The organism is Zhihengliuella halotolerans (assembly GCF_004217565.1).
Lineage (GTDB): Bacteria > Actinomycetota > Actinomycetes > Actinomycetales > Micrococcaceae > Zhihengliuella > Zhihengliuella halotolerans.
Genome location: NZ_SHLA01000001.1, coordinates 2794466 through 2906791, shown reverse-complemented (window position 1 = coordinate 2906791; position 112326 = coordinate 2794466). Strand labels below are relative to the sequence as shown.

Annotated in this window: 109 protein-coding genes and 2 pseudogenes (2 of these 111 only partly in view); 63 read left to right on the top strand and 48 right to left on the bottom strand. The window is 68.5% G+C overall.

Annotation, left to right across the window (positions count from 1 at the left end):
- Together EV380_RS13315 and EV380_RS13310 are read left to right on the top strand one after the other, a co-directional pair.
- On the top strand, positions 1–2342 hold the 3' portion of the coding sequence (locus tag EV380_RS13315; RefSeq protein ID WP_130451553.1) for an SdrD B-like domain-containing protein. It extends 4927 nt beyond the left edge of the window; the window shows 2342 of its 7269 coding nt (coding positions 4928–7269); its start codon lies off the left edge, out of view; its stop codon occupies positions 2340–2342.
- Between the two features lie 167 nt (positions 2343–2509).
- Complete coding sequence (locus EV380_RS13310; protein ID WP_341272772.1) at positions 2510–3892, top strand: copper amine oxidase; 1383 nt, start codon at positions 2510–2512, stop codon at positions 3890–3892.
- A 10-nt stretch (positions 3893–3902) separates the two neighbouring features.
- On the opposite strand, the gene EV380_RS13305 is transcribed toward EV380_RS13310, so the two are convergent.
- The 3 genes from EV380_RS13305 to EV380_RS13295 all read right to left on the bottom strand — a co-directional run bounded on the left by EV380_RS13305 (position 3903) and on the right by EV380_RS13295 (position 8011).
- Positions 3903–4658 (bottom strand): carbonic anhydrase, encoded by a 756-nt coding sequence (locus EV380_RS13305; protein ID WP_130451551.1) that lies wholly within the window; start codon positions 4656–4658, stop codon positions 3903–3905.
- 126 nt (positions 4659–4784) lie between these two features.
- Positions 4785–6485 carry a flavin monoamine oxidase family protein gene (locus tag EV380_RS13300; protein ID WP_242607626.1) on the bottom strand — a complete coding sequence of 567 codons (1701 nt, stop codon included), beginning with the start codon at positions 6483–6485 and terminating at the stop codon, positions 4785–4787.
- Positions 6486–6514: 29 nt separating this feature from the next.
- Positions 6515–8011, bottom strand: a complete 1497-nt coding sequence (locus EV380_RS13295) for an amino acid permease (protein ID WP_242607625.1) — start codon at positions 8009–8011, stop codon at positions 6515–6517.
- Positions 8012–8115: 104 nt separating this feature from the next.
- Between EV380_RS13295 and EV380_RS13290 the strand changes: the two genes are divergently transcribed.
- Positions 8116–9786 (top strand): PucR family transcriptional regulator, encoded by a 1671-nt coding sequence (locus tag EV380_RS13290; RefSeq protein ID WP_130451550.1) that lies wholly within the window; start codon positions 8116–8118, stop codon positions 9784–9786.
- A gap of 24 nt (positions 9787–9810) precedes the next feature.
- On the opposite strand, the gene EV380_RS13285 is transcribed toward EV380_RS13290, so the two are convergent.
- The 3 genes from EV380_RS13285 to EV380_RS13275 all read right to left on the bottom strand — a co-directional run bounded on the left by EV380_RS13285 (position 9811) and on the right by EV380_RS13275 (position 13013).
- Positions 9811–10221: a hypothetical protein gene (locus tag EV380_RS13285; protein WP_130451549.1), complete on the bottom strand. Its 411-nt coding sequence runs from the start codon at positions 10219–10221 to the stop codon at positions 9811–9813.
- Between the two features lie 265 nt (positions 10222–10486).
- Positions 10487–11767, bottom strand: a complete 1281-nt coding sequence (locus EV380_RS13280; protein ID WP_130451548.1) for a glycoside hydrolase family 16 protein — start codon at positions 11765–11767, stop codon at positions 10487–10489.
- Between the two features lie 139 nt (positions 11768–11906).
- Positions 11907–13013 carry an ROK family transcriptional regulator gene (locus tag EV380_RS13275; protein ID WP_130451547.1) on the bottom strand — a complete coding sequence of 369 codons (1107 nt, stop codon included), beginning with the start codon at positions 13011–13013 and terminating at the stop codon, positions 11907–11909.
- Between the two features lie 135 nt (positions 13014–13148).
- Here EV380_RS13275 and EV380_RS13270 point away from each other — a divergent pair, with 135 nt between their 5' ends.
- The 5 genes and pseudogenes from EV380_RS13270 (at position 13149) to EV380_RS13255 (ending at position 17519) form a co-directional block, all read left to right on the top strand.
- Positions 13149–14468, top strand: coding sequence for an ABC transporter substrate-binding protein (locus tag EV380_RS13270; protein WP_130451546.1), 1320 nt, complete (start codon positions 13149–13151; stop codon positions 14466–14468).
- 41 nt (positions 14469–14509) lie between these two features.
- Positions 14510–15415 carry a carbohydrate ABC transporter permease gene (locus tag EV380_RS13265; RefSeq protein WP_242607624.1) on the top strand — a complete coding sequence of 302 codons (906 nt, stop codon included), beginning with the start codon at positions 14510–14512 and terminating at the stop codon, positions 15413–15415.
- The gene (locus tag EV380_RS13260) at positions 15412–16230 is read left to right on the top strand and encodes a carbohydrate ABC transporter permease (protein WP_207219425.1); all 819 of its coding nucleotides are present in this window, start codon (positions 15412–15414) and stop codon (positions 16228–16230) included. Before EV380_RS13265 ends, EV380_RS13260 begins: the two co-directional genes overlap by 4 nt.
- Positions 16227–16550: pseudogene (locus EV380_RS17060) on the top strand (Gfo/Idh/MocA family protein); the annotation flags it as partial. The gene EV380_RS13260 and the pseudogene EV380_RS17060, both read left to right, overlap by 4 nt.
- A gap of 45 nt (positions 16551–16595) precedes the next feature.
- Complete coding sequence (locus EV380_RS13255) at positions 16596–17519, top strand: Gfo/Idh/MocA family protein (protein WP_242607739.1); 924 nt, start codon at positions 16596–16598, stop codon at positions 17517–17519.
- 105 nt (positions 17520–17624) lie between these two features.
- Here EV380_RS13255 and EV380_RS13250 read toward each other — a convergent pair whose 3' ends face one another.
- Complete coding sequence (locus tag EV380_RS13250; protein ID WP_242607622.1) at positions 17625–17984, bottom strand: DUF1990 family protein; 360 nt, start codon at positions 17982–17984, stop codon at positions 17625–17627.
- A complete protein-coding gene (locus EV380_RS13245; RefSeq protein WP_130451542.1) occupies positions 17966–18601 on the bottom strand; it encodes a TetR/AcrR family transcriptional regulator C-terminal domain-containing protein in 636 nt (211 codons plus the stop codon). The genes EV380_RS13250 and EV380_RS13245 overlap by 19 nt, the downstream gene beginning before the upstream one ends.
- A 140-nt stretch (positions 18602–18741) precedes the next feature.
- On the opposite strand from EV380_RS13245, the gene EV380_RS13240 reads away from it, so the two are divergent.
- The gene (locus EV380_RS13240; RefSeq protein WP_130451541.1) at positions 18742–20367 is read left to right on the top strand and encodes an amidohydrolase; all 1626 of its coding nucleotides are present in this window, start codon (positions 18742–18744) and stop codon (positions 20365–20367) included.
- 75 nt (positions 20368–20442) lie between these two features.
- Positions 20443–21807, top strand: a complete 1365-nt coding sequence (locus EV380_RS13235) for an APC family permease (protein ID WP_130451540.1) — start codon at positions 20443–20445, stop codon at positions 21805–21807.
- Between the two features lie 97 nt (positions 21808–21904).
- Here the strand turns inward: EV380_RS13235 and EV380_RS13230 are convergent, their stop codons facing one another.
- The gene (locus tag EV380_RS13230) at positions 21905–22339 is read right to left on the bottom strand and encodes a winged helix-turn-helix transcriptional regulator (RefSeq protein WP_130451539.1); all 435 of its coding nucleotides are present in this window, start codon (positions 22337–22339) and stop codon (positions 21905–21907) included.
- Between the two features lie 176 nt (positions 22340–22515).
- Here EV380_RS13230 and EV380_RS13225 point away from each other — a divergent pair, with 176 nt between their 5' ends.
- Positions 22516–23211: an SDR family oxidoreductase gene (locus EV380_RS13225; protein ID WP_130451538.1), complete on the top strand. Its 696-nt coding sequence runs from the start codon at positions 22516–22518 to the stop codon at positions 23209–23211.
- Positions 23212–23248: 37 nt separating this feature from the next.
- Here EV380_RS13225 and EV380_RS13220 read toward each other — a convergent pair whose 3' ends face one another.
- The gene (locus EV380_RS13220; protein WP_130451537.1) at positions 23249–24100 is read right to left on the bottom strand and encodes a nitrilase-related carbon-nitrogen hydrolase; all 852 of its coding nucleotides are present in this window, start codon (positions 24098–24100) and stop codon (positions 23249–23251) included.
- Positions 24101–24400: 300 nt separating this feature from the next.
- On the opposite strand from EV380_RS13220, the gene EV380_RS13215 reads away from it, so the two are divergent.
- The 7 genes from EV380_RS13215 to EV380_RS13185 all read left to right on the top strand — a co-directional run bounded on the left by EV380_RS13215 (position 24401) and on the right by EV380_RS13185 (position 31996).
- Positions 24401–25006 (top strand): helix-turn-helix domain-containing protein, encoded by a 606-nt coding sequence (locus tag EV380_RS13215; protein WP_130451536.1) that lies wholly within the window; start codon positions 24401–24403, stop codon positions 25004–25006.
- Positions 24999–25739 (top strand): B3/B4 domain-containing protein, encoded by a 741-nt coding sequence (locus EV380_RS13210; RefSeq protein WP_130451535.1) that lies wholly within the window; start codon positions 24999–25001, stop codon positions 25737–25739. Before EV380_RS13215 ends, EV380_RS13210 begins: the two co-directional genes overlap by 8 nt.
- Positions 25739–26656: an EamA family transporter gene (locus tag EV380_RS13205; RefSeq protein WP_242607621.1), complete on the top strand. Its 918-nt coding sequence runs from the start codon at positions 25739–25741 to the stop codon at positions 26654–26656. The genes EV380_RS13210 and EV380_RS13205 overlap by 1 nt, the downstream gene beginning before the upstream one ends.
- The gene (locus tag EV380_RS13200) at positions 26653–27579 is read left to right on the top strand and encodes a dihydrodipicolinate synthase family protein (RefSeq protein ID WP_165391965.1); all 927 of its coding nucleotides are present in this window, start codon (positions 26653–26655) and stop codon (positions 27577–27579) included. Before EV380_RS13205 ends, EV380_RS13200 begins: the two co-directional genes overlap by 4 nt.
- A gap of 146 nt (positions 27580–27725) precedes the next feature.
- Complete coding sequence (locus tag EV380_RS13195; RefSeq protein ID WP_130451533.1) at positions 27726–28946, top strand: NRAMP family divalent metal transporter; 1221 nt, start codon at positions 27726–27728, stop codon at positions 28944–28946.
- 44 nt (positions 28947–28990) lie between these two features.
- Positions 28991–29800, top strand: coding sequence for a putative hydro-lyase (locus EV380_RS13190; RefSeq protein WP_130451532.1), 810 nt, complete (start codon positions 28991–28993; stop codon positions 29798–29800).
- 117 nt (positions 29801–29917) lie between these two features.
- A complete protein-coding gene (locus EV380_RS13185; RefSeq protein ID WP_130451531.1) occupies positions 29918–31996 on the top strand; it encodes an HNH endonuclease signature motif containing protein in 2079 nt (692 codons plus the stop codon).
- Between the two features lie 4 nt (positions 31997–32000).
- Here the strand turns inward: EV380_RS13185 and EV380_RS13180 are convergent, their stop codons facing one another.
- The 4 genes and pseudogenes from EV380_RS13180 to EV380_RS13160 form a co-directional block, all read right to left on the bottom strand.
- Positions 32001–32684 (bottom strand): GntR family transcriptional regulator, encoded by a 684-nt coding sequence (locus EV380_RS13180; RefSeq protein WP_102157634.1) that lies wholly within the window; start codon positions 32682–32684, stop codon positions 32001–32003.
- Positions 32685–32693: 9 nt separating this feature from the next.
- Positions 32694–34442 (bottom strand): acetyl/propionyl/methylcrotonyl-CoA carboxylase subunit alpha, encoded by a 1749-nt coding sequence (locus EV380_RS16915; protein WP_130452237.1) that lies wholly within the window; start codon positions 34440–34442, stop codon positions 32694–32696.
- A gap of 117 nt (positions 34443–34559) precedes the next feature.
- Positions 34560–36149: pseudogene (locus tag EV380_RS16910) on the bottom strand (5-oxoprolinase subunit B/C family protein); the annotation flags it as partial.
- Positions 36146–36904, bottom strand: a complete 759-nt coding sequence (locus tag EV380_RS13160; protein WP_130451530.1) for a LamB/YcsF family protein — start codon at positions 36902–36904, stop codon at positions 36146–36148. The gene EV380_RS13160 and the pseudogene EV380_RS16910, both read right to left, overlap by 4 nt.
- A gap of 103 nt (positions 36905–37007) precedes the next feature.
- On the opposite strand from EV380_RS13160, the gene EV380_RS13155 reads away from it, so the two are divergent.
- The 5 genes from EV380_RS13155 (at position 37008) to EV380_RS13135 (ending at position 42407) form a co-directional block, all read left to right on the top strand.
- Positions 37008–38243, top strand: a complete 1236-nt coding sequence (locus tag EV380_RS13155; RefSeq protein ID WP_130451529.1) for an MFS transporter — start codon at positions 37008–37010, stop codon at positions 38241–38243.
- Positions 38244–38431: 188 nt separating this feature from the next.
- Positions 38432–39166 (top strand): ABC transporter ATP-binding protein, encoded by a 735-nt coding sequence (locus EV380_RS13150; RefSeq protein ID WP_130451528.1) that lies wholly within the window; start codon positions 38432–38434, stop codon positions 39164–39166.
- Positions 39163–40482 carry a hypothetical protein gene (locus EV380_RS13145; protein ID WP_130451527.1) on the top strand — a complete coding sequence of 440 codons (1320 nt, stop codon included), beginning with the start codon at positions 39163–39165 and terminating at the stop codon, positions 40480–40482. The genes EV380_RS13150 and EV380_RS13145 overlap by 4 nt, the downstream gene beginning before the upstream one ends.
- Complete coding sequence (locus EV380_RS13140; RefSeq protein WP_130451526.1) at positions 40479–41060, top strand: hypothetical protein; 582 nt, start codon at positions 40479–40481, stop codon at positions 41058–41060. Before EV380_RS13145 ends, EV380_RS13140 begins: the two co-directional genes overlap by 4 nt.
- A gap of 9 nt (positions 41061–41069) precedes the next feature.
- On the top strand, positions 41070–42407 hold the full coding sequence (locus tag EV380_RS13135) for an MATE family efflux transporter (protein ID WP_130451525.1): 1338 nt from the start codon (positions 41070–41072) through the stop codon (positions 42405–42407).
- A gap of 3 nt (positions 42408–42410) precedes the next feature.
- Here EV380_RS13135 and EV380_RS13130 read toward each other — a convergent pair whose 3' ends face one another.
- The 4 genes from EV380_RS13130 to EV380_RS13115 form a co-directional block, all read right to left on the bottom strand.
- Positions 42411–42902, bottom strand: coding sequence for a pyridoxamine 5'-phosphate oxidase family protein (locus tag EV380_RS13130; protein WP_341272771.1), 492 nt, complete (start codon positions 42900–42902; stop codon positions 42411–42413).
- Complete coding sequence (locus EV380_RS13125) at positions 42868–43470, bottom strand: VanZ family protein (RefSeq protein ID WP_130451523.1); 603 nt, start codon at positions 43468–43470, stop codon at positions 42868–42870. Before EV380_RS13125 ends, EV380_RS13130 begins: the two co-directional genes overlap by 35 nt.
- A gap of 70 nt (positions 43471–43540) precedes the next feature.
- Complete coding sequence (gene mmuM, locus EV380_RS13120) at positions 43541–44488, bottom strand: homocysteine S-methyltransferase (protein WP_130451522.1); 948 nt, start codon at positions 44486–44488, stop codon at positions 43541–43543.
- Between the two features lie 31 nt (positions 44489–44519).
- On the bottom strand, positions 44520–45959 hold the full coding sequence (locus EV380_RS13115) for an amino acid permease (RefSeq protein WP_130451521.1): 1440 nt from the start codon (positions 45957–45959) through the stop codon (positions 44520–44522).
- Between the two features lie 160 nt (positions 45960–46119).
- Here EV380_RS13115 and EV380_RS13110 point away from each other — a divergent pair, with 160 nt between their 5' ends.
- Together EV380_RS13110 and EV380_RS13105 are read left to right on the top strand one after the other, a co-directional pair.
- A complete protein-coding gene (locus EV380_RS13110; protein ID WP_130451520.1) occupies positions 46120–46686 on the top strand; it encodes a hypothetical protein in 567 nt (188 codons plus the stop codon).
- Positions 46687–46725: 39 nt separating this feature from the next.
- On the top strand, positions 46726–47022 hold the full coding sequence (locus tag EV380_RS13105; RefSeq protein WP_242607620.1) for a hypothetical protein: 297 nt from the start codon (positions 46726–46728) through the stop codon (positions 47020–47022).
- Between the two features lie 67 nt (positions 47023–47089).
- Here the strand turns inward: EV380_RS13105 and EV380_RS13100 are convergent, their stop codons facing one another.
- Positions 47090–47641, bottom strand: coding sequence for a CGNR zinc finger domain-containing protein (locus tag EV380_RS13100; RefSeq protein WP_130451519.1), 552 nt, complete (start codon positions 47639–47641; stop codon positions 47090–47092).
- 166 nt (positions 47642–47807) lie between these two features.
- On the opposite strand from EV380_RS13100, the gene EV380_RS13095 reads away from it, so the two are divergent.
- The 3 genes from EV380_RS13095 to EV380_RS13085 all read left to right on the top strand — a co-directional run bounded on the left by EV380_RS13095 (position 47808) and on the right by EV380_RS13085 (position 49797).
- A complete protein-coding gene (locus EV380_RS13095) occupies positions 47808–48845 on the top strand; it encodes an EamA family transporter (RefSeq protein ID WP_242607619.1) in 1038 nt (345 codons plus the stop codon).
- Positions 48846–48922: 77 nt separating this feature from the next.
- Entirely contained in the window at positions 48923–49345 is a 423-nt protein-coding gene (locus EV380_RS13090; RefSeq protein ID WP_130451518.1) for a hypothetical protein, read from the top strand.
- A gap of 86 nt (positions 49346–49431) precedes the next feature.
- Positions 49432–49797, top strand: coding sequence for a hypothetical protein (locus tag EV380_RS13085; RefSeq protein ID WP_130451517.1), 366 nt, complete (start codon positions 49432–49434; stop codon positions 49795–49797).
- Between the two features lie 200 nt (positions 49798–49997).
- Here EV380_RS13085 and EV380_RS13080 read toward each other — a convergent pair whose 3' ends face one another.
- The 8 genes from EV380_RS13080 to EV380_RS13045 all read right to left on the bottom strand — a co-directional run bounded on the left by EV380_RS13080 (position 49998) and on the right by EV380_RS13045 (position 57396).
- The gene (locus EV380_RS13080; protein WP_130451516.1) at positions 49998–50504 is read right to left on the bottom strand and encodes a hypothetical protein; all 507 of its coding nucleotides are present in this window, start codon (positions 50502–50504) and stop codon (positions 49998–50000) included.
- Positions 50505–50603: 99 nt separating this feature from the next.
- The gene (locus EV380_RS13075; protein ID WP_130451515.1) at positions 50604–51014 is read right to left on the bottom strand and encodes a peptidoglycan-binding domain-containing protein; all 411 of its coding nucleotides are present in this window, start codon (positions 51012–51014) and stop codon (positions 50604–50606) included.
- Positions 51015–51109: 95 nt separating this feature from the next.
- Complete coding sequence (locus tag EV380_RS13070) at positions 51110–53377, bottom strand: heavy metal translocating P-type ATPase (RefSeq protein ID WP_130451514.1); 2268 nt, start codon at positions 53375–53377, stop codon at positions 51110–51112.
- Positions 53378–53505: 128 nt separating this feature from the next.
- The gene (locus EV380_RS13065; RefSeq protein ID WP_102157619.1) at positions 53506–53733 is read right to left on the bottom strand and encodes a heavy-metal-associated domain-containing protein; all 228 of its coding nucleotides are present in this window, start codon (positions 53731–53733) and stop codon (positions 53506–53508) included.
- A gap of 26 nt (positions 53734–53759) precedes the next feature.
- Positions 53760–54080: a metal-sensitive transcriptional regulator gene (locus tag EV380_RS13060; RefSeq protein WP_102157618.1), complete on the bottom strand. Its 321-nt coding sequence runs from the start codon at positions 54078–54080 to the stop codon at positions 53760–53762.
- 141 nt (positions 54081–54221) lie between these two features.
- A complete protein-coding gene (locus tag EV380_RS13055; protein WP_130451513.1) occupies positions 54222–55274 on the bottom strand; it encodes a threonine aldolase family protein in 1053 nt (350 codons plus the stop codon).
- Positions 55271–55996: an SDR family NAD(P)-dependent oxidoreductase gene (locus EV380_RS13050; protein WP_130451512.1), complete on the bottom strand. Its 726-nt coding sequence runs from the start codon at positions 55994–55996 to the stop codon at positions 55271–55273. The genes EV380_RS13055 and EV380_RS13050 overlap by 4 nt, the downstream gene beginning before the upstream one ends.
- On the bottom strand, positions 55993–57396 hold the full coding sequence (locus EV380_RS13045) for a DUF6421 family protein (RefSeq protein WP_242607618.1): 1404 nt from the start codon (positions 57394–57396) through the stop codon (positions 55993–55995). Before EV380_RS13045 ends, EV380_RS13050 begins: the two co-directional genes overlap by 4 nt.
- A 240-nt stretch (positions 57397–57636) precedes the next feature.
- On the opposite strand from EV380_RS13045, the gene EV380_RS13040 reads away from it, so the two are divergent.
- The 3 genes from EV380_RS13040 to EV380_RS13035 are packed head-to-tail and all read left to right on the top strand — an operon-like array spanning position 57637 to position 60392.
- Positions 57637–59019, top strand: coding sequence for an OFA family MFS transporter (locus EV380_RS13040; protein WP_207219494.1), 1383 nt, complete (start codon positions 57637–57639; stop codon positions 59017–59019).
- A 16-nt stretch (positions 59020–59035) separates the two neighbouring features.
- Positions 59036–59182, top strand: coding sequence for an MFS transporter small subunit (locus EV380_RS16640; protein WP_165391963.1), 147 nt, complete (start codon positions 59036–59038; stop codon positions 59180–59182).
- Positions 59183–59225: 43 nt separating this feature from the next.
- Positions 59226–60392, top strand: coding sequence for a lipid II:glycine glycyltransferase FemX (locus EV380_RS13035; protein ID WP_242607617.1), 1167 nt, complete (start codon positions 59226–59228; stop codon positions 60390–60392).
- Between the two features lie 66 nt (positions 60393–60458).
- On the opposite strand, the gene EV380_RS13030 is transcribed toward EV380_RS13035, so the two are convergent.
- Positions 60459–61403 (bottom strand): LysR family transcriptional regulator, encoded by a 945-nt coding sequence (locus EV380_RS13030; protein WP_102157614.1) that lies wholly within the window; start codon positions 61401–61403, stop codon positions 60459–60461.
- A 120-nt stretch (positions 61404–61523) separates the two neighbouring features.
- Here EV380_RS13030 and EV380_RS13025 point away from each other — a divergent pair, with 120 nt between their 5' ends.
- The 5 genes from EV380_RS13025 to EV380_RS13005 all read left to right on the top strand — a co-directional run bounded on the left by EV380_RS13025 (position 61524) and on the right by EV380_RS13005 (position 67435).
- Positions 61524–62669 (top strand): 2-methylaconitate cis-trans isomerase PrpF family protein, encoded by a 1146-nt coding sequence (locus tag EV380_RS13025; protein WP_102157613.1) that lies wholly within the window; start codon positions 61524–61526, stop codon positions 62667–62669.
- A gap of 90 nt (positions 62670–62759) precedes the next feature.
- Positions 62760–63878 (top strand): Bug family tripartite tricarboxylate transporter substrate binding protein, encoded by a 1119-nt coding sequence (locus EV380_RS13020; RefSeq protein ID WP_102157612.1) that lies wholly within the window; start codon positions 62760–62762, stop codon positions 63876–63878.
- A gap of 152 nt (positions 63879–64030) precedes the next feature.
- A complete protein-coding gene (locus tag EV380_RS13015; protein ID WP_130451510.1) occupies positions 64031–64621 on the top strand; it encodes an AbrB family transcriptional regulator in 591 nt (196 codons plus the stop codon).
- Positions 64622–64623: 2 nt separating this feature from the next.
- Complete coding sequence (locus tag EV380_RS13010; protein WP_165391962.1) at positions 64624–65136, top strand: AbrB family transcriptional regulator; 513 nt, start codon at positions 64624–64626, stop codon at positions 65134–65136.
- Between the two features lie 361 nt (positions 65137–65497).
- Positions 65498–67435 carry a tripartite tricarboxylate transporter permease gene (locus EV380_RS13005; protein ID WP_242607616.1) on the top strand — a complete coding sequence of 646 codons (1938 nt, stop codon included), beginning with the start codon at positions 65498–65500 and terminating at the stop codon, positions 67433–67435.
- Between the two features lie 45 nt (positions 67436–67480).
- Here EV380_RS13005 and EV380_RS13000 read toward each other — a convergent pair whose 3' ends face one another.
- Positions 67481–68596 (bottom strand): isocitrate/isopropylmalate dehydrogenase family protein, encoded by a 1116-nt coding sequence (locus tag EV380_RS13000; protein ID WP_130451508.1) that lies wholly within the window; start codon positions 68594–68596, stop codon positions 67481–67483.
- Between the two features lie 125 nt (positions 68597–68721).
- On the opposite strand from EV380_RS13000, the gene acnA reads away from it, so the two are divergent.
- The 3 genes from acnA to EV380_RS12985 all read left to right on the top strand — a co-directional run bounded on the left by acnA (position 68722) and on the right by EV380_RS12985 (position 73878).
- Complete coding sequence (gene acnA, locus EV380_RS12995) at positions 68722–71427, top strand: aconitate hydratase AcnA (protein WP_130451507.1); 2706 nt, start codon at positions 68722–68724, stop codon at positions 71425–71427.
- Between the two features lie 229 nt (positions 71428–71656).
- A complete protein-coding gene (tcuA, locus tag EV380_RS12990; RefSeq protein ID WP_130451506.1) occupies positions 71657–73147 on the top strand; it encodes an FAD-dependent tricarballylate dehydrogenase TcuA in 1491 nt (496 codons plus the stop codon).
- A 65-nt stretch (positions 73148–73212) separates the two neighbouring features.
- A complete protein-coding gene (locus tag EV380_RS12985; protein WP_242607615.1) occupies positions 73213–73878 on the top strand; it encodes a GntR family transcriptional regulator in 666 nt (221 codons plus the stop codon).
- 80 nt (positions 73879–73958) lie between these two features.
- On the opposite strand, the gene EV380_RS12980 is transcribed toward EV380_RS12985, so the two are convergent.
- On the bottom strand, positions 73959–74570 hold the full coding sequence (locus EV380_RS12980) for a TetR/AcrR family transcriptional regulator (RefSeq protein WP_165391961.1): 612 nt from the start codon (positions 74568–74570) through the stop codon (positions 73959–73961).
- A 109-nt stretch (positions 74571–74679) separates the two neighbouring features.
- Here EV380_RS12980 and EV380_RS12975 point away from each other — a divergent pair, with 109 nt between their 5' ends.
- Genes EV380_RS12975 through EV380_RS12965 form a run of 3 tightly spaced genes read left to right on the top strand, consistent with a single transcriptional unit; the run spans position 74680 to position 77909 of the window.
- Positions 74680–76197 (top strand): APC family permease, encoded by a 1518-nt coding sequence (locus tag EV380_RS12975; protein ID WP_130451504.1) that lies wholly within the window; start codon positions 74680–74682, stop codon positions 76195–76197.
- A gap of 11 nt (positions 76198–76208) precedes the next feature.
- A complete protein-coding gene (locus EV380_RS12970; RefSeq protein ID WP_102159813.1) occupies positions 76209–77078 on the top strand; it encodes a carbon-nitrogen hydrolase family protein in 870 nt (289 codons plus the stop codon).
- Between the two features lie 54 nt (positions 77079–77132).
- The gene (locus EV380_RS12965; protein ID WP_130451503.1) at positions 77133–77909 is read left to right on the top strand and encodes a class I SAM-dependent methyltransferase; all 777 of its coding nucleotides are present in this window, start codon (positions 77133–77135) and stop codon (positions 77907–77909) included.
- Here the strand turns inward: EV380_RS12965 and EV380_RS12960 are convergent.
- The gene (locus EV380_RS12960; RefSeq protein WP_102159809.1) at positions 77906–78325 is read right to left on the bottom strand and encodes a VOC family protein; all 420 of its coding nucleotides are present in this window, start codon (positions 78323–78325) and stop codon (positions 77906–77908) included. The two genes, EV380_RS12965 and EV380_RS12960, sit on opposite strands and share 4 nt — an antisense overlap.
- 194 nt (positions 78326–78519) lie before the next feature.
- Between EV380_RS12960 and EV380_RS12955 the strand changes: the two genes are divergently transcribed.
- From EV380_RS12955 to EV380_RS12940, 4 genes are all read left to right on the top strand, one after another.
- A complete protein-coding gene (locus tag EV380_RS12955) occupies positions 78520–79839 on the top strand; it encodes a helix-turn-helix domain-containing protein (RefSeq protein WP_130451502.1) in 1320 nt (439 codons plus the stop codon).
- A 119-nt stretch (positions 79840–79958) separates the two neighbouring features.
- Positions 79959–81482: an aldehyde dehydrogenase gene (gene adh, locus EV380_RS12950; protein ID WP_130451501.1), complete on the top strand. Its 1524-nt coding sequence runs from the start codon at positions 79959–79961 to the stop codon at positions 81480–81482.
- 53 nt (positions 81483–81535) lie between these two features.
- Positions 81536–82555, top strand: a complete 1020-nt coding sequence (gene adhP / locus EV380_RS12945) for an alcohol dehydrogenase AdhP (RefSeq protein WP_130452231.1) — start codon at positions 81536–81538, stop codon at positions 82553–82555.
- Positions 82556–82564: 9 nt separating this feature from the next.
- Positions 82565–82966 carry a DUF779 domain-containing protein gene (locus EV380_RS12940; RefSeq protein ID WP_130451500.1) on the top strand — a complete coding sequence of 134 codons (402 nt, stop codon included), beginning with the start codon at positions 82565–82567 and terminating at the stop codon, positions 82964–82966.
- Positions 82967–82975: 9 nt separating this feature from the next.
- Here the strand turns inward: EV380_RS12940 and EV380_RS12935 are convergent, their stop codons facing one another.
- The 3 genes from EV380_RS12935 to EV380_RS12925 are packed head-to-tail and all read right to left on the bottom strand — an operon-like array spanning position 82976 to position 86274.
- Positions 82976–83737, bottom strand: coding sequence for a VOC family protein (locus tag EV380_RS12935; RefSeq protein WP_130451499.1), 762 nt, complete (start codon positions 83735–83737; stop codon positions 82976–82978).
- A 53-nt stretch (positions 83738–83790) separates the two neighbouring features.
- The gene (locus EV380_RS12930; protein WP_102159801.1) at positions 83791–84984 is read right to left on the bottom strand and encodes an MFS transporter; all 1194 of its coding nucleotides are present in this window, start codon (positions 84982–84984) and stop codon (positions 83791–83793) included.
- Between the two features lie 12 nt (positions 84985–84996).
- Positions 84997–86274, bottom strand: coding sequence for an FAD-dependent oxidoreductase (locus EV380_RS12925; protein ID WP_130451498.1), 1278 nt, complete (start codon positions 86272–86274; stop codon positions 84997–84999).
- 209 nt (positions 86275–86483) lie between these two features.
- Here EV380_RS12925 and EV380_RS12920 point away from each other — a divergent pair, with 209 nt between their 5' ends.
- On the top strand, positions 86484–87389 hold the full coding sequence (locus EV380_RS12920; protein ID WP_102159797.1) for a carbohydrate kinase family protein: 906 nt from the start codon (positions 86484–86486) through the stop codon (positions 87387–87389).
- A gap of 10 nt (positions 87390–87399) precedes the next feature.
- Here EV380_RS12920 and EV380_RS12915 read toward each other — a convergent pair whose 3' ends face one another.
- The 7 genes from EV380_RS12915 to EV380_RS12885 are packed head-to-tail and all read right to left on the bottom strand — an operon-like array spanning position 87400 to position 93065.
- Positions 87400–87957 carry a MarR family winged helix-turn-helix transcriptional regulator gene (locus EV380_RS12915; protein WP_130451497.1) on the bottom strand — a complete coding sequence of 186 codons (558 nt, stop codon included), beginning with the start codon at positions 87955–87957 and terminating at the stop codon, positions 87400–87402.
- 47 nt (positions 87958–88004) lie between these two features.
- Positions 88005–88865, bottom strand: a complete 861-nt coding sequence (locus EV380_RS12910) for a prenyltransferase (protein WP_130451496.1) — start codon at positions 88863–88865, stop codon at positions 88005–88007.
- Positions 88862–89179, bottom strand: a complete 318-nt coding sequence (locus tag EV380_RS12905) for a lycopene cyclase domain-containing protein (RefSeq protein ID WP_242607614.1) — start codon at positions 89177–89179, stop codon at positions 88862–88864. Before EV380_RS12905 ends, EV380_RS12910 begins: the two co-directional genes overlap by 4 nt.
- Entirely contained in the window at positions 89176–89496 is a 321-nt protein-coding gene (locus EV380_RS12900) for a lycopene cyclase domain-containing protein (protein WP_130451495.1), read from the bottom strand. Before EV380_RS12900 ends, EV380_RS12905 begins: the two co-directional genes overlap by 4 nt.
- Positions 89493–91082 (bottom strand): phytoene desaturase family protein, encoded by a 1590-nt coding sequence (gene crtI / locus EV380_RS12895; protein ID WP_130451494.1) that lies wholly within the window; start codon positions 91080–91082, stop codon positions 89493–89495. Before crtI ends, EV380_RS12900 begins: the two co-directional genes overlap by 4 nt.
- On the bottom strand, positions 91079–91954 hold the full coding sequence (locus tag EV380_RS12890; protein WP_130451493.1) for a phytoene/squalene synthase family protein: 876 nt from the start codon (positions 91952–91954) through the stop codon (positions 91079–91081). Before EV380_RS12890 ends, crtI begins: the two co-directional genes overlap by 4 nt.
- Position 91955: 1 nt before the next feature.
- Entirely contained in the window at positions 91956–93065 is a 1110-nt protein-coding gene (locus EV380_RS12885) for a polyprenyl synthetase family protein (protein ID WP_130451492.1), read from the bottom strand.
- A gap of 138 nt (positions 93066–93203) precedes the next feature.
- On the opposite strand from EV380_RS12885, the gene EV380_RS12880 reads away from it, so the two are divergent.
- The 7 genes from EV380_RS12880 to EV380_RS12850 all read left to right on the top strand — a co-directional run bounded on the left by EV380_RS12880 (position 93204) and on the right by EV380_RS12850 (position 99138).
- Positions 93204–94013 (top strand): tryptophan-rich sensory protein, encoded by an 810-nt coding sequence (locus tag EV380_RS12880; RefSeq protein WP_130451491.1) that lies wholly within the window; start codon positions 93204–93206, stop codon positions 94011–94013.
- Positions 94010–95470 (top strand): SDR family oxidoreductase, encoded by a 1461-nt coding sequence (locus EV380_RS12875; protein ID WP_130451490.1) that lies wholly within the window; start codon positions 94010–94012, stop codon positions 95468–95470. The genes EV380_RS12880 and EV380_RS12875 overlap by 4 nt, the downstream gene beginning before the upstream one ends.
- The gene (idi, locus tag EV380_RS12870; protein WP_242607613.1) at positions 95467–95982 is read left to right on the top strand and encodes an isopentenyl-diphosphate Delta-isomerase; all 516 of its coding nucleotides are present in this window, start codon (positions 95467–95469) and stop codon (positions 95980–95982) included. Before EV380_RS12875 ends, idi begins: the two co-directional genes overlap by 4 nt.
- 172 nt (positions 95983–96154) lie before the next feature.
- On the top strand, positions 96155–96538 hold the full coding sequence (locus EV380_RS12865; protein WP_130451489.1) for a hypothetical protein: 384 nt from the start codon (positions 96155–96157) through the stop codon (positions 96536–96538).
- Between the two features lie 60 nt (positions 96539–96598).
- Entirely contained in the window at positions 96599–97462 is an 864-nt protein-coding gene (locus tag EV380_RS12860; RefSeq protein WP_130451488.1) for a sulfurtransferase, read from the top strand.
- 47 nt (positions 97463–97509) lie between these two features.
- Positions 97510–98706 (top strand): hypothetical protein, encoded by a 1197-nt coding sequence (locus EV380_RS12855; protein ID WP_130451487.1) that lies wholly within the window; start codon positions 97510–97512, stop codon positions 98704–98706.
- 30 nt (positions 98707–98736) lie between these two features.
- Positions 98737–99138 carry a hypothetical protein gene (locus EV380_RS12850; protein ID WP_165391959.1) on the top strand — a complete coding sequence of 134 codons (402 nt, stop codon included), beginning with the start codon at positions 98737–98739 and terminating at the stop codon, positions 99136–99138.
- 33 nt (positions 99139–99171) lie between these two features.
- Here the strand turns inward: EV380_RS12850 and EV380_RS12845 are convergent, their stop codons facing one another.
- Positions 99172–99816 (bottom strand): dihydrofolate reductase family protein, encoded by a 645-nt coding sequence (locus tag EV380_RS12845; protein ID WP_130451485.1) that lies wholly within the window; start codon positions 99814–99816, stop codon positions 99172–99174.
- A 186-nt stretch (positions 99817–100002) separates the two neighbouring features.
- Here EV380_RS12845 and rlmN point away from each other — a divergent pair, with 186 nt between their 5' ends.
- On the top strand, positions 100003–101226 hold the full coding sequence (rlmN, locus tag EV380_RS12840) for a dual-specificity RNA methyltransferase RlmN (RefSeq protein WP_130451484.1): 1224 nt from the start codon (positions 100003–100005) through the stop codon (positions 101224–101226).
- A gap of 18 nt (positions 101227–101244) precedes the next feature.
- On the opposite strand, the gene EV380_RS12835 is transcribed toward rlmN, so the two are convergent.
- A complete protein-coding gene (locus EV380_RS12835; RefSeq protein ID WP_130451483.1) occupies positions 101245–101628 on the bottom strand; it encodes a hypothetical protein in 384 nt (127 codons plus the stop codon).
- Between the two features lie 86 nt (positions 101629–101714).
- On the opposite strand from EV380_RS12835, the gene EV380_RS12830 reads away from it, so the two are divergent.
- On the top strand, positions 101715–102188 hold the full coding sequence (locus tag EV380_RS12830; RefSeq protein ID WP_130451482.1) for an SRPBCC family protein: 474 nt from the start codon (positions 101715–101717) through the stop codon (positions 102186–102188).
- Here EV380_RS12830 and EV380_RS12825 read toward each other — a convergent pair whose 3' ends face one another.
- From EV380_RS12825 to EV380_RS12815, 3 genes are all read right to left on the bottom strand, one after another.
- Entirely contained in the window at positions 102189–102692 is a 504-nt protein-coding gene (locus EV380_RS12825) for a septum formation family protein (RefSeq protein WP_165391958.1), read from the bottom strand.
- A gap of 103 nt (positions 102693–102795) precedes the next feature.
- Positions 102796–103041, bottom strand: a complete 246-nt coding sequence (locus EV380_RS12820) for a PLD nuclease N-terminal domain-containing protein (protein WP_130451480.1) — start codon at positions 103039–103041, stop codon at positions 102796–102798.
- Positions 103042–103050: 9 nt separating this feature from the next.
- The gene (locus tag EV380_RS12815) at positions 103051–104430 is read right to left on the bottom strand and encodes a TIGR01777 family oxidoreductase (RefSeq protein ID WP_130451479.1); all 1380 of its coding nucleotides are present in this window, start codon (positions 104428–104430) and stop codon (positions 103051–103053) included.
- Between the two features lie 94 nt (positions 104431–104524).
- On the opposite strand from EV380_RS12815, the gene EV380_RS12810 reads away from it, so the two are divergent.
- From EV380_RS12810 to EV380_RS12800, 3 genes are all read left to right on the top strand, one after another.
- The gene (locus EV380_RS12810; RefSeq protein WP_130451478.1) at positions 104525–105895 is read left to right on the top strand and encodes a cryptochrome/photolyase family protein; all 1371 of its coding nucleotides are present in this window, start codon (positions 104525–104527) and stop codon (positions 105893–105895) included.
- A gap of 35 nt (positions 105896–105930) precedes the next feature.
- Positions 105931–106755: an SDR family NAD(P)-dependent oxidoreductase gene (locus tag EV380_RS12805; protein ID WP_130451477.1), complete on the top strand. Its 825-nt coding sequence runs from the start codon at positions 105931–105933 to the stop codon at positions 106753–106755.
- 78 nt (positions 106756–106833) lie between these two features.
- Positions 106834–107808, top strand: a complete 975-nt coding sequence (locus EV380_RS12800) for an NAD-dependent epimerase/dehydratase family protein (protein WP_130451476.1) — start codon at positions 106834–106836, stop codon at positions 107806–107808.
- A gap of 15 nt (positions 107809–107823) precedes the next feature.
- Here EV380_RS12800 and EV380_RS12795 read toward each other — a convergent pair whose 3' ends face one another.
- Positions 107824–108231 carry a RidA family protein gene (locus tag EV380_RS12795; RefSeq protein WP_130451475.1) on the bottom strand — a complete coding sequence of 136 codons (408 nt, stop codon included), beginning with the start codon at positions 108229–108231 and terminating at the stop codon, positions 107824–107826.
- A gap of 92 nt (positions 108232–108323) precedes the next feature.
- Here EV380_RS12795 and EV380_RS12790 point away from each other — a divergent pair, with 92 nt between their 5' ends.
- The 4 genes from EV380_RS12790 (at position 108324) to EV380_RS12775 (ending at position 111367) form a co-directional block, all read left to right on the top strand.
- Positions 108324–108683: a four-helix bundle copper-binding protein gene (locus EV380_RS12790; RefSeq protein ID WP_130451474.1), complete on the top strand. Its 360-nt coding sequence runs from the start codon at positions 108324–108326 to the stop codon at positions 108681–108683.
- Between the two features lie 72 nt (positions 108684–108755).
- A complete protein-coding gene (locus tag EV380_RS12785) occupies positions 108756–109451 on the top strand; it encodes a class I SAM-dependent methyltransferase (protein ID WP_130451473.1) in 696 nt (231 codons plus the stop codon).
- A gap of 166 nt (positions 109452–109617) precedes the next feature.
- Positions 109618–110775 carry an aminotransferase class I/II-fold pyridoxal phosphate-dependent enzyme gene (locus tag EV380_RS12780; RefSeq protein ID WP_130452229.1) on the top strand — a complete coding sequence of 386 codons (1158 nt, stop codon included), beginning with the start codon at positions 109618–109620 and terminating at the stop codon, positions 110773–110775.
- Between the two features lie 58 nt (positions 110776–110833).
- Positions 110834–111367 carry a hypothetical protein gene (locus EV380_RS12775; protein WP_130451472.1) on the top strand — a complete coding sequence of 178 codons (534 nt, stop codon included), beginning with the start codon at positions 110834–110836 and terminating at the stop codon, positions 111365–111367.
- A 38-nt stretch (positions 111368–111405) separates the two neighbouring features.
- Here EV380_RS12775 and EV380_RS12770 read toward each other — a convergent pair whose 3' ends face one another.
- Positions 111406–112326, bottom strand: partial view of a metallophosphoesterase family protein gene (locus EV380_RS12770; RefSeq protein ID WP_130451471.1) — the 3' portion only. It continues 285 nt past the right edge of the window; only the last 921 of its 1206 coding nucleotides appear in the window; its start codon lies beyond the right edge, outside the window — the gene reads right to left on this strand; it ends in the stop codon at positions 111406–111408.

Below are 112326 nucleotides of genomic sequence, written 5' to 3'. Positions count from 1 at the left end.
GTGAGTCCGGTGTTCAGGGCGTGGTCGTGAACCTGCTCGATGCTGATGGCAACGTGGTTGAGGACGCCGCGGGTGACCCGGTTTCCGATACTACGGATGAGAACGGCCTCTACGGTCTGAACGGTCTGGAGCTGGGCGATTACGTCGTCGAGTTCGTGGCGCCGGAGGGCAAGACCTTCTCGCCGCAGGCTGCTTCGGGTAACGACGCTACTGATTCGGATGCGAACCCGGAGGACGGGCGCACCGATGTGGTGACGTTGACCGAGGAGATGTCGGTTCTCGACACGGTTGATGCTGGTCTGATCGACGATGACGCCGCCGGTGAGCCGATGGTGACTGTTGATCCGACGGCTGTTGAGCCGGGCGAGTCGACTGAGGTCTCGGGTGAGAACTTCGCTCCGAACGACGAGGTCGAGATCCAGCTGGTTGACCCTGAGGGCAACCCGGTGGGTGAGCCGGTGACGGTTCCGACGGATGAGAACGGTGACTTCGTTGGTGAGCTGCCGGTTCCGGAAGGTACGGAGCCGGGCGACTACACGGTCGAGGCTGTGGACTCCGAGGGCAACGAGGGCTCCGCGCCGCTCGAGGTCCTGGTTCCGGGCTCGGGCGATGGTTCGATTGGTGACTTCGTCTGGGACGACACCAACGCTGATGGCGTTCAGGATGCCGGTGAGTCCGGTGTTCAGGGCGTGGTCGTGAACCTGCTCGATGCTGATGGCAACGTGGTTGAGGACGCCGCGGGTGACCCGGTTTCCGATACTACGGATGAGAACGGCCTCTACGGTCTGAACGGTCTGGAGCTGGGCGATTACGTCGTCGAGTTCGTGGCGCCGGAGGGCAAGACCTTCTCGCCGCAGGCTGCTTCGGGTAACGACGCTACTGATTCGGATGCGAACCCGGAGGACGGGCGCACCGATGTGGTGACGTTGACCGAGGAGATGTCGGTTCTCGACACGGTTGATGCTGGTCTGATCGACGATGACGCCGCCGGTGAGCCGATGGTGACTGTTGATCCGACGGCTGTTGAGCCGGGCGAGTCGACTGAGGTCTCGGGTGAGAACTTCGCTCCGAACGACGAGGTCGAGATCCAGCTGGTTGACCCTGAGGGCAACCCGGTGGGTGAGCCGGTGACGGTTCCGACGGATGAGAACGGCGACTTCGTTGGTGAGCTGCCGGTTCCGGAAGGTACGGAGCCGGGCGACTACACGGTCGAGGCTGTCGATTCCGAGGGCAACGAGGGCTCCGCAGACCTCGAGGTCCTGGATCCGGCGGCAGGCGTCATGACGATCGCTGCCGACCCGGCTGCTGCTCTGCCGGGTGAATCGACAAGCGTTTCCGGCGAGGGTTACACCTCGGACGGCGACGTGACGGTCGAGCTGGTCAACGCCGAGGGCGACACGATCGCCACGGTCGAGACCGTCGCTGACGAGAACGGCGAGATCCTCACGGATCTGGTCGTTCCCGCCGACGCAGTCGAGGGTGCGGATTACACGATCCGCGGCACCGATGTCGACACCGAGGGCACGGCGGAGACGCCGTTCGAGGTTCTGGCCCTGGCGGCCGGCGAGCTCGCCCTGACGGTCGACCCGACCGAGGGTCTTCCGGGCGACACCGCCACGGCGACGGGCGCGGGCTACACCCCGGACGGCGACGTGACGGTCGAGCTGGTCGACGCTGACGGCAACACGGTTGCGACCGTGGACGCCGTGGCGGACGAGGACGGTGGCCTGACGGCCGACGTCGTCGTTCCCGAGGACGCGGAGGCAGGCGACTACACGGTCGTCGGTACCGACGTCGCGACGGGCGAGTCGGCTTCGGCCGAGTACACCGTCCTCGACGACGGCGCCATCGACACCTGCGCGGCCGATCCCGAGGTTACGGTCGATCCTTCGACCGTCGGGGTTGGTGGCACGGTGACCGTCTCGGGCGTCGGCTTCGCGCCGGGCACCGTCACGGTCGAGGTCGCCACCGCCGATGGCGCTCAGGTGCACACCGTGTCGGCAGAGGTCGGAGAGGACTGCACCTTCACGGTGACGTTCGATCTCCCGGCCGGCGCCGGTCCCGGCGACTACGTCGTGACCGCGTCTGACGACGACGGCAACTCCGATGACACCCCGCTCACCATCACCGGCGACGATGATGGCGGCAACGGTGGAAACGGCGGCGACGGCGGTAACGGCGGTAACGGCGCTAACGGCGGCGACGGCGGCAACGGTGGGGGCAAGCTCCCCAGCACCGGTGCTACCACGGCCATGTTCGCACTGCTGGCCCTGCTGTTGATCGCGGGCGGTGCCGTTCTGGTCCGCTTCGCATCCTCCAAGTCGGGTCGTCGCGAGGTGTAATACCTTCGGGTAATGCCACTCGCCGCTGACCGCGGCATCACGAAGGGCCGCTCCTCCCATCACGGGAGGGGCGGCCCTTTCGTGCCCTCGGCCAGGGCCAGAAATCTCGTTCTCACTAGGTAAATCGCCACAGCTTGGTGTGCGCAACGAAGCATGACGCCGATAGCATGAAGCCTATGAACAAGACGCGCTGGGGATCTCTCGCTGTGGCAGGTCTCCTGCTGCTTTCCGCTTGCGGGGCCGAACCAGAAGGTCAGACTCCGGACGATCGCCCGAAGCCCGTGTCACCAGCGCCGGAGTGCGCAGATGGCGAGCCGTTGGCCCACGAATTCGAGTCCGGGGCGCGGTGGAGCCTCTGTTGGAGCGTGGAGCCCGATCACGGGATGGTGCTCTCGGACATCTACTTCGAGGCCCCGGAGGGCCGATCGCAGCGCGTCATCGACACGATCGCGATCGCCCAGCTGGAGGTCCCCTACGACAGTGGAGAACGGCTCACGAGCGATATCACGGACGCCGGCTTCGGTGGCACCTGGATGAAGACGCTCACGGAACAGGAGTGCACGGGAGATCTGCACTCCACCGAGATCCCCAACATCGGCGACGGAACCCACGGCCTCACGCCCGATCGCGAAGTGCTCTGCTCGACGACTGTCGATGCGGGCCTCGGCTACCGGTCGCAGGAGAACGGGACGCTGACCACGACCCAGGCCAGCGAGTGGAACGTCTACACCGTCTCCAAGGTCGGCTGGTACGAGTACATCAGCCAGTACGTCTTCACCGCGGACGGAACCATCCGGCCGCAGCTCGGCGCCACCGGCGACCTCTCGCCCGTCGACTTCGCCGACGAAGACCATGGGTGGCCCATCGGCGAGGGCGAGGCGGACTACGCGGCCAGCCACTCGCACAACGCCATCTGGCGCGTCGACTGGGGCCTCGGCGACGGTCAGGCCCAGGCCGTCGAACAGTACGACGCCGTCGAGACCGGGGACGAGGGGCGCAAGTCGAGAATCGTCGAAGGCTCACTGAGCCGCATCGAGAGCCCTGCGGTCGCGCACAAGGCCGATCGGCGCTGGTGGCGCGTTCTCGCCCCGGAGACCCTCAACGCCGACGGCCACCCGGTCTCCTACGAGATCGGGCTCGAGAAGACGGACTCGTTCACCACGCTGCGCGACGAGCACCACCACGGGGACGACGCCGGCTACGACGTCGCCTTCACCAACGCGGACGACTGCCAGCGCTTCGCCACGTACAACCCCACAAGCGACGGATGCGGCCGCGGCGTTCTGGACTTCGTGGAGGACGGCGAGGATGAGGAACTGCACGACGTCGTCTCGTGGGTCGCCGTCGGTTTCCACCACGTCCCCCGCGACGAGGACCAATCACCCATGGAGATGCACTGGCAGGGGTTCACCCTGCAGCCGCGGGATCTCAACGCTCAGCGACCCGGCCTCCCCGAGGGCCGCGAGCACCTCAATGGGCAGCCCGACGAGTGGCAGGGCGAGGACGTCGACGACCTGACCGAGCGGGACTCGGGAGGACTGATCGAATAGCAGACCGGTCTCAGGAACCGGCCGGCGACCAGTCCACGAGCCCGGTCTCGAGGTCGTAGACCGCGGGGACGACGCGCGTGCGGCCCGCGTCGACGGCGGCACGGATGATCGCCGACCGCTCGACGAGCGCCTCCGCGACGGCGACCGTGTTCGCGCGGACGACGGAATCAACGAACTCCGACTGGTCCGCAAGCGAGGCGGCGTTGCGGACGACGGGTGCGATCTCGTCGACGATGTCGGCGACTTCGCCGGGTGCCTGAGGGTTCTCGGGGTCGGCGGCCACCGCGTCGACCGTTGCCGTGACGGCCCCGCATCCCGTGTGACCCAGAATGATGAGCGCTGGGACCTCGTAGGGGCTGCCGACGGCGAACTCCATGCTTCCGACGAGGGTGTCGTCGAGCACGGCGCCCGCGGTTCGCGTGGTGAAGATGTCACCGATGCCTTGGTCGAAGACAAGCTCGGGGGCGACGCGCGAATCGACACAACCGTGGACGAGCGCCCAGGGGGTTTGGTGCCCGGCCACGTCGGTGCGAGCGTCGACGCCCTGGTTCGGATGGTGCGCCTCGCCGGCGGCGAAGCGCTCGTTGCCGGCCCTGAGCAGGCTCAGGGCCTCCTCCGGTGTGGTCGGCGCCGGAGCGTCCTCGTGCTCCGCCGCGGGCGCGGGTGCGCAGGCGGACAGGGCGGAGAGCGCCGCCAGGGCGCCGGCTCCCGCCAGCAGGCTCCGCCGGCTCGGACCGACGGTCGTGACGTCGAATGACGCGGTCATCAGGATTCCTCCCGGGCGTGGGCGCCGACGCTGGCGCCCGGACAGTGGGTCTAAATGTCGAAGCTAGTAGACGCAGCTGTCCGGGTCCACTTCGCGTCGCAGATGACGCTCCGTGGGGTGTACCGCCTAGTCAAGTGCCAGAGGACCGATCTCGTCGATCATCTCGCCGGGTCCCGGGTTCTCCGGGTCGCTCGCCCCTCCGAGGTGGTTCACGACGCCCCACACCGCGTTGAGCCCGGTGGTCACGGCGCCCTCGGCCCAACCGGCCGTGAAGGAGACGTCGTCGCCGGCGAGGAAGATCCCCCGCTGGTGGGCCGGCAGCTCGTCCTGCTTGAAGTGCGTGAAGAGCCGCTGCTGGTAGCGGTAGTGCCCCGGGAGGTTCGCCTTGAAGGCGCCCATGAAGTTCGGGTCGGCTTCCCACGAGACGGTGATCGGTTCGCCCACAATGTGCGAGGCGATGTCGACGTCCGGGTAGATCTGGGCCAGGGAGTGCAGCATGAGGCGCACGCGCTCGTCGGCGTCGAGCGAGAGCCACTTGAGGGCGTCGTCGTTCCACGTGTAGGACAGCAGGATGACGGCCGGCGCGTCCGGCCCGTTGTCGAGCAGGTAGGTGGCGCGTGGCAGCCGGTCCGTGAGCGTCATGGAGAGCGTGTCGCGGCCGGTCTGGGGGTCGCGTTCCTTCCAGAACGGGCGGTCCACCATGACGAAGGTCTTCGACGACTGCATGTAGTGGTTGCGCTCGATCGCGGTCCACAGCCCGGGGGCGAACAGCGTCTCCTCCGTGTGGATGCGCGTGGAGAGCAGCCAGGTCTGGCACGTGACGACGGCGGTCGGGTAGGCGGCCGTGTGACCCCACTTGTCCGTGATCAGCAGGTCGCCCTCGGGCCGGTCGTCGGTCGCCGGGCCGCGGGAGATGCTGGCGACGGCGCCGCGGGTGCTGCCGTGGTGCAGGCTGGCTAGAGAGGTGCCGGCGGGCCAGAACTCCAGATCGTCCGGGGCGTGGTTCCACAGGGCTTCGGGCAGCCGCTGGGCGCCGCCGACGATGCCGCGGTGCTCGTCGTCCGCGTTGGTGTAGACGACGCGCAGGATCTCGAGGATCGAGTTCGGGAAGTCGGTGTCCCAGCCGCCCGAGCCGAAGCCGACCTGGCCGAACGCCTCGCGGTGCTCGAATCCGGCCTCCTTGAAAGAGCGGCTCGCCGCGATGAAGCCGTAGAACGTCTGCTCGTCGAACGCCGGGATCACGGCGTTCCAGATCTCCTTGATGCGCGGCACGTCGCGCGAGCGCAGCGCCTCCTGCATCTCGGAGAACATGGCGTGCTCCTTCAGTGCCGCGCTCCACGCGTCGGAGACCTCGTGGAAGAAGGCCGGAAGGTCAGCCTCGGTTTCGGCGTAGTGCTTGACGCCCGCGAGCTCGATCACGGTGCTGGGAGCCGCCGGCGAGAGCGGGTTCGGGAACTCCTCGGTCTCAAGACCCAGCATCTCGACGTAGTGGTAGAACGACTTGCCCGAGACCGGGAAACGCATGCCGCCCAGGTCGACCGTGACTCCTGGCGCGCCGTCGAACGCCGCGGTCTTGAGGCGGCCGCCGATGTGGCCGGCCTCGTAGATGACGGGCTTGAGGCCGAGCTTCATGAGCTCGTGGGCGGCCACCAGGCCGGAGAGACCCGCGCCGACGACGGCGACCTCGGTGCCGTGCTGTTCGGCGGGGACCGATCCGAGCCCGGCCGGGTTCTGCAGGTAGTGGTCGTAGCTGAACGGGAAGTCCGGATTCAGCATGGTCACGGGCGGCAGATCCGTGGCGGTGGCGGTCGAGATGTTCTCAGTCATGATGCTCGGTTCCTTCGGGGCGGGAGTGATCAGTTTGCGGGGCGGGCGTCGTCGCTGTCGACCGTTTCGCGGCGGGCGGCGAGACTGGCCACGGAGTGGCGGCGGCCGTAGCCCAGGTACACGAGGGCGCCGACGGCCATCCAGGCGAGGAAGACCCACCACGTGGACAGGCCCAGGTTGACCATGAGGTAGACGCACATGCCGGCGCCGAGCAGCGGGACGTACGGGAACAGCGGCACCCGGAAGGTCCGTTCCATGTCGGGCCGGGCCCGGCGCAGGTAGATCACCGAGAGGTTGACCAGCATGAAGGCGAACAGGGTGCCGATGCTCGTGGCGTCGGCGAGCTGGCCCAGCGGGATGAGGCCGGCGATGACGGCGATGACGCTGCCGCAGATGAGCGTGCCGGCGGCCGGGGTGCCCGTCCGCTGGGAGACGCGGCCGAGAACGCGCGGGACCATGCCGTCGCGAGCCATGGTCATCAGGATGCGAGTCTGGCCGTAGAGCACGGTGAGGACCACGGAGGCGATCGCGACGACGGCGCCGATCGCGAAGATCAGCGAGATCCACTTGGCGCCGGTCAGTTCCTGCAGGATGATCAGCAGGGCGGCCTCGGTTCCGTCGAACCAGTCCCACTGCCGGGCGCCGACCGCCGCGATCGCGACGAGGATGTAGATGCCCGTGACGATCGCCATCGAGGCGATGATCGCCCGCGGCAGGTCGCGCTGCGGGTTCTTCGCCTCTTCGCCGGCCGTGGAGGCGGCATCGAAGCCGATATAGGAGAAGAACAGGCGGGAGGCGGCTGCTGACATGCCGGCGGCGCCCATCGGCAGCAGGGTCTCGTAGTGCGAGGCCTGGAAGGCCGAGAAAGCGATGCCGATGAAGAGCAGCAGCACGCCGATCTTGATCACGACCATGATCGTGTTGACCCACGCGGCCTCGGAGACGCCGCGGATCAGCAGGACCATCGCGAGCAGGACGAGGACGACCGCCGGCAGGTTGATCATCGATCCGTCCGCGCCTCCCGGCGGGGCTGAGAGCGCGGCCGGCAGGCTGAGGCCGAAGATGTTGAGGGTCTCGTTGACGTACTCGGCGGAGCCGACGGCCACCGCGGCGACGGAGACACCGTACTCGAGGACGAGGCACCAGCCGCAGACCCAGGCGAGGCCTTCGCCCATCGTCGCGTAGGTGTAGGAGTAGCTCGACCCGGAGACCGGGACGGCGCCGGCCATCTCCGCGTAGGACACGGCGGAGAGCAGGGCGGCGACGCCGGCGATCAAGAAGGAGATCCAGACCGCGGGGCCGGCCATCGGGACGGAGGAGCCGAGGACGACGAAGATGCCGGTGCCGAGCGTGGCGCCGACGCTGATCATGGTCAGCTGCCAGACGCCGAGTGAGCGCTTGAGCTTCCCGCTGTTCGCGGTGCCGTCGGTTCCAGCGCCGGCGACCATCTGCTCGATGGGCTTGCGCCGGGCCAGCTGTCGAGCCAACGGCTCGCGCGGCGGCGCTGTCGCGTGAGTGTCGATCATGGGTGAATCCTTTTCCAGCGGAGTGGGGGCCTCGCCTGTTCCCACCCAGCGTCGCATGTGAGCTGCCTTACAGAATGGGCAATTTTATCCTAGAATCGACTCTCATGAGTCGATCTGCACCACTTGAAGGTGTCGCTGAGGCGGGTGCCGGCCTCGCGAGCGTCCCGCTCGAACAGTTCCTCTCGGGCCTGCCCGCCGGAGTCCGCCGGGTGTACGACGCCGGCGCCGACGCGGCTGCCCCTCTCCCCGTGCGCTGGGTCGAACCGAGCGAGCTGGAGGATCCGACCCCGTACCTGCTCGAGCACGAGGTCGTGCTGACGGCGGGCCTGCCGTTCGTCGGCGACGGGGGCGCGCCCGACGCCGTCGACCGGTACGTGCAGCGGTTGACGCGGGTCAACGTCTCAGCGCTCGTTTTCGGGCTGCACCCCTATTTCGACGAAGTGCCGGAGGCGCTCGTCGAGGCGTGCCGCCGCCACCGGCTGACGCTCGTCGAGGCGCCGGCGGACGTGCCGTTCGCGGCACTCGGGCTCGAGTTCGCCCGGCTGCTCGAGGCCGAGAACGTGCGGGTCATGCGCCGGATGGCCGAGGGCAATCGCCACCTGATGCGGGCGGTGCTGGCCCCACGGCCGGAGGCCGACCTGCTCGAGGCCCTCATGCGCACCGTGCCCGGATGGGCTCTGGTCGTCGGTGCGAACCGGCGCACGCGCGCCCGGGCCGTCGCTGCCAAGTCGCGGGTCGGCGTGCCGGAGCAGGCCGTGCTGGACGACGTCCTGCAGGGGCTCTTCGCCGGCCGGGGCCCGCGCGTGGAGACGCGCCCCCCGGAGCCCGCGGGCTCCGGGTGGATCGCCGCGCACCCGTTGCGCGGTGCCCGCGACGAAACCCTGGGCGCCCTCGTCCTGGGCGCGGAACGGCCCCTCGATGCGGCGGAGCAGTCCGTCGTCGGGACCGCGATCTCGCTGTTGGAGGCGCTCTTGCGCCAGCGCACGGAGGGTGCGCTCGCGCCGAGCCAGCTGGCGACCGGGCTGCTGCTGCGGTCCGCCGAGGAGCGGGCGATCGAGCGGCGCGAGGTCGTGGAGCTGGCCGCGCAGAGCGCGTCGGCGCCGAGCGGGTCCCGATTGCGGGTGGTGCAGGGCTTCCGGGCCGATGGCCGGGCCGAACCCGCCCCGGTCGATCGCGGCCGCAGCTCGCGCCCGACTGCCCGGCACGACCGGGCCGGCGCGATCCTGCAGTGGCGGCGGATCTTCGATACGAAGCTCGTCGAGCTCACCGACTTCGGCTTCACCGCGATCACGCGCCTGGGCGTCGAGACGCCCGTCGTGAACGAGGTCGAGGCGCTCGGCTGGCGGCTCGCGGTCTCGGACCCCGTCGAGGTCGGAGAGCTGCCCGAGACGCACCGGCGGCTGGCCGTGCTGCGCGCCCGGGCGATGGAGGCCGGCCGCACGCTGCGGGCCTCCGGGGACCCGGTCTCCGTGCCAGCGCTGCTCGGGAGGCAGGCCGGCGGGCTGCTGTTCGAGCACGCGTTCGGCCCGCTGCGCGAGCTCGAGCCCGATCGCGCCGCCGCGCTGCTCGACGTGCTCGAGGCATGGCTCGAGGCGCACGGGGGATGGGACGCGACGGCGAAGGCGACCGGGCTGCACCGCAACAGCGTGCGCCGCCAGATCGCCCAGGTCGCCGACCTGACTGGCCGGGACCTGAACGACGCCGGCGCCCGGGCGGAACTGCTGATCGCCCTGCGGTACCGGCCGTCGTCGTTGGTGATCGAGACGAGAGGCTGAGCGCTTCGGGGTGGTGGGCCGTTGTCAGGGGCCCAGCGTCGCAGCTGCTCTCAGCGGCCCCTTTTCGATGTTGTCGATGACCCATTCTTCACCGGCGCGTACCAGCGTGATCTCACGTGGTTGTGCGTAGCGTTCGTCGAGCTCGAGCTCACGTTCATCCAGGTAGGTCTCGTCGCCCGCGGTGAACTCGAAGATCGACTCGAAGCCGACAACGGCCCGGTTGCGATCCGCCGAGAGGCTCGACGTCGTCCAGGCGACGCCGAGCTGCCGCGTCTGGAGCTCGTGATCCTGATACAGGGCCTCGGTCGACGCGCGGTGATTCTGGTCCTCGAGCATTCGGTTGAATCCGTCGGAGTAGTGCTGGTATTCAGCCTCCAGCGTGTCCTCCACATTGTCCGCGCTCCGGTTGTCCACTGCGGCCGAATGGAGAGCCACGGCCCTTTGCAGGGCGATGACATCAGGGTCGTCTTCAGGCAACGTCGTCGCCGACCCTTCCACGTGCCACAACGAGGAGTCCCCGTCGCGTTGCGGCTGGTGTGCGGAGGCGGTAGCCGGTGCGGGATCGGTGCCGCTATCCGGAGCGTTGGCGCAACCGGAGAGAAGCGCCAAAGCGATTGCGCACCCGGTCAAAGTGTACTTTCGGGGCATTGTGGCCTCCTGTCGGGCCGTGGGCCGGGCGAACCCGACCCACGGCGGCGAATTACGCTGCTGGGGCCGGTTTCAGAGTCCAGTGTGAGGACCACCAGTTGGATGGAACCAAGCCGAATTCCGGGTAGCCGGTGTTGTTCTCGACATGGATGGCTCCGTCGGCAGCGCGGTTGTTCAAGCGGAACCACGTCGAATTGATTTCGGTTCGCTGCCAATCAGCTGACGTCTGAGTGGAGCTCACGGTGCCGTGCTTGGCGGTGTCGTCGTCGAGGTACAAGAACTCGTTGGTCCACCGATTGCGGAGGCGGATGTCCCCTGAAGCGATGGTTTCGGGCACCCAGTGGGCGCTCCAGTAGCTCATCGGCACGTCGCCGAAGCGCACGACGCCGTCATTCGGCTCGATGTTCAGGTATCCGGGAAGGTGGCGATTCGCCAGCACCTTCCACGTGGAAGAGAGATCTTCGGAGTAGCCGCCCTGGTCCTTGAACACGCGCAGGTAGTCGACTTCCCACTGTTTCGGCCAGACATCGTTGGGAGCGCCGGAGCCGGCGCCGGTGTAGATGTTCACCACGAATCCCATGGGCTGGTTCGGGGCATCGTTAATGGTCTTCACTAGCTCGCCGTCGTAGTAGAACTTGAGCCCCCAAGGCGTCCAGTCCATGCCGTAGACGTGAAACTCTTCGGTGGGCGTTCCGCTGACGGGCACTTCCTCCATCGCCCACGATGACAGGAAATCGGGATCTCCCCAGCCGTAGGCCGCGATGCGCCACTTGTCCGGGGTGCTGAAGAACGTTTCGATGAAGTCGATTTCCGGTTGGGCCGTCGTCGAGGTGTCCGTTCCAACCAGCCACACGGCCTGGTGCCCGCCGCCGCCAGCGTTGGAGAGCTTCGCCCGCGTCTCGACGTAGCCGTACTTGGTGGTGTAGCCGTTGAAGTTCGTCTGGTCGTTTCGATTCACCGCCGAACCATTGAACTTGTGCCAGTCGGGGGCGTTGAACGTTTGGATGGCGGATGAGACAACCGTGCCATCCTGGTCCGGATTCCACGGTGGCTGGTCTTCCTCGACGCGCAGTTTGATGGTGCCGTCGGACACCGTGTAGCGAGCGGCGGTGTCGGACATGTTCTCCGGTTCGACCCAGTGCGGCAGGTAGTACGGGTACCACCGCTCGGTGTCGAGGGACGTGCCGTTGAACTCTTCGGCGAAGTCGAGTGTGTAGCCCGGTTTGCTGGGAACATCGGGCGGGGTCTCCGTTGCCTGAGCAGAGGCTGCCGTACTGCTGAGAAGGGCAACGGCCATGGCTGCGGCAACCCATGTGAGCTGAGTGCGTTTCATAGTGAACTTCCTGAGCGTGATCGTCGTCGGTCTTCGCCAACCAGGGGGAGACGCCGGGTGCGTCGGGCGTCTACACAGGATAAGTCGACTTATGAAAGAGTGCAATGAAATGTTCGAGGTCAGTTCACCGGGCGGCGTTTCAGCGGCTGAGCAGGCTCTCCCGGACGTGCTCGGCGGCGCGCGTCAGTGCGCCGCGCTGCGGGGCGTGCGCGCCGAGAGAGGAGAGCACGAGTTCGGGCGGGAAGATGGCCCGGGCTGCGATGCGCGTGCGCAGTGCCTCGGCTAGAGGCTCTCCGACGTTGGAGATTCCACCGCCGATGATGGTGCGATGCGGGTCGATCGACAGGGACAGGGCGCTCAGACCTTCGGCGATATTGTCGGCGAACTGGTCGACGATGTCGAGTGCGCGCGGGTTTCCCTCACTGGCGGCGAAGAGGAGGCTGGTGGCCGGGTCCCCGTCGGACTTCAGGCGTTCGTAGGCGGTAGACCAGCCGAGGCTGGACAGGGCGCCGATTTCGCCGGCTGCACCGTGGGCGCCGCGGGCTACCCGCCCCTCCACGACTATGGCGGCCGAGATGCGGTGACCCGCCTGAAGGACGATCGCCGTTTCACCGAGTGCGATCGATCCTTGGTCCAGTTCGGCGAGGGCCGCCAGTTTGGCATCGTTGTCGATGCTCACGTGCGCACCCGGGTAGGCCGCACTAATCCGCTCCAGCAATCCTCCGGTCACCCAGTCCGGGACGACGGTGCTCACGGCCAGGTTGCCCGTGGGGTCGACGATGCCCGGGAGTGCGATAGTAAGGGCGCGCACCTCGTGACGGGCGTGCGGAGTGCTTGCCAGCAAGTAGTCGATTTCGTGATGGATGGCCGACAGGGCGTCTTCGCAGCCGCTCAGATCCGCGGCAGGGCTGCTGTGACTCGCCAGCGGATCGCCACGGAGGTCGCCGATGGTTCCGCTGATTCCATGGGGGCCGGCGTCGATCCCGATCACGACGCCCCCGCTGGCCTTGAGGCTGTAGGCGCGCGATGGGCGTCCGCTGCCGCGGCTCTTGGGCGACTCGGTGCTGACGAGGCCCTGAGTGGAAAGGTCGGACAAGGCCGCTTCGATGGTTGGGCGGGACAGTTTGGTGACGCTCGCCAGCTGCCGCACCGTCTGGGCGTCGTCTTGGCTCCAGAGCGCAGCGAGAACCGCTCGGCCGTTCTGGCGTCGCAGCGACGAGAGGTCGTGGCCTTGCAATGCGGTCAACGGGTTCTCCTTGATCGGGAAGATCTCTCATGAAGTGCTTCCATGGTATTGACAGTGACGTGAGCCACTTGTAGATTCTCACTTACGCAAGACTCTTATCTAATAGCACTCCCTTACTTGAGAGATGAGTTAATCATGCATCACCGCACCTTCCTGCACTCCGTTGCCGCGCTGTCAGCCGCCGGCCTGTTCCTGACCGCCTGCGCCCCTGGCGGGACCACCGCTGCCACCACCGGTGACCAGGTCGCCGCGAGTGACGAACTGAGCACTGAAGAGGTGACGCTCACGCTGATGTCCACTCCGGAGTCGGGTGCGGCCACCGAGGCGACCATCGCCGCGTTCGAGGCGGAACACCCGAACATCAACATCGCCTACTCGCAGACGAACTACGAGGACTACAACCAGAGCGTCAACCTCAACCTCTCGTCCGATGAGTCGCCGGACGTCGTCCTGCTGAATGCCGTGGGCAACACCGTCAAGAACGATCTGGTGATTCCGCTTGACGATTATGCAGACCTGTACGGCTGGAACGACTTCTTCCCCAGCAACCAGCTCAATCAGTGGCGTGTGGCTGAGAACGGCTCCACCCTCGGCGATGGCGGAACGCTCTTTGCCGCCCCTGCCGGATTCTCGTTGGTCGGCGTCTACTACAACAAGAAGCATGCTGAAGAACTCGGGATCGACACTCCCGAGACGGTTGAGGATTTCGAGTCCGCCTTGGCCGAGGCCAAGGCTGGTGGTGTCCTGCCGGTTCAGCTCGGCAACGGTGAAGGGCACGCCGCCTTCATCGTGCAATTGGCAGGTCAGAGCGCAAGCGGTGCAGATGCCGCGAGTGCGTGGGCCTTCGGCCACGAGGGCCAGAGCTTCGACACCCCCGAGAACGCGGCTGCTGCGCAGCTGCTCGTCGATTGGGCCGACGCGGGCTACATTCCCGACGCGACAACGGTCAACGGAACAGATCTGCAAGGAGCTGTGGAGAACTTCGTGTCCGGCGAGGGGCTCTTCCTCGTGGACGGAATCTGGGACGCGGGAAAGGTCGCCGAGGGGCTAGGTGAGGACGCCGGATTCATCGCCTTCCCGGGGGAGAATACGACGGGTATCGGCACCTCGGTGGCCTACGCCATCTCCTCCCGCAGCGACCACCCCAACGAGGCTGCCGCATTCCTGGACTTCCTGCGCTCTGCGGAGGCCAGTGAGCAGCAGTTCGAACAGGGCTTCATGCCCAATGACCCGTCGGTTGCGGTCGCTGATGCCGGAACGCTTCAGGGTGACATTGTCGACGCGTGGGCGCAGATCGCGGCGGAGAACGGACTGGTCGCTTTCAACAACAACGCGACGGCGACCATGAATGACACGCTGAAGTCCGGCACCCAGCAGCTCATCGCCGGGCAGAGCACCGTGGACGACTTCTTGGACTCGGTTCAGGCGGACTGGGCCAAGACGCACGGTCAGTGACCATGACCATCGAAACCCAGGAGACGAGCTCGGGGAGGTCCTTGTTCGCCCGCGCACCCCGGGGCACGTCGGGGAGCCGGGAGCAGAAAAAGCGGGACTTCGTTCCCTACCTGTACGTCCTCCCGGCCCTCGTCGCCTACTCCCTCTTCATCCTCGTTCCCTGGGCGCAGAGCATTTGGACGTCGTTCTGGCACTGGGACGGCATCGGTGCCGCCACGTGGGCCGGGCTGGAGAACTATGTGGCGGTCTTCTCGAATGATGACTTGTCCATCGCGCTGCGGAACGGTCTGGGGTTTATCATTTTCTATTCGGTGATTCCCGTGGTGCTCGGCGCGTTGCTCGCGGCAGTGATCGCCGCCCGGCCCCGGCGCGGAACCGGGTTAGTCCGGACCGTGCTCTTCCTGCCGCAGATCCTGCCCCTCGTCGCTGTCGGCGTCATCTGGCGCTACCTCTACAGTGCGGACGGGCCGATCAATCAGACCCTCTCGGCGATCGGGCTAGGGGGAGCGGCCCGCGCGTGGCTCGGGGATTTCGTCTGGGCCTACCCGGCTGTCGGAGCCGTCGGGACCTGGGTGTCAACCGGTCTGTGCGTGCTGCTGCTTCTCTCCGGGATCCAAAAGATCGACCCCTCGCTGTATGAAGCGGCGAAGCTCGATCGCTGCGGCCCGGTCGGCTTGTTCATGCACGTCACGCTTCCCGGCATACGCAAGGAAGTCGTCGTTGCCCTGACGGTCACGCTCATTGCGGCCCTAGCCAGCTTCGACATCGTCTACGTCACCACCGGCGGTGGCCCCGGGCTGCAGACCATCGTGCCCGGAGTCCTGATCTATCGCCTGGTCTTCACCTCGAACGAAGTCGGCCTCGCCTGCGCCCTCGCCACGGTCTTGAGCGCGATCATCCTCGTCTTCGTGGCCCTTATCGGCCGGCTCGGAAGGGAGCAGACATGAATCAGAAGGTTTCTCAGCTGATGTCAGCTGCGTTCCTCCTGCTGGCCGCAGCAAGTGTGATCGTGCCCTTTCTGGCGCTCGTTTCCGCGGCGCTGCAGCCCGCCACAACGCTCTCACCGCGGCTCGAATGGCCGAGTGACCCGCAGTGGGGCAACTTCGCCGAAGCTTGGACGTCGGCCGGATTCGGGACGCTGATCGCATCGAGTGCGTTCATCGCTGTTGTTGTCGTGCCGATCTCGATCGTTCTGGCGACGCTCGCCGGCTATGCGATGGGCACCATGCGCATGAAGGGGAAGACGGGTTTGTTCGTCCTTTTCATCGCTGGCTTGACGTTGCCATTCGAGGCGATCGTCATACCGCTGTACTTCTCGATGCGGGACATCGGGCTGATCGACACTCAATGGGCCGTCATTCTCCCGCTGATGGGTGCGTTCATGCCGTTCGGGATCTTCTGGATGCGAACGCACTTCGAGTCCGTTCCGCAGGAGATCATCGAGGCCTCACAGCTTGACGGGGCCGGCCGGTTTCGGACGCTGATCCAGATCCTCCTCCCCGGGGCAACGCCCGCCGTGACAACGTACGGGCTCTTGACCTTCATGTGGGCGTGGAATCAGTTCCTGCTGGCGTTGATCCTCATTCGCGATCCGAGCAAGCGGACGGCGCCATCAGGGCTGGGTACCTTCGTGCAGCAGTACGGGGAGAACATCCCGTTGCTGGCGGCGGGAACGATCATCGTGATCGCACCGGTGGTCGCGCTGTATCTGGTCTTTCAACGCAAATTCGTCGCCGGACTGGTTCAGGGGGCGCTGAAATGAACGATCGAAAGGAGGGCGCTGTGCGTCTTGCCATTGTCGGAGCCGGATCCCGCGGTCTCGGGTACGCCCGCCGCGCGGTCAAGAACGGTGCGGTCATCACCGCCGTCGTTGAACCGGATCGCGAGCGGCTCGATGCGCTGCTCGCCGCTCTGCCAGGGCACCCGATCCGCGAGTTCGCGACGTGGGACGATCTGGCTGCCGAGAAGGTAGCCGACGCTGCCATCATCGCGACGCCCGACCGGCTCCACGTCGATCCAGCCGTCGCGTTGGCGGGCGCCGGGTACCACCTGCTCGTCGAGAAGCCGCTTGCGCCGACTGAGGCGGAGGCGCTGCGCATCGTCGACGCGGTCGAAGCCGCTGGCGTGATGCTGGCGGTCTGCCATGTGATGCGCTACAGCGACTACACGGCGCGGCTGAAAGAGGTCATCGATAGCGGCGCGATCGGCCAGATCGCGTCCGTTGAGCACCTAGAGCCGATCGGGTGGTGGCATTTCGCGCATTCCTACGTGCGCGGCAATTGGCGCCGCGAGTCCGAATCCTCATCGATGCTCATGGCAAAGTCCTGCCACGATATCGATTGGCTCAGCTATGTCGTCGACCGCCCGGTAGAGAAGGTGTCTTCTTTCGGCGGGCTGATGCATTTCCGTCCCGAGAACAAGCCGGCGGACGCCGGTGATCGGTGCGTGGACTGTCCGCTGCAGCAAACGTGCGCCTACTCGGCAACGAAGATCTATCGCGGATTCTTGGAGAGCGGCGGGTGGGAACAGTGGCCGCTGGCGGTACTCGACTCGGATGTTTCCGCGGAGTCCATCAACCGTGCGCTGGAGGTCGGGCCGTACGGCGAATGCGTCTACAACGGTCAGAACGACGTCGCCGACCATCAGGTGGTCAATCTCCAATACGCAGGTGGCGTCACTGCCTCGTTCACCGTCACGGCGTTCACCGATCTTGCGTTTCGCAAGACCCGCATCTTCGGCTCCGGCGGCTGGATCGAGGGTGACGGACGGATGTTGCATGTCCAAGAGTTCGCAACCGGCCGCAAGTACTCGATCGATTCAGCTGCGGTAGGTGGCGCCAGCGCGGCGGACGGCCATGGAGGCGCGGATGACGGCTTGGTGGATGCCTTTCTTCGCGCCGTTACCACGGGCGACGAATCCCACCTGCTCTCCGGGCCGCAGCAGAGCCTGGAGACGCACCGCGTGGTGTGGCTGGCTGAGGAATCGAGGCGCACGGAGGGCACGGTTGTCCGTGACATCCCGAGCGACCCACTGAAGCCCGCAGTGTTGTAACGGGTACCCGAGCTGCGCTTCGTGTCTGATCCAGGGGGACAGGCACGAAGCGCTTTCGGGTGTCGCGGGCGCATGATCGTGCGGTGACCGTGCTCCGCGTGGTGGTCAGCGGAGCGCGCGCAGGTAGCGCCGGCGCACGACGAGCTGGACGACGCGCAGGAGCGGGTAGAGAGCCCGCCACGGCTGCTCGCTCGCGGCCCGCGTGAGCGAGCGGATCACGAGGCGCGTCTCGTCGCCGTCGCGCACCACGATGAACGCCTCCTCGCCGGAGATGGGATGGCCCGGCAGGGTGCGGTAGGCGAAGCCGACGCGTTCCGGTTCATCGACGACCGAGACGACCTCGACCGGCTCGACGATCCGCGCGCCGAGCAGGCGCGCCGTGACGAGCACCCGGTCGCCCGGCGACACGGGGCCGGCGGAGTCCACGGTGAATCCGCTGGCTGACTTCACCCTCCAGCGGAGCACGCCCGATCCTCGCAAAGGCGGGCGAGGCGCTCGGTGAGGCCGTCGAGCAGGGCCGTCAGCCCCAGCTCGAACGCGGCGGCCGCGCTCGACGTCGTCGCATGCTCGGGGGCCAGCGCTCGACGGATCGCGGGCAGGTCGGTTGCCGGCGCGTCCGGCGTCAGGAGGTCGGCCGGGGCGATCATGTCGAGGGCGGCGCCGAGGACGAACGCCTCGACGGTGCGCATCACGGCGACGGCCTCCCCGGCCGGCCAGCCGCCCCGGGCCAGGCCGTCGACGACCCGCTCGTACATGACGTAGGTGGACGCGTCGCGGATGGGCGTCGTGGCGAGCAGCCGGATGCTGGCCGGGTGCGCGCCGAAGGCGGCGCCGTAGGAGCGCGCCCAGCGCTCGAGGGCGACGTTCCACGGGTCCTTCGCGAACGGTTCGGTGTCGATGCTCGCCACGATCTCGGCACGGATCAGCTCCACGAGCTCCGGGCGGCCGCTGACGTGGTTGTAGAGCGAGGCGACCTTGCGGTCGACGCGGCTCGCGAGGTTCCGCATCGTCAGGGCCTCCGCGCCCTTCTCGTCGAGCAGGTCCATAGCAGCGGCGACGAGTGCGCGCCGGTTCAGGGGCATGGGGCTCCGATCTCGTGAATGTGGGCCACTTCACTAAAAACTCTTGTGGGTGGGCCCGTCGCGGCGTACTCTACCAACCAAGCCGATACGAACACTGTTCGTATTCGGGCGACGGCGAGTACGACGAGCAAGGAGAACGCATGGGTGAGGGCATCTATTTCGACGGCGGCACAGTCTGGACGGGGGCGGAGCCGGCAGACGCGGACGCGCTGCTGGTCCTCGACGGCCGCATTGCCGCCGTCGGAGCTGAGGCCCGCGCCCGGGCCGGCGAGGCCGTGGAGCACGTGGACCTGGGCGGCGGATTCCTGATGCCGTCCTTCGGCGACGGGCACGCCCACCCGCAGTTCGGCGGACTCGAATCCGCCGGGCCGGCCGTGCGCGGCTGCGCCTCGATCGAGGAGATCGTCGCTGAGGTGAGGCGCTACGCCGCCGAGCACCCGGAGCGGGCATGGATCACAGGCGCGTCCTACGACGGCAGCCTCGCGCCCGACGGCCTCTTCGACGCCCGGTGGCTGGACGAGGCGGTCCCGGACCGGCCCGTCGTGCTGCGTGCCTGGGACTATCACACCGTGTGGTGCAACTCCCGGGCCCTCGAACTCGCCGGCATCACGTCGGCGACGCCCGAACCCGAGCTGGGGGAGATCCCCCGCCGGGACGACGGCAGCCCGCTCGGGACCCTCCGGGAGTGGGGCGCCGTCGACCTCGTCACGGCGGTCATGCCTCCGCGCGAGATCGAGGAGCGCGTCGAGGCGATCGACCGCGCGGCCGACTATTACCTGGCCCGCGGCGTCACGTGGGTGCAGGACGCGTGGGTGGAGCCCGACGACGTCGAGGCGTACCTCGAGATCGCCCGCCGCGGTAGCCTGCGCCTGCGCATGAACCTGGCGCTCTACGCCGACCCGCGGCGGTTCGAGCAGCAGCTGCCCGCGATGCTGCGGGCCCGGCAGGCGGTCGACGACGTCGGCCATCCGCGCTTGACCGCCCGCACCGTCAAGTTCTTCGCCGACGGCGTCGTCGAGAACCAGACCGGCGCGCTGCTCGAGCCCTACTGCTCCGGCCTGCACGACCACGGCATGCGCGTCTGGGAGCCGCAGGCCCTCAACGACGCCGTCCGCGCCGTCGACGCCGCGGGTTTCCAGGTCCACATCCACGCGATTGGCGATGCTGCCGTGCGCCAAGGGCTCGACGCGATCGAGTCCGCGGTTGCGGCCAGCGGCCCGCGGGACCGGCGCCCGGTCATCGCCCACGCCCAACTGGTCGACGCCGCGGACATGGACCGCTTCGCGGAACTCGGCGTGATCGCCTGCATGCAGCCGCTGTGGGCGCAGCTCGACGCCCTCATGACGGTGCTGACGGAGCCGCGACTCGGCCCGGAGCGCTCCGAGCGCCAGTACCCGCTGCGGACCCTCGCTTCCACCGGGGCGACCCTGTCCTTCGGCTCCGACTGGCCGGTCTCCTCGGGTGCCCCGCTCGAGGGGATCGCGGTCGCCGCATCGCGGCAGACCGAGGACGGCGACCCGGCCGGCGGGTGGACCCCGCACGAGATCCTCGGGGTCGACACCGCGCTCACGGCCTACACCCGGGCCGTCGCACACCAGGCGTTCGCCGACGCCGGCTCCGCCGCGTGGGGGCGTCTCGCCCCCGGAGTGAGTGCCGACCTGGTCTGGCTCGAGTCCGACCCGCGGGCCGTCCCGCCGTCCGCGCTCGCCCGGCTCCGCGTCCGCGAGACGTACCTCGCCGGGCGACGGAACGCCGTCGTCGTCTGAGTTCCCTCAGCGCCCATCAGGCCGGCCCAACCTGGCACGTCACCACCTCGCACCCCCTCACGAGAGGCGATATCCATGTCACGAGAAACCATCCTCACCCGCGGTGCTCCCGGACCGGCCGCGGGCCAACTCAGGCGGGTTCTCGGCGTACCCTCGCTGGTGCTCTTCGGGCTCGTCTACATGGTCCCGCTCACGGTCTTCACGACGTACGGGATCGTCACCGAGATGAGCGGCGGGCGCGTACCCGCGGCCTACCTCGTCACGCTTGCCGCCATGGTCTTCACGGCCAACTCCTACGCCCGCATGGTGCGGGCGTACCCCGTGGCCGGCTCCGCCTACACCTACACGCAGCAGAGCTTCGGGGCGGGGACGGGGTTCCTCGCCGGCTGGTCGCTGCTGCTCGACTACCTCTTCCTGCCGATGATCAACTACCTGGTGATCGGCCTCTACCTGAACGCCGCGCTGCCGGGTGTGCCCGCGTGGGTCTTCGTCGTCGCCGCGATCGCGCTCGTGACGGTGCTCAATGTCGTCGGCGTCGTCTCGATCGCCCGCGCGAACTCCGTGATCATCGCGGTGCAGGCCCTCTTCATCGCCACGTTCGTGATGCTCGGCTGGGCGGCGATCGCCGGCTCGGGCGCGGTCGACCCGCTGGCCCCGTTCAACGGGGACGGATCGCTCTCCGGCGTCGGGCCGCTCTTCGCCGGCGCCGCGGTGCTGTGCCTGTCCTTCCTCGGCTTCGACTCCATCTCCACGATGGCGGAGGAGGCCAAAGACGCCCGCCGTTCGGTGCCGCGGGCCATCCTGATCACGACGGCGACCGCGGGCCTCGTCTTCGTCGGGCTGTCCTACCTAGCCCAGCTGGTCTACCCGTCGAACGACTTCGCGGACGTCGATTCGGCCGCGCTCGACGTGATGGCGGCCGCGGGCGGGCAGTTCCTGGCCGTGTTCTTCACGGCGGCCTACGTCTCCGGCGCGCTCGGCTCCGCGCTGACGTCGCAGGCCTCCGTGGCGCGCATCCTCTACGCGATGGGGCGCGACGGCGTCCTGCCCACCTCCTTCTTCGGGCGGCTCTCCGTCCGGTTCAGCACGCCCGTGCCGGCGATCCTCTGCGTTTCGGTCGTCTCGTGCGCCGCGGTGGTTGTGAGTCTCGGTCTCTTGGCGGAGATGATCAGCTTCGGGGCGCTCATCGCGTTCTCTGCGGTCAACCTCTCGGTCATCAAGCACTACGTCATCGACAAAAGCCGGCGCTCGGTCCGGGACCTGATCGCCTATCTGGTCCTGCCCGGCGTTGGTTTCGCGATGACCCTCTGGCTGTGGACGAGCCTCTCGCCGCGGACGCTCGTGGTCGGCCTGATCTGGATGGCGCTCGGCGCGCTCTACCTCGCGTGGGTAACTCGCGGGTTCCGCCGGCCGACGCCGACCCTGGACCTCAAGGAGTAGGGCGTCCGCTGGGCTCGGCACCCACGAGACGTGCCTCGCCGGCTGCACGACTACGTGGGATTCCACCGGCCGATGACCGTCACGCTGTTCTGGCCTGCTATCGCCGCACGGTAGAGCCGATGGCAGGCTTGCCGCAGTGCGCGCAAACGACGTCGGCGTCGAGCTCTTCACCACAGGAATGGGTGAACGTCAGCGGCGGGCCCGTCGGCCCCGCGAGATGATCATCGCCCCACTGTCGCAGCACTGTGATCACGGGCCCCAGGGACTTGCCCAGCTCTGTCAGGTGGTACTCGAATCGTTCCGGGCGGCTGCTGTACTGACGGCGCTCGACCAGGCCTTTTTCTTCCAGAGTGCGCAACCGCGTCGTGAGGATGTCCCGTGGCGCACCGGTGTGCTTGACCATCTCTGCGAAGCGGTGCGTGCCCAGCATCATCTCGCGCACGGCCAGGAGCGACCACTTCTCACCGACCACATCGAGGGTCCGGGCAACAGAACACTGGCGCACGCCCTCACGATCCTGTGTCGTCCTCATCTCCCGATAGTACCAAGTTTGACTTTCCAACGAGCCTCCGAGTTCGGTGTGAGCGAAACCGAACTTAGTTGGTTGGAAAATCCAACTAACTGGGCTAGCCTCGATACGGATGGACCCCATCACGGGCGGCATGGAGCACTGCTCCAGTTGCCACAGGAACGAGGAAAGGCAAGAGGATGACAACACTTGACGGCGCGGTAGTGCTGGTTACCGGGGCAAACGGAGGGCTCGGGCGGGAATTCGTCGCGCAGGCGCTCGCCCGCGGTGCGGCGAAGGTCTATGCGACCGCGCGCACGCCCGGTCACTGGGAGGACGAGCGGATTGTGCCGCTTGTCCTAGATGTCACGAGCCGGGACTCGACCCGGGCGGCAGCGGCAGAGGCGCAGGATGTGACGGTGCTGATCAACAACGCCGGCGCATGGACGGACGCCTCCCTGCTCGACGACGACCTCACTGCCGCTAGGGCGCAGTTCGAGACCAACTTCTGGGGGCAGCTCGAAGTCAGCAACGCCTTCCTCTCCGCGCTCAAGAAGCATCGAGGCGGGATGGTGAACGTGCTGTCCGCGCTGAGCTGGCTCGCCCTCGCCGACACCTACAGCACCACCAAAGCCGCGCTCTGGTCCGCGACGAACGTCCAGCGCGTTGGTCTCGTGGAGGATGGTGTTCAGGTTGTCGGTCTGCACCTGGGATACACGGATACAGGTATGACCGAGGGTGTCGAGGTGGAGAAGAACGACCCAGCTGACGTCGTGTCGGCCGCGTACGACGGACTGGAAGCCGGTGAGCACGAAGTCCTGGCGGATGAGGCGAGCCGTCAGGTCAAGGCGGGGCTCGCCGCGCCTTTGTCGGCGCTGTACCCGCAACTGGGCTGACGCCGACGCGGGACCCCCAGGAGTAGGGCGTCGGCGCTCAGGTGCGGTCGGACCAGTCCCGGTACAGGTCCGGTCGGCGCTCGCGGAGGTAGGGCACGCGTGTCCGCGCCGCGGCGACGTCGGCCGCGGTCACGTCCGCGGTGATCAGGGCCGGCCCGGCCGTGCCGGCGTCGGTTCGCGGCGCGCTCGCGAGGAGCTTTCCCGTGGGCCCGAGGATCAGGCTGCCGCCGCCGAGCTGGATCTCGCCGTCGGCGCTCGGGGCGGGGCCGGCGTGGTTGGCGTACGCGATCGCGACCTGCGACTCGAGGGCGCGGGCGGGCAGCAGCACGTCCTGCACCTCCGCGAACTCGGCGGTCAGGGCGGTGGGGACGGCGACGACGTCGGCCCCTGCGGCAGCGGCCGCGCGCACCATCTCGGGGAACTCGACGTCGTAACAGACCATGAGTCCCACGCCCACCCCGGCCACGTCGACCACGGGCGGGGCCGACGTCCCGGCGGCGAAGGTCTCCTGCTCTTCCCCGCCGAAGAGGTGCACCTTGGTGTGCGTCGCGAGGCGCTCGCCGGCCGGGGACACGAGTGTCGCGGTGATCGTCCAGTCCGCGCCCGCGCGCCGCGGCGCGCTGTAGACGAGGTGGAGGCCGTGGGTGCGTGCCGAGGCCGCGGCGCCGTCGTCGATCCGGCGCACGACGTCGTCGCTCAGGTGCGGTGCCACCGCCGCGGGAGCGTAGCCGCACGTGAAGAGCTCGGGCGTGACGAGCAGGTCCGCGCCGGCGGCGGAGGCGCGTTCGGCGGCGTCCGTGATGAGCGCCAGGTTCGTGGCGACCGCTTCGTGGCCGCCCCCCTCGGCGTGCAGGATCGAGGCCGAGGCCTGCATGACGGCGATCCGCATGGGTGCTCCTAGGGTTCGGATGCGTGGGCGGGGTGGCCCCTTCATCGCCAGCTTAGTCGTGTCCGCGCGGGGTGGCCCAGGGCTGATTCGTCTCGGGCTGTGCGCCTACGGGTCGATCTGTCCCGCTCGAGTGGCCGCGGTGACCAGCAGCCCTCCTGCGCCGGGGGCGGTTTCGGGGTTGTCGATAAATCGTGCGTGATAGTGCACTTCAGGCAGGACTCGTCCCGGAACCCACCGAATGGCAGGGCGGCTGGAGCGACTGGGTTGCGACCGAGAAGGCAGGTGCATTATCGTGCACTTATGGACTTGGATGCAGAATCACTCGCCTCCGTGATCGGGTCGCGCGTGCGACACGAGCGGACCGAGCACGGCTGGACGTTGGACCAGCTCGCCGAGCACGCCGGCGTGAGCCGCCGGATGGTCGTGAACGTCGAGCAGGGGGCCGTGAACCCGAGCATCGGGACCCTCCTGCGCCTCAGCGACGCGCTGGGCGTCGGCCTGCCCGCGCTCGTCGAGCCGCCGCGCCGCGAGCGCACGAAGCTCACTCGAGCCGGCGAGGGCGCGGCGCTGTGGCAGGGCGAGGCCGGCGGGCGGGGCGTGCTCGTCGCCGGCACCGAGCCGCCCGACGTCGTGGAGCTGTGGGACTGGTCCCTCGCGCCGGGCGAGGCGCACGTGAGCGAGGCGCATTCGGAGGGGACGCGCGAGCTCCTGCAGGTGCGGGAGGGGGCGCTCGTCGTCGCGGTGGCAGACGAGTCGTTCACGCTCGCCCCCGGGGACGCGCTCGCGTTCGCCGGCGACGAGGAGCACTCCTACGCCAACCCGGGTGATGACCTCACCCGATTCACCCTGACAGTCTTTGAACCGGGCGTCGGCCCCGGTCCTCGAACGGAGACCCCCCATGCCTGAGCAGACCACAACCCCCGGCAGCCCCAGCGACCTGCACGCCGTGCTCGAAGCGGCGCACGTCGCCTCCGACGTGTTCGAGTTGCGCCCGGACTACCGGGTGGTGCTGGTCGCCGTCGACGGGATCGAGCCCGGCCCGGGCGACCAGATGAGCGAAGAACTGCTCGCCGCCGCGGAGGCCTCGGCGGCGCAGGACCTCGCCCAAGGGCCCGTCACCGAGGTGCCGCACGTCGCCGCATGGCGGGAGGCGTACCGGTCCTTCGGGGCCAAGCCGCAGCGGACCCGGAACAGTCTGGAGGCGCTCATGCGGCGCGCCGCCGCCGGGCTGCCCAGGGTCAACCGGCTCACCGACGTTTACAACGCGATCTCGGTGCTGCACCGGATCCCCCTCGGCGGCGAGGACCTGGCCCGCTACGACGGGGCGCCGCGCCTGGTCCGCGCCACCGGCGAGGAGTCGTTCGACACCGCCGCCGGCGGTGAAACGGTGCTCGAGCATCCGGACCCCGGCGAAGTGGTGTGGCGCGACGCGTCGGGTGTCACGTGCCGGCGCTGGAACTGGCGCCAGTGCCGCCGCACCGCCCTCACCGACCAGACGACGTCGGCGGTGTTCATCCTCGACGCCCTCGAGCCGCTGGACGACGACGCCCTGCAGAGTGCCGCCGATGAGCTCGCCGCGGCGCTGCGCAGGCTCGGCCCGGATGTCACGGTCGCCACCCGCTGGATCGGTGCGCCGTGATGCGGCGGGGCACGGGTGCCGGGGTGCCGCCGTGGTCGATGGCGGTGGCCGCGATGCTGCTGATCCAGCTGTGCAACGCGCTGTCGGTCGGGCTCGTCTCCGAGGTCGGTGCCGCCGGGACCTCGTGGCTGCGCTTGAGCATGGGGGCGCTCGTCTTCATGCTGATCGCCCGCCCGCCGCTGCACCTGATCCGCCGCGCGGACGTCCCCGCGCTGCTGGGTCTGGGGGCGGCGACGGGGCTGATGACTACGGCGTTCCTGGCGGCAATCGATCGCATCCCGCTGGGCACGGCGGTCGCGATCGAGTTCCTCGGCCCGCTGGCGGTCGCGGCGATCCGCAGCGGCAGCCGCCGCATGCTTGCGTGGCCCGGCCTCGCCCTGGCCGGAGTCGTTCTGCTCACCGAGCCGTGGCAAGGCGCGATCGACCTTGCCGGGATCGGCTTCGCGGCCCTCGCGGGCCTCGGGTGGGGTGTCTACATCCTGCTGACGCAGCGCGTGGGCGACCGCTTCTCGGGGATCAGCGGCCTGTCCATCACAATTCCGATCGCCGCGGTCATGACGGCGTTCATCGGTGTGCCCGAGGCGTCCGGAAGTATCGACGGCCGGATCCTGCTGATCGCCCTCGGGCTGGCGCTCCTCGCGCCCGTCCTGCCCTTCGGTCTCGAGATGCTCGCCCTGCGCAGGATGTCGCACTCCGCATTCGGCACGCTCATGGCCGTCGAACCCGCCCTCGGGGTGCTCATCGGCCTGCTCGTGCTGCTTCAGACGCCGTCGCCGTACCAGATCGCCGGGATCGTGCTGGTCGTCCTGGCCGGGGCCGGAGCACAACGCCACGGCGCGCGCCCCCTCGATCCCGAGCCGGCTGATGCCCGGACCCGTCCCGAAGACAAGCGCCCCCTGCTGGAGGAGACCCCATGACCGTCGACCCTCCGACCACAGCCTCCCTGTTCACCGGACTCAGCGCCTTTCCGCTCACCCCGCTCGCCGACGACCGGCTCGACGAGCGCTCCTTCGCTCGCCAGATCGAGCGTCTCGCCGGCGCGGGCGTCGACTCGATCACTGTCCTCGGATCCACCGGGTCCTACGCGTACCTCACGTCCGAGGAGCGCGCCCGGGCCGCGGCCCTTGCGGTCGCCAACGCCGGAACGACTCCCGTCTTCGTTGGTGTCGGGGCCCTGCGCACCTCGCAGGTGCTGGCGAACGTGCGCAGCGCCGAGGACGCCGGCGCGCGGGGGATCCTGCTCGCCCCGATGACGTACCAGCCGCTCACCGCGGACGACGTCTACGGACTGTTCGGCACGGTGGCCGAGGCCACGGAGCTTCCGGTGATCGTCTACGACAACCCGGGGACGACCCGCTTCGAGTTCACGACCGAACTCTACGGCCGGATCGCCGAGCTGCCCGGGATCGCGTCGATCAAAATCCCCGGAGTCCCCGCGGACCCCGGCGAAGCACGGACGAGAGTGGACGAGATCCGGGCGGTTGTCCCCGGGCACGTCACGATCGGCGTCTCAGGCGACGCCTCCGCCGCGGCGGGCTTGAACGCCGGATGCGACACCTGGTACTCCGTGATCGGCGGAACGCTCCCCGACGTCGCGCTGAAGATCAGCCGCGCGGCGCGCGAGGGACGCGGGGCCGACGCGGTCGCGGAGTCCGCGCGGCTGGCGCCGCTGTGGGGCCTGTTCGCCGAGTTCGGGGGCAGCCTGCGGGTGGTCGCGGCGATCGCCGAGCACCTCGGGCTGGCGCCGGAGCGTTGTCTTCCGCTCCCCATCCAAGGCCTGAGCGAGGCGCAGCGGTCCCGCGTGGCCGACGTCGTCCGCGACCTCGGCCTCGACGGATAGGCTGCCAGCGGCTCGTATCGACGACGAAGATTGTTCAACAACCCCTTGCGCGGATTGTTGAACAACAAGTAGAGTCCTTCTCGTATTGAGGTGTGGCGGCGCTCACTTTTCGCCGCCCGCATCCGAACCACCACGGAAGGCCAACCATGTCGACTGCACCCGCGTCGAAGCCCACGATGAGTCCCGCCGCCCGGCGCACCGCGCTCATGGGTGCCATGTTCCTCATGGCCACCAGCGCGATCGGGCCGGGGTTCATCACCCAGACCACCGTCTTCACCGTCCAGCTCGGCGCGGCGTTCGCCTTCGCCATCATGGTCTCGATCGTCGTCGACATCGCGGTCCAGTTGAACGTGTGGCGGGTCATCGGCGTCTCCGGCCTGCGCGCGCAGGAACTCGGCAACAAGGTCCTTCCGGGCATCGGCTGGTTCCTCGCCGGACTCGTCTTCCTCGGCGGCATGGTCTTCAACATCGGCAACATCGCCGGCGCGGGTCTGGGCATGAACGCCATGCTCGGCCTCGATCCCAAGATCGGCGGCGCGATCTCCGCCGTCATCGCGATCCTCATCTTCGTCTCCAAACGCGCGGGAATGGCGCTCGATCGGATCGTCGTCCTCCTCGGCGCCATCATGATCCTGCTGATGCTCTACGTCGCGATCGTCGCCGCGCCGCCGGTCGGGGAGGCGCTGAAGAACACCGTCATGCCCGCCGAGGTCGACTTCCTGACGATCACCACGCTCATCGGCGGCACGGTCGGCGGCTACATCACCTACGCCGGCGCCCACCGCATGATCGACTCGGGCACCTCCGGCCCCGAACACGTCAAGGAGGTCAGCCGCAGCTCGGTTTTGAGCATCATCGTCACGGGCATAATGCGCATCCTGCTGTTCCTGGCGATCCTTGGCGTCGTCGCCGGCGGCGTCGCGCTGACGAGCGACAACATGGCGGCCGAGGCGTTCGGCGCCGCCGCCGGCGAGATCGGCATGCGCCTCTTCGGCGTCATCCTCTGGTCCGCTGCACTGACCTCCGTGATCGGCGCGGCCTACACGTCGGTCTCGTTCGTCACGCGCACGACGACGTCGCCCGCCGTCCGTAACCGCGTCACCATCGCGTTCATCCTGGTCTGCCTGACGGCGTTCCTGCTGCTGGGTCAGGCGCCGCAGACGCTGCTGATCTTCGCGGGCGCCTTCAACGGGCTGATCCTGCCTGTCGGCTTCGGCGTCCTCCTGTGGGTCGCGTGGCGTCGCCGGGACCTGCTGCAGGGCTACGTCTACCCCAAATGGCTCATCGTCGTCGGGGCCGCTGCCTGGCTGCTCACCCTGTTCCTCGGGTGGAACTCGCTCGCCAGCCTGGCCGCCCTCTGGTCGTGACCCGGCGCCCTCGCCAGCTACCCGTCAACCGGACAGGAAGAACCATGACGACGCCAGTGACTCCCGGTGCTGCCGAGGCGGCCCGCCTGACGCCCGCTGCGGCGCGCGCCCTTTTCCGAGCCGGGCTAAGTACCGCCACCGCCGGATGGTCTCGAGGATTCGCCCAGGCCAACGTTCTGATCGTCCCGCAGTCGCAGGCCTTCGACGTGCTGCTCTTCGCCCAGCGGAACCCGAAATCCTGCCCGCTGCTCGGCGTGCTCGAGGCTGGCCAGACGGCGAGCGAGCTGCTCGCGGGTGGTGACATCCGCACGGACGTGCCGAAGTACGTGGTCTACGAGGACGGCGTTCCGACCGCTGAGACGACCGACATCACGGGCTGGTGGCGGGACGACCTCGTCACGTTCATCATCGGGTGCTCCTTCACCTTCGAGTCCGCGCTGATGGACGCCGGGATCCGGATCGCGCACATCGACCAGGGCGTCAACGTACCCATGTACAAGACCTCGATCCGCAGCACGAGCGCGGGACGGCTGTCGGGACCCACGGTGGTCTCGATGCGCCCGATCCCGGCCTCACAGGTCTCCGACGCCGTGCGCATCACCTCCCGCTATCCGGCGGTCCATGGGGCGCCCGTGCACGTGGGCAATCCGGCGGACATCGGCATCGAGGATCTCGGCCGCCCCGACTTCGGGGACGCCGTCGAGATTCCGGAGGGCCACCTGCCGGTGTTCTGGGCCTGCGGCGTGACCCCGCAGGCGGCGGTCATGGAGTCGCGGCCGGCGCTGGCCATCGGCCACGCCCCGGGCTACATGCTCATCGCGGACGCCCGCGACGTCGACTACCAGGTTCCGTAGGCGTCCCATTCCGGGCGTCGTCGCCGCAATGTCAGCACTGACGGCCGACGAAAAGAGTACTCGAGGAGGTACCTCCGGACGAGCCAAAATGTGGGTGGCACTTCCTAGAATTGCAGCATGGACTCACCACGGAAGCGGAGAGAGGAAACGGGAGGGACCGCCATCGAGCGGACCGCCTCCGGTTCCCCGCTGCTGCTGGTGCACCGCCGTCGGCCCTGGCAGCAGGCGCTGGCCTCGGCAGGTGCCGACTACGCCGACGCGCAGACGGCGGACGGGTGCGGCCCCGGGCCCGCGGACAGTGCTTCTGCCCGTCCCGGGATCGAGGCCTTGGCCGTCCTGGCCGACCAACTGGATCCGGCGGTGCTACTGGACTTCTCCGAGGATCTGCACCGGTTCGCCGCCGCCTGCGGACATGAGGCGATCGCCCGCCTCGAGGAGCAGGCGCAGAAGGAGATCCCCGCTCATCTGGACGAGGTCAAGGCCCTCTCCGACGGCATGGAGATCTCCGTGATGACCGGACAGCTCCGCGAGCGGGCGACCGTCCAAGTCGTCGCGCAGCAGGTCGCCGTCGCCCGGGACTGCACCCTCCAGGGCGCGGCCCGCGACGTCGAGCGCGCACGGATTCTCCGTCAGAACGTCCCCGCGGTCCTCGAGGCGCTGGCCCAGGGCCGCGTCGGCTCTGCGCACGCGCGGACCATGGTCGACCTCTCCCGGAAGATCGAACCAGAACGCCCCGAACCTCCGTGCAGCGGTGATCTCGAAGCCGTCGAAACCTTCGACCAGCAGGTCATCGAGGCTGAACTCGAATGCCGCGACCGGCGTCGTGACCTCTGCGATTCGCTGCTCGAGAAGGCCCCCGGGCGCACCCCGTCCTCGATCAGGCGCACCGGTACCCGCCTGCTCAACCGCCTCCTCGACACCAGCGCCTCGCAGCGCTACGCCGTCGAACGCCGGAACCGCAACATCCGCATCACCCCTGGCGAGAACGGCATGTGCCACCTGCACGCCTATATTCCCTCCCTCGCCGGCGAAGCCATCGAACGCCGGCTGGCCGAACTGGCAACCCTGCACACCGACCCGGCCATCGACCGCGCCATCGCCGACCGCTACCCCGACGATGAGCCCGAGGCTCCGGTGGACGAACGGACCCGATCCCAGGTTCGCGCGGACGCCTTCGTCGAGCTGCTCCTCGCCGGCCCCCGCGGCTCCGGACTGGAGAACATCGCACCCGAGGTCGCCATCACCATCCCCGCGACCGTCTTCCCGGGGCTGGCGGGACTGGCTCCGCAGCCCGGAATCCAGCGCTCCGCCGCTGCGCAGCCCGCGCCAGAGCCGGTTCCGGGCGAGCGGTTCGACGACGGGCCGCAGCTGCCGGTCGGCGCCGTGGCGCCGGAGGCCGAGATGCTCGGCGCCTTCGATCCGGCCGACCTCGCCGCCGTCCTGCCGAACTCCACCACCTGGACGCGCCTCATCACCGACCCCTGGACCGGCGCGATGGTCGCCCTCGACACCGACCAGTACCGCCCCACTGCCGCCATGAAGCGCGCCCTGGCCCTGCGCGACAGGACCTGCCGGGTTCCCGGATGCGGGCGACGGGCTACCGCCTGCGAACCCGACCACGTCATCGAATGGCAGGACGGCGGCACCACGAGCCTCGACAATCTCGTCAGTGTCTGCAAGCGTTGCCACCGGCTCAAATCCTGGGGTCTGCTCAGGCTTACCCTCACTTCGGACGGAACGGTTCAGGCGACCACGTGGTGGGATCAGCAGCGCGCCGGAACTCCGGACGCGCCGTGGGACACCCCGGCCGAACCCGTCGGCGACACCGGCCCCTTCACGTCCCGACACGCGATGAGCCCCGCGGAAACGGTCCTGCTGCGCGGGTTGAGCCGGCACCTGGAGTGGGTCAACCGACGCGCCATCGGCTACAGCATCACGAACCTGCCGCCGACCATCAAGGAACGCCACAAGCGCCGGGTCCGCAAGATCCGCGACCTGCACGGGAACGCCCCCGACAACCGCGAGACGATCACGTCGGCTCGGCTGATCGCAGCCGACCAGCGCGGTGCCAGCACGGCCCGCACCATGAGCCACCTCGGCTACACGCGTGACGAACAGGCCGATTTCCGTCGGGGCGCGAGCAGCGCCAGCAGCTATCCGGACTGGCTCGGCTGGACCGACGAATCGACCGGATAGGTCTTCAGTCCCCGTCGGCTTCGAGGTGCGCGAGCAGCTCGGCTTCGGCCCGATCGAGGTACGTGCGCAACTCGTCGGCCGCCGCCGAGCGCTGGCCTTCCCGCAGCAGCTGGACCAGGGCGATATTCGCGTCCACATAGTGGGAATGGAAGTCCGGGGCGCGGTGCATCGCGTGGAACACCAGGCGCATCTGCGCCAGCACTTGCGTCATCAGCCGCTCGACCTGGCTGCTCTCCGTGGCCCGGATCAGCTGTTCGTGGAACCGCTGGTTCGCGGAGGCCATCGCGGCGATGTCGCCCTCGTTGCGGGCACGATGAGCGGTCTCGACCACACCCTCCAGGGCCGGCACATCGAGGCGGGTTCCCCAGAGGATGGCGGCGGGCTCCAGGAGGCGCCGGACCCGGTAGATCTCCCGGATCTGCTCAGCGTCCGGGGACGTCACGAACACGCCCCGGTTCGGAAGCCGGGTCACGATCAGCTCGCCCGCCAGCACCGTGAAGGCCTCGCGCAGCGTGTTCCGGGAGACCTTCAGCTCCTCGGCGAGCCGCTGCTCCGAGAGCTTCGTGCCCGGCGCGAGCTGCCCGTCCGCGATCGACGTGCGGAGCACGGACGCGACCCACGCCCCGGTGTGCGCGTGCGGGGCGGACTCGTCGGGGAACGCGTAGCTGATCGGGCGGGGCAGTGGCATGAGACCAATCTAGCCGTCGATCCTCCCGAGCGCCTCGCCGCGCTTCACGGCCTGCCCCGGCTCCTGGTCGCCGCGGGCGAAGACTCCGTTGCGGTGCGCGGGCACGGGCGACTCCATCTTCATCGCCTCCACGATGGCCACAGGGTCCCCGGCCTCGATGCGGGCGCCGTCCTCAGCCACCCACTTGACCAGGTTGCCTTCCACCGGCGACGCGAGCGCCTCGGCAGCGCCGTCGTCGTGCTCCTCCGCCGCAGTACCGGACGGGGCCCCGCCGCCGGCGCGCAACGCGGACAGCAGATCCGCGGGGACGCCGACCTGGACTCCCTTCCCGTCGATGTCGACGGTGATCCGCTCGCGGCGGCCGTCGCGAGCGGGCAGCGCGATGTCCTCGGAGCCTTCGACGGCGGAGTCGCCGGGCTGGAACGCGTCCTCGATCCACGTCGTGTACACGCCGAACGCCTCGCTGCCCGTGAACGCCGCATCGGCGACGACCGCGCGGTGGAAGGGCAGGACGCTCGGCACGCCCTCGATCTCGAACTCGTCGAGCGCGGCCCGGGCGCGGACCAGGGCCTGCTCGCGGGTGGCGCCGACGACGATGAGCTTGGCCATGAGCGAGTCGTACGCGGCCGGGACGGATGAGCCCGTCCGCACGCCGGTGTCGACGCGGACGCCGGCGCCGGTGGGTACGTCGAACCGGGTCACGTCACCGGGGGCGGGCAGGAAGCCGCGCGGGGGGTCCTCGGCGTTGATGCGGAACTCGAACGCGTGTCCGCGGGGCGCTGGATCCTCCGTCAAGGACAGCGGCTCACCGGCCGCGATCCGGAACTGCTCAGCGACGAGATCGACGCCGGTGGTTTCCTCGGTGATCGGGTGCTCGACCTGCAGGCGCGTGTTGACCTCGAGGAACGAGATCAGCCCGTCCGGAGCGACGAGGAACTCGACCGTTCCGGCGCCCGTGTAGCCGGCGGTCCGGCAGATTTCGCGGGCGGCCTCGTGGATGCGCGAGCGCTGGTCGTCGGTCAGGAACGGCGCCGGAGCCTCCTCCACGAGCTTCTGATTCCGGCGCTGCAGCGAGCAGTCGCGCGTGCCCACCACGACGACGTTCCCGTGGCGGTCCGCGAGCACCTGCGCCTCCACATGGCGCGGCTTGTCCAGGAACCGCTCGACGAAGCACTCGCCGCGCCCGAACGCGACCTCGGCCTCGCGCACCGCAGAGGCGAAGGCCTCCTCCACCTCGCCCAGCTCGCGGGCGATGCGCATGCCGCGCCCGCCGCCGCCGTGGGCGGCCTTGATGATGATCGGCAACCCGTGCTCCTCGGCGAACGCACGGGCCGCGTCGGCGGTCTCGACGGGGCCGTCGCTGCCGGGCACGAGCGGCGCGCCGGCGGCCACGGCGATGTCGCGCGCGGTCACCTTGTTGCCGAGCGCGCGGATCGTCTCCGGGTCCGGCCCGATCCACGCCAGATTCGCGTCGATCACGGCCTGGGCGAAGTCCGCGTTCTCCGAGAGGAAGCCGTACCCGGGGTGCACGGCGTCGGCCCCGGAGCGGCGGGCCGCGTCGAGGACCTTCTCGATGTTCAGGTAGGTGTCGGCGCCCGACGTGCCGCTGAGCGGATACGCCTCGTCGGCGCGGCGCACGTGCAGCGCGTCGGCGTCGGGATCCGAGTAGACGGCCACCGACTTCAGGCCCGCGTCCGCGCAGGCGCGGGCGATGCGGACGGCGATCTCGCCGCGGTTGGCGATCAGGACCTTCTTCAGCACGGTGTTCCTCTCGGCAGGTGTCTTCGGCGTCTTCGGTGTGGCGGGGGAGGCGGACGACGGCGGCTCGCTGTCCTCCGCGGGATCGGCGCCGGCGGCGACAGCGCGGAAGCGGATCCGCGACCCGGGCGGCAGCTGGGCCGCGACCGGCAGGTCCTCGGCGATCACTGTGCCGATCACCGGGTAGCCGCCCGTGACCGGGTGATCGGCCATGAACAGCACGGGCAGGCCCGATGGTGGGACCTGGAGCGCGCCGGCGACCATCGGCTCGCTCGCGAGCTCTCCCTCGTGCTGGCGCACCAGCGGCCCGGGAGCGCCACGGCCGCGGTCCGTGACCTGCAGGCGCACGCCCACCCGGTTCGAATCGGATCCGACGGTCCACGTCTGATCGGAGAACCGGGCCAGCTCCTCGTCGCCGAACCAGTCCGCACGCGGGCCGGGCACGAAGCGCAGGGTCGCGGCGTCGTCGTGCGGGTCCGGGAGGCGGAGGGTGCCGGGCTCCGGCGACCCGACCGGGCGCAGACCGGGCGAGGCGAGGCGGGGCAGGAGCGCCCCCGCGGTCAGCGGCGCCGGGCCGAGCCCGGAGAGGGAGTCGGTTGCGCGGCTGCCGAGGGTGGACTCGGCCGCGATGCCGCCGCGGAGCCCGAGGTAGGTGCGCAGCCCGGCCGTCGCGGGGGAGAGGATGAGGGTCTCGCCGTCCAGCAGCGCGAACGGGGCGTCGAACGGCGCTGCGCGCTCGATCCGGCGTTCGTCGGACGCCGCCTGGGTGATGACCGCCTCCGCGGTGGCGCCCGTCAGGGCCAGCACCTGGTCGCCGACCGCGCGGAAACGCGAGCGGGCGAGGAGGATTTCGACGACGGCGTCCGCGGCCGGATTGCCGAGCAGGCGGTTGGCCTGGGCGGCGGCCGGGCGATCGGCGGCACCCGAGGCGGGCACGCCGAGTGCCGCCTGACCGGGGCGGCCGAGGTCCTGGACGAGGCTCTGCAGGCCGGGGTCGAGGACCTGGAGGCCGGCCTCGGCGGTGGCGTCGGGAGCCTCGGGTGCGGCGTACGCGGCGTCGCTCGTGGAGCTGGCCAGGGTGAGCCGCTCGGTGGCGGCGCGGAAGCGTACGCGGTCCAGCGGGGCGATGAGCGCCGGCTGCTCGCGCCCGAGGTCCCAGAGGACGGCGTCGGTGCGGCCGATGAGCTGCCAGCCGCCCGGGCTCTCGCGGGGGTAGACCGCCGAGTACTCGCCGGCCAAGGCGACCGACCCGGCGGGCACGGCGGTGCGGGGGCTGTCCCGGCGCGGCACGCTCAGGCGCGGATCGCCACCGCCGAGGTAGGTGAAACCCGGTGCGAATCCGCCGAATGCGCCCGTCCACTCCGTGCCGGTGTGCGCGGCGACGACACCCTCGGGGCTGAGTCCGGTGAGGCGGGAGACTTCGGCGAGGTCGTCGCCGTCGTACATGACGTCGATCTCGACCAGGCGGCCGGTGCCGGTGGTGCCGGAGGTTTCCGGCAGGCCCGCGCGCAGGCGCTCGGTCAGGCGCCGCGCCGCGGCGGGCGAGTCGGCGCGGAGGAGCACGGTCGTGGCGGCCGCGACCACCTCGCTCTGCCCGGGGAGCGGGTGCTCGGCGAGCTCGGCCTGCAGGGCCAGGACGTCGTCGAGGCCCTCCAGCTCGATGAGCAGCGCCCGGTCGCCGAAGGGGCGGACCTCGAAGCGTTTCACGCGAAACTCCGGATGTGCACGCCGGCGTCCTCGAGGCCGCGGCGCACGGCGGCGGCCATTGCGACCGCGCCGGGGGTGTCGGAGTGCACGCAGATGCTCTCGGCGTCGACCTTGAGCACGGTGCCGTCGACGGCGACGATCTCGCCCGCGGTCGCCAGGCGCACCATGTTCGCCGCGACGGCCTCGGGGTCGTGGATGACGGCGTTCGGTTCCCGCCGGGAGACGAGGGTCCCCTCCGGCGTGTAGTTGCGGTCGGCGAAGGCCTCGATGGCCGTGCGCAGGCCCCCCGCCTCGGCCTTGGCGTGCACCACGGAGCCCGGGAGGCCGAGGATCGGCAGGTCGCCGCCGAAGGCGAGGACGGCGTCGACGACTGCGGCCGCGTGCGTCTCGTGGGTGACGATCGCGTTGTAGAGGGCGCCGTGGGGCTTGACGTAGTGGATGCGTTTTCCGGCCGCAGCCGCCATGGCCTGCAGGGCGCCGAGCTGGTAGAGCACGTCGTCGGCGAGCTCGGTGCGGGAGCAGTCGAGGAAGCGGCGACCGAACCCGGCCAGATCCCGGTAGCCGACGTGCGCCCCGATCGTCACGTTCGTGGCGGCCGCATCGCGGCAGGTCTGCGCGATCGTCGTCGGGTCCCCGGCATGGAAACCGCAGGCGACGTTGGCGCTCGAGACGGATTCGAAGATCGCGGCGTCGTCGCCCATCGACCAGTTGCCGAAGGACTCGCCGACGTCCGAATTCAGATCGATGTGTGCCATGGAAGTGACCTCCGTCTCGTTGCTCGTTCCTCCAGCATGCCGCATTCGCATAGATTGTTCAACAATTTTCTCGACGGGTGTGCGGCGGGCGTAGAGTTCGAGCGTGACGAATGCGAGCGCTGGCGACCCCGGGTGGCGCGGCCACGCGCCCGGATCGCCGGAGTACCGTCGGATCATCGTCGCCCTCTTCGCCGCCGGGATCGCGGCCTTCTGCCAGTTGTATTCCGCCCAGGGCATGCTTCCGTCGCTCGCCCGCGATCTCGCCGTCACCGAGCCCCAATCAGCTCTCTCGGTGTCCGCAGCGACCGGCGGACTGGCGCTCGCCGTGCTCCCGTGGAGCATCGTCGCCGACCGACTGGGCCGGCAGCGGGCGCTGACGATCGCGATGATCGCCGCCGTTGTGCTCGGCGTCGCCGTGAGCCTGGCCCCCGACTTCGCGTGGCTGCTCGCGCTGCGCGCGGCCCAGGGCGCCGCGATCGCGGGGATCCCCGCCACGGCCATGGCGTACCTCTCCGAGGAGCTGACGCCGGCCGGCGTCGCAACGGCCGCGGGCCTCTTCGTCTCCGGGAACACGGTCGGAGGGCTCTCCGGCCGGCTCGTCGCGGGGCCGCTCGGCGAGCTCGCCTCGTGGCGGTTCGGCTTCGGCGCGGTGACCGTGATCGCCGCGATCGCCGCCGTCGTCTTCATCCTCGCCTCGCCGCCCGCGCGTGGATTTGTACCCGAGCGCGCGGTGCGGGGCATGACGGCGGCCGGCGCCCCGCTGACCTTCCGCGCCAAGCTCGGCGCCGTGCTGCGCAGCCGGCAGCTGCTGGCGCTGTACGGGCAGGCGCTGCTGCTCATGGGCGGGTTCGTCGCGGTCTACAACTATCTGGGCTTCCGGCTCGAGGCGCCGCCGCTGCTCGTTGCGCCCGCGCTGACCGCGCTCGTGTTCATCGCCTACCTGGCCGGAACGTTCGCTGCGCCGCGGGCCGGCCGGCTCGCGCTGCGGTTCGGGCGGCTGCGCACGCTCCTCGGGGGGATCGCGCTCATGCTCGCCGGGCTCGCCCTGACCCTGATCACGTGGTTGCCGACGATCATCACCGGCCTGGTGGTGCTGACGGCCGGCTTCTTCGTCGCGCACGCCGTGGCCAGCGGCTGGATCTCGACCTTCGCGCCGACGGGGCGGGCGCAGGCCACGGGCCTTTACAACCTCGGATACTACGGCGGATCGAGCCTCTTCGGCTGGGCCGTGGGGCTCGCGTTCGCGCCCTTCGGATGGACGGGCGTCGTCGTCTGCGTTGCGGCGTTGTCGCTGATCGCGGCCGGGTGGGCGTGGATCTCGCTTCGCCCGCAGGGATGACTCACCGACTCCTGGCGGTCTGAAGTTAGACTCCTGAGTGCTCCGTAGAGAGCGAGCTTTCTAAATGTGGGTGAATTAACTGGGGGGATGAGAACGGTGGAGCGAATCGGTGCGGCGTCGTCTGTCGACGGGAGTGGCTGGTCCCGGGACAAAGTCAACGCCTCCTACGTTGCGGTGAAGTACTGAACGTGGCGGCCAGCAGTTTCAATGTCCGCTGCCGCGGACTCACGCTTCGCTACGGTCGCGCCCGGCGTCCGTCAATCGAGAACCTCGATTGGGATGTGCATCCCGGATCGACCGTTCTTCTGGGCCCGAACGGGGCAGGGAAGTCGACGCTCTTAATGCTGCTGGGCGGTGGGCTGCGCCCGACAAGCGGATCGGTCTCAATCGAAGGCTCGAGCACTCGACAGCCGGTGGGTTTCATGCCACAGAACGTGGCGGCCCTGCGCGGCCTGACCGCACGTCAGCAGGTCGCGTACGCGGGATGGTTGCAGGGCCTGCGGAATTCGGAGGCAGAACGCCGTGCTGACGAGGCACTCGAGCGCGTCAACCTCAGCAGCGATGCCGGTCAACAGACCAAAGCGTTGTCCGGAGGACAACTGCGACGGGTGGGTCTAGCCGAAGTGCTCGTCACGGGTGCCAATCTGATCCTGCTGGACGAGCCGACGGTTGGTCTTGATCCGGCCGAACGTTCCCGGTTCCGGACCATCATGAGCGATCTGCGGAGCGATCACTCGATCGTCGTATCGACCCACCTTGTTGATGATCTCGATGGCCTCTTCGACGAGGTTCTCGTCTTGCAGCGTGGAAGCGTGAGATTTCAAGGACCGCTCGAGGATTTCATGCACCTTGCGCCGGAAAACGAAGACAGGCGCCGGGCTGAGGCGGCCTACCTGAGCCTGCTGCCGGAGCGGACGGCATGACGCCCGTCTCTTCAGGCGTACTGCGCTGGCGTCCTGCCTTCATCACCTTTGCTGTTGCGGCGGCGCTCGGGATCTTCGCGCTGAGCCAGTACGGAGAGCCTGCTGCCTCGAGTGCTGACGCCGTCACGGGGCTCAGCATTCGTGGTCTGGTCCTTGTCGCGCCGGTGGTCTCCGTCGCCGCTGCATGGCAGGCAGCGGCACTATTCGATGCTGGCTGGACGCACCGTGTCTGGCAGCGAGGATGGTTCCGGATCGCCTGGGGACGGCTGTGGCGCTTGCTCGTGGCCGCTGCTGCGGCTTGGGCAGTTCAATACATAGTTGTCGCATCGAGCTTCAATCTATGGTTCCTTCCGTCGCCGCTGGTTCTGGTGACGTACCTGGCGACGGTGGCGGCTGCGGCCACGACCGGGTTCGCGGTGGGCTGGCGCTTGCGCGCGGTCATTGCGCTCCCGGTTCTCGCGGCCGGGTGGTTCTTCGTCTTGGCTTTTGCGCCGGCAGTAGAGCCCCTCTGGCTCCGGCACTTGGCTCTGCTCGAGGACTGCTGCAGTGCGGATCAGGTCCCCAACCCCCGCGTTGTTGCGGCTATCGTGCTAATGGCACTCTTCTGTGTGGTCGTCTCGTGGCTCGGTGCGGCCGGTATGCGGCGGACGTGGGTGCGTTGGACTGCTGCCGGCGTCGCCTTGCTGTTGCCAGTCACCGCGGTGGGTCTGGTCCAACACCTTGATTGGCGTTCGACTGCTGCTCGGACGGGTGACCTGGTGTGCGTCGGGGAGGATCCGAAGGTCTGCGTCTGGCCCGAAAACGCAGCCAGCGCAACGGCCGAGTGGCGGAAGGCCGCACCGGTCCTCGCCGATATCAGCAGGCGCACCGGTGCCCACGTGCCGGTCGTGCTCACGCAGAGCTCCGACCCAGATCAGGTTGCGGGCGAACGGGCCTTCGGCACCCTGATCCAAGGCACCGACAACGCCAGCGTCGGTGCAGCCGCCAGCGCGAGGCTCGACGACGACTGCCTCGAACGCCTGGACGAGGTCGACGAATTCGAGGTCGACGCCGCGATGAGCGACGTGGAGGAGATGCTGGAGCGGAACGCCGCCCTCTTCGAGGCGCATGACCTCCTTGTAGCGTGGTGGGTGGACCAGGCTGGCGGCGCCGTCGAGACGACAGCCGATGAACCTGACGCGGCGCTTGCGTCGCTGAAGGAGCTCGACGCGACAGCGCAGGGTATGTGGGCAGACCGTGCGGCTCGGGCGGTCTCCGCATGTTCCGCGGAAGACGCGGCAGATCTCCTGGTCCGACTCCCGCGGGCGTCGTCGTGAACTGGTACCTGCTGACCCGCCGCGCAGCGGCGACGGCGGGACTCATCGTCATCGTTGGAGTCGCGACGTTCTGGCTGGCCCCGCTACCGACGCCGCTGCCGGATTTCACGGGAACGGGCGCAAAGATCGTGCCAGCGGCCTTCATGCTTCCGGCCGTCTCGGCGACCCTGATCATGATCAGCCTGGCGGAGCGTGGTGCCGGCAGCGAGGCGCAAGCCCGTCGGCGCCTCGCTCGCTGGGATTCGGCCTTGGTCTGCGCCTACCTCGTGTTGGCGGTAGCACTCCTGGGTCTGGCGTTCGCGGCTACGGGGGAGGCGTTGATGTGGGCCTCTGCACGAAACACCGCTGGCTACGTCGGGGCGGGTCTGCTGGTGGGCTCGTTGGTCGGCTGGCGGGCAGGGGCTCTGGCGCCTATCGCGTACGCGGTGATCGCCGCCGCGTTCGCGCCAGGTTACGGTGCGCATCCGATGTTCTGGCCGATGCGGGCGACTGAAGATCTCTTGGCCGGCGTCATCGCCGCTTCGCTCTGCTTTCTGGGCGTCGCACTGCTGGCGCTGCGGCCCGCGACCCGGCGATAGGCTGGGGCGGTGACCGCCTCAGAACCCCGCGCGCAGACGCACCGCGGCCTCGGCCGGTCGATCCTCGCGCTCGCCGTCCCGGCCCTCGGCGCGCTGATCGCTGAGCCCCTGTTCCTCGCCGCCGACACCGCCATCATCGGGCACCTCGGCGTCGCCGAACTCGCCGGCATCGGCCTCGGTGCGACGATCGTGACGACCGCCGTCGGTCTGCTGATCTTCCTCGCCTATTCGACGACCCCGGCTGTCGCCCGCCACATCGGCGCCGGCCGCCTGCCACAGGCTCTCGCGGCTGGGCGCGACGGCGTCGCCCTGGCCCTCGGGCTCGGCATCGTCCTGGCCCTGGCCGGCTGGCTCGCCGCGCCCGCGATCGTGTCCGCGATGGGCGGGACGGGCGACGTCGCTCGCTTCGGCGTCGACTACGTGCGCTTCTCAATGCCCGGGCTGCCGGCGATGCTGCTCGTGCTCGCCGCGACCGGCGTGCTGCGCGGCATGCAGGACACCAAGACCCCGCTCTACGTCGCCGCGGCCGGGTTCGGCGTGAACATCCTGCTCAACTTCGCGCTCGTCTACGGGGCCGGGCTCTCGGTCGCCGGCAGCGCGATCGGCACGTCGATCGTGCAGTGGGCGATGGCTCTCGTCTACCTGCGCATCCTCGTCCCGCGCGCCCGCGCCGCAGCCGTCCCGCTGCGGCCGAGCGGGCGCGGCGTCGTCGCCATGGCGCACGTCGGCTCGTGGCTCATGCTGCGCACGTTGAGCCTGCGCATCGCGATCCTCGCGACCGTCTGGGTCGCCACGAGCCAGGGGGCCGTCACGCTCGCCGGCCACCAGCTGGTGTTCACGCTCTTCACGTTCCTCGCGTTCGCGCTCGACGCCCTCGCAATCGCCGCCCAGGCCCTCATCGGCAAGGAGCTCGGCGCCGCCAACCCGGCCCGCGCGCACGCGCTCACCCGCACGATGACGCGCTGGGGGATCCTCTTCGGAGTGTTCACCGGGGCGGTGCTGGCCGCCGCCGCGCCCTGGCTGCCGTACCTCTTCACCCAGGACGACGACGTCCGCGCCGCCGCGACGATCGGCCTCTGGGTGCTGGCGGCGTCGCAGCCGGTGTGCGGGCTCGTCTTCGTGCTCGACGGCGTCCTCATCGGCGCGGGCGACGCGAAGTACCTCGCGCTCGCCGGCCTCGTCGCGTTTGTGCTCTACGCTCCGCTGCTCGCGGTTGCCGCGTGGTCCGAGGTCCCGGGGGAGCCGATCCTGAAGCTCTGGCTCGCGTTCGGCGTCGGCTACCTGGTCGCCCGGGCGCTCACGCTGACGTGGCGGATCCGCAACGACGCGTGGATGCGGCTCGGGTAGCCGCTACGACTCCGCCGGGAACCCGGGCAGTCCGTCGATGCTGTGCGCGTTGCGTTCGACGCGGTAGGCGGACATCCCGTCCGGGCCCTTCTTCTCTGCGTGCAGGCGGAGGAGGTCCCGCTCCCCGGTCTGCTCCATCACGGGGACGCCCCAGCCGCACGAGTCGCTGATGCGCGTCACATCGACGACGATGACGGCTCGTGTGCTCGGGTGGTGCGGGTGTTTCCCCGTGACCTCGTCGAACTCCGCGGTGCCGGGCAGGAACACCGACCCGCGGCCGTGCAGGCGGACGATCCGGGGCCGGGGCCCGAACGAGTTGAACATGAGGCACACCCGGCCGTTCTCCCGAAGGTGCGCGATCGTCTCAATGCCGCTGCCGGTGTAGTCGACCCATGCCACCCGATGCGGTCCCAGCACCGACAACGAATCGTGACCGCGTGGTGAGACGTTGACGTGGCCGTCAGCGTCGAGCGGGGCGGTCGCGACGAACCACATGGGTTGTTCGTCGATCCAGGCCTTCAGGTTGTCGTCGATTGAATCGAAAATTTTGCCCATACCGTGAGCTTAGTCGTGCGATGGCGACGCCGAGGAGGCACCCGGCACCCGCCCACAGCACGTCGTCGATGCTGGCCACGCGCCCGAGCGCCAACACGTATTGGCAGAACTCGACGATCACGGCCAGCCCCACGCATGCCGCGGCGATGACGCCGATCCTGTCCGTCGCGAGACCCAGGAGGAAACCGCCCACGCTGAACATCAGGCAGTTCGCGGCTGCTTCCATCAGCACCGATCCGTCGACGCCGGCACCACCGGCGAACGAGGCGAACGGGGTCAGCGAGACCGTGCGGGACGTTTCCATGCCCCATGCCTGCGGAAAGAGCGTCACGAGGAGCACTCCCGAGACCCAGCAGAGCGTCGCCCAGAGCCACAGCATCCGATGGCCCACTCGTCGGCGCGCCCGGAGTGTGGGGACGTAGGCGAGGAACACTCCGACGGCGAGAACAGCCGCGAGGATCAGGAAGATCGGAAGGAGGTGGCCGAAGGACCGGAGCAGGTTCGTCATATCGGAACGACTCTATCGACACCGGCGGCGCGTAACCCGAAGCCGAACTTCGTGGCGCCGCGGTTTCGAGTCAGCGCACCATCTGTGCCAACGCGGCGATGTCGCCCGGCGTGGTTCGGCAGCAGCCTCCGATCATCTGGGCGCCCAGGGAGTGCCACTCGGCGGCGCCGTCGGCGAGCGTGCGTGGCCCGGGCGCGGAGCCCGCGGCGGCCGGCGCCCACGTCTTGGTGACGGGGTCGTACTCCTCACCCGAGTTCGGGTAGGCGATCAGCGGCAGGTCGGTCGCCGCGCGCAGGGCGGTGAGCGCCGGGGACACGAGCTCCAGCGGCACGCAGTTCACGCCGATCGCCGCGACGCGCGGTTCGGCGGCGCACAGTGCGGCGACCTCCGCGAGCGGTGTGCCGTCGCTGATGTGCCCGCCGTCGCGCAGGCTGAACGAGAACCACGCCTCGACGTCGTACTCCGCGACGAGCGAGAGCAGGGCGTCGGCCTCCGCCGCGGACGGCAGTGTCTCGCAGGCCAGGGCGTCGACGCCGGCCACCACCAGCGCCTCGATGCGCGGGCGGTGGAACGCGACGAACTCCGCGCGGGTGAGCCGGTAGTCGCCGCGATACTCGGAGCCGTCCGCGAGGAAGGCCCCGTAGGGGCCCACGGAACCGGCCACGATCAGGTGCGCCGCGCCGCCGTCGTGCTCCTGCAGGTAATCCTGGCGGGCTGCGTCGGCGAGGCGCGCGCTCGAACCCACGAGGGCGAGAGCCTGCTCGGCGTCGAGCCCGCGTGGCGCGAAGCCCTGCGGCGTGGCCTGATAGCTCGCGGTGATCGCGACGTGCGCGCCGGCCGCGAAGTAGTCGCGGTGCACCCGCTGGATCAGCTCGGGCCGCTCGAGCAGGACCTTGGCCGACCACAGCGGGTCCTCCAGGTCGCAGCCGTGCGCCTCGAGCTCGGTCGCGAGCGCGCCGTCGACGACGAGGTCGCCGCCAGCGTCGAGGAGGCCGGAGAGGCGGGTGGTGCGGGGCATGCGGTTCTCCGTGGGGTTGTGGGGTGGGGGCTCAGGCGGCGGACCGCGCGCGGAGGGCGGGCTTGATCTTGAAGTGGTGGTACGCGTAGCAGGCCGCGACGAAGGGGACGCCGAAGTAGAGGGCTGCCGCTTGCGTGGGGTCGAACGCGATGCCGACGAGCGAGACGAGGCAGAGGCTGAACGCGAGGATCGGCACGACCGGGAACAGCGGTGCGCGGTAGGGCAGCGAGGCGATGTCGCCGCCGTCGCGCACGAACGCCCGGCGGTGGAAGAAGTGGGAGGCGGTGATGGACATCCAGACGCCCACCACGGCGAAACCGGAGATCGAGACGAGCACCAGGAAGACCGTCTGCGGCGCGACGACGCTGCTGACGAGGGAGGCCAGCCCACCGACCATGCTCACGGAGAGGGCAACGAGCGGGATGCCGCGCTTGGTGAGCTTCTTCAGGGCGGCGGGGGCCTGGCCCTCGCTCGCGAGCGAGTGCAGCATGCGTGCGCAGGAGAAGAGGCCGCTGTTGCCGGCGGAGAGGAGCGCGGTGATGATCACGAAATTCATGATGTCTGCCGCCCACGGGACGCCGACGGCGGAGAAGACCGTCACGAAGGGGCTCTCGTCCAGGCCCACCTCGTTGAACGGGACGGTCGCGGCGATGACGGCGATCGCGCCGACGAAGAAGATCAGCAGGCGGATGACGGTGCTGCGCATCGCCTTCGGGATGTTGACGGCCGGGTCCTTCGTCTCGCCGGCGGCGACGCCGATGAGCTCGGATCCGGAGAACGCGTAGAACACCGCGAGGGTGGTGATGAAGACGCCCGTGAAACCGTGCGGGAAGAGACCCGCCTCGGTGGTGAAGTTCTCGAAGAGGACGGGGTGGTCGCCGCTTGCGCCCAGGGGCTGGAAGCCGAGCAGGGCCGCGCCGCCGAGGACGATCAGGGCGATGACCGCCGCGACCTTGACGAGGGAGAACCAGAACTCGGACTCGCCGAAGAACTTCGATGAGACGGCGTTGAGTCCGAACAGGAGGGCCGCGAAGAGCAGGCACCACACCCACACGTCGACCTCGGGGAACCAGCGCTGCAAGAGGAGGCCTGAGGCCGTGAACTCGGACCCGATGGCCACAGCCCAGGTCAGCCAGTAGAGCCAGGCCGTGGCGAAGCCCGTGCCGGGACCGATGGAGCGGGAGGCGTAGATGTGGAAGGCTCCCGACACCGGGTAGGCGATGGCCAGTTCGCTCAAGCACGACATCACGAGATACACCACGAAGGCGCCGATGAGGTAGGCGATGACCGCGCCGAGCGGCCCGGCCTGCGAGATCGTGTAGCCGGAGCTGACGAAGAGTCCGGAGCCGATCACCCCGCCCATGGCGATCATGATCAGGTGGCGCGGCCCCAGGGAGCGGCGCAGGCCGGCCCCGGTTGTCGCGATGGCGGCGTCGGCCGGCGTGAGGACAGCAGGCGAAGAGGATTCCAAGGGCGGGCCTTCCGGAGATGGTGTAGTCCGAGGTCAGCTGCCGGTCCCGAGGTGCCGGCCCTCCGACGCGGCGGATGCTGCACGGACTTTACCCCTCGCGCCCGTCCCGACGCGCGGACGTGTCCGACGATGACATGCAGCCGCCCCGTAGAATCGACGAGTGCCTTCCGTCCAGACCCCCGCCGCCGTTGCCCGCGCCTACTGGAAACCGCTGCTGCTGCGGGCGGCGTTGGCCGCGGTCCTCGGCCTGACGAGCGTCTTCTGGGCGGCCCCGCCGCTGCAGGCGCTGTCGCTGATCCTGGCCGGATTCTTCGTGCTCAACGCGACGCTGCTGCGCCGGCTGATCGTCGATCCAGCCACTCCGACGGCGGCCCGCTCGGCGCTCGTGGCGACGGCCATCGCCTGGTTTGCGGCCGGCGTCGCACTGGTGTTCTTGCCCACAGTCGCGGGCGTGACCGTCGCGGCGGCAGCCGGCTGGATCGCCGGCGGTGTCGGCCAACTCGCCGCGTGGGCGCGGACCCGCAAGCGGTTCGTCCCAGCGCGGGACTGGGCCCTGACGGGCGTGGTCGAGATGGGAATCGGCGTGGGGCTCGTGCTGTTCTGGGGCGTCGACGCGCACGGGATCTTCGGCATCGCCGGCGGTGGTCAGATCATCGTGGCGGTCTTCGTCGCCATTGCGGCACTGGGGTACCGGCACGATGCCGCCTCCGACGTGACCGGACGGTAGACTGACCGCGGTCCCGAAACATCGCAGGAGGCGAACCAAGTGGCGAATCAGCCCAAGAAGTCGTGGAAGCAGAGCATCAAGGCGCCACTGATCTTTTCCCTAGTGCTGGGACTCATCGCGGGCACCGTCGTGACGATCACCGCGACCGGCGGCCGGGACAACGACGTCCGGTTCGATATCGGTCTGGTCGCGTTCGGTATCGCCTTCATCGCCTCGCTGTTGCTGACGTCGCTGCTCATCATGGCCTCGAAGGACAATCCCAAGGGTTTGGGTGAGGGCTCGGGCGTGAACCGGTCCTCGAAGAACCCGGACCGCAAGGGCGGCCACGGACACTAGCCAGGGGCAGCCGTTGAGGCGGGCGCAGGGAGGGCGGATGCCCTCCCTTTTGTGCTTTAAATCTGCCCTACTTCGTCCCGGCGCCGGCCTTGCGCTGCCGGTAGGCGCGAACGTGCTCGCGGTTGGCGCAGTTGCCGGTGTCGCAGAAGCGCTTGGACCGGTTGCGCGAGAGGTCCAGCAGCACGGCCCGGCAGTCGTGGGCCGCGCACGTGCGGAGGCGGTCGAGCTCGCCGGAGCGGACGACGTCCATGACCGCGAGTGCGATCTCCGTGGAGATCCGGTCGGCCAGCGGGGCATCGTGGGTGGTCGCGTGCAGGTGGTAGTCCCATCCATCGTGTTTGACCAGCTGGGGCAGGGCTCGGGCGTTGCGCAGGATGTTGTTGACGATCTCCACCGCCTCGTCGACGTCGGCGCCCCAGAGGGCGCGAAAAACGGTGCGCAGGTGCCGGACCTCGCGCAGCTCGCCCTGCGTCCCAGCCCGAAACCCCGAGTACTGCTCCTCGGCGAGGAAATGATCTAGATCGGCGACGGTCCTGAGCTGGTCCACCTCGGCCTCGGCCGAGTTCACGAGGTTGACTGCCGAACGCAGTGCGATCAACGTGTCAGGGGCAAACTGCATATGGGTCGTGTCACTCCTCATGAGCTACTGGTTGGTTCGGGTTTTCCCAGTGTACTTTAAGGCGTAGCATTTATGTAAGTAGTCAAATCAAATACACTCATGACATCTCAAGTGGGCGCCGAATCGCGGCGAGTATTGACAGGGAGAACCAGTGAAGGAGGCGGCCGTGGCAGAGCGCGTGGGGCAGGTGGGAGCGGGGGCACTCTCGGCATCCGAGGCGACGGACTATGCCGGGCAGTCGAGGCGTAACCTGGCCGGCTTCGGCATCGCCCTCTTCAGCGCGATCGTCTTCGCGACGAGCGGGTCGTTCGCCAAGCCGCTGCTGGAGGCCGGTTGGACCAGCGGTGCCGCGGTGGGCGCTCGCATGCTCGGTGCGGCGCTGGTGCTGCTGCTGCCGACGCTGTGGGTCTTGCGCGGCCGCTGGCACACCGTCAGCGACAACTGGAAGCCGATCGTGCTGTTCGGTGTCTTCGGGGTCGCCGTTTGTCAGTTCTCCTACTTCCAGGCCGTGCAGTACCTCGACGTGTCCGTCGCCCTGCTGCTCGAGTACATGGCACCGATCCTGATCGTGCTCGCCGCGTGGGTCGTCACCCGCCGGAGCCCGCGGTTGCTGACGATCCTCGGGGCGGTGACCTCCGTCGTCGGGCTGGTGCTGGTCCTCGATGTGACGGGCGCCAAGGGGGTGGATCCGCTCGGCGTGATGTGGGGGCTGATCGCAGCCGTCGGGCTCGCGGTGTTCTTCGTGGTCGGCGCGCAGCAGAACGACTCGCTGAACCCGCTCGTGCTCACGACCGGCGGTCTGCTCGTCGGCGCCCTGCTGATGTTCGCGCTCGGGGCCGTCGGGCTGCTGCCGATGCGGGCGACCTTCGGGACGGTCAACTTCAGCGGCTTCGAGACCCCGTGGTGGGCGGCTCTGGCCGGCCTGATTGTCGTGGCCGCCGTCCTGGCCTACGTCTCCGGCATCCTCGCAGCCCGCGCCCTCGGCGCGACGCTCGCCTCCTTCATCGGCCTGACGGAGGTCATCTTCGCGGTCTGCTGGGCGTGGCTGCTGCTCGGCGAGATGCCCGCGCCGATCCAGCTCCTCGGGGGATTGTGCATCGTCGCTGGTGTGATCCTCGTCCGCGCCGACGAGCTGCGCCAGGCCCGGCGACTGACGCGCCGGGCTCGTCCTCACAGCGCCACCGCGGAGATCCATCACCTTTAGGTAACGGAGTGGCACAGACGGTTCTCCTTCCGCCAGCGACTCGTTAGGGTGGGCGTGTCAGAGGGGATAATTCATTCATGGACGTAGTCGACATGAGCACGGCGCACCAGGTCGAACAACGCGATCACCGGCGCCCGGTCGCCGCAGTGCTGCTGACGCTCTTCACGGCGGGTTTCGGCGGCTGGATGCTGGCGCGCGCGGACGATCCGATCATGATCGCCATCGCCGCGATGTGGATCCTGTTGGCCGCCGTCGTGACGCTGCTGAGTGCCCGGTATTGGCGGCCCGCAGCCGAGAACATGCGCTGGATCGGCGCCTCGGGCCTGGCGCTCTCCGTCGCCTCGATCGCCGCCGTCTTCGTCCTCGCCGAGGCCGAGGTCACGAATCTCGCCGCCGCCGAGACCGGGTTCTGGCAGCCGTTCGGCCCGCTCATGCTCGTCTTTCTGGGCATGCTCATCGCGCCCACCGTGTTCTCGCCCGGCTGGCCCCTCGACACGTGAGCCGCCCAACGACCGACTCGGTGACGCGCGCGGCTGGATTGCCGGCGGCCGATGCGACGTCTCCCGCAACACGAGCCGGATCCAGCGTGAAAATCTCCCGGGCGCTCATGGCGGTGGTTTTCGCCGTGTCGAGCCTGTCAGTGCTCACCGGGGCCCCGGCCTCGGAGCCTGGGTGGTCCTACGCGGCTCAGCTCTGGGGCTGGGCCCTCTACACGATCGGGCTGGCCCTGCTTTACTTCGCCGGCTTCGGGCTCCTCCGGGCGGGCAGCATTCCACGCTGGCGCATCGCGGCCTGCATTGTCGCGGCCGGCTGCGCGGCAGTTGTCGTGGGCGCGTTCCTCTCGCCGTCGGTCCTGGCGCCCGTGGCAGTGCTCGGGCACGGCGCGGTGGCGGTCATACTGTGCGTCTGGGTCCTGTTCCCGCAGTGGCGGGGCTGGCACCGTAGCGCTTGAGGCGCGGGGAAGCGGTGCGCTGACGGAGGTTCAGCCGCGCGCAGCTCGGTGACAGGCAGCGTTGGTGATCTCCACGTAGGCGTTCGAGGCCTGGAGCCCCATCTGCTCGGTTCCGGTCAGGAACGCGTCCGCGGCCATACGGTACAGCAGCGCCCGGAGCAGGTACTGGGGGAAATCCGGGTCGTGGCTGATCTGGTCGATCAGCTGTGTTCCGGCCCCGTGAGAGGTGTCAGGAGGTCGATGATCCCGGTGACCAGGGGTTCAGCCTTGAACCCGGTCAGCGGCTCCTCACCCCACGCGATTCGGTCGGCTCGAGCCCAGGGGTCCTGACGTCGAGCCAGAAAGCCCGGACGCTGGATCGGTTCGAGGAGATCGCAAAAGGCTTCGCCCGCCCGGGCGACGTCCACCCAACGGCCGGACTCGTGTTCGCCCTCGAGGAAATGCGTGGCGGTCCAGCCATCGACGACGAGGGCGCCCGAGGAGGTGCGGGCAGGAGCCGGCAGCCGGAGCAGATCGGGGTCCCCGATGTCCGCGACGGCTTCGGCCCACCACGCAAGTTGTTCTTGGTTGTCTGCCGGCTTGAACACCAGGTCGGCGACCCGCCACGAGGAGCCCTCCCCGCCGGGAACGCGGGCAGGTGCGCCGCATGCCTTGAAGGCCTCGATGACAAACGGCGACGGAGGCTGCTGAGGCCGCTGAATGCTCATGCGTTGTGCAGGGCTTCGGCGAGGTCGTCGCCGAGACGCACTGCCCCCTCCTGCCCTCCTGGGCCAGAGGAGGGCAGGCGGGGCGCTGCTGATGGGGCACTAGATATTGCAGCCCGAAGCGCGGGCAGCTGTGTAGGGGTACCAGCTGACCGGACCCGGGCCCATCTGGGGTGCGCAGAGCACGCGCCACGTCTGGGGACCCACGATCCCGTCGGCCTGAAGGCCCCAGTAGCGCTGGAAGTCAATCACCGCCGAGCGGGTTGCGGGGCCGTAGGCGTTGTCGACTGCGAGGGTCTGGTAGGTCGAGCCGGGGCTGAGGCGGAAAGCGTTGAGCAGCACCTGGATATTGCCCACGCAGCTGGAGTAGCCGCCCGAGCTGTAGTTGTAGTCCACGCATTGGCCAGCGGCCTCGGCTGGTGCGGGTGGTGCGGTCACACTCAGGGAGCCACCCAAGATCAGGCTGGCGGCGGCGATAAGTGCGATTCTGGAACGTCGAGTTGTCTTGCGCATCAAACTAAGTCCTTTCAGTCAAGAATTTAGATAAATGCTAACTCAACCAGAATGATCGTGCCCATGGGGAGAACTCCCCATGGGCACGAGGTGACTCATCGTCCGAAACGCAGCAACCGCAGCGAGTTCGCGACCACGAGCACCGAGCTCGCCGCCATCGCGAGCCCCGCGAGCATCGGGTTCAGCAGGCCGAGCGCCGCGACCGGGATGCCGAGCGTGTTGTACGCGAACGCCCAGAACAGGTTGGTCTTGATGACCGCCAGCGTCTTGCGCGAGAGCTCGATCGAGGTGACGACCTGCCCCAGCTCGCTGCCCATGACCGTGATGTCCGCGGCCTCGATCGCGACGTCCGTGCCCGAACCCATGGCGATCCCGAGGTCGGCGGTCGCCAGCGCGGGGGCGTCGTTCACGCCATCGCCGACCATCGCGACCTGTCCGCCGTCGGCCTGCAGCCGCTTCACCGCCTCGACCTTGCCCTCGGGCAGGACTCCGGCGAACACGTCCGCGGGGTCGATGCCCACCTCGGCGGCCACCTGGGCCGCGACCTGCTCGTTGTCGCCCGTCAGCAGGACGGGGCGCAACCCGATCTCCTTGAGCCGGCCGATCGCCGCCGCGGAGCCCGGCTTCACTGTGTCCTGCAGCGAGACGATGCCCGCCGCCCGCGAACCCTCCGCGTCGACGATGCCGACAAGCACCGCCGTCGCACCCTGGGCCTGAGCTTCGGCGAGGCGCTCGCGCTCGGCCTCGGTGAGGTCGACGCCCACCTCGGCGAGCCAGCGGGCCTGGCCGACGTGCACCCGCGCCGGTTCCGCTGCGCCGTCGAGCACGACGTCGGCGCTGACGCCGCCGCCGGCGGCCGAGGAGAAGTTGGCCGCGGTGAAGGCTTCCGCCGGGGACGCGGCCACGATCGCGGCGGCGATGGGGTGCTCGGACCCGGCTTCGACGGCGGCGGCCAGGGCGTGCAGGCGATCTGCGGAGAGGTTGCCGAACGGCTCGACGGCCGTCACCTGAAGCTCGCCGGCCGTGACCGTGCCGGTCTTGTCGAGCACCACGGTATCGATGCGGCGGGTGTCCTCGAGGACCTGCGGGCCGCGGATCAGCAGGCCCAGTTGCGCGCCGCGACCGGTGCCGGCGAGGAGGCCCACCGGCGTGGCGAGCCCGAGCGCGCACGGGCAGGCGATGACCAGGACGGTGACGGCCGCCGTGAACGCCGATTGCGTGTCGCCCGAGAACACGATCCACAACACGAAGGTCAGGACGGCGATGACCAGGACGATCGGCACGAACACCGACGAGATGCGGTCCGCGAGGCGCGCAATGGGAGCCTTGCCGGTCTGCGCTTGCGAGACGAGGCGGCCCATCTGGGCGAGCGTGGTGTCGCTGCCGACGCGGGTGGCCTCCACGAGCAGCCGGCCGGACGTGTTGATCGTCGCGCCCGTGACGCTGTCACCGGGGGAGACCTCAACAGGCACGGACTCGCCGGTGATCACGGAGGTGTCGACGGCGGAGGAACCTTCGGTGACGCGGCCGTCCGTGGCGATCTTCTCGCCCGGTCGAACCACGATGACGTCGCCGGGGGAGAGGGACTCGGCCGGAACGCGGTGCTCCGCTCCGTCGCGCAGGACGACGGCATCCTTCGCGCCCAGGCTGAGCAGGGACTTCAGGGCGTCGCCGGCCCGGGATTTGGCGCGCGCTTCCAACCAGCGGCCGAGCAGCAGGAACGTCGTGACGACGCCGGCGACCTCGAAGTAGAGCTGGTGGTCCGCCATGGACGCCATGCCCGCGCCCGCATGGGCGGTGAGCATCGGGTCGGCGATCAGCTGCCAGGTGGAGAACAGGAAGGCGGCGAGCACGCCGATGGAGACGAGCGTGTCCATCGTCGATGCGCCGTGGCGGGCGTTGATCGCGGCGGCCCGGTGGAAGGGCCAGCCGGAGTACAGCGTGACCGGCGCGGAGAGGGCGAGGGCGACCCAGCCCCAGTGCGGGAACTGTGCCGCGGGGATCATCGAGATCACGAAGAGCGGGATTGTCAGCGCGGCCGCGACGATGAGCCGGGGTCGGATGACGTCGGCGGGGACGTCGTCGTGCTGGTGCCCCGCGTGCCCGCCGTGTTCGGGCTGCTTGACGCTGGCGCGGTATCCGGCCGATTCGACGGCGGCGATCAGGTCCTCGTCGCTGACGTGGGACGGGACCTTCACGTTGGCCGACTCGAGGGGCAGGTTCACGCTCGCTTCGACGCCGTCGAGCTTGCCGAGTTTGCGCTCGACCCGCCCGACGCACGACGCGCACGTCATGCCCTCGACGTTCAGGTCGACCGTGCGGGTTTCGGTTTCTGCGTGGGAATGGCTGTGGTGCGTGGTCATGGCGGGCTCCTAGGGGAAAAACCGCCCACTTTCAACCGGCCCGAGGGCGCGGAAAGGTAGGGAATCAACCGGTGGTGGTTGCTACCGAGCGGGAGGGGCGGTGAAAGCGGGCGGAATTCGCCGGGTGATCAGGCGTTGTTGCTGATGAGGGTGTATCCGGCCTCGGCGACGGCCTCGCTGACCTCCGCTTCGTCGAGGTCGCCCACGGAGGTGATGGTCGCGGTGGACGTGCCACCGGCGTTGAGATCGATGTCCACGGAGTCGACGCCGGCGATGGCCTCGATCTCCTCGGTGACGGAGGCGACGCAGTGGCCGCAGGTCATGCCCGAGATACTGACGGTGAGGGTCTTGCTCATGGTGGTTCCTCCTGGGTGGTTTTGGTTCAGCGCAACAGGCGGCTGATGGCTGCTGAAGCTTCTTTGACCTTGGCTTCGACGATGCTCGGGTCGCCGGTGGCTTGTGATTCCTCGGCGGCACCGACGACGCAGTGGCCGATGTGGTCCTCGACGAGGTTGAGGGAGACCTTGTGCATCGCCGCGTTGACCGCGGAGACCTGGGTGAGGACGTCGATGCAGTACGTGTCCTCCTCGACCATCCGGGCGATGCCCCGCACTTGGCCTTCGATCCGGCGCAGGCGCTTGAGCAGGGCGTCCTTGTCGGCCGAGTAGCCGTGCCCGTGGGTCGTATCGGTGTGCGTCTCCATAACCACGACAATACCCCTGGAGGGTATCGGCGTCAAGTACCCCCTAGGGGTATGTTTCGGTGTGCCCGGCGGCGCGGGTACGACAAGAGCGGCCCGCGACTCGATGTCGCGGACCGCTCTCAGGTTGTTGCCGGCGTGGCGTCAGGCCACCGCGGCCTTCACCGCAGCGAGCAGGCCGTCGATGTCCTCCTCGGTGGTGTCCCACGAGCACATCCAGCGGACCTCGCCCGTGGCGGGATCCCAGTCGTAGAAACGGTAGGACTCGCGCACGCGATCCGCCGCGCCGCCGGGCAGCACCGCGAATACGCCGTTGGACTGCGTCCGCTGCGTCACGGTCACCGCGTCGATTCCGTCCAGACCCGCGCGGAGCCGCTGGGCCATCTCGTTCGCGTGGCCCGCCGAGCGCAGCCACAGGTCGCCCTCGTACAGGGCGATGAGCTGGGCGGAGAGGAAGCGCATCTTCGAACCCAGCTGCATGTTCATCTTGCGGAGGTAGGTCAGGCCCGGGTCATCGTCGCCGAGCCACACCACGGCCTCGCCGAGCAGCATGCCGTTCTTCGTCCCGCCGAGCGAGAGGACGTCGACACCTGCGTCCGTCGTGAATTCGCGCAGCGGCACGCCCAGGTGGGCGCCCGCGTTGGACAGCCGCGCGCCGTCCATGTGCAGCCGCATTCCGAGCGTGTGCACGTGGTCGGCAATGGCCCGCACCTCGGCGGGCGTGTAGCACGTGCCGAGTTCCGTGGTCTGGGTGATGGAGACGGCGAGGGGCTGGGCCCGGTGTTCGTCGCCGAAGCCCCAGGCCTCGCGGTCGATGAGCTCGGGGGTGAGCTTGCCGTCCGGGGTCGGGACGCTGAGCAGCTTCATGCCGCCCACGCGTTCGGGGGCGCCGTTCTCGTCCACGTTGATGTGGGCGGTCTCGGCGCACACGACGGCGCCCCAGCGCGGCAGGAGCGCCTGCAGCGACAGCACGTTCGCTCCCGTGCCGTTGAAGACCGGGAACGCGGTCGCGCGCTCGCCGAAGTGCCCGCGCACGACCTCCTGCAAGCGGGCCGTGTAGGGATCCTCGCCGTACGCGGTGACGTGCCCGGAGTTGGCCGCGGTCACGGCCGCGAGGACCTCCGGGTGGGCGCCGGCGTAGTTATCGGAGGCGAACCCGCGCGCGGCGGTGACCGGCTCGGTGGTGGTGGCGGTCATGCGAAGACTCCCGTCTCGTCGTTTTCGGTGGCAAGGGTCGTGCCGAGGCGCAGGCGGCGGCCGTTGATCTGCTCCGCGTCGAGCGCGAAGAGCTGCACGGCCGCTGCGCCGAGGACCTCGACGTCGGTGAAGCCGGGGAACTTCCGGTCGGGCCTCTCGGCTCGCATCGCGGCGTCGACGAACGCCTTGATGACCAGCACGACGGCGGCCGCGCGGGTGTCGTTGTACCCCTGGGCCATCGCGAGGGTCCAGGTTTCGGCGGCGGCCTTGACGGCCGCGTAGTTGGCGCCGCCGGCCGTCGGCGCTCCGACGGACTCGGCGGAGACGATGGCGACGCGGCCCGCGTCGGAGGTGGCGACGTCGTCGTTGAAGGCGCGAGTGGTGTTGCGCAGCGTGGTCATGACGCGCGAGTGCAGGAAGTCCCAGTCCTCGTCGGTCTGGTCGGCCAGAGTCTTGCCGCCGCGCCAGCCGCCGACGAGGTGGATCAGGCCGTCGACGGGGCCGAGATCGCGGCGGACGTTGTCCGCGAGGCCGGCGACCGCCGTCGGATCCGTGAGGTCGCAGGCGTAGCCCGTGATGGACTCGTGGGCCTCGGCCAGACGGGCAATCCGCGCCGGGTCGCTGCCGACGGCGGCGACCCGCATCCCCGCCCGCGCCAGGGCGGTGCAGGCCGCCACGCCGGAGGCGCTGGTGGCCCCGGCGACGACGACCGTGTAACTCACGCCGCCTCCTGCGCGTCCGGGGTTGCGCCCGTGATGCCGGAGGTGGCTTCGATGACCGGGCGGATCTTCTTCTCGAGGGCCTCGTAGAACATCGAGAGCGGGAACTCGTCGTCGAGCACCTGGTCGGTCAGCCCGCGCGGCGGCCCGTCGAGCGGCAGCGCGTCCGGCCCCTTGGCCCACACGGAGGCGGGGTTCGGGGTCAGGGTCGCGGAGACGAGCTCGTAGGCGGCGAGCCAGTGCGCCGTCTTGGGGCGGTCGATCGAGCGCCAGTACAGCTCCTCGATGCGCACGCCGAGTTCGACGACGACGCCGGTCACCTGGTCCCAGTCGATGCTCATCTTGCCGTCGGTCCAGTGCAGGACGTGGTGCTGGTGCATCCACGCGAAGAGCAGCTGGCCGCCGAGGCCGTCGTAGTTGCGCACGCGGTTTCCGGTCACGGCAAAGCGGAAGATGCGGTCGAAGATCACCGCGTACTGCACGAGTTTCGCGTGCCGGCGCGTTTCCTCGTCGCGCGTTTCATCCCGTTCGATCCGGACGCACTCGCGGAACGCGGTGAGGTCGCAGCGCAGCTCCTCGAGCGAGTACAGGAAGTACGGCATGCGCTGCTTGATCATGAACGGGTCGAAGGGCAGGTCCCCGCGCATGTGGGTGCGGTCGTGGATGAGGTCCCACATGACGAAGGTCTTCTCCGTCAGGTGCTGGTCTTCGGCGAGCTCGGCGGCGCCGGCCGGAAGATCGAGCGAGGTGATCTCCGCGGCGGCCTTCAGGACGCGGCGGAAGCGCGCGGCCTCGCGGTCGGCGAAGATGCCGCCCCAGGTGAAGGCCGGCGTGCTGCGCACGGCGACGCTCTCCGGGAAGAGCACGGCCGAGTTGGTGGCGTAGCCGGGCGTGAAGTCCAGGAAGCGGATCGGCACGAAGAGCTTGTTCGAGTAGTCGCCGGCCTCGAGTTCGTCGATGAACTCGGGCCAGATGACCTGCACGAGCACGGCCTCGACGTAGCGGTTGGTGCTGCCGTTCTGGGTGTACATCGGGAAGATCACCAGATGCGGCAGCCCGTCCACGCGCTCCGTCTGCGGGCGGAAGGCGAGCAGCGAATCGAGGAAGTCCGGCACGGTGAATCCGCCGTCGGCCCACGCGCGCAGATCCTGCTGCACCAGCGTGAGGTACTCGGCGTCGTGCGGCAGGTGGTCGGAGAGCGCCTCGATGGAGGCCAGGAGGGTCTCGACGTGTGCCAGCGCGCCGGCATGGTCGGCCGGCTCGGGGATGGAGCCGTCCTGGACCTGGATCTCCTGGAGCGCGGTGGCGGCGGCCTTCAGTGCCTTCCATGCGGGCAGGTTCGGCAGGTCGGCGGCCGGTGTGTGGCCTGCGGTGCGGGTGGTGTGCGTGGTGGTCAACGTCATCGTCCCCTCCATTCGGTTCTCTCGGGCGGGTCGCCCTCGGTGGTTTGGGTCACCCCAATAGTGCAGCTTACTTCACTATGGTAGCAACTTGAGCGCACTACGACTAGAGATCTGCCCGACGGGCTTGACGGCCCCGTCTCGGGCCCCTAGGTTCGTTCGGGAGTGCGAGTGACTTCTTTCACTATTTGATTCCCAGCCGGCCGCCGGGCCGACCTGATCAGGAGGTTCCCCGTGGCTGTGCTGAAATTCCTGGACCGGGAGCACACGGTTGCCCCTGCCGGATACAGTCGATGGCTGATCCCGCCGGCCGCGCTCGCGGTCCACCTGTGCATCGGGCAGGTGTATGCGACGAGCGTCTACAAGGAGGCGCTCCGCGAGCACTTCGGGACGAGTCTGACGGCCATCGGCGTGATCTTCTCGATCGCCATCGTGATGCTCGGTCTCTCCGCTGCGGTCTTCGGCACGTGGGTGGAGCGCGTCGGCCCGCGCAAGACCATGTTCACCGCCGCGTGCTGCTGGGCCGTCGGCTTCTTCGTCGCCGCCGCCGGCATCTCCGCCGGCCAGCTCTGGCTCGTCTACCTCGGCTACGGGGTCATTGGCGGTATCGGCCTCGGGCTCGGCTACATCTCCCCGGTCTCCACGCTCATGAAGTGGTTCCCGGACCGGCCGGGCCTGGCCACGGGCATGGCCATCATGGGCTTCGGCGGCGGGGCCATGGTCGCCGCGCCGCTCTCCCGCCAGCTGCTCTCGTGGTACGGATCCGACGGCGTCGTCGGGGGCGACGCCGTCGCCAAGCTCTTTGTCACGTTCGGCATCGCCTATTTCGTCGTCATGATGATGGGCGTCTTCACCGTTCGTGTTCCGGCACCGGGGTGGAAGCCTCCGCATTTCGATCCGAGCACGATCAAGCCCAAGGCCATGGTGACCGACGCGGATGTCTCGGCGGCGAATGCGATCAAGACGCCGCAGTTCTGGCTGCTGTGGATTGTCCTCGCCTGCAACGTCACGGCCGGCATCGGCATCCTCGAGCAGGCGGCCGAGATGATCCAGGACTACTTCTCCTCGGGTTCCACGGTCGCCGTGACCGCAGTGGCTGCCGCCGGATTCGTCGGCCTGCTGTCCGTGGCGAACATGGTGGGGCGCTTCGTCTGGTCTTCGGCGTCGGACGTCATGGGCCGCAAGCCCACTTACATGCTCTACCTCGGCGCGGGCATCGCGATCTACCTGTTGCTGGCAACGATCGGCAGCACGTCCACGGCCCTGTTCGTCGTCCTGTGCGCCGTCATCATCTCCTTCTACGGAGGCGGCTTCGCCACGGTGCCCGCCTACCTGCGGGACCTCTTCGGCACCTACCAGGTGGGCGCGATTCACGGCCGGCTCCTCACTGCCTGGTCCACTGCGGGCATCCTCGGGCCGCTCATCGTCAACGGCATCCTCGACGCCCAGGGCACTCCGGGGGAGCTGACCGCTGCCGACTACCGGCCGGCCTTGTTCACCATGGTCGGCATTCTGGCCGTCGGCTTCGTCGCCAACCTGCTGATCCGCCCCGTGGCCTCACGGTGGCACGAGCCGAAGCGGGGCGAGGCGGCCTCCGAGCCGGCGCCGTCCGGCGCGAGAGACTAGGAAGGAAGTGGGAGCGATGTCGGAAGTCGAGGCCCCGCAGGGCGAGAAGACGAGCACGAGCTATCGGCCGGCTCTGGTCCTGACGTGGACCGTGGTGTCGGTGCCGCTCGCCTATGGCCTGTTTCATGCAGTCAAGGCGGTCCTCCAACTCTTCACCGGCTGAGTCGTCCGGGGCGCGGCCGGTTCCCCGCGTTATGCTGAATCGCGTGCCAGATACCCAGCTTTCGGTCCGCCGCATCACCGTCGACGAACACCGCGACCACCTCGCGTCCCGCCCGGATGCGAGCTTCCTGCAGTTGCCCGCCTGGGCCCGCGTGAAGCGCGAATGGCGACCCGAGTATGTCGGTTTCTTCGCCGGCGACGAACTCGTCGGCTCGGCACAGGTCCTGCACCGGCCGTTGCCGGTGCTGAAGCGGACGCTGGCGTACATCCCCGAGGGGCCGGTCGTCGATTTCACCTCCAATACGACGGCGGAGGTGACCCGGCCGCTGCTGGCGCACCTCAAAGCGGGGGGCGCCTTCCTGGTCCGCATGGGCGTGCCCGGAGTGCGCGCCGAATGGCGCGCGGCCGACGTGCGCAAGGCGCTCTCCGGCAAGAAGAAGGAGTCGGACGCGCCGACCCCCGAACTGATGACCGGGCTGGACGCGGTCTTCGCCGACGAGCAGGCTGCGTTCGTCGCCGCGGAGCTAAAGGCAGCGGGTTGGACGAAGCCCGATGTCAGCGAGGACTTCGCCGCGGGCCAGCCGGAATTCCAGGCCCGCATCCCGTTGCGCACCCTCGAGGGCGAGGCGCTCGACGTCGACGGCGTGCTCGCCGGCATGAACCAGAACGCCCGCCGCGAGACCCGCAAGGCGGCCTCCGGGCCGCTCGAGGTCCAGGTGGGCGGGGTCGACGACGTCGAGCGCTTTCACGCGCTGTACCGGGAGACCGCCGAGCGCGACGGCTTCACAGGCCGGCCGGCGTCGTACTTCACCACGATGTACAACGAGCTCAACGCGCATGCGCCGGGCACGTGCACGCTCTACTTCGCGGTGCATGAAGGTCGAGACCTGGCCTCCGCGATCCGCGTCCAGTCCGGCGAGGGATCCTGGTACGTGTACGGGGCGTCGTCGTCCCAGGAGCGCAAGCTCTTCGCTCCCAAGGCGCTCATCCACCGGATGATCGAGGACTCGCTCGCTGCCGGCTGTGCGTATCTGGACCACGGCGGCGTCTCGCCGACGCTGAGCCGCGACCACCACCTGGCCGGGCTCACGCTGTTTAAGACGACGCTCGGCTGCGACGTCGTGCAGACACTCGGCGAGTGGGACTACCGGCTGAACAAGCCGCTCGCGAAGGCCTTCGAGATCTACATGAAGGCGCGCGAGAAGAAGTAGGGGAGTCACGCGCCGCGCGTGGACTCTTAGTCGTCCGGGCGGTCGAAGCGTTGGTGAGCGTGCGCTCTAGCCGGCCTCGGGTGTCTGGCTCACGCGCTGCGCCACGAGTCGACGGCTGGCTTCCTTGAGCATCGCCGTCATGGAGGCCTCCGCTGCGGTCGGCGGAGTGTCGGCCATGCGTGCCAGCAGGATACGTCGTTGCGGTGCTTCGCCTGCGAGGGGGATCACCCGTACGTCATCGCGCAGCACCGTCAAGGCCAGCCTGGGGACGAGTGCGACGCCCATGCCCACGGCGACGATGGCCTGCGCCTCCTGGTAGTCGTTGGCTTCGTAGGCGATGTTCGGCTGGAAGCCGACGTGGTTCCCTGCCCGAACGAGCACCTCGATCATCGGATGCTGCCCGGCCCGGACCACCCAGAGCTCGTCGAGGAGCTCTGACATGTAGACGGACTCCCGCGAGGCCAAGGGGTGAGACGGGGCGACGACGAGGTCCGTGGGGTCATCCAGCAGGTGGATGAGCTCCAATTCGGGCGTGTCCAGGCGAGACCAGTGGTAGTCCCAAAGCAGGCTCAGGGAGATCTCCCGTGTTGTCAGCATCTTGAGCAGTGCGTCGATCCGGACGCTGCGCACCGTCAGATCGACGCCGGGGTGCTCCCTGCGGAAGCGGTTGATCGCGAGGGGAACCAGTGACGCGCCAGCGGTGGGGAACGTGCCCATCGCCAGCGTGCCGGCGCGTAGTCCCGCGATGTCATCCAGGGAGTACTGGAGTGACTTCAGGCGCCCCCGGATCTGCTCGGCGTGCTCGACGACCGACTTCCCGGCATCTGTCAAGAAGATGCCGCGACTGTGGCGTTGGAGCAGTGGTTGCCCAGCTTCTGCTTCCAGTTTTCGGACCTGCTGGGAGATCGCGGAGACCGAGTATCCGAGTGCCTCGGCCGCCAGCGTCATTGTCCCGAAGCGAGCCACGTCGGACAGGAGAAGAATCCGTTCAGAACTCGAAATTTTGATCATGATTTAAGTATAGCTTAACGACTCCTGCACTTATTAGTGATTGCTTAAGTGGAGGGGCGGAGTGAGACTTATTGCATCGCAACTGAAAAGCAGAGTTTCACAGCCAACGAAGGGACCTGAATGCGTATTGCGTCTGTGGTCATGCGCGGAGGTACCAGCAAGGCCCTCTTCTTCCACGAGAGGGACCTTCCGGAGGATCCCGAGTTCCGCGCCAGATTCATCCTCGCGGCGTTCGGCAGCCCCGATCCGTATCGGCGCCAGATCGACGGACTGGGAGGGGCTGTCTCCACGACCAGCAAAGTGGCCGTCATCGGAGACGGCCGGCCCTACGGGGTTGACGTCACCTATGACTTCGGCCAGGTGAGCATCGATCAGCCGTTGGTCGACCGGCGGGGAAACTGCGGGAACATCTCGTCCGCCGTCGGGCCTTTCGCCGTTGACGAGGGCATGGTCGAAGCCACTGATCCCGTGACCAAGGTCCGGTTCCTCAACCTCAATACGAACAAGGTCATCGTCGCCCACGTTCCAACTCGGAACGGTCGGTTCAATCCGAACGGCACCTTCGAGTTGCCGGGGATTCCCGGCACCGGATCCCAGGTCCGGCTCGATTACATGGAGCCAGGAGGGGCGGTCACGGGTAAGCTCCTCCCCACCGGGAACGTGCTCGACGAGCTCGAAGTACCGGAAGTGGGAACCATTCCCGTATCGATCGTCGACGCGGCCAACCCGTTAGTTTTCGTACGGTGGAGCGATCTGGGACTCAGCGGGTTGGAGCTCCCGGCGGAGATCGATGCAGACAGTGAATTGCTTGCCCGTATCGAGTCCATCCGCGCTCATGCGTCGGTCAAGGCGGGCATTGCCGACACTCTGCGCGAAGCAACAGAAGTGACGCCGTCTGTTCCCAAGCTTTCGCTCGTCGGGGCGCCCCGAACCTACGTGGCCAGCAACGGGAGAACGTTCCCCGAGAGCGAGTCCAGTGTCCGCGCGGCAATGATGTCAATGGGCACGACCCACAATTCGTATCCACTGACCGGTGCTATCGCTACTGCCGTAGCGGCAAAGCTGCCGGGCACCCTGGTTCACGATGTCGCACGGCGAGCAGGCGACGAGTTTGTCATCGGTCACCCGGCGGGCTTGCTGGAGATGTCGGCAGATGTCGAGCAGGGGCCGAACGGATGGAAGGTCAACAGCGTCTCGGGATATCGAACAGCCCGCCGCCTGATGGAGGGGCACGTTCTGGTGCCGGACGAGCGGCTCGGAGTCTGACGTGGGTTCACTGGCGGTCGATGCCGCGGTGGGCCCGAGCGGCGGTCTCGAGGCAGAGAGAGTGCGCGGAGAAAACAAGGAGGAGATTGTGTGAAGAAGCTAAAGAGGAAGAATCCAGCGGCGGTCCTCGGCGCCGCAGTCGCTACGGCGCTGCTGCTCAGCGCCTGCGGCGGGCCCGATCAGGGTGACCGGGACATGGGTGACGGAGAAGTCCCCTCGAGCGTCAAGCTGGTGGTCCCGTACGCTGCCGGTGGCGGAACCGATACGTGGGCGCGGTTCATGGCTCCCTACCTTGAGAGCCACGTTGAAGGCGAGCCGCGGGTGCTGGTTGAGAACGTGCCGGGCGGAGAGTCAGTTACAGGCTCCAACGAGTTCGTTCACAGCGGCGGCGCAAACGGCGAATCGTTGCTGGTCACGTCTGGGACTACGTATTTCCAGGCGCTTCTGGGCCAGTCAGGGGTGGAGTTCGACTTCGCGAAGATGCGACCCCTGATGCTCAACGGCACGGGCGGTGTGGTCTATGTTTCGTCCACCACGGGCATCCAAGACGTGCAGGATCTGGCGGACTACGCCGAGACTCTGACCTACGGCGGAATCAGTGCCACGGGTCTGGACCTCACCTTGCTGCAGGCTATGGACGTGCTCGGTGTCGATGTCGATGCCACTTTCGGATTCGAGGGTCGCGGCCCGGCCCGTCTGGCGCTTGAGCGCGGCGAGGTGAACATGGACTACCAGACGACGTCCGCATATCAGACCCAGGTCGAGCCGCTTGTCGATGAGGGTAAGGCGGTGCCGCTGTTCTCCTTCGGCGTCCTGGAGGATGGCGAAGTGGTACGTGATCCGGCTCTTCCGGATCTGCCCACTCTCGAGGAAGCCTACGAGCAAATCCATGGGGAGGAGCCGAGCGGACAGGGGTACGAAGCCTACCGGGCGTTCCTCGTGCCGGGGTACGTCTACCAGAAGGGCATCTGGGTGAATGAGGATACGCCTGATTCGATCGTCCATGCCTTCCATGCCGCTGCGGGGGCGATCGCCGCAGACGAGGACTTCCAGGAGAAGAGCCACGACATCCTCGGCGGCTATCCGCTGGTCTCCGGAGAGGAAGCGCAAGATGAATTGCGTGAATCCTTCGAAATCTCGGACGAAGTCCGTCAGTACACGTTGGATCTGTTGGAGGAAAAACACGACGTGACAGTCAGTGGGGAGTAGCTTCCATGTTCAAGCAGCGCCGGGCGGGTCCGACCCGCCCGGCGTTTTGCTGGAGGTGTCATTCCCAGTGGGCGGGCCAGACGCGTCGAATTGCGACCGCACTGTTCGCGCCCCTCGTCGTCTTCAACGGCTGGGAAGCGAGATGAGCGGTCGTGCCTGAGAGGTCATCAGGAGCCGACGAGCCATCTTGCGGGCAGAGAATACTGGACGCCGCGATCCTGTTGGGCGGCGGCCTGGCAGGGGGGAGCCTGCTCGCACTCTTGCAAGTACCGGCCGGCGCGCTGATCGGCGCGGTGCTGGGGGCGATGGCCGTCAACAGGCTGGCAGACGTCGTGGTGCGGAGATCGCAAGCGCGTAGTTCTCCCGAGAGCGGCCGCCGGCGCCAGCGGCAACTTCCAGCAATGGTGCGCATCGTCGGGCAGATTCTTCTCGGGGTGCTCGCCGGTGCGCAGTTGGACGGCGAAACTCTCGGCCTCCTGCTTCGAGCTCTGGGTCCGGTGATCGCGGCGGTGCTGGTCATGCTCGGATGCAGTGTCCTGCTGGCGCGATATCTGGTGTGCCGACACCACGTCGATCCCCTGACAGCGGTGATGGCTGTTGCGCCGGGAGGCATCAGCGAGCTGGCCGTCGCAGCCCAGCGTCAGGGGGCCCGAATGCACGTCGTGCTGGCGATTCACATGTTCAGAGTCTTGGTGGTGGTTCTCGTGGTGCTGCCCTTTCTGCTCTTCATCACGGGGGGTTGATCTTGTCGATCGAGTTCTTGCTTCTGGTCGTAGGAGGAGCTTTCGGCGCACTCGTGAGCCGCCTGTTCAGATTGCCGATGTGGCCGATCGTCGGCGCGATTCTGGGGTCCGCGACAACGGGCGTTCTTCTTGACCACGGTCTCCGGCGTCCGGATGGCGTCAGCTTCTTCGCGCAGATCCTAGTCGGCACGGCAGTGGGCGCGTCCGTGCTCCCGGGATTCCTGAGGCAATTGGGGAGGCTGATCGTGCCGGCTCTTCTCGTTGTACTGACCTTGGTCGCCGTTGGAGTCAGCACGGCCCTGGTCCTCAGTCATCTCGACCTGGTCGGCTCGTCCGAGGCACTGCTCGGGATGGTCCCCGGAGGAATCGGGGAGATGGTCGCGGCGGCATCCGCAATGGAAGCTAACAGTGCTCTCGTCGCCGGCATTCACGTCTCGAGACTCCTTGTGAGCCTGTGGATATTGCCCCTGATCGTACGGTGGGCCCAGACCTGGGACAGGCCCCCCGAAAACTAAGCCTCGGTGACCTTGGACGCTTGAATGAAGCATTGCTTAAGGTCCCGTGCAGGATTTCAGCGCTGTCTTAACTCTTCTTCAGTGTCGTCGGTCAACTACTGTTATTCAGGTCACAGTCGGTCGACTGGCTTTCCATTTTCAGTGTTCTGCGGCATTCGTTTCTCGGAAACATCCGCGTTTACAACCATGCGAGGGATTATGCAATCTAAACCAAGGGTCCGGACGGAAGAGGCATCGCGCGCTCCCATGGCCGTGGGCGACGTCGGCTCACAAGTTCTGAGCGCGCATTTCAGCGACGGAGGTGGCTTCTAGAATGTGGGAGGCGGCTCTCAACGCGCTGGGTTCGTTTCTAGACCCCAGCATGATCCTGTTCCTGGTCGTCGGTGTGATCGCGGGTCTAGCCATCGGGGTCATCCCCGGGTTGGGCGGAACCGGTGCGGTCGCCGTTCTTCTGCCGTTCGTCTTCATCCTCGAGCCGGCTCAGGCGATGGCATTGATCATCGGGGCGGTAGCTGTCGTCCATACGTCCGACGCAGTGACATCGATCTTGATAGGCATCCCCGGCTCGGCTGCGGCGGCAACGCTGCTATTGGACGGGCATGAAATGGCGAAGAAGGGCCAAGGAGCCCGTGCTCTTTCGGCGTCCTTCCTTTCCTCCATGGTCGGAGGCCTCATCGGTGTTGTCGCGCTGACGTTCGCCATCCCGATTGCACGGCCTTTGGTGATGATGCTCGGTTCTCCGGAGATCTTCATGCTGACGGTGCTGGGTATCGCCCTGACGGCCATGCTGTCGAAGGGGATGATTCTCAAGGGGTTGATGGCGGGTCTCCTGGGAATTCTCTTGGCGCAAATCGGTGCGGCACCAACGTCACCTGAATACCGGTACACTTTCGGTTCGCTGTTCCTGACCGAAGGGCTGGGCTTGGTCGCCGTGGCCCTCGGTATTTTCGGTGTGGCCGAGGTGATGTCTCTGGTGGCGCGGCAGAAGGCGATCTCCAACGTCGAAAGTATTGGATCCGGATGGGGTCAGGGCGTCAAGGACGTCGTTCGCCATTGGTTCCATGTGGTGCGCGGTGCGGTGACCGGCATCACGATCGGTATCCTGCCGGGCGTCGGGGCTACCGCTGGTGCCTGGATGGCCTATGGGCAGGCGCAGGCGACTGCCCGCGGCGACGACAAGGTCGCGTTCGGCAAGGGCGACCCCCGCGGTGTCATTGCACCATCTAGTGCTGGCAACTCGATCGAGGCGGGCGCGCTGATCCCGACTCTGCTGTTCGGAATTCCCGGCGCTGCGCCCTTCGCGCTGCTGCTCGGCGCGTTGCTCATCTTCGGTATCGAACCGGGACCGCGGATCCTGACCCAGAACCTCGACGTCGTCTACGTGATCGTCTGGTCGTTTGCGATCGCCAGCATCATTGGTGCCGCGTTTTGTTTCGTCCTGGCCAAGCCGCTTGCGAAGTTGAGTTTCATTCGGTTCCCGCTCCTCGCTGCCGCGATCATTCCAATCCTCTTCATGAGCGGATTTCAGGAACCCTTGGAACTCCCGGTCGTCTGGGTCATGCTTCTCGTCGGCATCGTCGGCTGGCTGATGAAGACCTTCGGCGTGCCTCGTGCGCCGTTCCTCATCGGGTTCGTACTGGCCCTCCCACTGGAGCGCTACTACTTCTTGACGTCCAATCTGTACGATTTCGACGAATGGGTCACCCGACCGGCAGTCCTGGTCATGTTCGGCATTCTCATCCTGCCGCTGGTCCTCGACCTGGTGCGGCGTGTTCGGTTCCGGGGCAAGGTTGACGCTGTTGAGGTGGCTCGGGGATTGGCCGGCATGGAAGCGTTGGCTGTCCCGCGGTCCGGGGCGATCTACGTCAGTGCCGGCTTCCTGGTGCTTTTCAGTGGAGGGTTTCTGATGGCCGGCTCCTACAGCGAGGCCGCTGCCTTGTTCCCGAAATTGGCGACGGGTATCGGGGCCGTGCTGAGCTTGATCGCCTTGTGTCTCGATATCGTCAAGTTCCGCAAATACAAGAGGAATGGTCTGCGGCATGACCGCGGAGAGTGGTTGCTGCTGCTGCGCACCGTGGCCGTCGCGTTGCTTTGGATTCTCGCGTTCATTGCGCTCATCTATGTCTTCGGCATGATCGTTGGCACCGTGGTTTTCGTCCCGCTCTTCCTCTGGCTCGTCGCCAAGGCTCGAATGCGTACGATCGTCGTCTACCCGCTGGTGGTCCTGGCCTTTCTGCTAGCGCTCCAGGAGTTCGCGCAGATCGTCATGCCGCGCGGATACATCTACTTGGGGATTTGAGGCCGGGTTGTTTCACCCCTGGTCTGACGGTGGGTAGCACCGCCCTCATTCATGCAGTCGCTCCACGACGGCGCGGGTGGCGGCAGCTGTTCCCCGCGCAGGAGAACCGGTGGGGAGGAGGGTGATGCTACCCGCTGTGAGGGCCCGGTCGACTGCGTTCTCGATGGATGAAGCTGCCGCGAGCTGTCCGGCGTGGCGGAGCAACTGTGCTCCACTGAGGATTTGCGACAGGGGGTTGGCGAGGTCCTTTCCCGCGATTTGCGGGGCGCTGCCATGAATCGGTTCGAAGTAGGCGGAGCGGTGGCCGATATTGCCGGACGGGCACATGCCAAGGCCGCCCACGGTTCCCGCCCCGAGGTCGCTGAGGATGTCGCCGAGAAAGTTCTCCATGACGAGCACGTCGAACCTGTCCGGCTGGGTCACCAGGGCGTGAGCCGCAGCATCGGCGTAGATGTGGTCGGATTCGATGTCGGGGTACTCGGTGGCGATTTCATCGAAGACCTCGCGGAAGAACGCGAAGCTGCGAAGGACGTTGCTCTTGTCCACGCAGGTCACCCGGCTGACACCGTCGCGCGGTGCGCCTTTACGTTGAGAGGCGTAGTCGAATGCGTACCTGACAATGCGCTCCGTGCCTGCTCGGGTGATGAGCAGCTGGTCGGAGGCGGCATAGTGGTTGCGGACACCGGCCCCACGCGAAAGATAGAGGCCTTCGGTGTTCTCGCGGACGATGACGTAGTCGATGGACCCTGGTTCGAACCGCGTCGCGGCTTCCACTCCTCGGCGGAGCTGAATGGGCCGCACATTGGCGAACGTGTCGAGGCCGATGCGGAGGAGGCCGCCGAGAAGGCCGGCTTCCGTACCGTCGGTCTTCCTGACCTCAGGCAGGCCGACCGGGCCTTTGAGGATGCCGTCGGCCGCGCGAAGCCGATCGAGGGCTCCGGGGGAGAGGGCTTCACCGGTTTCACGGTAGAGGCCAGCGCCTGCAGGTTCTTCGGTTGTGTGGAGTTCGACGCCTTGGAGGGAGCATGCGGATTGCATGACTTCGAGGGCGCTCTGCACCAGTTCCGGGCCGATGCCGTCGCCGGGGATGACCTTCACTGCAACGCTTGGAGAGCGTCCCGGGGTCAGGGTCGTATCGGCGTGGTCTGGACTGCGACTCATGGGAGGTCTCCTCACGCGGAACGAGTCAAATAAGGAAGAAATACTGTGTACAAGTGTATACACTAACTGTGTTTGCTCTTTGGAGCGACACTGGCAGCGGACTGGCGCGCGAAAGGAAGATGGAAATGGGCAGCGTGGACAGCTTTGGAGCCAAGGGCGTTTTAGACGTCAGTGGCAAGGAATATGAAATTTTTCGGCTGAATGCCGTTGAAGGCGCCGACAGCCTTCCCTACAGCCTCAAGGTTCTGCTGGAGAACCTGCTGCGCACCGAGGACGGTGCGAACATCACGGCCGATCACGTCCGTGCTTTGGCCGGGTGGGACGAGAACGCCCAGCCGGATACCGAGATCCAGTTCACTCCGGCGCGTGTGATCATGCAGGACTTCACGGGTGTGCCCTGTGTCGTGGATCTGGCGACGATGCGCGAGGCCGTGAAGGAGCTCGGCGGGGACGCGACGCGTGTGAATCCGTTGGCTCCGGCCGAGATGGTCATCGATCACTCGGTGCAGATCGACGCGTTCGGCAATGCCGGTGCGCTCGAGCGGAACATGGAGATCGAGTACCAGCGCAACGGGGAGCGTTACCAGTTCCTGCGTTGGGGTCAGACGGCGTTCGATGACTTCAAGGTCGTCCCGCCGGGGACCGGTATCGTGCACCAGGTCAACATCGAGTATTTGGCGCGGACCGTGATGACCCGCGAGGTTGATGGTGTGCTGCGCGCGTACCCGGATACGTGTGTCGGTACTGATTCGCACACCACGATGGTCAATGGTCTGGGTGTGCTCGGCTGGGGTGTCGGTGGTATCGAGGCTGAGGCCGCGATGCTCGGCCAGCCGGTCTCGATGCTGATCCCGCGCGTGGTCGGGTTCAAGCTCTCCGGTTCCATCCCGGCGGGCGCGACCGCGACGGACGTGGTGCTGACGATCACGGAGATGCTGCGCAAGCACGGCGTCGTGGGCAAGTTCGTCGAGTTCTACGGTGAGGGCGTGGCCGCGGTCCCGCTGGCCAACCGTGCGACCATCGGCAACATGTCCCCGGAGTTCGGTTCCACGGCTGCGATGTTCCCGATCGACGACGTCACGCTGGACTACCTGCGCCTGACGGGTCGTTCCGAGGAGAACGTGGCCTTGGTGGAGGCGTACTCGAAGGAGCAGGGGCTCTGGCACGATCCGTCGCGCGAGCTGCGTTTCTCGGAGTACCTCGAATTGGATCTGTCGACCGTGGTGCCCTCGATCGCCGGCCCGAAGCGTCCGCAGGACCGTATCGAGCTCACGGACGCGAAGGAGCAGTTCCGCAAGGACATCCACAACTACGCCGCCGGCGATGCCGACGCGCTGGGTGTGGGCCGTCCGTCGAAGGCCGTGGATGTGGCGATGGCTGATGGCCGCGAGTTCACGCTGGACCACGGTCTGGTCTCGATCGCGTCGATCACCTCATGCACGAACACGTCCAACCCCTCGGTCATGCTGGCCGCGGCGATCCTCGCGCGCAACGCCGTGGACAAGGGCCTGACCTCGAAGCCGTGGGTCAAGACCTCGGTCGCCCCGGGCTCGAAGGTCGTCACCGACTACTACGAGAAGTCGGGGTTGATGCCGTACCTGGAGAAGCTGGGCTTCTTCGTCGTCGGCTACGGCTGCGCGACGTGCATCGGCAACTCGGGTCCGCTGGATCCGGAGATCTCCGAGGCCATCCAGGCCAACGATCTGGCCGCGACCGCGGTGCTCTCCGGTAACCGCAACTTCGAGGGCCGGATCAACCCGGACGTGAAGATGAACTACCTGGCGTCCCCGCCGCTGGTCATCGCGTACGCGTTGGCCGGGTCGATGGACTTCGACTTCGAGGCCGACGCGCTGGGGCAGGACGCCGAGGGCAATGACGTCTTCCTGCGGGACATCTGGCCGTCCCCGATCGAGGTGGAGGAGGTCATTGCCTCCTCGATCGACGAGGGCATGTTCGCCAAGGGTTACGACGGCGTTTTCGATGGCGACGACCGCTGGAAGGCGCTCGACACGCCGGCCGGCGACACGTTCGAGTGGTCTGAGGATTCCACGTACGTGCGCAAGCCCCCGTACTTCGAGGGTATGAAGGCGCAGCCGGAGGCCGTGGCGGACATCTCCGGGGCCCGCGTGCTGCTGAAGCTGGGTGATTCGGTCACGACCGATCACATCTCCCCGGCTGGTTCTTTCAAGTCGGATACTCCGGCGGGGCGTTACCTGCTGGAGAACGGTGTGGATCGCAAGGACTTCAATTCCTACGGTTCGCGTCGTGGCAACCACGAGGTCATGATCCGCGGTACGTTCGCGAACATCCGCATCAAGAACCAGTTGCTCGACGGCGTCGAGGGCGGGTTCACGCGCGACTTCACGCAGGAGGGTGCACCGCAGTCGTACGTGTATGACGCGGCGCAGAACTACCGCGAGGCCGGCACCCCGCTGGTCGTCCTCGGCGGCAAGGAGTACGGTTCGGGCTCGTCGCGCGACTGGGCTGCGAAGGGCACCGCGCTGCTGGGCGTCAAGGCCGTGATCACGGAGTCGTTCGAGCGGATCCACCGTTCGAACCTGATCGGCATGGGTGTTCTGCCGCTGCAGTTCCCGGCCGGTGAGTCGGCTGACTCGCTGGGCTTGGATGGTACGGAGACGTTCGGTATCGAGGGTGTGACCGCGTTGAATGATGGTTCGACGCCGTCGACGCTGAAGGTGACTGCTGCCAAGCAGGATGGTTCCACGGTGGAGTTCGACGCGGTTGTCCGTATCGATACTCCGGGTGAGGCTGATTACTACCGTAATGGCGGCATCCTGCAGTACGTACTGCGCCAGATCGCCAACTCGTAGCCACGCTGGGCGACCCCTGCCTGGCTTCGGCAGGGCAGCTCGACGATCTACGCGGCGAAGATCCAGCATGGGCAAGTTCATCCTCGTAGACGACGCTCAGCGAGTCACGAGGGATGCTGAGGTCCCCGTCGTGGCGGTCAGGCCGGTCGAACAGTAAACCTGCCCGCCTCTTGCGCATACTGTGTCCCACTGTATACAGTGGAGTACAGAATCGTCGAGGGAGAAAACAATGCAGGTGCACAGCTCGAATAACCGGCCGCAGCAGGCGGACGTCGTTGTCGTGGGCGGAGGGAACGCCGGCTTCTCTGCCGCCCACGCGGCCGCCGAGCGGGGGCGTTCCGTGGTGGTGTTGGAAAAGGGCGACGAAGACACGGCAGGCGGCAACAGCTACTACACGGCTGGCGCCACGCGGATCAGCCATGATGGCTTGGCGGACCTCAGGCCGTTCATCGCGCCAGATGACCGGCATTCGCAAACGGAGGTCCCCCCGTACTCGCCGGAGGAGTACGCCGCCGACCTGGCCAAGGTGACGAATGGCGCCAATGCTTCGGATCTCACGGAAGTTCTGGTCCATGAGAGCAAGGAAGCGGTGAAGTGGCTCAGCGGCCTCGGAGTGAAATACCGCCTGATGTACGAACGCCAGGCGTATCAGCGTCCAGGGGGCGGCTACCTCTTCTGGGGTGGTCTCCATGTCGGCAATGTCGGTGGAGGTGAGGGTCTCATCGCGGATCACACGCGGGTCGCGCGTGAACTGGGAGTCGACGTCCGCTACGGCCACGGCGCCACCGGACTCGTCGTCGAGGACGGCCGCGTGGTCGGCGTCGAATTTGCGACGGAGACGGGCGGAGTCGACTGGATTCGTGCGGAATCGGTGGTCCTGGCGGCTGGCGGATTCGAGGCGAATCCGGAGCTTCGCAAACAGTATTTAGGCGACGGCTGGGAGAACGCGAAGGTGCGCGGCACTCCGTACAACGACGGCGCCATGATTCGGGCGGCGCTCGACATCGGAGCGGTGCCTGGCGGCGACTGGAGCAGCTGCCACAGCGTCCAGTGGGACGCGTTTACAGCAAAGAACGAAAGCAACAGGGAGCTGACCAACCGGCTCACTCGCGGCGGGTACCCGCTGGGAATCATCGTCAACACCGAGGGTCGGCGCTTCTTGGACGAGGGCGCAGATTTTCGCAACTACACCTACGCTAAATACGGCAAGGAGATTCTGCGGCAGCCGGGATCCATCGCGTACCAGATCTTCGATGCGGAGCAACGCTCCTTCCTGCGCAGTGAAGAATACGACATGCCGGGCATTTCGGTCGCTGAGGCCGATACGCTCGACGGGCTCGCTCGGAAGATCGGCATCGACGCCGCAGCGTTGGGTGCGACGGTGCAGGCGTTCAACAAGTCAATCGATCTCAGTATCGCGTGGGACCCGACCGTCAAGGACGGTCGATTGGCCGATGTCGGGCCGCCCAAGAGCAACTGGGCTGCCCCGCTGCAGACAGGGCCGTACTATGCATTCGCAGTGACATGCGGCATTACCTTTACTTTCGGCGGGCTCAAAGCCGACACGCACGGACGAGTCCTCAACAGTGCGGGCGAGTGCATCGGAGGGCTCTACGTTTGCGGGGAAATGCTCGGAGGTTTGTTCAGCGAAAATTATCCCGGGGGGACCGGTTTGGCTGCCGGCATGGTCTTCGGACGTCGAGCCGGCAACTGCGCGTAGGGTGAGACTGTCCTCGTAGTAGGTTGGACAGCCAGATGGCCGCTTCACTGTTGAGGAGAAGGAAATTGTCAGAGCTCACGGGTCACGCCGGACGTGTCGACCGCGAGGCAATTTTTCGCACCCTGCGTGATGAGATTCTCGCGGGGGTCCACCCTCCGGGAACGGCTCTGCGAGAAGTCGGACTCTCCGAGAGATTTGGTGTCTCGCGGACTCCCGTGCGGGAAGCGTTGGGCCGGCTCCAGCACGAAGGTCTTCTTGAGCGTGCCACTCGTGGGCTGCAAGTGCCCCAGGTCGATCCGCAGCAAGTCATCCAGATCTACGATCTTCGGGTCATGCTTGAGGAGGAGGCGGCCGGACAGGCGGCCCGGAACCGCGGGGCCGCGGACATGATGCGGCTGGAAGCGCTCGTGGATCGAGACCGTGGGCTGAGCGATCCGGCCGACCTGACGCGGATCAAAACGAATCTCGAATTCCATGCGACTGTTTGGGCCGCAACGCACAATCGAATCCTCGAGGATCTGCTGGAGCGGTTGTCTACGCATCTGGTCCACACTCCGCATTCGACGCTCTCCGTCGAGGGCAGGTGGGAGGGTTCTCTCGACGAGCACGCTGCACTTGTGCAGGCCATTGCGGAACAACGCTCGGACGACGCGCGGGAGATCGCACGCCATCACATGGAAACGGCACGGTCTCTGAGGCTGGAACTGTTGCGGAAGTCGGCGCTGGACTAGGCGGCGAGGGGACTACCGGCTGTACAGTCCGCTCGCGAAGGCCTTCGAGATCTCCATGAAGGCGCGCGAGATGAAGCAGCTCAACCGGGTTCGGTGTTGGTCAGTGGTGTGTCGACCAGGCGTTCGGCGACGGCGCAGATGAGCGAGACGACTTCATCCCGCGACTTGGTTCCGTTGAGGATGTCCATGACGAGTCCGTCTTCGAGGGCCACCAGTGCGGACGCCAGATCGCGTGGCTCGAGCGCCGGGCGGAAGCTCCCGTTGTCGACGCCGCGCTGGATGATTCGTTCGTAAATCGCAGCTTCTCGCTGGTCCAGGACGCGGTCGGCGTCGTTCATGCTCTCATCGCGCAGGGAGGCCGGCCAGAACTCGTAGAGGACCCGCGAATCGTGGCTGTCCAGCCCGCCCGTGGTCCCGGCGACAATAGCGGCCCGCAAGCCGGCGATGGGGTCAGCGGCTTCTTCGACGGCGCTCTCCACGCGTTCGATGAACGCGTCCGAAGAGGCGAAGACGAGCTCTCGAATGATCTCGCTGACGCCTGCGTAGTAGTAGAGAACAGCTGGTGGCTCCATGCCGGCTTGCGTGGCGATGGCCCGGAGGGTGGTGCCCGCGGCGCCGTCGCGTACGGCTACGGCCTTCGCGGCGCGGAGGATCTCGGCCCGTCGTTCGGCCTGTCTGTTCGGGCGTCCCATCCTGCCATTGTGCCCCATTTCACGTCAGCCCTTGACAGTCGGCGCGGCGGTTGTTTGAATGCTCTTCAGTTATTTGAATCACATTCAAATAAAACGAGGAGCTCTCATCATGACTGAATCTGTCCACCTGTCTACCGCCACGGCGCCGCCCGGCGGCAAGGGCCTGAAACGCAACGCGATCGGGATGATGCGGATCGTCGCGGTCGGCCTCGCCGCCGTCGCACCGGCGTACAGCCTCGCCGTGACCTTGGGATTCGTGGTCGACTCGGTGGGAGTCCACGCCCCCGCGGCGTTTCTCCTGGGGTTCATCCCCATCCTGTTCACCGCGTTCGCCTTCCGTGACCTGAACCGCGCGATGCCCGACTGCGGCGGTGTGTTCGTCTGGATCTCCCGCGCCTTGGGTCCGGGGGCCGGCTGGTTCTTCGGAGGGTGGGTTCCCCAGGTCGCCACGTTCATCGCGACGGCGGCTCTGGCCCAAGTCGCGACAATCTACCTCCTGAGCGCTGCCGGCTTGGAGACCATCGCCTCCAACCCGGCAATGACCATCAGCATCGCAATCGTCCTCATCGCAGTCAGCGCCGCTGTGGCCGTCCGCGGAATCGAAGTCGCCTCCTGGGTGCAGTATGCGCTGATCGCACTCCAGATCGTCGCCATCGGCGGATTCTGTCTCGGCGTCATGATCGCGATCACCAGTGGCACAGCGCCAGCCAGTGCTGAGCCCGTGCGACTGGACTGGTTCAACCCGCTGAGCGCGGATCCGGCTGGTCTGGTGGCTGGAGTCGTCCTGGCGCTGTTCATCTACTGGGGATGGGATGCGCTGATCGCAGTCAATGAGGAGACCACCCATCGCTCCCGCACGCCGGGCCGAGCGGCAATCGTCTCCACGGTCATCCTGCTGGTGCTCTACGTGTTCGCTTCTGTCGCCGCGCTGGCCTACGGCGGCGTCGATCTCATCACGTCCGACGACGTTGTCGAAGACGTCCTCTCCGTCATCGGCCCGATGGCCACCGGCGACCTCTTCGGGCGAGTCATCACCCTGGCGGTTGGGCTGTCCGCACTGTCGGCGCTGTTCACAGTAGCCATGTCGACGCCGCGTTTTTGGCTCAGCATGGCAACCTACCGGGCCCTGCCGGGTGCCATCGCCGCCGTCGAACCGAAGCGGAGCACTCCGCGTACCGCGACGATCTGGTGGGCGGGCCTTAGTATCGCGACCCTTGTTGTCCTCACTCTCATCTCACCTGACTTCGTCGGGCTGGCGGTGCTCTCGATCGGGCTCATGGTGGCGGTGTACTACGCGGCCACGGCCATCGCGGCGATCGTCTACTTCCGACCAGCGATGCGGAACCCCGGGACGTTCGTCCTCGCCGGAGTTCTGCCGGGCCTCGGCGCGATCCTCATGCTCTTCGTCTTCGTCGTCAGTGCCGTTGAGATGGCCCGGCCTGAGTACGTGGGAGCCTCCTGGCTCGGAGTCGGCACCGTTTTCTGGATAGGAGTGGGTGCGCTTGCCCTCGGTGCCGTCATCACCGTGGCAGTTCGCCGGTTCCTTCCGGACTTTTTCGGCCGCCGCACCATCCCCACCGGCAACGCCGACAGCACCGACTTCCACGTCCTCGACCCTGCAGAATAAAGGATTCATCCATGCGCAACCTCAAACTGGCAGCGATCCAGACCAGCCCCGTCGCCGGCGACATCGATGCGACACTCGCTAGGTTCGAAATCCAGCTTCGGAGTCTCGTCGAGATGAAGCCGGGGCTCGACCTCGTCGTGGCACCCGAACTGCTGCTCGGCGCGCCCAAGGCGATGTTGGAACCGGATCCCGATTTCAACGAACGCGCCGCGACGACGATTCCCGGCCCTGTCACGGATCGGCTCGGCGTCCTCGCGCAGGAGCTGGGCATCTGGCTGGTCCCGGGCTCCCTCGTGGAGCGCCACGACGGGCACCTGTACAACACGGCGATTGCGATCGATCCGACCGGCAGCATTGTTGCTCGATACCGGAAGATCTTCCCGTGGCGGCCGTACGAGACTCTCGACGCCGGCAGCACGTTCACGACCTTCGACATCGAAGGAATCGGGCGCATCGGCTTGGCGATCTGCTACGACGGCAGCTTTCCCGAGGTGGCCAGGCAGCTGGCGTGGATGGGGGCCGAGGTCATCATCCAACCCACGCTGACCACGACGCGGGACCGGGAAATGGAGCTCGTCATGGCACGGGCCAACGCGTTCACCAACCAGGTTTTCATCGTCAATCTCAACGGTTCTGCACCCTGCGGCGTCGGCGAAAGCGTGCTGGTTGATCCGGAGGGCACGATCATGCAGCGCGCGGGCGCCACTGATGAGGTCCTCTTCGGCGTGCTGGATCTGGATCATGTGGCCCGCGTTCGCGAGCACGGAACCCACGGGATCAATCGACCGTGGGAAGAACTCGCAGGTCACTGCGGGGGGCTTGAATTCCCGATGTACGGCGGAGCCAGGATGCTTCCGCCGCGCTTCCGGGGCGAAGGCTGAGCGTTAGAGTGAAGTGACCCGCTTCTGGCAGGGACTCACAACGGGAGAGGCACGATGGCGATCGATTTCGACGATGAGCGCAACAAGGGTACCTATGCCACCCGGGAGGCGGATCGTGGCTGGGTGGAGTTCGTCCGCCAGCACGTCGATCTGGGCGGTGCGCGCGTCGCAGACGTCGGCTGCGGCGGAGGGATCTACTCGTTGGCGATGCTCGACGCCGGCGCAGGGCACGTCGTCGGAATCGACGGCTCCGCCGCGATGGTCGCCGGCGCGAAGACGCACGCGGGTGAGCGGGACCGGCTGGAGTTCGAGGTGGGCGACGCCGCCGCGACGGGCCGATTGGACGCAGAGTTCGACCTCGTCCTGCAGCGGGCGCTGATCCACCACGTGCCGGATCTGGACGCGGTTTTCGCCGAGGCGCGGCGCATCCTGCGGCCCGGCGGCATGCTCATCGTGCAGGACCGCACGATGGAGGATGTCCGCCGACCGGGTGGCCCCGAGCACTTGCGGGGCTACTTCTTCGAGCGGTTCCCGCGGCTGCTCGACGTCGAAGCGGCCCGCCGGCCCACCGCGGGACGAATCGGCGGAGCGTTGGCCGGAGCCGGCTTCGAGCCGGGGGAACCGCACACGTTCGATGAGCCGCGCAGGACGTACGCGTCGCCGGCGGAGATCGAAGTAGACATCGTCTCGCGGGCGGGACGCTCGATCCTGCACGAGCTCGACGACGACGAGCTGGCGGACCTGGCCGCCTACATCGTGGAGCGCCTACCGCAGGGAGGGGCGATCCGCGAGGAGGACCGCTGGACGCTCTGGGTGGCGCGCGCCGTCTAACCCTGCATGGCTTCCGGGTCCATCCAGGCGAGCTCCCAGACGTGGCCGTCCGGATCGGCGAAGGCGCCCTGGTACATCCCCGGGAACGGCGCGTTCGCCTGCCGGTAGGTGGAGCCGCCGTTCGCCGCGGCCAGGGACATCAGCTGATCGACCTCCTCGGTGGACTCGCAGGACAGGGCGTTGAGGACCTCGCGGTCCCCGCCGGCGCCCGGCAGGTGGGGCGCGTCGGTCCCGACGAGGAACGTCGCGAAGAAGTTCCGCGCGAGCACCATGACGGTGATCGATTCCGAAATGACCCAGCTCGAGGCGTTCTCGTCGGAGAACTGCTCGTTCTTGGTGAATCCGAGCGCACCGTAGAAGGCGTCCGCAGCGGCCAGATCATCGGTGGGCAGATTGACGAAGATCATTCGACTCATGAGGCCAACTATGACACCGCGCGCCGCGCTTGACTAGACCCCGGAGGCGCTCTGGCCGGGCGGCGTCGGCGGGCATAGACTGCAGAGCAGGCATGTGATGCGCGCCACGCGCCGAGTCCCGCCGTCGGCGTGGACTGACGGCGTCAGGATCGAGCCGGCCCGCGGCGCACGAATCCGAGAGGAACGCGATGGGGATGACGACGCCGGCACAGCCTGCGCTCCAGCGCTCGGCCCGCGCCGCGCACGGCGTCCTGGGTGACGTCGGAGCCGGCAGCGCCTTCGATCTCCTCCGGCCGGTGGTCGGCGACTCGTGGCGCCGGTCGCTCGGATTCCTGGCCCCGGGGCGGATCGAACCGCCCGTCGCCCTGGCCTCCGGCGACCTCGCCGCCTACCTTCGAGACCATCCGCTCTCCGCGGTGCTCCCCGTCATCACGCGCCTGCTCGTTGAGCCGGCGCGCGACACCGGTCTGCTCGTGGCGGTCGGGGATGCGGACGGCCGACTGCTGTGGGTCGAGGGCGACGACGACGCCGTCCGCCGCGCCGAGGCCATGGCCTTCGTTCCGGGAGCCGACTGGTCCGAACGCGCCGTCGGCACGTCGGCGCCGGGAACCGCCCTGGCCACGGGCCGCGGCGTCCAGGTCAGCGGGGCGGAGCACTTCAGCGAGATCGCGCACCGGTTCAGCTGCACGGCGGCGCCGATCCACGGCCCGGACGGGCGCCTGCTCGGCGTCGTCGACATCACGGGCGGGCCGGAGGCCGTCGCCGTCCACTCCCTGAGCCTCGTGAGCGCCGCCGTGGCCGCTGCCGAGGCCGAACTTCGCTTCGCGGCGTTCCGCGGGGACGTGCCGCGCCCGGCTCCCGCGTCGCGCAGCCGCACGACGCCGGCCAAGGCGCCGACCCTGAGCGCGCTCGGGCGCGACGACGTCGAACTCGCGTGCGGCACCGGAACGCTGACGCTGACGGGACGGCACGCGGAGATCGCCACCCTTCTGGCATGGCACCAGTCGTCGAAGCATCACAGTAGGCATCCGGGAGGCGGGCTCAGCGCGGAGGCGCTGGCGGTCGCGCTGTTGGGCGAGGATGCGCGGACCGTGACCCTGCGCGCCGAGATCGCGCGGCTGCGCCACGTGCTGCGGGACGCCGGCTTCGGTCTCGAGTTGGCGTCCCGGCCCTACCGGCTCGAACCGGCCCCCGGGTGCGATGCCCGGAGCGTGCTCGACCTTGTCGGGCAGGGCCGGTACCGGCAGGCCCTCGCCCTGTATCACGGGCTCCTCCTGCCCCGTTCGGACGCGCCCGGGATCCGGGCGATCAGGGGCGAGGTCTCCGGTGCCCTGCGCGAGGCGATGCTCGCCGACGCCGGGCCCGAGGTCCTCACCGACTATCTGGAGCTGCCCGAGGCCGCCGAGGACGTCGACGCGCTGGTCACGGCGCTGCGGATCCTGCCGCCGCGTTCGCCGCGCCGCGCCGTCGTGCTCTCCCGTCTGGACCGGCTCGACGCGCAGCATCGCCGCTGACGCGCCGGGCCCCGGCACGATGCAACGCCGGTGCAACGTTTCCGGGCGTAGCTTCGGCAGGACAAGCACGCGAGGCCGGTCGACGCAGACCGGCGGGCACGCCGACGAAGGAGTCAGCCATGACCGTCTACGCCAATCCGGGAACCGAAGGATCGCTCATCACCTTCAAGAACCGCTACGACCACTACATCGGCGGCGAGTGGAAGGCGCCCGTGAAGGGGGAGTACTTCGAGAACGTCACTCCGGTTACCGGCCGGGGATTCTGCGAGGTAGGCCGCGGCACGGCCGAGGACATCGAGGCCGCGCTCGACGCCGCGCACGCCGCGGCACCGGCCTGGGGGCGGACGAGCCCGGCCGAGCGCGCGGTGATCCTCAACAAGATCGCCGACCGGATCGAGGACAACCTCGAGATGCTCGCCGTCGCCGAGACCTGGGACAACGGCAAAGCCGTCCGCGAAACCCTCAACGCCGACCTGCCGCTGGCGGTGGATCACTTCCGCTACTTCGCCGGAGCCATCCGGGCGCAGGAGGGCACCCTCTCGCAGCTCGACGACGACACGACCGCCTACCACTTCCACGAGCCGCTCGGCGTGGTCGGGCAGATCATCCCCTGGAACTTCCCGATCCTCATGGCCGTGTGGAAGCTCGCTCCCGCGCTCGCCGCGGGCAACGCCGTCGTGCTCAAGCCCGCCGAGCAGACCCCCGTCTCGATCCTGGTCCTGATGGAGCTGATCGGCGACCTGCTCCCGCCCGGCGTGCTGAACGTCGTCAACGGCTTCGGCGCCGAGGCCGGCAAGCCGCTGGCCTCGAACAAGCGCATCCGCAAGATCGCGTTCACCGGCGAGACCACGACCGGGCGGCTGATCATGCAGTACGCCTCGGAGAACTTGATCCCGGTGACGCTCGAGCTCGGCGGCAAGAGCCCGAACATCTTCTTCGAGGACATCGCCGCCGAGGACGACGCCTTCTACGACAAGGCCCAGGAGGGCTTCGCGCTGTTCGCCCTGAACCAGGGAGAGGTGTGCACGTGTCCGTCCCGGGCCCTGGTCCAGGACTCGATCTACGACCGCTTCATGGGCGACGTCGTGGCCCGGACGCAGGCGATCAAGCAGGGCAACCCGCTGGACACGGACACGATGATGGGCGCGCAGGCCTCCAACGACCAGCTCGAGAAGATCCTCTCTTACCTGGACATCGGCCGGCAGGAGGGGGCCGAGGTTCTCACCGGCGGCGCGCGGGCCGACCTCGGCGGCGATCTGAGTGGCGGCTACTACGTGCAGCCGACCATCTTCGCCGGCGACAACTCGATGCGCATCTTCCAGGAGGAGATCTTCGGGCCCGTCGTCTCGGTCGCCCGGTTCAAGGACTACGACGACGCGATCTCGATCGCCAACGACACCCTGTACGGCCTCGGCGCCGGCGTCTGGAGCCGCAACGGCAACACCGCCTACCGTGCCGGGCGGGCCATCCAGGCCGGACGCGTCTGGGTCAACCAGTACCACGCCTACCCCGCGCACTCGGCGTTCGGCGGGTACAAGTCCTCCGGTATCGGACGCGAGAACCACCTGATGATGCTCGACCACTACCAGCAGACGAAGAACCTCCTGGTCAGCTACAACGAGAACAAGCTCGGGTTCTTCTAAACCGTGTCACCTCACCGCCCGGCCACCCTCGTCAGGAGAACACTATGAGCACCATGAAAGCAGCCGTCGTCACGGCTTTCGGCCAGCCGCTCGACATCAAGCAGCAAGAAGTTCCGCAGCCCGGGCCCGGCCAGGTGCTGGTCAAGCTGATCGCCTCGGGCGTCTGCCACACGGACCTGCATGCCGCTCAAGGCGACTGGCCCGTCAAGCCAGCACCGCCGTTCATCCCGGGGCACGAAGGAGTCGGCACCGTCGTCGCCCTCGGCCCCGGCGTGGAGGATCCGGCCGTGGGTGACATCGTCGGAAACGCCTGGCTGGCCAACGCGTGCGGCGCCTGCGAATTCTGCCGCACCGGCTGGGAGACGTTGTGCGAGGAGCAGCAGAACGGCGGATATTCCGTCGACGGATCCTTCGGCGAGTACATGGTGGTTGAGGCGGCTTTCGCGGTTCGCATCCCCGCGGGGGCGGACCTCTGTGAAATCGCGCCGGTGCTCTGCGCTGGTGTCACCGTCTACAAGGGGTTGAAGGTCACCGAGGCCAAGCCGGGTCAGTGGGTGGTGATTTCGGGTATCGGCGGACTGGGCCATCTCGCGGTCCAATACGCCGTGGCCATGGGGTTGAGGGTCGCTGCCGTGGACGTCACCGATGACAAGCTCGCGCTCGCCCGCCAGCACGGTGCCGAGGTCACGGTCAACGCTTTCGCACAGGATCCGGTGGCTGCCATCGAAGAGGCGACGGGTGGCGCGCACGGCGTGCTGGTGACCGCCGTCCACCCGGACGCGTTCGGCCAGGCCATCGGCATGGCACGGCGAGGCGGGACGATCGTCTTCAACGGGTTGCCGCCGGGGAACTTTCCGGCGCCGATCTTCGACATCGTGCTCAAAGGACTGACCATCCGCGGTTCCATCGTCGGGACCAGGCAGGACATGGAGGAGGCCCTGGACTTCTACGCCCGTGGCCTCATTCACCCCACCTACAGCCAGCGCCCGTTGGAGGATGTCAACGCGATCTTCGACGAGATGCGACACGCAAAAATCGACGGCCGCATGGTCATCGAATACGACGCCGGCTAGGCGGCAGCAATGGAACGAGCACTTGAAGCCAGGCCGCGCGTCGACGGCGAGGAGTTCTCCCGGGTGGCGCTGACCGCCGAGGCGATGGACCTGTTGCGGCAGCTGTGGGGCCGCCACGGGCCTCTCATGTTCCACCAGTCCGGCGGCTGCTGCGACGGGTCGTCCCCCATGTGCTACCCGGCCGGGGACTTCAAGACCGGCGACGCCGACGTCCTGCTGGGCACGTTCGACATGAATGACGTGCAGGGGGAGCCGCTCGGCGGGATCGACTTCTGGATGTCCGTCGAGCAGTTCGCCTACTGGAAGCACACGCATCTGACGGTGGACGTGGTCGACGGCCGCGGGTCCGGATTCTCGGTGGAGGCCCCGGAGGGCAAGCGATTCCTTATCCGCAGCGAGCTCATGGGCTGAGCCGGCCGGCTAACGAGCCGGCGGCATGATGATCTGGAAGGCGTTGCCGTGGGGGTCCGCGACCGTGGCCAGCCGGCCGAACGGGGAGTCGTCCGCGCCGTCGAGCACCGTTCCGCCCAACGTCGTGACCTGTTCCATGGCGGCGTCGACGTCGGCCACCTGGAAGTAGATCCGCCAGTACGGCTCGGTGCCCGAGGGGAGGATCTCGGAGGCGTCGCACAAACCGGCGGTCGCGGCGTCCTGCGGCCAATTCGTCGCGTAGGCGAGCCCGCCTTCCATCATCTGGTTCTCCCAGCCGAAGACGGAGGCGTAGAAGTCGCGGTCGGCCTCGAAGGACGTGGACATTTCCTCGAACCAGACGGGCGTGCCGTCCGTGAGCGGCTGCTCGAAGCCGTCGAACGATTCCGCCTGCCAGATGCCCAGCGACGCCCCGGAGGGCGTGGCCACGATGGCGACCCTGCCGAGCTCGCCGATCTGCATCGGGTCGAACAGGATCCGGCCGCCGGACGCGGTGGTCCGGTTCACGGCCTTGGCCAGATCGTCGGTGCTCAGGTGCACGGTCCAGTCGGTGGGCGCGTCTTCGTTGTCGGGTATCCCGGGGGAAGCACCGCCGATGATCCGGCCGTCCGCCGAGCGGATCATGCGGTAGTTGCCCAGCTCGGGGCCCTGGTCCTCGAAGGTCCAGCCGAAGAGCGTCCCGTAGAAGGTTTCGCAGGGCTCGGGATCGGGGAAGTAGATGTCGATCCAGACGGGGTTTCCGGTGCTGGCCATGGTGTGGTCCTTTCGGGGCGGTCCGGGTGCTGGTCTTCTCATCTTCGCGCGGATCAGTCCGCGGGGCCAGAGGGGCGGACCTGACGTCTCGCGGCCAGTGGCAGCGTGAGCAGGGAGAAGACCGCGCACGCGACCAACGCGCCCGAGAACGACCAGCCCGCCGCGAGCGCGCCGACCAGCACCGAGCCGAGGCCCGTGCCGGTGTCGAACCCGATGTTCCAGGCGGCGCTCGCGATCCCGTAGTCGCGCCGGCGCACGGCCGTGAACGCCTCGACGAGCGTCAGGTTCTGCAGTCCGCCGTAGCTGATCCCCACGAGCGTCATCGAGACGAGCAAGAGCACGACGACGGTGCTCTCCTCGGCGGCCACGGCCCACGCGCCGAGGCCGAGTCCCACGATCGTCATCACCACGAGCGGGGCGATGAAGGCGTGCGCGCCGTACCGGTCAGCCAGGTGGCCGAAACGCCAGCGGGAGATCGCGGCCGCGCCGGTGAGCAGGAGCAGGCCCGCCGTCGTCGCGCCCGGGGACGAACTCATCTGTGGGGCGAACGTCACGAACGCGCCCCCGGCGAGCGTGACGGCGAGCAGGATCGCCATGGGGCGGGTCAGCGGCAGCAGGCGTCGACGGGTCAGCGGGACGTCCGCGAGGTGGGCGGGAGGTTCGGGCAGCGAATGAAGGTGGCGGGCCAAGCGGATCGCCGGCGGCACGCTCAGCAGCGGCAGCGCCCCGAGGATGAAGACGGGCATGAAGCTGAAGTTGTGGGCGATCCACGGCGCGAGCGGCAGCAGCGCCAGCTGCGGCACGGCGATCGCCAGGCCGTACGCGCCGATCGCTTTGCCGCGGCGACCCGGCTCGATGAGCTCGGCGACGGCCGTGCTGCCGGAGACCGTCAGGATGCCGAAGCCGAGCCCGCGTACGGCGGACAGCGCGAGCACCGGCAGCAGGTCGGCGGAGAGCGCGAAGAGCAGCGGCGGCAGGCCGAGCAGGATCATGCCCGCCGAGAGCACGGGCGCCCAGCCGAAGCGGCGCAGGGCCCATGGGACGAACGGCTGCGCCGCCACCGTGAACAGCATCAGGACGCCGTTGACGAGGCCCGAACCCCCGGAGCCCGCGCCGCCCTCGAGGGCCCAGAGCGGGGCGGTCGGCATCAGGACGGAGAACCCGGAGAAGCCGAACGCGGTCATCAGCAGCAGGGCGCCCATGCCGGGCATGCGCCAGACGGGCGGCGGTGACACGTCGTTGCTCATGCCCCGATTGTGTCAGTTCAGGCGGGCGCGCCGCGCGCCCCGTTCGGGGCGGTAGGGCGGCCGCCGGGCCGCCGATGGGGCGTGCTCGGGCCGCAGCCCCACGCCCGCCGCGTACGCGGGGAGCACCGTCAGTGCGGGGAAGTGCTCGACCAACCACGCCAGCGCCGGCGGCGCCGCGAGCTCCGCTCCCTCGCGCATGACGCGCGAGAGCCCACGGTGCAGGAACCGCTGCATCGTCTGGGTCGCGACCGTCGGCGGGGTGCGACGACGCTGCACGGCCGCGACATCGCGGTCGCCGATCGTTCCCGCGAGCAGCGGCGCGGCGAGCAACCGGGCCGCGGCGACGCCGTCCTGGATCGCGAGGTTGATTCCGACGCCGGCGATCGGGGACATCGCATGGGCGGCGTCGCCGATGCACAGCAGCCCCTTCGCATGCCAGCGCGCCAGCCGGGTGACGCGCACGTCCAGCAGCTTGACGTCGTCGAACTCCAGAGCGGCCACCGCCTTCGGCAGCTCCGGGTAGGCCGCGGCGACATCCCGTCGCAGTGCGCCGATGCCCGCCGCGCGCAGGTGCGGGTCCGCCCCCTTCGGGATGATGCGGGCGACCTGCAGATAGCCGGGCCGAGGTATGCCCACGTAGAGCTGGCCGGCGATGCTGCGCGGCAGCAGCGACCCGGAGATGAGCCGGTCCTCGCCCTCCGCGGTGGGGAGCCGGAACCACCAGACGTCCGCGTCCACCGGAAAATCGCGCACCGGCAGGGAGGCCTCCCGGGCGGCGGTGGACCACCGGCCGTCGGCCGCGAGGGTGAGATGGGCACGGATCTCGCCGGCGCCGGCGTCGTCCGCGATCCTTGCGCCCACCACCTGCCCGTCCTCGAACAGCAGGGACGTGGCCTCGGTGCGCAGGCGCAGCGTGAAGCCCGGTTCGCGCTCGCCGGCCGCGGCGATCAGGTTCAGGAAATCCCATTGCGGGATCATCGCGATGTACGGGTGCTTCAGGGGCAGCCGGCGCAAATCGCCGAGGCGGACCGTGCCACCGCCGGCACGGGGGACGTTGACCTCCTGGATGCGGCTGTGCGGCAGAGCGTCGAACGCCTCGAAGAGCCCGAGGTCGTCGAGCAACTCGAGCGTGGTGGGGTGGACGGTGTCGCCGCGGAAGTCGCGCAGGAAGTCGCCGTGCTTCTCGATCACCGTCACCGTCACGCCGGAGCGCGCGAGCAGCAGGCCGGCGATCATGCCCGCGGGGCCGCCGCCGATGATCAGGCAGGTCGTGGAGATCCGGGTGGTCATGGGCTACCTCCACCGCTGACGCTAGCGCCCGGCCCGCACCGGGGCAAGGGGTGCTGCGGCCTCTCTCGCGCCCGAACCGAGGCGGGGCGTTGCCCGAATGTGACACCACTTTGTGACGCGGTGCACGTGAGCTGGGTACCCTTGGGCGGAACTCTCCACTCGACAGCGAGGTCGCCCGGAGGACCCGCAACCCCCAGAGGAGGCCCGACATGCCTAAGTTTCTCGTCGTCGGCGAAGCACTGATCGACGTCGTCCACACGCCCGACGGTGTCGTCAACGAACACCCCGGCGGCAGCCCCGCGAACGTCGCGCTGGGCCTCGGACGGCTGGGGCAGGACGTGACCCTGGCGACCTGGATCTCCGACGACGACCGCGGCCAGCTCATTTCCGAGCACCTCGCGGATTCGCACGTGGTCGTCACCGACGCCTCGCGCGGCGCGGACGCCACGAGCACCGCAGTGGCCCGCCTCGACGACGACGGCGCGGCCGCCTACGAGTTCGATGTCAACTACCGCCTGCCCGACCTCGGGCCGGTCGACGGCTACGCCTACGTCCACACTGGATCCATCGCCGCCGTGGACGACGACGCCTTCGAGGCGACCGTTGCTGCGCTTGCGACCGCCAAGGCGAGCGGCGCCGTCGTCTCCTACGACCCGAATCTGCGACCCTCGCTCATGGGCGACGTGGCCACGGTGCGCCCGCGGGTCGAGCGGCTCGTTGAGCTCGCGGACATCGCGAAGGTCAGCGACGAGGATCTGGCCTGGCTGCGGCCCGGCGAGGATATCGCCACCGTTGCGGCCGAGTGGGCCAAGACCTGTCAGTTCGTCGTGGTGACCCGCGGCGGCGAGGGCGTGATCGCGCTGCACCACGACGGGACCGAGATCGACGTGCCCGCCCCGGCGACCGACGTCGTCGACACCGTCGGCGCCGGCGACTCCTACATGTCCGGCCTGCTGGACGGGATCGCGCGCATGACGGGCCGCGAGACAGCCCGTGATCGCCTGGCCGGTCTCGGCCCAGCGACGCTGCGCGGCATCCTCGAGCGGGCCGCGCACATCGCCGCGATCACGGTTTCCCGCGCCGGCGCGAATCCCCCGTGGGAGACCGAGGTCTAGGCCAGGGCTGCTAAACGGGTTCTGGGTCGGCCGAGTCCAGACTGTCGGACATGGCCCGGGCCGTCTCGTCGAGGAAACGGATGACCGTCTCCCGTTCGTCGGCGGACAACCGCGCCGCGGGACCGAAGCGCGCCGCGTGGTGCCGACCGACCGAAGCGCGGGCGGCCCGCCGGGTCTCGTCGCGCACCTGCAGGCGCACGGCTCGCCGGTCCGTGGGGTGGCTCGAGCGCGTGAGGTGGCCGCCGGCCTCCAAGCGGTCGAGCAGCTTCGTCGTCGATGCCGTGCTGATCTCCAGGAAGCGGGCCAGCATGCCGGGGGTGCAGACCGTGCCGGTGTTGGCGCAGGTGACCAGGAAATGCAGGGCGCGCATGTCCGTCTCCTTGAGCTGCATGTACTTTTGCGAGGCGGCGGAGATCCTGCGTTCGACCGCGCGGAGCCCGCCCATGGCCTTCATTAGCCGGTCGATCTGCTGCAGATCCTCGGGAGCCAGATCGCCGCGATCGACCAGCAGGTGCTGAGGGTCGCTGCCGTCGAGGCTGAACATCGCGTCGGACGGATCGGTGGGCATGGTGTGGTGCTCCTGTCGGTTCTGCTGTCCACCGATGGTAGTCCCGCTCAGAATCCGCTGCGAACGTGGGTCCACAGCAGCAGGAGCGTGAAGAGGAAACCGGTGGCGTAGTTCAGCCAGAGGAAGGCCCGCCAGCCGGATCGCGTCTCCTGCGACGTCTGGTCGGTGACGGGGACGAAACGCAGGGTGTTGGCCGCGTAGGGCAGGCACAGCAGTCCCGCCAGCGGTCCCGGGGCGGGAACGGTCAGGCACAGCAAGCCGGCGGCGAGGTAGAGACCGGTTGCCACCAGGACCGTCGGTCGCGCTCCGATGACCGTCGCCACGGAACCGAGGCCGGCGGAGCGGTCGGGGAGGATGTCCTGCACGGCGCCGAAGGCGTGGCTGGCCATCCCCCAGCAGAAGAATGCGGCGAACGCAGCGAGCGAGCCCGGCTCCAGGCGTCCGTCGGCGAGCAGCCATCCGTAGACCGCGGGGGAGACGAAGTGCGTCGCAGACGTCATCGAGTCGAGGACGGGTCGCTCTTTGAAGCGCAGCCGGGGTGCGCTGTACGCGACGACGGCGCTCAGCGAGACGATCAAGGCGACGGCGGCCGCGAGCCCGCCGGACGCGAACAGCACAGCCGCGAGCGGGACGGTGGTGACTCCGGAGGCCCACAGGATCCGCCGGTGCCGCGTACGCGGGACCACGGCGCCCTCGACCCCGCCCTTGCGCGGGTTGAGCAGGTCGGATTCGTAATCGAAGACGTCGTTGATGCCGTACATCGCCAGGTTGTACGGGACCAGGAAGAACACGGTGCCCAGAATCAGCAGCCAGTCGATCCCGCCCCCGGCCAACAGGTACGCGGCGGCGAACGGGTAGGCCGTGTTGACCCAGGACAGCGGGCGCGAAGTCGCGATGAGCTCCTTCACTTCTGCTCCCGCTTCCCGGCGAAGAGGACCCAGAGCGCGGGCAGCAGGATCGCCGCGGCCACCGGGTAGGCGAAGTCCTCCAGCGGCGCAAGCCCGATATGGTGCCCGCTCAGGGTCTCGGGCGTGTAGCCGAAGAGCCCCGCCGCCAGCATGAGATTGTCGAAGACGGCCGTCAGGATCACCAGTACGACGACGGCGGCCGCCGCGGACGCCAGCACCGCCCTGCGGCGCCCGGCACGGCAGCGGAAGACCGCGAGGATGCCGAGCAGACCGGCCAGCGTGAGGAACACGGCATTGAGTTCGGTGTAGTTCACGACTCCGCCCTCCTGCGGGCGATGAGCCGTTCAGCCCCGGTGAACAGAATCATGCTCTGATAGCACAGGAAGAACAGAAAGAAGAGCTCCTCGAGCGGCAGCTGGTCGCCCAGCATGATCCCCGTCATGAGCGGCGACGCGCGGTGGAGGAAGATCCCGTGCTGGATCGCCTGGATGTCCCAGATGAGGAAGAACGCGGTGCCGATGACCAGGGTCAGCGCCCCGGCCACCGGTCGGCTCCAGAGCAGGAGCCGGAACCGGAAGTCCAGCAGCACCATGCAGCCGATCAGCCCCACCAGGATGAGCAGGTACGTCACGCGTGCGCCTCCCGCTTCTCGTCGAGGGGGACAGGGTCTCCTGAGACGTCGCCGCGCACGGCCTTGAGGACGATCTCGGCGCTGATCATGCACATCGGCACGCCGATCCCCGGCCGGACGGAGGCGCCGGCGAAGAACAAGCCGAGCACGCGGCTGCTCCGGTTGCCGGGGCGGAAGAACGCGCTCTGGGCGAGCGTGTGGGCCGGGCCCAGGGCGCTGCCGCGGAACGCGTTGAGGTCGCGGGCGAAATCTCCCGGCCCCCACGTTCTGCGGACGACGACGCGGTCGGCGAGGTCGGGCACCCCGCTCCAGCGGCTGAGCTGGGCCAGGGCGCGATCCGCGACCGCTTCGATCGCGGGATCGCCACCCCGGTCGCCGGCCCCGGGCCCGTGCTCTGAACGGGCTGGCGACGGGACCAGCACGAACAGGTTCTCGTGCCCGTCCCGAGCTGCACCGGGATCGGTGGCGCTCGTTTTGCTCGCGTAGATCGACGTCTCCGCCTGGAGCGGGCGCCCGCCGGAGATGCGCGAGAAGTTGTCCCGCCAGTCGGGAGTGAAGAGCAGGTTGTGGTGCGCCAGTTCGGGCAGCTCCCCCTCGATCCCGGCGCAGAGCAGGACGGCGCCGGGTCCGGGGTCGGTGCGTCCCAGCCGCTTTCCGGACCAGTCACGGAGGCCGGGTTCGAGCAACTGCTGCTGGACATGGTGCAGATCGGCTGCGGCCACGACGATCTCGGCGCCGACGCGCCGGGAGGTGCCCGCGCGGTCCCGGTAGGCCACCGCGTCGACGCGTGCACGGCTCGGACCACGTTGGCGCATGCGCCGCGTCTCGATCGCCGTCACCGTCGCTCCGGTGCGGATCTCCGCGCCGGCGGCACGTACGACGCGCTCCATGGCATCCACGAGGGCTGCGAATCCGCCGCGCGGGTAGAGCACGCCGTCGTCCAGGTCCAGGTGGCTCATGAGGTGGTAGAGACCCGGCGCGCGGTAGGGGGTGGTGCCGAGGAAGACCGCCGGATACCCGAGGAGCTGGTGGATTCGGGGGTCCCGGAACGCGCTCGCCGCGCCGTCGTGCAGCGAGGTGCCCAGCAGCCGGGCCAGTTTCGGGAGGTTCTGCAGTACCTCGGGGCGCAGTAGGCCACGCGGGGACGCGAATCCGTCGTACAGGAAGCGCCGCGTCGCGAGGTCGTAGGTCTCGGCCGCGGAATCGAGGTACCGGGCGGCGCGCGCGGTCGATCCCGGCTCCAGTTCCTCGAAGAGCCGCAGCGCGTGTTCGCGGCCGGAGCGCACGTCGACGGCGGCGCTTCCGGGGCCGAACCACACGCGGTAGGCAGGGTCCAGGCGGGTCAGCTCCAACTCGCGCGCGGCGCTCGTGCCCATGAGGCGGAACCAGCGGTCGATGACCTCGGGCATGAGATACCAGGAGGGCCCGGTGTCGAAGCGGAATCCCTCCGCAGACCACCGGCCCGAGCGCCCGCCCAGGTCGTCGTGCTGTTCGAGCAGTGTCACGCGGTGACCGTCGCGTGCGAGGAGCCCCGCCGTCGCCAGGCCGGAGAATCCACCGCCCACGACGACGGCGCGGCCGCTCACGCGCGGCTCCGATCGCGCGCCGCTGCGGCGAAGACACGGACCGCGATCAGGAGCTTCTGCGCCGTGCCGACACGGAGGCGCTGACGCGCGATCGTCGCGGCCGGGGCTGCCTCGAGCCGGTCCACGAGTGCGGAGAACAGGGCGTGGGCGAGTCCGACGGCGCGCCTGGCTCCCGGATCGAGCAGGGGGAGCGTCTCCGACGCTGCGGAGAGGTCCGCGCGGATGTCTTCGAGCGCGGCGTCTTTGACCTCGTCCGTGAAATCCCCGGCGGCGGTGCCCGGGAGGTACACGCGGCCGAGGTCCTGCTGGTCGGCTGAAAGGTCGCGGAGGAAGTTGACCTTCTGGAAGGCGGCGCCGAGCCGGCGTGCGCCCGCTTCCAGTTCGGCCGTGCGCTGCCTGGCCGTGCCGGGCAGGCTGAGGAAGACGCGCAGGCACATGAGCCCGACCACCTCGGCCGAACCGTGGATGTACTCGTCGAGTTCGCTGGCGGCACCGGGCTGGCCCGTGATGTCTGCCCGCATGGAGGCGAAGAACGGGCGCGTGAGGTCCGGCCCGATCGCATGGCGGCGTGCTGTCCGGGCGAACGCGTGGACGACGAGATTCGTGCTGTAGCCGGTGGTCAGCGCGTTTTCGGTCTCCTGTTCCAGGCGGTCGAGTTCGGCCCGCACGCCTGCAGGGCCCAGCCCGGCTCCCGCGCCCGCGCCGTCGACGGTCTCATCGGCGACGCGGACCAGCGCGTAGATCGAGGCGATGGCCCGGCGGGTATCGGCCGGCAGGGTCCTGCAGGCCCAACCGAACGAGGTGGAGTAGACGCCGATGATTTCGCCGGCGCTGCGCTGGGCCGCGCGGGAGTAGGTGTCGAGCGGATTCACGTCAGGCCTCCCGGTCCAGCACTCTGCGGCCGATCTCGACCAGCGTGGACGCCATCGGTCCGGCAGGCAGCTGGGAGTCGGCGAGCGAGACGCCCTCGTCGACCAGGTCTGCTGCGAGACCGTAAGCGTGCCGATCGGCGCCGGTGTGCCGGAGGGCGGCCCGTGCCGTGGCCGCGGGAAGCAAACCCGCGCGGACCTTCTCGAGGATCGCTGCCAGGCCGGGATCCCGGGCGATGCCGAAGGCGGTGACAACGGTGACCTTCCCCTCGAGCAGATCGGAGTCGGAGGGCTTACCCGTCCGAGCGGTGTCGCCGAAGGTTCCGAGCAGGTCGTCGACGATCTGGTAGGCCAGGCCGAAGCGCCGGCCAATGGCGCCCAGTCCCGCGGCCTCGTCGGGGGAGGCGCCCGCGAGGAGCGCACCTGCGCGCAGCGGAGCGTCGAACGAGTACGCCGCCGTCTTCAGCGATTCCATGTCGAGCACCTGCTGCGGGGTGAGCGGGGAATCCGCTGGCCGGCACGCGAGGAGGACGTCCTCGAGCTCGCCGGCGGCCGAGGCGACGACGGCTTCTTCGAAGCAGTCGTCGACGAGGTCGGGTTGTGTGGAGCGTGCCGCGGCTCGTGCCGCGAGCCTGACCGATCCCGTCAGCAGCACGTCGCCCGCGACGATGGCGACGGCGTCTCCGGCGTGGGCCGCCGTCGCTTCGGCCGTCCCCTGCCGCACGAGCCGGTCCCGGTAGGTCGCCCGGATGTTCGGCTGGCCGCGCCGGAGGTCGTCCTGGTCGATGACGTCGTCGTGGATCAGCAGCGCGCTGTGGAGCATCTCGAAGGCCGCGCCCAGCAGGACCGGGGCGTCCGCGTCCGAGCCGCCGAAGCCGCGGTAGGCCGCCTCGACGAGGATCGGGCGGAGGCGTTTTCCACCGTCGCAGGCGGTCGCGAGGTGGCGGGCGAGTTCCGTCGTCGACTCCGGCGTCGGCGTGCAGCGGTGGGTGACACGCTCGACATAGGCCGTGATCTCGCGATCTACTCGCGAGAGATAGTCGGGATCCGATGCGGAGAGATCGAACGGTCCGGCCGCAGTGGCTCGGAGGCGTCGCCTCGTGGCGGGGCTCATCGGCCGGTTCCGGTGAGGCGGGGCGAACTTCGCATTTGGCTTCCCAAGGTTGATTGCTAACTAAGCTAGAGACATACTTGCCCATGTGAACGGCGTTGTCCAGACGCCGCGGAATCATCAACAGGCGGAGGATGCACGATGGCTCTTCATCAGCAGTCCCAGAGCAGGTCACCCGAATTCGCGGCCGCGATCGTCACGCTGCTCGCAGCGATCGTCACCACGGTGGTGGCGGCCTTCGGCGCCGGGGCCGGGGGCGGAACGTCCGTGTCCGACGCGGCGAGCGGGTGGTACGCGGCCGACGCGACGCCGCTCGCACCCGCCACCACTGCGTTCTCCATCTGGAGCGTCATCTACGTCGGCCTGTTCGGCTACGCGATCCTCCAGCTCTTGTCGTCCCGACGCGGCGAGCCCCGCCAGCGCGCCGTGCGTCCGTGGGCTATCGCTTCCATGGTGCTCAACGCGCTCTGGCTCTGGGTGGCGCAGGCGGGGTGGATCGGCGCGAGCCTGATCGTGATCGTCACCCTGCTGGCGGTCCTCTGCGTGCTGTTCCGCAAACTGCGCGGATCCGGGCCGCGGGACACGTGGGAGACCGTGCTCGTGGACGGTACGTTCGGCCTGTATCTGGGCTGGGTGGCCGTGGCCGTGGTCGCGAACACCGCCTCGTGGCTCGGTTCGCTCGGCGCCGGCGACTGGGGCTGGCCGGTTGCGGTGGCCGCGAGCGTGATCCTGCTCGTCGTCGCCGCCGTCGGGGTCGCCCTGGCCGTCGTCGGCGGCGGCCGCCTGGCTCCGGGGGCCGCGATGGCCTGGGGGCTGAGCTGGATCGCCGTCGGCCGGCTCGACGGTGCGGACGCCAATACAGCCGTCGCGGTGGCTGCGGGAGTCGCGGCAGCGGTCATCGTGATCGGGACCGCCGTGGCGCGGATGCGCCACCGGCGGGTCGCGGCATGAGGGTCGCGGTTGCCGGGGCCTCGGGGTACATCGGCGGCCGGCTGGTCCCGCGGTTGCTCGATGCCGGGCACGAACTGTCCGTCCTAACGCGCGACGCCGGCCGACTGCGCGGCTACCCGTGGGCGGAACAGGTCAGGATCGTCGAGGGCGGACTCGAGGACCCCGTCGCGGCCGCCGAGCTGTGCGCCGGGGCGGACACGCTCTACTACCTCGTGCACTCCATGGGCGGCCCGGGCGACTTCGAGCGGACGGAGCGGGAGTGCGCGCTAACGACCGCTGTCGCCGCGCGGGACGCCGGAGTGTCCCGCCTCGTCTACCTCTCCGGCCTGCACCCGGAGGGCCCGCTGAGCCGGCACCTGGCTTCCCGGCAGGAGGTCGGTCGAATTCTTCGCAGTTCGGGGGTGCCGCTGTTCGAGCTGCAGGCCGGGCTGGTGATCGGGTCAGGTTCGGCGAGTTTCGAGATGATTCGGCACCTCACCGACGTCCTGCCCGTTATGCCGGCCCCGCGCTGGGTGCGCAATCGGATCCAACCGATCGCGGTCCGCGACGCCCTGCACTACCTGCTGGCCGTGGGCGAAGCGGACCCGGCTCAAGCGGGGACGTATGACATCGGCGGCCCGGACGTGCTGACCTATCGCGAGATGATGCGGATCTATGCCGACGCTGCGGGGCTGCGGCGCCCACGTATCATCGCGTTGCCGGTGCTGACCCCGTGGCTCGCGGCTCAGTGGGTCAATCTGGTCACTCCCATCCCGCGGACGCTGGCGATTCCGCTGGTGGAATCGCTGCAGCACGACTGCGTGATGGGGGAGCGGCACATCGATGACCTCGTCACGGCTCCCGAGGGTGGCCTCACCGGGTACCGCCGCTCCGTGGACCTGGCGCTCGATCGCCTCGACCTCGACTCCGTGGAGACCTCGTGGGCGACCGCCCACGCCGTCGATCAGCCGGCTGAACCCCTGCCCTCGGACCCGGACTGGGCGGGCCGCACGGTGTTTGTGGACCGGAAGGAAATGCGTTCGTCCGCGTCGCCGGAGGCCTTGTGGCGCGTGGTCGTGGCGATCGGCGGCGAGGCCGGCTGGTACTCGCTCCCGCACGCGTGGCGCCTGCGCGGCCTGCTGGACAAGATCGTCGGCGGCGCTGGCCTGACCCGCGGCCGCCGCAGTCGGAGCAAGTTGCGCGCGGGCGACGTCGTCGACTTTTGGCGCGTCGAGGAGATCGAGGAAGGTCGACTGCTCCGGCTCCGCGCAGACATGCGTGTCCCGGGGCAGGCGTGGCTCGAGTTCGCGGTGGAACCGGACGGAACGGGCAGCCGCTGCATCCAACGGGCGGTGTTCTTTCCGCGCGGGCTGTCCGGGCGACTGTACTGGTGGGCCATGGTGCCGTTCCATGGGACGATTTTCCCCGGGATGAGTCGGCGCATGGCGGAGCGTGCCGAGCGGGAAGGAGACGCGTGACGGAACTGGTGGTCTTGCTGGGCGAAGACGGCGCGCCCACGGGGACGTTCCCCAAAGCGGACGTCCACACCGAGGACACGCCCCTGCACTTCGCGTTCTCCTGCCACGTCTACGATGCGGCCGGCCGGGTGCTGCTGACCCGCCGCGCGCTGAGCAAGGTGGCTTGGCCGGGCGTCTGGACCAACGCGTTCTGCGGCCACCCGGGGCCCGGCGAGGCGCCCGAGGCAGCGCTCGAGCGGCGCGCGCAGCATGAACTCGGCCTCGAGGTGTCCGGAATCGAACCCGTGCTGCCCGACTTCCGGTACTGGGCGCGTGATTCCGGGGGGATCGTCGAGAACGAGGTCTGCCCGGTCTTTCGGGCCACGGCCGCCGCGGATCCGGTCCCGCACCAGGACGAGGTGGCCGAGTGGGCGTGGGTCGAGCCCGGCGAGGCCCGCCGCGCCGTGCTGGCGGCCCCGTTCGCGTTCAGCCCGTGGCTGGTCCTCCAGGTGGAGCAGGGCGTCTGGGGCTGATCCGACGGTCGACGTATCGGCAGGATCCTGCCGAATCGACCGGCATGAGGGCGGTCGGGTGTGCATCACGGACGATTCGCGACGTCGAACGCGGCTCGGGCGGGCGTTCTCAAAGTGGAGCCATCCGAATTGCCCCGCCTCGTGCAACGCCACCCGTGTTAGGTTCGCACGCATGGACCACTCGAACGAACAGTCGCAGGCTTCTCTCGCACCCGACGGGGCCACGGGGGCTGAGAAGTCGACTTCGCGCAGGGTCGGCGTCGTCGCGTTCGTCATCGGCGTGATCAGCGTGTTGGCGGGATGGATCGGCGAGATGGCGTCCTTCGCCCTGTTGATTAGCGGAGGCGACGGCATGGAGCGGGCGCAGCTTTCGTTCGTCGTAGCCGCTCTGGTGGTCGTACTCGGTCTGGCGGCGCTGATCCTGGGCATCATCGGTGCGCGGCGACCGGTTGGCAAAGCTCTCTCCGGCGCCGCCATAGCGATGGGCGCTATCGGCGTCCTCGGCTGGTTCTTCTCCGCAGCTGGCATGAGCATCGTCTCCTGGACGTTCGGCTGAGCCACACGAGCCGCAGGTGTCGTTAAAACCCGCGAAACAGCGGCGCGCTAACATCGTTGGATGGGAATCGAACCGGTAACTCTGCTGCCCGGCCCGCTCGTCGGCGTCGAATGGCTCGCGTGCAACGTCAACCACGTGGTGGTGCTCGACGCGTCCATCGCGCCGCACCTCGCCGCCAACCGGCACATTCCGTGCGCCCGCCGGTTCGACATCGACAGCGAGTTCTCGGACCCGGACTCCGACCTGCCCCACACGATGCCCACTTCGGCATATCTGCAGGAGCGACTGCGTGCAATCGGCGTGAACGAGTCCAGCACGGTCGTCGTGTACGACGCCGCGGGCATCTACTCGGCCCCGCGCGCCTGGTGGATGCTCAAGGCGGCCGGGATCGGCCGGGTCGCCGTACTCGACGGCGGCCTGCCCGCCTGGGAGGCGGCCGGACAGGCCGTCGACGCCGGTGAGGCCCGGTACGACGGCGCGGCCGGCGACGTCGTCGTCTCGATCGACGCCGCCGCATTCGTCGACGCGGCGACCGTGGCCGAGGTGCTGGCAGGCGGCGGGGACGCCGTCGTGCTGGACGCGCGCAGCCGCGAGCGCTTCGCCGGGGATGCGCCCGAGCCGCGGGAGGGCCTGCGCGCCGGGCACATGGCCGGGTCCGCGAACCTGCCGTTCGCGGAGCTCGTGCGCGACGGGCGACTGGCGTCGGTGCCGGAGCTTCGACAGGCGTTCGAGGAGGCCGCGCCAGGGGTCGTTCGCGGCGAGCGGCGTCTGATCACGAGCTGCGGCTCCGGAGTGACGGCGTGCGTGCTGGCGCTCGCGGCGGAGCAGGCGGGCGAGCCGCAGGTCGCGGTGTACGACGGGTCCTGGGCCGATTGGGGCCGTGAGGATCCGGCGGGAACGCGCCCGATCCAGGCCGGTGCCTGAACAGCCGCCGGCGAGGAGACTGTCGTCGAAATGAGCGACGGATTCCGATGTCCATCGCCCATTTCGACAATGCAATGCAGCAGGAGGCGCAGATGAAGGCAGAGGAGCTGCTGGCGGGGCCGCGGGGACGCCGGTTCGTGGCGGAGGCGATCCTTCGCGCCGGCACTCCGGCCGAGCCTGAGGCGCCGGGTGGTCCAATGGCAGCGCCGGGGACGATGGGCTGGCAGCACGCACCGCTTGACCGGTTCGCCGGGCGCTGGGCGACCGCGGATCCCGCAGTCCTGCGCGGCTTGTCTGAGCGGGACCTGATGGCGAGCATCGTCGAGTCCGTGGACTCAGCGATGTACTGGCAGCCGCCGCACGCCGAGGACGTGACGCTCGCGGATCCGCAGGTTATCGAGGCGCTACGCCCGGCAGCCGGCATCCTGATCGATCACCCGGTCCTGACCACGCTGGACCGCCCGCTGCTGACCGGTCCGGGGCGGCTGGTGCATCCCGCGGCGCACATTGACTGGATCGACCACGATCTTCCCGGGCGTCGCACGCCGCCTGAGCTCTCCCGTGTCGACAGTCAGGGGCGCGACAAGTTGGAGCGGTGGCGTCGACGCGTGGACGAAAACGTGCGCCGCTCCCGCGTCAACTGGCCACAGGACGTGCGGGCCCTGTGCGGAGAGGAGTGGTGGGTTCCGCCCGTGTTGGTCGGACTTCTTGCGACCACACCGCTGCCCGGCGCAGACGTGCTCGCGCCCGGTGGGGCACTCGGGGCGCCTCTGCTGCTTAGCGGCATCGAGGACTCGTTCGGCCGCGAGGCGGGGACGGTCGCCCTTTTCGATCTCGCGCCCGGGGCGGAACCGCGAGTGTACGAGGTGGATTCGCCGGAGGCGTGGGTGCGGCTGGTCGGGGCATTCCCGCTCGACGTCACACCGGCCCGCCGCCACGAATACTTCCAGGTCACCGGACTCGACGTCGCGTGGTTCATGCCGGACTGGCAGCAGGTCGCCGAGCAGTACGACGCCGTGCACGTCACCGTGGGTGGCTACCTCGCCACGGCGACCCGAGCCCTCCGCCTGGACCCGGCGCTCGGGGCCGGCGCGCACACGATGCTCGCGGGCTGGGACCCGGACCAGACGTACTGGCTCGATGCGCGGCTGCGCGAGACGGGCCGGTTCGAGGTCGAGTTCATCGAGTACGGCGCGAGTGGCGATCAATTCGACAGGGGAACATGGCGGCGCGCGGCGGGCTGATGCTGTCGTGACGCGGGACGCGAATGGGGAATGGATTTGAACGACGAGCTTGACGAAGAAGTTGTCGCCGAGGCCTTCGGGAAGATCCACCCCGAGGTGCTTCTGGAGGCCGAGTTCGTGGCGCTCCGGAAGAGCAGGAGCGGTCGCAACGTGCTGGTCCACCGGGACCTGACGGGTTGTCTTCTGGCCCGCTTTTTCGATCCCCTCCTCGAGGATCCGGGTGTCCCGAAGGCGGGCTTCGCCGACAACCTGAACCGGGCCATCGTCGTCGACGTTCTGGAGCCGTGCCTCGTCTACCCGGATTTCCGCTCGGAGGACACCCTGCGGGTCCGGGAGGAGTTCCCGGATGCCGTCTGGGCGGAACCGCTCGCCGCATCAGACTGGGACGGCGAGGTCGGCGTGGGCGTCGACGTTGCGTCCCTGCGGGGGTAAACCCAATCCGAGCCGGCGACCGTCGTCGTGCGCCTACTTCCTCCAGAAGAGGTGGTGCACGATTCCACTGGGGCTCGGGACCACCTCCAGGTGGAAGCGGTCAGTGAGGTCGTCCGGGCTGTTCCACAGCCGCTCGCCGCGCTCGATCTCGACCGGCGCCATCGCCACGTGCATCGTGTCCACGAGGTCGGCCTCGAGGAACTCGAGCACGGTCGCGACCCCGCCGCCGATGCGGACGTCTTGGCCCTTTGCGACCTCAAAAGCTTCATCGAGTACTTCCTGCGGGCTCGCGTCGCGGAAATGGAAGGTGGTGTCGGAGAGGGAGAACGAGGGTCGCGGGTGGTGCGTGAGGACGAAGACCGGGGTCCGGAACGGCGGGTCCTCACCCCACCAGCCCTTCCAGTCCTCGTTCTCCCACGGACCGCGGTGCGGGCCGAACTTGTTGCGGCCCATGATCTCTGCGCCGATGTTGTTGGAGAAGTCGCGCGTGAAGTAATCGTCGAGGCCGTAAGTCCCGCCCGGATCCGTGCGGTTGGGCCAGTGCGCGGTGGCGCCGGCCCACGAGGCCAGCTCCGCCGGGTTGGCGTGCCCGAAGGGGCGCTCGAGGCTCTGGCCCTCGCCCGAGCCGAAACCGTCGGTGGAGAGCATGAAGTTCTGGACGCGCACCAACTGAGCCATTGACTGGCCCCTTTCGCTAGAGACTTGCCGTTGGTGCGGACTCTACCCAGCGGCCAGCGGTCCGTACAGAGTCTGTGGTGGCCGGACGCCGTCGTCGTGGTGGCGCTGAGGAGGGACGATCGAGCGCAGCGTGATTCGGGTGACAACCCCGCGCCCGGGCTGGACACGCGTGGGACAATGGAAACAATGACTTCTCAAAATCCCTCCAAGGCCGGACTCAACCGACCCCGCCCGCAGGTGCGCCCGACCGCCGAAGGTTGGAAGCAGCCGATGGGCCCGGACGGCCGTCCGCAGCTGCAGTTCGCCCAGAAGCCGCGCGTCTCGCAGCCGCCCGTGCACTTGGCCGACCTCACGCTCGCCGAGCGGCAGGAGAAGCTTAAGGAGATGGGCCTGCAGGGCTTCCGCGCCAAGCAGCTCTCCGTGCACTACTTCCAGCACTTCACCACCGACCCGGAGAAGATGACGGACCTGCCGGCGGCGCAGCGCGAGCAGCTCGTCGAGGCCATGTTCCCGACCCTGCTGACCGAGGTTAAGCGCCTGATCACCGACAACGGCGACACGATCAAGTTCCTGTGGCGTCTCTTCGACGGCTCCCTCGTCGAGTCCGTCCTGATGCGCTACCCGGGCCGCGTGACGCTCTGCGTGTCCAGCCAGTGCGGCTGCGGCATGAACTGCCCGTTCTGCGCCACCGGGCAGAACGGCCTGACCCGCAACATGTCGGCCGCCGAGATCCTGGACCAGATCGTCCAGGCCAATCGCGTCATCGCCGAGGGCGGGCTCAAGGGCAGCGGGCGCGAGGGCGTGCACGACGCCGAACGCGTCACCAACATCGTGTTCATGGGCATGGGCGAGCCCCTGGCCAACTACAAGCGCGTCATGAGCGCGGTGCACCGCATGATTGACGAGGCGCCCGAGGGCCTGGGCATGAGCGCCCGCGGCATCACCGTCTCCACGGTGGGCCTGGTGCCGGCGATCAACAAGCTCGCCGAGGAGAACATTCCGATCACGTTCGCGCTGTCGTTGCACGCTCCGGACGACGAGCTGCGCGACGACCTGATCCCCGTGAACTCCCGCTGGAAAGCCGACGAGGCGATCGACGCCGCGTACAACTACTACAAGAAGACCGGGCGCCGAGTCTCGATCGAGTACGCGCTCATCAAGGACATGAACGACCACCCGTGGCGCGCAGCCCTGCTGGCGAAGAAGCTCAATGCGCGCGGCCGCGGCTGGGTGCACGTGAACCCGATCCCGCTGAACCCGACGCCGGGCTCGATCTGGACGTCCTCGGAGCCCGAGGTCATGCAAGAGTTCCTCGACGTCCTGAACGACGCCGGCGTGCCCACCACCCTGCGCGACACCCGCGGCAAGGAGATCGACGGCGCCTGCGGCCAGCTCGCCGCCGCCGAATAGCGGCTCAGCCCGTAGACCTCACGAGGGCACTGCGATCACCTGCACCGCGTCTTCGTAGAGGATCCGCCCCGGGTCGTCGCAGAACCGAACCGCGCATTCCACGTCGTAGCGCCTGAGCAGGACAAGGTAGCTGCTGGTGTAGCTGACGAGGTGGGCCGCTGAAGTCTTGAACCAGGCTTTCGCCGACGGGTGGTTGGCATAAACGCCCGGTGCCGCAGTCTCCGGGTCGACGTAGGCGGCATTGCCGAAATCGTTGGCTGCGCGCCACCAATCGTGATCGCCGGCGGAGAGGCGGCCGGACAAGCCGAGGCCGTTGGCGAGTGCGAAGATCCCGACCGTCCGCCCGGGATCGCGGTGGTGCGGTCCCTCGAAGCGAACGAATCTTCCGGACTTGGGCTCCATGGGTATTCAGAGTAGCTGCCGTCCCGTCCCGCACTTCCCCTGAATCGGTTTGGTCTGCGGTCAAACCCGCCGATAGTGTCACCGACATGGACACGACTCCGCGCACCCACGCAGAATCGACTCTCGTCAAGGCGACACGGGACGAGCTCTACGCGATGCTCTCCGACGTGACCCGGACCGGGGAGTGGTCACCGGTCTGCCGTGAGTGCTGGTGGGACGAAGGCGACGGGCCCCGCGTGGGAGCGTGGTTCACGGGCAGGAACGAACTTCCGCACCGCACATGGGAGACGCGTTCGCAGGTCGTCGTCGCCGAGCCCGGTCACGAATTCGCCTGGGTGGTCGGCAACGGCTACGTCCGCTGGGGCTATCTCTTCGCTGAAGGCGACGCTCCCGGGCTGACCCGATTGACCGAAACATGGGAGTTCACGACCGCCGGCCTGGAGTTCTTCGCGGAGCGCTTCGGGGAAGACGCCCCGGCGCAGATCGAGGACAGGACGCGGCAGGCCCTGGAGGGCATTCCGGAAACGCTGACCGCGATCAAGGCCGCCGCCGAGGCCTGATCAGGAATCCGCGAGCAGGCCCTTGGCGCTGCCGACGAGTGGGAAGCCGTCCGTGCCCACGAGCAGGCACTGGTAGAGCCGGTCGCCGCGCGTCCACGACTCCTCCGTCGGGAAGAACGACGTGACGCTCAGGTTCGCCGCTGACGCCTGCCGGAAGTCGCCGCCGACGTAGTCCACGAACGAGTCGACGCAGTGCTCCTCGAAGAGCTCGGTGAGCCGCGCGTCGTCGGGAGGCCCATCGCCGTCGATTTGCACGTCCACGTAGACCTCGGCGATATGCGCCTCAGAGCACGGCACGAGCGTGATGTCGGTCAGCTGGAGTTCCGAAGCGTCGACGACCTGTGAATCGTTGAGGCAGTCTCCCTCGCGCAGGTCGAAGACGTCCGCGGGCGTCTCCTTCAGGACCTGGCCGTCCTCGCCGCGCTCGATGTCCCAGAGCCCGCAGCCGGAAGTCGTCAACAGCGCCGCCAGTAGTACGGCGGGCGTTATGCTGCGCAGCCCCATGAATTTGTCCTCCCCAACGTCCCGATCCGATGGATCGATCGGCTGGACCCGCGTCGAGCGCGGGCCCCCTGCCGCAATCATAAAGACATTAGAGCCTTTTGGACTAGGTTGTGTCTTCGCGCTCCCGCTGTGTCGCGGCGTGGTCGGTGATGAACCAGCAGATCGCCCCGATGACGGGCAGGCACAGGACGACGACGGCCCACCCCAGCGCCCCCATCGGATCCCGGCGGTGCTTGGTCTTTTTCAGGCGCACGAGGGCCCAGACGACAGCAACGATCCAGGCGAGAAGAAGCGCCGACATGCCCCATTCGAAGGCGACGGGGAAAGGGGGCGCTGAAACGGGAAGCATCCCTGCAGTCTAGTCGTCGACTGGGTCCGAGGTCCTGCCGAGCAGGTGCCGCAGCGCCGGCTCCAGGTCAGGGTGCCGGAAGGGATGCCCGGCCTCGCGAAGCGTGAGCGGCGCGACGTGCTGGCAGGCCATGGCGAGCTCGTCTGCGCCCTCCTCGCCCAGGATCAGAGCCGGCCCCAGACGGGGGACCGGCACGAGCGCCGGCCGCCTCAGCACGTGGGCGAGCACGCGCGTGTACTCGGCATTGCGCACCGGGCCGGGAGCCGTAGCGTTGACCGGACCGGTCAGGTCCGCATCCCACAGCGCCCGGTGGTACACGTCCACTAGATCGTCGAGCCCGATCCAGGACGTCCACTGCTGCCCGTGCCCGAGCCGCCCGCCCAGCCCCGCCGCGAAGAGCGGCTTGAGCAGCGCCAGGGTGCCGCCGGCAGGGGACTGGACGATCCCGGTCCGGATGTTGACGACGCGCATCTGCCGTGCGTCCGTGCGGTCAGCCACCGAGTGCGCTGCCGCCTCCCAGTCGGCGACGACGTCGGCGAGGAAGTCCGCCTCGTCGGGCCCGTCGCTGTCCTCGGTCAGCATCTCCTCGCCGCGGTCCGCGCCGTAGAAGCCGATCGCCGAGGCGCACACGAACGTCGAGATGCCGCTCGCCGCGGCGAGTTCGGCGAGCTTCCGGGTCGGTTCGATCCGGCTGTCGCGGATGGCCCGCTTGTGCTCGGTGGTGAAGCGGCCGGCGATCGAGGCCCCGGCCAGATGCACGACGGCGTCGCACCCGTCGAGCAGGTCGGGGGCAGGGGCGGCTGTGTCCCAGCGGCGCTCGTCCGGACCGTTGGGTTCGCCGCGGACGAGGCGGATCACGCGGTGCCCGCCCGTCGTGAGGAACGCCGTCAGCGCGGACCCGACCAGGCCGGAGGCGCCGGAGACGGCCACGGTGAGGCGGCCCAGACCGGCGTCGTCGGCGCGGCGGTGCGCCGCGAGATCGCCGGCAAGCTGGCGGTGCCGGTAGGTCAGCATCGAGTCGAGGAACCGGGCCGGGACGGGCGTTTCGATCCGGTCGATCACCCGCGTGCGGTCCTCGCCCACCGCCTCGAACTCGTGGGTGTGCCGCCACGGCACGCGCCCGGCGAGGGCTGATCGGGCCCCCGCGCTCACTGACTCGTCCACAAACCGGCGGCCCTCGGCGAAGCCCGCCGGGTCGTGCCTGGAAACCCACCGCATGCCGCCCGGCAGGGCGAGTTCCGCCGTCCCGTCCTTGAGGGAGGTGGACTCGCGCCTGATCGTGGCGGGCTGGAACGGTGGTGCCAGGCGCTGGAAGGCGCCGGGGCGCGAGAACCACGTGAAGACCTCGTCGACGGGTGAGTCGACGACGAAAGAGCGTTCGATAGCCATGTCTCAGGTTCCCCCGCCCCGGGCCCCGACGCAAGCACCGCCGAGGGCGCGGCGGGTCCGCTGGCGTGCCGGACACCGCATCTACGATGGGGTCATGACCACCCTCGTCTGGTTCCGTGACGATCTCCGGCTCGCCGACCATCCCGCCCTGCGCGCCGCCCTCGACCGGGGCGAGCCCGTGGTGTGCCTCTACGTGCTCGACGAGGAGTCGCCGGGTATCCGGACGCTCGGCGGGGCGGCGAAATGGTGGCTGCACCACTCGCTGGCCTCGCTGGGAGAGCGCCTGCGCGAGCATGGGTCGGAGCTGATTCTGCGCCGCGGCCCGGCCGGCGTCGTCGTGCCGGAGGTCGCGGACGCGGTCGACGCGTCGGCCGTGGTGTGGAACCGGCGCTACGGCGGGCCGGAGCGCCGGGTCGACGCCGCCGTCAAGGTGACCTTGCGCGGGGCCGGCGTCGAGGCTCACTCCTACGCGGGCAGCCTGCTGTTCGAGCCCTGGACCGTCACCACCGGCCAGGGCGGCCACTACAAGGTGTTCACGCCATTCTGGAAGGCGTGCCTCGCGGAACCGCCGCCCCGCGCCCCGCTGCCCGAACCGCGCGAGGTGCCGGCACCGGCGTCGTACCCGGACACGGATGACCTAGCGGATTGGGGTCTGCTGCCCACCGCGCCGGACTGGGCGTCCGGGTTGCGCGAGACGTGGGAGCCCGGCGAGCCGGCCGCCCGGCGGCGGCTCAGCGAGTTCTTGGCGGACGACGTCGACGCCTACGACCGCGCCCGCGACGAACCGGCCGGCGGCTCCACCTCGCTCCTGTCCCCGCACTTGCGGTGGGGCGAGATCAGTCCGCACACCGTGTGGCGGGAGGCGATCGGCTCGGGGCGGAACGTCGGCGGGTTCCTCTCCGAGATCGGCTGGCGCGAGTTCGCCTGGCACACGCTCTTCCACTTCCCGGCGTTGGCCGAGGACAATCTCAACGCGCGCTTCGACGCGTTCCCGTGGCCCGAGCTCAACGAGGAGCACCTGCGGTTCTGGCAGCAGGGCCGCACGGGGGTGCCGCTCGTGGACGCCGGCATGCGTGAACTCTGGGAGTCCGGGACGATGCACAACCGGGTGCGCATGGTGGTCGCGTCCTATCTGGTCAAGAACCTGATGATCGACTGGCGGCACGGGGAGCGCTGGTTCTGGGACACGCTGGTGGATGCCGACGAGGCGAGCAACCCGTTCAACTGGCAGTGGGTCGCCGGCTCGGGCGCGGATGCCGCCCCGTATTTCCGGATCTTCAACCCGGAGACGCAGGCGAAGAAGTTCGACCCGCAGCACCAGTACATCGGCCGCTGGGCGCCCGAGTACGTGACGGGCGGTGAGCTCCTGCCGGAGCCGCTGGTGGACCTGCGCGCCTCCCGGCAGGCGGCCCTCGACGCGTACGACGTCGTCAAGGCGGCCGCCGACGAAGCGAACCGCAAGTGATCGGCCGCGCGTCAGGGCCAGGGACGGGAGTAGATGTGAAGACGGTGGTGCTGACCGGCGCGAGTGATGGCCTGGGCGCGGCTGCGGCCAAGCAGCTCGCGGCGCAAGGGCACCGCGTCGTGGTCGTGGGGCGCTCGCCGGAACGGACGGCGGAGGTGGCGGCCCGGATCGACGCACCGTACTATCTCGCCGACTTCGCAGACCTGGGGCAGGTGCGGCGACTCGCCGCGGGACTGAGCGCGGATCATGCGCGCATCGACGTGCTGGCCAACAATGCCGGAGGGATCATGGGGCAGCGCGAGCTCACGGTGGACGGCCACGAGAAGACGTTCCAGGTCAATCATCTGGCGCCTTTCCTGCTGACCAACCTACTGCTGCCGGTGCTGACCGCAAGCGACGCGACCGTCATCCAGACGTCGAGCCGGGCGGCACGCGTGTTCGCCAGATTCGACATCGACGACCTGCAGAACGCCGACGACTACCGGCCGCAGACCGCGTACGGCAACGCCAAACTCGCCAACATCCTCTTCACCCGCGAGTTGCAGCAGCGGCATGGGGATGCGGGGATCTCCGCGGTCTCCTTCCATCCGGGCATCGTCGGCACCAGTTTCGCCGCCGACACCACTCACTTCATGCGCCGCGTCTACCACGGACCGCTCAAGCGCCTGTTGACCATCACGCCTGAGAAAGCGGCGGCGGACCTGCTCTGGTTGGCGACAGGCGCCCCCGGGCAGACGTTCGAACCGGGGGAGTACTACGAGTCGCGGCAGCTGCCGGGCAGGATCAACCCGGACAGTGTTGATCCCGTCCTCGCCGCACAGTTGTGGGATCGCTCGGCACAACTCGTTCACGCCGCCTGAGCCATTCCGTCCGGCCGCTCCTGCCGCCCGCAGCGAAATCCCTAGGATCCAGAGGCCGCATCAGCGTTGACTGGCGTCATGAGAAGAGTCTTGGTGCTGGGTGGGACCGGTTGGTTGGGCCGCGCGATCGCGCTGAACGCGCTGCGAACGGGCGCGGAAGTTGTCTGCCTCGCCCGCGGTGAATCCGGGGTGCCGCCTGCCGGTGCTCGACTGGTTCGCGCGGACCGCCGGGATCCGGGAGCCTATGACGCCTTGAGTGGCGACTGGGACCACGTCGTCGAACTCTCCTACCAGTCTGACCTGGTCGAACCGGCGCTAGAAGCATTGGCTGACCGTGCACGTCACTGGACGTTGATTTCCACGATGTCCGTATACCGCCGAAACGATGAGCCCGGCGCGAACGAAACCGCTGAGGTGCTCGAACCTCGAGACCTGTCGGACTACGGGCAAGCGAAAGTGGCAGCTGAGCGAGCGTCGTCGGCGCGGCTCGGAGACCGGCTGGCGGTGGCGCGGGCAGGCTTGATCGTCGGGCCCGGCGATCCTTCGGATCGATTCGGTTACTGGGTGGCACGGCTTCATCGCGGTGGCCCGGTCCTGATTCCTCAGACCGCACGCCGGTACGTTCAGGTGATCGACGTTGGTGATCTCGCAGAGTGGGTCTCCACCACGGGCCTCGAAGGGCGGGCTGGCGTTTTCAATGTGACCGGTTCGAGCGTTCCGTTAGCTGAGTTTCTGACGTCAGCGGCAGCGGTTTCAGGGTACGACGGCGAATTTCGGTCGGTCTCCGATGAATGGTTGCTGCGCCACGACGTGCACTACTGGGCCGGCCCCCGTTCGTTGCCGCTGTGGCTGCCGGTCGCTGATGCTGGATTCGCGCAGCGCGACAACACGGCGTTCCTGGAAGCTGGCGGTCGCGTTCGGCCGATTGCGGAGACGTTGCAGCGCGCGCTCGACGACGAAATCGCGCGAGGTCCGCTCCGTCCGCGGCGCGCAGGCCTCACTGCAGAAGAAGAATCAGACCTGCTCCGGCTGCGGGACGATGGTCCGCACTGACCTGCACTCGGCGGCTCAGTCGCAGATGGCCGCGACCGCCTCGATCTCCACGAGCTGATGGTCGTAGCCGAGCACGGTGACGCCGAGCAGGGTGCTGGGTGCGTCGTGGTCGCCGAACGAGTCGCGGACGACCTCCCACGCGGCGACCAGGTCCGCCTGCCGGCTTGAGGCGACAAGCACGCGGGTGCTGATGACGTTCTCCAGGGTCGCCCCCGCCTCGGCCAGGGCCGTGGTCATGTTCTCGATGCACTTCGCAGCCTGCACCGCGTAGTCGCCGACGCCCGCCGTCGTGCCGTCGGCGTTGAGCGGACAGGCGCCGGCGAGGAAGACGAGCCGCGCATCCGCGGGGGCCGTGGCGGCGTACGCGTACTCGGCGGCGTCGGAGAGCGAGCGTGAACGAATGAGGGTCACTGCCTTGGGCATGGGTGCCTTCTTTCTGCTGGGCCGGTTGTGCTTCAGTCTGCCAGGCAGAATGCCGTCCGCGGATTCCGCGGCCGGAGAGAAGGAGCGGATCCATGCCACACCACATCACGTCCATGCTCGAGACCCACCCGGCGGCCGGTCCGGCTCTGGATCAGCAGAAGCTGGCCGAGTGCGTCGAGGCCTGCTTCGCGTGCGCCCAGACCTGCACCGCCTGCGCGGACGCGTGCCTGGCCGAGGACACGGTCGCGCAGCTGACCGGGTGCATCCGCAGGGACGCCGACTGCGCAGACGTCTGCACGGCCACCGGCAGCATCCTGACCCGTCAGACGGGTGAGAACGAGGCAGTCGTGCGCGCGGTCCTCGACGCCTGCCGGGTCAGCTGCGGCACGTGCTCCGAGGAGTGCCGCCGGTGCGAACAGGCCTGCGCCGACCTCCTCGCGTCCCTCGGCTGAGGGCGGGCGGCGCGTTCTCACGGAAGCGCGTGCTAGACATGGCTCGAGAGTTCACTACCGCCGAGGAGTCCCATGACCGCCCACTACGACGCCTTCGCGGAAGCCTACGCCGCCGAGAACGAGGCGAGCATTCTCAACGCCTACTACGAGCGGCCCGCCATGCTCGAGCTCGCGGGCGACGTCGCCGGCCGGCACATCCTCGATGCGGGCTGCGGCGCGGGGCCGTCGTCCGAAGCCCTGCGCGCGCGGGGAGCGGAGATGGCCGGGTTCGACGCGAGCGCGGCCATGATCGAGCTGGCCCGCCGGCGGCTGGGGCCGGACGCGGACCTGCGCGTTGCCGCTCTGGGCGAGCCGCTGCCCTACGGAGACGGCGAATTCGACGACGTCGTCTCCTCCCTTGTCCTGCACTACCTCCGCGACTGGGGCCCGCCGCTGGCGGAGCTGCGCCGGGTCCTCAAGCCCGGCGGCCGGCTCCTGCTCTCGGTCAACCATCCCTTCGCGTTCCACTTGAGCACCGGCGGGGGCTACTTCCCGATCGTGGAGTGGCCGATGGAGGTCGAGCTCGCCGGCCGCGAGGCCGTTCTGAACACCTGGCATCGTCCGCTGTACGCGATGACCGAGGCCTTCGCCGCGGCGGGCTTCAGGATCGTCTCCATCGGCGAACCCCCTGTCTCAGCCGACATCCCGGAGGACCTGGTGCGGAACGAGCTCGGCGGCCGGCGCCGTTTCGTCTCCTTCATCTTCTTCGCGCTGGAGGCTGCCGTCTGAGAGGCCGCTCCGCGGCTCCGCTGGGCGGGAGCGGCGGGGTGTGAAATTCTGAGGTGAGGCACGACGCCGGCCCCGCGCCGTCGTCGTGCGCCCCACCCGCCGTCCGTCAGGAGAGTCCGTGCCGCAGCCCCCGTCCAGCCGTTCGCAGGTCCCCGGATTCAAGGTGATGGAGGTCCTCGCACGGGTCGCCGAGCTGCGCGCGTCCGGCCGCGACGTGATCTCGCTGTGCGCGGGCGAACCCTCCGGCGGCGCTCCGGCCCCGGTCTCCGAGGCGGCGGCCGCGATCCACGGGTCCGGGGTCCCGCTGACCTACACGCCCGCACTCGGCATCGCCTCCCTGCGCGAGGCCATCGCCGGGCACTACCGCCGCTGGTACGGCCTCGACGTCGACCCGCGCAACGTCGCCGTGACCACCGGCTCCTCGGGCGCGTTCACCCTCCTCTTCCTGACGGCGTTCAACCCGGGGGACCGGGTCGCGCTCGCCAAGCCCGGCTACCCCGCGTACCGGAACATCCTCAAAGCACTGGGGATCGAGGTCGTGGAGATCGCGTGCGGGCACGAGACCCGCTACCAGCCCACCCCCGAGCTGCTCGACGCCGCGGCCGAGGCGCACGGACCGCTCGCCGGCGTCGTGCTGGCCTCGCCCGCCAATCCGACCGGCACGATGTTGGACCGGGCCGAGCTGACGGCGCTCGCCGACTGGTGCCGGACCAACGACGCGCGCCTGGTCAGCGACGAGATCTACCACGGCATCACCTACCCGGAGCCGGGCGCGGCCGACCCGGCGGGCGTGTGCTCGTGGGAGCTGGACCGGGAGACGATCGTCATCTCCAGCTTCTCCAAGTACTGGGGAATGACCGGCTGGCGTCTCGGCTGGGCGCTCGTGCCGGACAGTCTGATCGGCGCCGTCGACGCACTGGCGTCCAATGTGGCCCTGTGCCCGCCGGCGCCCGCGCAGATGGCAGCCGTCGCGGCGTTCAGCGAGGAGTCCTACGCGGCCGGCGAGCGGTTCGTTGCCGAGTTCGCCGCGACCCGCGAGGCGCTGCTCGCGCGCCTGCCCGAGCTGGGCTGGGGCGAGTCCGCGCCCGCCGACGGGGCGTTCTACCTCTACGCGGAACTGGGCGAGCAAATGGCCGGATTCGCCGATTCGGCGGAGTACTGCACGGCCCTGTTGGAGGCAGAGGGGGTCGCGCTCACCCCGGGTTCGGACTTCGACGACGAACGCGGCCGGCAGGCAGTCCGCCTGAGCTTCGCCGCGTCGCAGGCGGACGTGCTCGAGGCCGTCGAGCGGATCATCCGTTTCCAGGCCGCCCGGCGCCGCTGACTCGAGGGCGTGTGCGGGGAGAACTGCACCTTCGGGTGCTCCCAGTAGGCTGGACGTCATGGCGAACGACGAATTTTCCGCACCGGACCACCTCGTATCCGACGCGACCTATGCCGGCCGGATCCTGCTCGTCTTCGCTGCCGGGCTCGCCGCGACCTGGGCGCTGACCGCCGCGGCTTTCGCGAACGCGCTGCCGCTCGGCGCCCTCGCCGGTGGATTCAGCTTGGACCTCACGATGATCCAGCTGGCCGTGAACCTGCTCGTCGCGGCCGCCGTGTTCCTCGTGGTCCGCGCCCGCAAGGATCTCGCGGGCATCGCTGTTTTGCAGGTGATCATCGCGCTGGTGATCTCCTTCGTCGAGATCAACGGGAACTCCACGTTCACGTGGTCCTTCGCGATTGCCCTGCTGATCTGGGCCTTCAAACTCAAGGATCTCTTCGTGGCGCTCGGCGCCTCGGCATCGGTCGCGGCGGCTGCGTTCATCATCGCGATGCCTACGCACCTCATGCTCCTGCCGACCGTGGTCGCGGTGGCGGCCGGCGTCGTCGTGCTCGCCGGGGCGGGACGCCTCATCAGCGCGCGCCGCGCCTAGCCCGACGACGACGACCGCGCGGCCCGAAGCCCGGTCGGTCAGGGCAGCGGGGCGGGCTCGCTGATCCGCTGGTTGCCCGGCGTCGTGTCGATGCCGAGGTCGGACGCAAACACGGTGCGCGTGCCGGTGTAGACCCCGTCGACATTCTCGTCGAGCTCGAACACTCGGGCGCCGCGCAGGCGGTGCTGCTGCGCCCCCGAGAGCCCGTAGGCACCGTAGCCGGTCCCCGGGCCGTATCCGAGCTCGATCCCGAAGTAGTCACCCATGTACGTGTTGATGTGGTCGTGGCCGACGTAGGCGCCGCGGACGTCACCGCGCTCCTGCATGGCCGCGAACAGGCCGGAATTCCAGGCGCCGACGTACACGTCCTCGTTCTTCTCGCCGACGATCCCGTGCAGCTTCGCGGCGGCGGCGTGCGTGGCATCGTCGGAGCCGAACTGGCTGCCGAACCACATGTGGTGGTGCTCCCAGAGCGGGATGTGGAAGTAGGCGAGCGAGGGGATCTTGCGGCCGAACCGCTTCTCTGTGGCGATTGATGTCTCGCGGTACCACTGGACCTGGTCGGAGTGGATCCAGTCGTAGTTCTTCAGCCCGTCGCGGCTCTGACCGCCGATGGTGCCGGGTGCGTAGCGGTTGGAGTCAAGCAGCCAGACGCCGAAGGCCGGCTTGTTGGTCTTCGACGACTTGAACAGGATCTGCCCGTTCGAGTGCCCCGTGAGTTTCGGGTCGACGGCGGGGTTCAGATTGTGCTCGTACGCGTCGTGCATCCAGTCCACGAGCTTCTGCTCGGTCATCCCCGTGTTGTTGCCGAGCGAGTCCTCGTCGTGGTTGCCGAACGTGATCGCGAACTTGATCCCGCGCTCCTCGATCGGGGCGAGGATGTTGTTGTAGGCCTGCTTGACCTGCGTAGCGGTGGGCGGTCCGCCGTTGATGACATCGCCGTTGATCACCACGAAGCC

What these genes read in the sequence shown, in the direction of transcription:
- EV380_RS13310 (WP_341272772.1), top strand. Translation starts at nt 2,510, where the DNA reads ATGAAGCCTATGAACAAGACGCGCTGGGGATCTCTCGCTGTGGCAGGT.
- EV380_RS13305 (WP_130451551.1), bottom strand. Translation starts at nt 4,658, where the DNA reads ATGACCGCGTCATTCGACGTCACGACCGTCGGTCCGAGCCGGCGGAGC.
- EV380_RS13300 (WP_242607626.1), bottom strand. Translation starts at nt 6,485, where the DNA reads ATGACTGAGAACATCTCGACCGCCACCGCCACGGATCTGCCGCCCGTG.
- EV380_RS13295 (WP_242607625.1), bottom strand. Translation starts at nt 8,011, where the DNA reads ATGATCGACACTCACGCGACAGCGCCGCCGCGCGAGCCGTTGGCTCGA.
- EV380_RS13290 (WP_130451550.1), top strand. Translation starts at nt 8,116, where the DNA reads ATGAGTCGATCTGCACCACTTGAAGGTGTCGCTGAGGCGGGTGCCGGC.
- EV380_RS13280 (WP_130451548.1), bottom strand. Translation starts at nt 11,767, where the DNA reads ATGAAACGCACTCAGCTCACATGGGTTGCCGCAGCCATGGCCGTTGCC.
- EV380_RS13270 (WP_130451546.1), top strand. Translation starts at nt 13,149, where the DNA reads ATGCATCACCGCACCTTCCTGCACTCCGTTGCCGCGCTGTCAGCCGCC.
- EV380_RS13260 (WP_207219425.1), top strand. Translation starts at nt 15,412, where the DNA reads ATGAATCAGAAGGTTTCTCAGCTGATGTCAGCTGCGTTCCTCCTGCTG.
- EV380_RS13255 (WP_242607739.1), top strand. Translation starts at nt 16,596, where the DNA reads ATGCTGGCGGTCTGCCATGTGATGCGCTACAGCGACTACACGGCGCGG.
- EV380_RS13245 (WP_130451542.1), bottom strand. Translation starts at nt 18,601, where the DNA reads ATGCCCCTGAACCGGCGCGCACTCGTCGCCGCTGCTATGGACCTGCTC.
- EV380_RS13240 (WP_130451541.1), top strand. Translation starts at nt 18,742, where the DNA reads ATGGGTGAGGGCATCTATTTCGACGGCGGCACAGTCTGGACGGGGGCG.
- EV380_RS13235 (WP_130451540.1), top strand. Translation starts at nt 20,443, where the DNA reads ATGTCACGAGAAACCATCCTCACCCGCGGTGCTCCCGGACCGGCCGCG.
- EV380_RS13230 (WP_130451539.1), bottom strand. Translation starts at nt 22,339, where the DNA reads ATGAGGACGACACAGGATCGTGAGGGCGTGCGCCAGTGTTCTGTTGCC.
- EV380_RS13225 (WP_130451538.1), top strand. Translation starts at nt 22,516, where the DNA reads ATGACAACACTTGACGGCGCGGTAGTGCTGGTTACCGGGGCAAACGGA.
- EV380_RS13220 (WP_130451537.1), bottom strand. Translation starts at nt 24,100, where the DNA reads ATGCGGATCGCCGTCATGCAGGCCTCGGCCTCGATCCTGCACGCCGAG.
- EV380_RS13215 (WP_130451536.1), top strand. Translation starts at nt 24,401, where the DNA reads ATGGACTTGGATGCAGAATCACTCGCCTCCGTGATCGGGTCGCGCGTG.
- EV380_RS13210 (WP_130451535.1), top strand. Translation starts at nt 24,999, where the DNA reads ATGCCTGAGCAGACCACAACCCCCGGCAGCCCCAGCGACCTGCACGCC.
- EV380_RS13205 (WP_242607621.1), top strand. Translation starts at nt 25,739, where the DNA reads ATGCGGCGGGGCACGGGTGCCGGGGTGCCGCCGTGGTCGATGGCGGTG.
- EV380_RS13200 (WP_165391965.1), top strand. Translation starts at nt 26,653, where the DNA reads ATGACCGTCGACCCTCCGACCACAGCCTCCCTGTTCACCGGACTCAGC.
- EV380_RS13195 (WP_130451533.1), top strand. Translation starts at nt 27,726, where the DNA reads ATGTCGACTGCACCCGCGTCGAAGCCCACGATGAGTCCCGCCGCCCGG.
- EV380_RS13190 (WP_130451532.1), top strand. Translation starts at nt 28,991, where the DNA reads ATGACGACGCCAGTGACTCCCGGTGCTGCCGAGGCGGCCCGCCTGACG.
- EV380_RS13185 (WP_130451531.1), top strand. Translation starts at nt 29,918, where the DNA reads ATGGACTCACCACGGAAGCGGAGAGAGGAAACGGGAGGGACCGCCATC.
- EV380_RS13180 (WP_102157634.1), bottom strand. Translation starts at nt 32,684, where the DNA reads ATGCCACTGCCCCGCCCGATCAGCTACGCGTTCCCCGACGAGTCCGCC.
- EV380_RS13160 (WP_130451530.1), bottom strand. Translation starts at nt 36,904, where the DNA reads ATGGCACACATCGATCTGAATTCGGACGTCGGCGAGTCCTTCGGCAAC.
- EV380_RS13145 (WP_130451527.1), top strand. Translation starts at nt 39,163, where the DNA reads ATGACGCCCGTCTCTTCAGGCGTACTGCGCTGGCGTCCTGCCTTCATC.
- EV380_RS13130 (WP_341272771.1), bottom strand. Translation starts at nt 42,902, where the DNA reads ATGTGGTTCGTCGCGACCGCCCCGCTCGACGCTGACGGCCACGTCAAC.
- EV380_RS13125 (WP_130451523.1), bottom strand. Translation starts at nt 43,470, where the DNA reads ATGACGAACCTGCTCCGGTCCTTCGGCCACCTCCTTCCGATCTTCCTG.
- mmuM (WP_130451522.1), bottom strand. Translation starts at nt 44,488, where the DNA reads ATGCCCCGCACCACCCGCCTCTCCGGCCTCCTCGACGCTGGCGGCGAC.
- EV380_RS13100 (WP_130451519.1), bottom strand. Translation starts at nt 47,641, where the DNA reads ATGCAGTTTGCCCCTGACACGTTGATCGCACTGCGTTCGGCAGTCAAC.
- EV380_RS13090 (WP_130451518.1), top strand. Translation starts at nt 48,923, where the DNA reads ATGGACGTAGTCGACATGAGCACGGCGCACCAGGTCGAACAACGCGAT.
- EV380_RS13080 (WP_130451516.1), bottom strand. Translation starts at nt 50,504, where the DNA reads ATGAGCATTCAGCGGCCTCAGCAGCCTCCGTCGCCGTTTGTCATCGAG.
- EV380_RS13075 (WP_130451515.1), bottom strand. Translation starts at nt 51,014, where the DNA reads ATGCGCAAGACAACTCGACGTTCCAGAATCGCACTTATCGCCGCCGCC.
- EV380_RS13070 (WP_130451514.1), bottom strand. Translation starts at nt 53,377, where the DNA reads ATGACCACGCACCACAGCCATTCCCACGCAGAAACCGAAACCCGCACG.
- EV380_RS13065 (WP_102157619.1), bottom strand. Translation starts at nt 53,733, where the DNA reads ATGAGCAAGACCCTCACCGTCAGTATCTCGGGCATGACCTGCGGCCAC.
- EV380_RS13060 (WP_102157618.1), bottom strand. Translation starts at nt 54,080, where the DNA reads ATGGAGACGCACACCGATACGACCCACGGGCACGGCTACTCGGCCGAC.
- EV380_RS13055 (WP_130451513.1), bottom strand. Translation starts at nt 55,274, where the DNA reads ATGACCGCCACCACCACCGAGCCGGTCACCGCCGCGCGCGGGTTCGCC.
- EV380_RS13045 (WP_242607618.1), bottom strand. Translation starts at nt 57,396, where the DNA reads ATGACGTTGACCACCACGCACACCACCCGCACCGCAGGCCACACACCG.
- EV380_RS16640 (WP_165391963.1), top strand. Translation starts at nt 59,036, where the DNA reads ATGTCGGAAGTCGAGGCCCCGCAGGGCGAGAAGACGAGCACGAGCTAT.
- EV380_RS13030 (WP_102157614.1), bottom strand. Translation starts at nt 61,403, where the DNA reads ATGATCAAAATTTCGAGTTCTGAACGGATTCTTCTCCTGTCCGACGTG.
- EV380_RS13025 (WP_102157613.1), top strand. Translation starts at nt 61,524, where the DNA reads ATGCGTATTGCGTCTGTGGTCATGCGCGGAGGTACCAGCAAGGCCCTC.
- EV380_RS13005 (WP_242607616.1), top strand. Translation starts at nt 65,498, where the DNA reads ATGATCCTGTTCCTGGTCGTCGGTGTGATCGCGGGTCTAGCCATCGGG.
- EV380_RS13000 (WP_130451508.1), bottom strand. Translation starts at nt 68,596, where the DNA reads ATGAGTCGCAGTCCAGACCACGCCGATACGACCCTGACCCCGGGACGC.
- acnA (WP_130451507.1), top strand. Translation starts at nt 68,722, where the DNA reads ATGGGCAGCGTGGACAGCTTTGGAGCCAAGGGCGTTTTAGACGTCAGT.
- tcuA (WP_130451506.1), top strand. Translation starts at nt 71,657, where the DNA reads ATGCAGGTGCACAGCTCGAATAACCGGCCGCAGCAGGCGGACGTCGTT.
- EV380_RS12980 (WP_165391961.1), bottom strand. Translation starts at nt 74,570, where the DNA reads ATGGGACGCCCGAACAGACAGGCCGAACGACGGGCCGAGATCCTCCGC.
- EV380_RS12975 (WP_130451504.1), top strand. Translation starts at nt 74,680, where the DNA reads ATGACTGAATCTGTCCACCTGTCTACCGCCACGGCGCCGCCCGGCGGC.
- EV380_RS12970 (WP_102159813.1), top strand. Translation starts at nt 76,209, where the DNA reads ATGCGCAACCTCAAACTGGCAGCGATCCAGACCAGCCCCGTCGCCGGC.
- EV380_RS12965 (WP_130451503.1), top strand. Translation starts at nt 77,133, where the DNA reads ATGGCGATCGATTTCGACGATGAGCGCAACAAGGGTACCTATGCCACC.
- EV380_RS12960 (WP_102159809.1), bottom strand. Translation starts at nt 78,325, where the DNA reads ATGAGTCGAATGATCTTCGTCAATCTGCCCACCGATGATCTGGCCGCT.
- EV380_RS12955 (WP_130451502.1), top strand. Translation starts at nt 78,520, where the DNA reads ATGACGACGCCGGCACAGCCTGCGCTCCAGCGCTCGGCCCGCGCCGCG.
- adh (WP_130451501.1), top strand. Translation starts at nt 79,959, where the DNA reads ATGACCGTCTACGCCAATCCGGGAACCGAAGGATCGCTCATCACCTTC.
- adhP (WP_130452231.1), top strand. Translation starts at nt 81,536, where the DNA reads ATGAAAGCAGCCGTCGTCACGGCTTTCGGCCAGCCGCTCGACATCAAG.
- EV380_RS12940 (WP_130451500.1), top strand. Translation starts at nt 82,565, where the DNA reads ATGGAACGAGCACTTGAAGCCAGGCCGCGCGTCGACGGCGAGGAGTTC.
- EV380_RS12935 (WP_130451499.1), bottom strand. Translation starts at nt 83,737, where the DNA reads ATGGCCAGCACCGGAAACCCCGTCTGGATCGACATCTACTTCCCCGAT.
- EV380_RS12930 (WP_102159801.1), bottom strand. Translation starts at nt 84,984, where the DNA reads ATGAGCAACGACGTGTCACCGCCGCCCGTCTGGCGCATGCCCGGCATG.
- EV380_RS12925 (WP_130451498.1), bottom strand. Translation starts at nt 86,274, where the DNA reads ATGACCACCCGGATCTCCACGACCTGCCTGATCATCGGCGGCGGCCCC.
- EV380_RS12920 (WP_102159797.1), top strand. Translation starts at nt 86,484, where the DNA reads ATGCCTAAGTTTCTCGTCGTCGGCGAAGCACTGATCGACGTCGTCCAC.
- EV380_RS12915 (WP_130451497.1), bottom strand. Translation starts at nt 87,957, where the DNA reads ATGCCCACCGATCCGTCCGACGCGATGTTCAGCCTCGACGGCAGCGAC.
- EV380_RS12885 (WP_130451492.1), bottom strand. Translation starts at nt 93,065, where the DNA reads ATGAGCCCCGCCACGAGGCGACGCCTCCGAGCCACTGCGGCCGGACCG.
- EV380_RS12880 (WP_130451491.1), top strand. Translation starts at nt 93,204, where the DNA reads ATGGCTCTTCATCAGCAGTCCCAGAGCAGGTCACCCGAATTCGCGGCC.
- EV380_RS12875 (WP_130451490.1), top strand. Translation starts at nt 94,010, where the DNA reads ATGAGGGTCGCGGTTGCCGGGGCCTCGGGGTACATCGGCGGCCGGCTG.
- EV380_RS12865 (WP_130451489.1), top strand. Translation starts at nt 96,155, where the DNA reads ATGGACCACTCGAACGAACAGTCGCAGGCTTCTCTCGCACCCGACGGG.
- EV380_RS12860 (WP_130451488.1), top strand. Translation starts at nt 96,599, where the DNA reads ATGGGAATCGAACCGGTAACTCTGCTGCCCGGCCCGCTCGTCGGCGTC.
- EV380_RS12855 (WP_130451487.1), top strand. Translation starts at nt 97,510, where the DNA reads ATGTCCATCGCCCATTTCGACAATGCAATGCAGCAGGAGGCGCAGATG.
- EV380_RS12850 (WP_165391959.1), top strand. Translation starts at nt 98,737, where the DNA reads ATGGATTTGAACGACGAGCTTGACGAAGAAGTTGTCGCCGAGGCCTTC.
- EV380_RS12845 (WP_130451485.1), bottom strand. Translation starts at nt 99,816, where the DNA reads ATGGCTCAGTTGGTGCGCGTCCAGAACTTCATGCTCTCCACCGACGGT.
- rlmN (WP_130451484.1), top strand. Translation starts at nt 100,003, where the DNA reads ATGACTTCTCAAAATCCCTCCAAGGCCGGACTCAACCGACCCCGCCCG.
- EV380_RS12835 (WP_130451483.1), bottom strand. Translation starts at nt 101,628, where the DNA reads ATGGAGCCCAAGTCCGGAAGATTCGTTCGCTTCGAGGGACCGCACCAC.
- EV380_RS12830 (WP_130451482.1), top strand. Translation starts at nt 101,715, where the DNA reads ATGGACACGACTCCGCGCACCCACGCAGAATCGACTCTCGTCAAGGCG.
- EV380_RS12825 (WP_165391958.1), bottom strand. Translation starts at nt 102,692, where the DNA reads ATGGGGCTGCGCAGCATAACGCCCGCCGTACTACTGGCGGCGCTGTTG.
- EV380_RS12820 (WP_130451480.1), bottom strand. Translation starts at nt 103,041, where the DNA reads ATGCTTCCCGTTTCAGCGCCCCCTTTCCCCGTCGCCTTCGAATGGGGC.
- EV380_RS12815 (WP_130451479.1), bottom strand. Translation starts at nt 104,430, where the DNA reads ATGGCTATCGAACGCTCTTTCGTCGTCGACTCACCCGTCGACGAGGTC.
- EV380_RS12810 (WP_130451478.1), top strand. Translation starts at nt 104,525, where the DNA reads ATGACCACCCTCGTCTGGTTCCGTGACGATCTCCGGCTCGCCGACCAT.
- EV380_RS12800 (WP_130451476.1), top strand. Translation starts at nt 106,834, where the DNA reads ATGAGAAGAGTCTTGGTGCTGGGTGGGACCGGTTGGTTGGGCCGCGCG.
- EV380_RS12795 (WP_130451475.1), bottom strand. Translation starts at nt 108,231, where the DNA reads ATGCCCAAGGCAGTGACCCTCATTCGTTCACGCTCGCTCTCCGACGCC.
- EV380_RS12790 (WP_130451474.1), top strand. Translation starts at nt 108,324, where the DNA reads ATGCCACACCACATCACGTCCATGCTCGAGACCCACCCGGCGGCCGGT.
- EV380_RS12785 (WP_130451473.1), top strand. Translation starts at nt 108,756, where the DNA reads ATGACCGCCCACTACGACGCCTTCGCGGAAGCCTACGCCGCCGAGAAC.
- EV380_RS12780 (WP_130452229.1), top strand. Translation starts at nt 109,618, where the DNA reads ATGGAGGTCCTCGCACGGGTCGCCGAGCTGCGCGCGTCCGGCCGCGAC.
- EV380_RS12775 (WP_130451472.1), top strand. Translation starts at nt 110,834, where the DNA reads ATGGCGAACGACGAATTTTCCGCACCGGACCACCTCGTATCCGACGCG.